Raw genomic sequence first — 112,619 nt, forward strand, 5'->3', positions numbered from 1 at the left:
TGTCACCACCCAGCTCCCGTCCATCCTCAGGTGGGTGTGCACGGTCAGGTCGCCCTCCACGCGGGTGAGCAGGTGCTTGCCCCGCGACACCGTGGTGACGACGGCGCGCCCGGTCAGGTCGGCGGTGGCGTGCCTGGGCACGCGGAAGTCCGACCTGGTGAGCACGTGCCCGTCCAGGGCGCCTCGCAGGCGGCCGGCCGTACGATGGACGGCATCTCCTTCAGGCATCCTTCCAGTCTAGGAAGCGTTCGTTCCGCGCCCTCGGCGACCATAATGAAGATCGGGGGAGCGGACGTGTCAGGAGGCTGACTGCGGCATGCCAGATATCTCGGGTTTACGCGACGGCGACCCCACCGAGGTGGCCGGTCACCGGGTGACCGGACGGCTGGGCTCCGGCGTCTACGCCGGGCGCGCGCCCACCGGCGAGGCCGTGCTCATCCGGCTGCTGCCGGCGGAGCTGGATCCCACCCCCTTCCTCCACGCGATGGAGCCCCTGCGCGGGGTCGCCGCGGTCAGCACCGCGCAGGTCTTGTCGACGGGAGTGCTCGATGACCGGGCGTACGTCGTCAGCGAGTTCGTCGACGGCCCGACGCTGCAGGAGGCCGGCGGCGGGCTCGACGGCGTGGCGCTGCACCGGCTGGCGGCCGGCACGATCACCGCGCTGGTCGCGATCCACCAGGAGGGGTTCGTCCACGGGGACATCAGCCCGGCCAACGTGCGGCTCGGCCCCGATGGGCCACGGGTGATCAATCTGGGCCTCGAGCGCGCCCTGGCGGAGGCGGCGACCGCCACCCGCGAAGTCGGGGTTCCCGCCTACACCGCTCCCGAGCGGCTGCGCGGCGCCGAGGGCGGTCCGCCCGCCGACGTGTTCTCCTGGGCGGCGACCATGGTGTTCGCCGTCACGGGGGCGTCGCCGTTCGAGGGCGGTTCGATGGCGGCGACCGTCGACCGCATCACCGGCGGCGAGCCTGATCTGCCCGACCTCGGCGAGTTGCACGGGCTGATCGTCGCGTGTCTGGCCAAGGACCCGGCGGCCAGGCCCGCGGCGAGTGAGGTGCTGCTGCGCCTGGTCGGACAGACGTCGTTCCTCACGGGCCCGTTGCGAGCCGGCCCTTCCCTTCCCGGCGAGCAACCCGCACCACCGCCCATCGGGGCGCGGCCGCGCGTGCGCGTGCTCGCGCTGGTGGCCGCGTTCGCCGCCGGGGCGCTGGTCTCGGGGATCGGCGTCTACGCCCTGGTGGACACCGGCACGCCCGTGCGGGGCGTGGCCGCCACCAGCTCACCCGGCGGGCCCGCCGCGCAGCCCACGGTCAGCGCGTCGGCCACGGTCGCCCCGCTGGAGAAGGTCGAGAAGAAGGCGGCGACCGACACCGAGCTGCCGACCATCGGAGCCACCCTGCACGAGCATCCCAGCGATCCGGTGCGCGCCGCGTCCTACCTGGAGGCCAAGGGGAAGTTCACGGCCTACGTCAGGGAGCGCGGGGGCGCCTTCAAGGCGGTGGGGACGGCCGAGGAGCCAGCCCTAGCGCCCGGCGGCGACTGGGTGGCGCTCAACCCCTTCCTGAAGTTCCAGAACTCCGAGATGGACCACGTCAAGCTGACCAGGTTGTCCACAGGTGAGTCGTTCGTCGTCACCACAGTCAAGAAACCGCTGCAGACCATGACTCCCGTGTGGTCCAGAGACGGCGCCCGGCTGCTCATGTCGGTCATCGACGCCGGCGAGCCGCGCAGGGTCGTGGGTTTCGTGGTCGTCGACCTGGCCACGAGGAAGGCGGTGCACGTCGAGACCGAGTACTTCGACGACGCGGCGTTCAGCTTCACCTTCACGCCGGACGGCTCGATCGCCAGGGGATACGGCGACGGCAAGCGTCACGGCATCGAATACTTTGACATGTCAGGCCAGGTCACCAAGACGTTGCACTGGGTGGGCGCGCCCCGCGACCGCGACTGGTTCTCCCCGTCCGGCAAGAGCTTCGTCACCTTCTGCCCCAGCGAGAAGGAGATCTGCGTGTGGAACTCCGCGACGGGCGCGCGCCAGGCGACGGTGCCCGTCAAGGCCGAGGAATCGAGCCTGCTCGGCTGGTTCACCGACAAGCACCTCCTGATCCAGGAGCCGGGCAAGAAGGGGGCCGCCACCGTCAAGGTCGTGGACCTCCTCGGCACGACCCAGCGCGTGCTGGCCGACGTCGAGCCCGGGCGCGGCCTCCTCCGGTTCGCCCGCTTCCCCGGTCGATGAAGGCGCTGGTCGCGGGCGACCCCCGCGAAGTAGGCGGTCACCGCATCGTGGGCCGGCTGGGGGAGGGCGGCCAGGGCGTGGTCTACCTCGGCGAGTCGCCCGAGGGAAGGCGGGTCGCGGTCAAGCTGCTCGGGTCGGGGCTCGACGATCCCGGCGCGCTCGATCGCTTTCGGCAGGAGGCGGGGTACGCGCGCCGGGTCAAGGCGTTCTGCACGGCTCAGGTGCTGGCCGGCGGCGAGAGCGGTGGCCTGCCGTACGTGGTCAGCGAGTTCGTCGACGGGCCCTCGCTGGCCCAGGTGATCCAGGAACGCGGCCCGTTGCGCGGGGCGGAGCTGCGCAGGCTGGCCATCGGGACACTGACCGCGCTGGCCGCCATCCACCAGGCCGGCGTCGTGCACCGCGACTTCAAGCCCGGCAACGTGCTGCTCAGCAGGGACGGCCCTCGGGTGATCGACTTCGGCATCTCCCGCGCCGTGGAGGAGCTGGAGCACGACGGCGACGTCATCGAGGGCACGCCTCCGTACATGGCTCCGGAGCAGTTCGGCGGGGGTGCCGCGGGAGCGCCGGCCGACATGTTCGCCTGGGCCTCGACCATGGTGGCCACCGCGACGGGACGCCCGCCCTTCGGCACGGGCCCGCTGCCGGCGCTCATCCACCGCATCACACGGGCCGAGCCCGCTCTGGGAGAGCTTGAGGGCGCGCTGCGCGAGCTGGCGGTGCGATGCCTGGCCAAGGACCCCGGCGAGCGGCCGACGGCCACGCAGGCGCTGCTCACGCTGCTCGGGCACCGCGTGCCTGAGCGGCGGCTGCTGGCGGAAGGGCGGCAGTCGGCGGCGCCGCCCTCCCGCCGTCTGGGACGGCCGCCCGTCACAGCGGTGGTCACGGTGGCGGTCGCAGTTGCGGTCGCGGTCGCTGTCACGGCCGCGGTGCTGCTCACCCGGCCGTCACCCCCTCCCGTCACGTCCGCCGGGCTCCCGCCGGCGCCGAGGTCCGGGCCGATGCCGCTCACCTCGGTGTCGGAGCTCGAGCTCCCGGACACCGGCATCACCGTTCACGAGAACCCCGCCGATCCCGTGTGGGTCTCCTCCTACCACGACCATCGCAAGGGGCGGACGGGGTCGTACGTGCGCGATCCGGCCACGCGGCGCTTCGCCTTCTTCGGCAGCCTGGAGGAGCCGATCGTCTCGCCGGGCGGCGGCTACGTGGCCTCCCTGTCCTCGATACGGCTCCAGCGGACGGACTTCGAGACCATCCGGCTGCGCGAGGTGGCCACCGGCCGCGACCGTGACCTGCGCACCGTCGACAAGCCCGCCACGCTGTTCTGGCCGGCCTGGTCCCCTGACGGGCGGCGGTTGCTCGCGACCGTCGTCGAGCCGGGCGAGCCGGCCAGGGCCGTGGGGTTCGCGGTCGTGGACCCGGTGGCCGGCACGGTCAGGGTCACGCGGGTGGCGGTCGCGGATCAGCCGAGGTACGCGTGGGGCGCGGACGCCAGGAGCGTGGTGTACGGGGCGCCGGGCGGGGTCGTGAAGGTGCTGGCCCTGGACGGCAAGGAGCTGCGGGCCTTTCCCGACGTGGGCGAGGTGGCGGCGGGCGGAGTGGCGCGTACGAGCCTCGGGGCGGTGTTTGCCACGAAGTGCCCGGACAATACGCGAAATATTTGCTTCTGGGATGAAGCGAGCGGCGACAGGAAGGGCGTCGCCCGGCTGCCGGAGGGCGGGAGCTTCAACGGCTGGATGGACGGGCGGCACTTCCTGGCGACCGTGCCCGGCGGCGGCGGGAACACCGACGTCGTCCTGATGGACGCCACGGGCCGGCCCGTCCGCACGCTGGCCGACGGCCCGGCCGCCGAGCTGGACGACGTCGCGCTCTGGTTCACCCGTAAATCCCCGTGACGAATGACCCCGTTGCCGATCTTTCATAGGGGGTGGGCCTGGAGAAGCCGACATAGGTGAGTAACGCGGGTCGGCTCGGGTCGGCGGTCCTGTCGCCAGGCGTCGAGACGGATGAGGTTGATCGCCGGTGGCGGCCAGGCAGTGACCTATGTGGGTGGCGCGGATGCTCTTGTGGCTGCTGCGGCGGATGCCCGTGCGGATGATCTGGCCGCGATTCGATGCCCGCCCGAGGGCGGTCGCGGGCCCGCCTGGCCAGCTCGGGCACCTCTCGGGCAGACTGCGGATCCAGCCACACAAGACCCACCACGTCGGTCGATCCCGGGAATCACCTCTGCTCTCATCGATTCGCCCTGATCGCGTACGGTGATTTCGGAGAGCGGCAACGGGGTCACGAATCCCGGAGATTCCGTTCCGGCCCGGACAAGGTCGCGTGGCGCCTCGTCGGCCTGCGCCGCTCCGGAGAGTGGGCTTGCCGGACCTCCGCCAGAGGGCACTCATCCGTGTCGCCTTCACCTCCGGTGTGTGGCGACCCACTCGTCCACCAGGGCGCAGAGCTGGTCGAGTGCCTCCTCGACGCGCCCCCTGTCGCCGGTGGTGAGCAGGTCGATCTGCAGCCCGGTGTAGGCCGAGTTGGCCAGCGTGGAGATGCGCAGCGCGTCGGCCTCGGGCACGCCCCGCTCGCGCAGCAGCCCCGCCACGAACTCCGACCGGTCCGCCAGCAGCCGCGGGACGTGGCCGCGCAGACGCCCGCCCGCGGCCAGCCCCTCGATCTCGTGGACGAGCCGCGCGATGGGCAGGTTGTCCTCCGAGGACTGCCAGTCCCAGGTGCGGCGGATGATCGTGCCCACGCTGTCGGAGCCCGCCCAGCCGGGCAACGAGCGCAACCAGGCGCGGTGCCGTTCGTCGAGGCGCTCCATGGTGGCCGAGAGAAGCTCGTCCTTGTCGGCGAAGTGGTGCGTCAGCACGCGCGTGGACTTGCCCAGATGCTCGGCCAGCGGCCGCATCGAGAGCGTCGAGAGGCCGTGTCCCGCCAGATAGTCGACGATCCGGTCGAGCAGCTCGGCGCGGCGGTTGGGGTCGGCGGTCCTGGCCATGGGCTGATTATTCCTTTGACGTCATTGAGGTGACGACTGTTACCCTATCCGGGAAACGACTGTTACCTTAATCAAGGGGATCCCCATGTCCGTTGACGTGCGGCAGCGTGCCCGCGTGCCCGCATGGTTGCTCGCGCTGGCCTTCACCACGTTCGCCTTCGCCACCGACGACTACGTGGTCGCGGGCGTGCTGCCGGCCATCTCCGCCGATCTCGGCGTCAGCGAGGCGGCCGGCGGGCAGCTGGTCACCGTGTTCTCCCTGGCCTTCGCGCTGGGGGCGCCCGTGGCGTCCGTGGTGACCGCCACCTGGCCGAGGCGCGGGCTGATCACCGGCGCCCTGGCGCTCTTCGTGGCCGCCAACTGGGCGGCCGCGTTCGCCGGCTCGTACGCCGTGCTCATGGGCCTGCGGGTGCTGGCGGCGCTCGCGGCGGCGGCCGTCGTGCCGGCCGCGTACGCCATCGCGACCTCCATGGCCCCGGAAGGGCGCCAGGGACGCTACCTGGCTCTCGTGATGGGCGGGCTGACCGGCTCCCTGATGCTGGGCGTGCCCATCGGAACCTGGGTGGGAGGAGCGTTCGGCTGGCCGGCCACGTTCGTGGCCGGCGGGCTGCTGGGGCTCGCCGCGCTCGTGGCGACCAGGCTCACGCTGCCCGAGCCGCCGCCGGGGGAGGCCATGCCCATGGGGCGCCGGCTGGCCCCGCTGGCCCGGCCCCGGGTGCTGGTCGGCCTGCTCGGGATCGTGGCCATCGTCCTGGGCAGCATGATGCTGATGACGTACCTCGCGCCGTTCCTGCGGGATCTGGCCGGGGCCGGGCCCGCCGAGCTGGGCTGGGTCTTCGCCATGGCCGGGCTGGCCGGGCTGGTGGGCGGGCAGTTCGGGGGGCGCGCCGCCGACCGGTGGGGTGCGGACCGGGCGCTGATGGCCGGGATCGCCGGGTTCACGGCGGTGATGGCGGCCTTCACCGCCTGCTGGCTCCTGCGGCCGATGACGCTGCTCGCGCTCCTGCCCTTGCTGGCGCTGTGGGCGGCCGTGTCGTGGTGGATCCCGCCGCCCGCGCAGACCCGGCTGCTCGCGATGGCGGGCCCCGCCGCGCCGCAGGCGCTCGCGCTCAACAGCAGCGCCGTCTATGTCGGGGTGTCGGGTGGCGGGGCGCTCGGCGGGCTCGTGCTCGACGCCCACGGCAGCGGCTGGCTGCCCGCCGCCGCGGCCGTGGCCGAACTGGCCGCGCTCGCGCTGTTCTGGACGGCGAGCCGGCTGCGCGCCTGACGCGGGCGGTCAGGTCGAGGCGGCGGGTCGGGGGGTGGGCGGGCGCTCAGTCCCAGGCCGCGGGGTCGGAGGCGAGCAGCCGGATGCGCTCGGGCAGCGTGCCGGAGGCGACCTGCTCCAGCGTGACCTCCTCCAGGATGGAGCGTTCGGTGGCCCGCAATGCGATCCACACCTGCTGCAGCGACTCAGCGGGCCCTCGGTAGCCGACATGCTCGGGCCGCTCGCCACGCACGTTGGCGAGCGGGCCGTCCACCGCCCTGATCACGTCGGCCAGGGAGATCTCGGCGGCGGCGCGGGCCAGCACGTAACCGCCCTCCGGCCCCCGCTGCCCGCGCACCAACCCGGCGCGGCGCATCTGCAGCAGGATGTTCTCCAGATATTTGGGGGGCATGTCCTGCTCTTTGGCGAGCTCGCCCACAGTAGTCGGGCCGGCACCGGCTGCGGCGAGTTCGGCGGCGGCGCGGAGGGCGTAGTCGACACGAGCGGAAAGGCGCATGTTCTTGATTATCCCTCCTGGTCAAGACTGGTAGGTCGCAAGGCCGTCAGAACGGGCGCCCGGCGCTAAACTTCTAACAACCTTTTCGATTGACGGGTGGGGAATTCCGCGTGGAGCGACGCCCTGGTGTGCCCAGGCTGCTGAGGGAGATCAACGACCGGGCCGCGCTGGAGCTGTTGCTGGCCACCGGCCCCATGACGCGCGGGCAGATCGGCGACCTGACCGGCCTGTCCAAGGTCACGGCCTCGCAGACGCTGGCCAGGCTGGAGGAGCGCGGCCTGGTCGAGGTGGTCGGCACCCAGGCCGGCGGGCGCGGCCCCAACGCCGCCCTCTACTCCGTGATCCCCTCCAGCGCGTACGTCGCCGGCCTGGAGGTCGGGCCCGAACTGATCTCCGCCGCGGTCGCCGACATCCACGGCCGCACCATCGCCGAGGTCACCGTCGATCCCCAGGGCGACGACGACCCGGTCTCCGTGGTGCACGACGCGATCGCCAAGGCCTGCCGCAGCGCCAAGGTCAGCCTGGCCAGGCTGCGCGGCGTCGTGATCGGCACCCCCGGCGTGGTCGACCCGCGCAGCGGCGACGTGCGCTTCTCGTTCGACCTGCCCGGCTGGCACGAGGGCATCCACGAAGCCCTCGCCGATGACCTGCGGCGGGAGGTGACCATCGAGAACGACGTCAACCTCGCCGCCATCGCCGAGCGCGTCGACGGCGCGGCGCAGGGGATCGACGACTTCGTGCTGCTGTGGGCGAGCCGCGGGCTCGGTCTCGCGGTCATGCTCGGCGGCAAGCTGCACAGAGGGCGGGCCGGCAGCGCCGGCGAGATCGGCTACCTGCCGGTGCCCGGCGTCCCGCTGCCCGAGGACATCCGCACCATGCCGGGGCGCCTGCCGTCGCTGGCGGGCGGCCTGCAGTCGCTGGTCAGCGCCGAGGCGGTGACCGAGCTGGCTCGTGGCCACGGTTTCGCGGCCGGCAGCGCGGGCGAGTGCGTCCAGGTCGCGGTGGCGGCGGGCGCCGAGGGCGAGCCGCTGCTCTCCGAGATCGCCGACCGGCTCGCCCTGGGCGTGGCCGCGGTGTGCGTGATCCTCGACCCCGGCCTGGTGGTGCTGGGCGGCGTGGTCGGCCACGCGGGCGGCGCCGCCCTCACGTCCCGGGTGGAGGAGGCGGTGGCCCGCATCTGCCCGGTGCGCCCCCAGGTCGTCACCACCCTGGTGACCGGCCAGAACCCGGTGCTGCGCGGCGCCGTGCTGGCCGCGCTCGACCAGGCCCGCGAGGCCCTGCTCGCCTCCTAGGCCCGACCCGCCCGAAGCCGGATGGGGCCGGCCGCGGCCGTCTAGCGTCCGCCGAGCAGTTCGACGGCGGCCTGGGCGTTGGGCCTGGCGGCCCCGTACGTCGCGATGTAGGCGGCGCCGCCAGGCTGCCACACGGGCAGCCCCATCTCGATGACCGTGGTGTCGCGGCGGGCCGCCAGCAGCGCGGAGACCAGGTCCTGGCTGGCTTGGTGGCGGTGCGCGTCCTTGACCACGACGACCAGCGACCGGTTCGCGGCCTTGGCCAGCAGCACGGGGACGTCCGCGGCCGCGGGCCCGACCCTGACGACCTCCGCTTCGGGCAGCCACGGGCCCACGCCCCAGGGCACGTCGCCCACGGCGATCGTCGGCGGCGTGTCCACCTCGATCACCAGGGGCTCGACCAGAGGTTCCGGGGCGCCGGTCAGCCGTACGGCGCGGCGGGCGGCGTGCAGGCCGACGCCGTTCTGCTCCGCCGCCGCCTCGTGGGGCCCGCCGAACCAGGCGCGCAGCGCCGCCACCCGCTCCGCGGCCTGTTCCAGCCGCTCCAGCGGCAGCCGGCCCTCGCGCACGGCGGTGACGATCGCCGCGATGATCGCCTGGATGTCGTCGTAGGTGGGCAGCGGGCCGAGGCAGAGCAGGTCGGCGCCGGAGGCGAGCGTCAGCACCGCGCCCCCGGCCAGGCCCACGCTCTTGGTGATGGCGTGCATGTCGAGCGCGTCGGTGACGACCACGCCGTCGTAGCCGAGCTCGCCCCTCAAGAGCCCGGTCAGCGCGGGTCCGGACAGCGTGGCGGGGGCGTCGCCCGTCACCGCCGGCACCGCCACGTGCGCGGTCATCACCGACTTGGCCCCGGCGCCGATCGCCGCGCGGAACGGGGCCAGCTCGCGCTCCCGCAGCACGTTCAGGCCGACGTCCACGACCGGTACCGCGAGGTGGGAGTCCACCCGGGTGGCGCCGTGGCCGGGGAAGTGCTTGACGCAGGCGGCCACGCCGCCCGCCTGCAGACCCCGTACGGCCGCCACCGTGTGCCTGGCGACCAGCTCCGCGTCCGTGCCGAACGACCTGGTGCCGATCACCGGGTTGTCCGCCTCGGTGTTGACGTCCGCGCTCGGCGCCATGTTCAGGTTCACGCCGCAGGCGGCCAGCTCGGCGGCGATCGCCTGGTGCACGCGGTGGGTCAGCTCGACGTCGTCCACCGCGCCGAGCGCCGCGTTCCCCGGGTACGGGCTGCCGACGTGGTACGCCAGCCGCGTCACGTCCCCGCCCTCCTCGTCGAGCGAGATGACGGGCTCACCGGCGGCGCGCAGCGTGGTGGTCAGGTCGCGCACCTGGCCGGGCTCGGCCACGTTGAAGCCGAAGAGTGTGACACCGCCGAGACCGTGCTCGAGCTCGCGCAGCACCCATTCGGGCGCCGTGGTGCCCTGGAAAGCGGCGAGCAGCGTGCCAGCCGCGAGGCGGCGCAGCCCCCGATCACTCTGGCTCATCGGACCTTCCTTTCGTTGGAGACCCCGGGCACGTGCCTCGGGGCGGAAGCGAACCGCCGTGCAGCGGTGCGTGGATCGACGGGTGCGGTCCGGGCGAAACGTCCCGCGAAGCGGAAGGGTCCAGGCCGGGATCTCCCGGATCGTCCGCGGGGTGCGGGCCGGCCGTTTTCCGGCAGGGCGGAGTACGGCACGGCGTGCCGTACGGATGCGGACGTCAGCCCTTCACGGCCCCGGCGACCAGGCCGGAGACCATGCGGCGCTGGACGACGAGGAAGAAGATGACGACGGGGATGGTCATCATCGTGGAGGTGGCCATGATGGCGCCCCAGTCAGTGCCCTTCTGGCCGAAGAAGTACTGCAGGGCGACGGGCATGGTGTACTTGGTCGGGTCGCTGATCAGGTACAGCGACATGATGAGCTCGTTCCACGCGGTGATGAACGAGAAGATGCTGGTCGCGACGAGCCCGGGGGCCACCAGCGGGAAGAGCACCTTCCAGAAGGTGGTGAACCGGCCTGCCCCGTCGATCCAGGCCGCCTCCTCCAGCGACTTGGGCACCGCGGCGACGAACGTGCGGAGCATCCAGATCCCGAACGGCAGGGTCAGCGCCACCTGCGTGACGATCAGGCCGAGCAGCTGGTCGTAGAGGCCCAGCCGCTTGACGCTCAGGAACAGCGGGATGACCAGCGCCTCGGCCGGGATCATCTGCACGACGAGCAGCAGCGCGAGGAACGGCGTGCGGCCCTTGAACCTGAAGCGGGCCACCGCCGTGGCCGACAGCAGCGCGAAGACGGCTCCGATCAGGATCGTGCCGAGCGCGACGATGGCGCTGTTGCGCATGTAGAGCCAGATGGAGTGCCCGGCCACGCCCTCGGAGAGCACGCGCTGCACGTGCTCGAAGGTGAAGTGCGTCGGGAACGGGATGAAGTCGGTGGTGAAGATCTGGTCGTTGGCCTTGAAGGCGGTGGAGACCATCCAGTAGACGGGGAAGGTGGCCACCACGAAGACCAGCACGCCCAGCGTGTTGAGCGTGACCTTGCCCAGGCGTCTGCGGGCCAGCGGGGTCATCACGTGTCCTCCTGCTTGAACATCTGCCGGATGTAGGCCGCCGTGACGATCAACAGGATCACGGTCAGCACGAGGGCGATGGCCGCGCCCGAGCCCATCTTCGGCGGGGCCTTGAACGCCTCGGTCACCGCGTACATCGACAGGTTGTAGGCCTCCCGGTTGCTCGTGCCGGCCAGCACGTAGAGCTGGGAGAAGACCTTGAAGTCCCAGATGATCGAGAGCACGGTCAGCACCGCGAACACCGGCTTCAGCAGCGGGAACGTGATCTTCCAGAACGTCCGCCACGGGGCGGCGCCGTCGACCCTGGCGGCCTCGTAGAGCTCGGCGGGGACCCCCTTGAGCCCGGCCAGCACCGAGACGGCGACGAACGGGAAGCCTGCCCAGACCACGCAGATGACCAGCACCATGTAGATGGACCAGGCGTCGTTGAGCCAGGGCTCGCCGGTCCAGTCGGCCCGGCCGAACAGGGCGGTGGAGAGCCAGTCGGGCAGCAGGTTGAGCGCCCAGTTGACGATGCCGGCCTCGGCGTCGAACAACCAGCGCCAGATCACGCCCTGCGCCACCGGCGGCACCGCCCAGGCGAACATGATGCCGATGATGACGAACAGCGACATCTTCTTGCCGAGCCGGTGCAGCAGCACGCCGACGGCGGTGCCGAGCACGAGGGTGAGCGGCACCGCGATCACGGCGAACACCACCGTGTTGCGGAGCGAGGACCAGAAGATGTCGTTGTCGACGAAGGCGGTGAAGTTGTCCAGCCCGACCCAGGTGGCCGGCTTCTTGCCGGAGATCTGGACCAGGCCCACCTTCTGGAAGGCGATGATCGCCATCTGGATCAGCGGGTAGAGCAGCAGCGCGCCGATGACCAGCAGGCCGGGGACGAGCAGGACGTAGGGGATGGACCACGCGGGCAGCCCGCTGGCCTTGCGCGGCGGGCTCGGGCGGCGCGGCCCCGGGCCGGAGGAGCGGCCTCCGCCCCGGGAAAGCGTTGACGTGTTCGTCATAGGCTCAGGAGGCGTTGAGGATGTCTTCGAGTTCCTTGTTGGCCGCGGCCAGCGCCTCGTCGGCGGACGCCTTGCCCTCGATGACCTTGCGGGCGGCGTTCTGCAGCACCGCCTTGGTCTCGTTGGCCTCGGTCCACTGCGGGTCGGCGGGGAAGGCCTTGGCCTTGGCGAAGGCGGCGGCGAACGGCGCCTGCACCGGGTCTTCGGCCAGCTTGGCGAGGGCCTCGGGATAGACGGGGAGCAGGCCGCCGTCGGTGGCGTACTTGACGCCCCATTCCTTGCCGGATGCCAGCTTCACGAACTCCTTGGCCGCGTCCTTCTCCTCCGAGGTGCCCCAGACGGCGATGTCGTTGCCGCCGAGGAAGGCCTGCGCCTCGCCGCCCGACTGGGACGGGAGGGGGAAGAAGGCGAGCTTGTCGCCCGCGAGCTTGCCCTTGCTGTCCTCCTCGATTCCGGCGAGGTCCCACGCGGCGGTGAGGTACATGCCGACCTTGTGGTTGGAGAAGCGGGTGCGGATCTCGCTGGTGTTCTGGTTGAGGCGCGACTTGCTGGACAGGCCGTCGGTGACCAGGCCGGTGTACTGCGCGAAGCCGGTCTTGAAGCCCGGCTCGGTCAGCTTGCCGGCCCACTTGTCGCCCTCCTTGACGGCGTACTCGCCGCCGGCGGTCCAGGCGAGGGCGCCGAGCAGGTGGTTGGCGTCGGAGCCGCCGTTGAAGGCGAAGCCGTCGACGTCGGAGCCCTTCTCGGCCTGGATCTTCTTGGCGGCGGCGACGAGCTCGTCCCAGGTCTTGGGCACCTCGATCTTGAGCTCCTTGAACCAGTCGGCGCGGTAGAGCACCGCCCGGGTGCCGCCGCCCCACGGCACGGCGTACGTCTCGCCGTCGATGGTCTCCAGGCCCATCAGGTTCTTCGGGATCTGGGCCTGGTCGCCCGAGGCCACGATGTCGGTGACCGGCTCCAGCGCCTCCTGGCTCTGCCAGAGCGGGACCTGGTCGTTGCCGATCTCGGTGACGTCAGGGCCGGCGCCGCCCGCCGCCGCGGCCGTGAACTTGTCGTTGACCTGGGCCCATGGAATCCACTCGACCTTCACCTTGGCGCCGGTCTGCTTCTCGAACTCGGCGACCAGCTCGTCGGTGTACTTCTGGGCGTCGGGGTTGGTGTCGCCCAGGCGCCAGAAGGTCAGGGTCTTGCCGGCGTACTTGGGCCCGCTCGCGGCGGCCGCGCTCGGTGAGGACTCAGGCGTCTCGCCGGACCCGCAGGCTGCCAGGCCCAGGGCCAGGGCGGCCGTGGTGACCGTAGTGGCTGTGATCTTCGCGATCCTCACAGGGTTCTCCCTTCCCGGGTGCCGGCCTACGGTCCGCACCAGGCTGATCGTCAATGCCGAACGATGCTGATAAACTAACAAGAAACTTTCCTTAATAAAACGCCCGTTAGCCGATCGTGACGAGAGGGGCCACGTCGATGAGCCGAGACCCGGGAACCCCTCGGTTGTTGCGCCGGCTGAACGACCGGGCGGCGCTCGAACTGCTCATCGGAGACGGCCCCCTCACCCGCGCCCAGCTCGGGGAGCGCACCGGCCTGTCCAAGGTCACCGCAGGTCAGCTCCTCGTCAGGCTCGAAGAGCGAGGGCTCGTCGAGGTCACGGGGGAGCGGGCAGGCGGCAGGGGGCCACACGCCGCCCTTTACGCCGTGGTGCCCTCCTGCGCCTACGTCGCCGGGCTCGAGGTCCTGCCCGACAGCCTCCGCGTCGGTGTGGCGGACATCACAGGCAGGACCGTGGTCGAGATCACACTCAACCCCTCGGACGGCCGGGATCCGGTCGAGGCGGTGCACGCGGCCGTGCGGCGGGCCTGCGACGCGGCGAACATCGACCTGTCACGGTTGCGCTCCTTCGTCATCGGCACCCGAGGCGTGGTCGACCCGGTCAGCGGGGACGTGCGCTGGTCGTACGACCTGCCGGCCTGGCACGTCGGCGTGCTGGCCAGCCTGCGCGAGACGCTCGGCGCCTCGGTGACGATCGAGAACGACGTCAACCTGGTCGCCCTCGCCGAGCACAAGCACGGAGCGGCCGCCGGGCACGACGACTTCGTGGTGATCTGGGCGGGCGTCGGCCAAGGGCTCGGCGTCATGCTGGGCGGCAGGCTGCACCGCGGCATCACCGGGGGAGCGGGCGAGATCGGCTGGCTCCCGGTGCCGGGCGAGCCGCTGCCCGCCGACGTCTCCCAGCCGCAGTCGGGCTCGTTCCAGCGCCTGGTGGGACACGACGCCCTGCGCGGCCTGGCCGAGCGGCGCGGGCTGACCGGCAACACGGTGCCCGACCTCGTGCGCAGCGGCGACGAGGGCTATCTGGACGAGGTGGCGCGGCGGCTGGCCGTGGGCGCGGCGGCCGTGACGGTCGTGCTCGACCCCGGGCTGATCGTGCTGAGCGGCGACGTCGGCAGGGCGGGCGGCGCGCGGCTGGCCGCCAAGGTGCAGGAGGCGGTGGCGCGCGTGTGCCCTAGCCGGCCCACCGTGGTCACGACCGGGGTCGCCGGCAACCCGGTGTTGCGCGGCGCCCTGGTGGCGGCGCTGGAACAGGCCCGGGAAGAGGTTTTCTCCGACACTGTGTGAGAATTTCTGCCCATGTGGCAGTCCCCGAACGATGTCGTGCTCATCTCGGACCCCCGTGTCGCCTCCGTCCCGGTGCAGGAGTGCGGCGAACCGCTGACCGACGTACGCGGGCGGCTGCGCGTGGACACGCGCATGGCCGACGCCGACGGCGCGTACGCCCACCTGCGATCCGGCCTGCTCGACCGCCTGGAGAAGGCGGAAGCCCTGCTGCCCGACGGCTATCACCTGCTGATCGTCGAGGGCTACCGCCCCATCGCGACGCAGCGGCGGATCTTCGACGAATACCGGGCGGAGCTGGAGGCGGCGTTCCCCGACATGTCGCCCGACGAGTCTTATGTCGCGGCGAGCCGTTACGTGTCTCCCGTCGAGGTCGCCCCCCACACCGCAGGCGCCGCCGTCGACCTGACCCTGTGCGCCCCCAACGGCACCGAATATGACATGGGCACCCAGGTCAACGACAACCCCGAGCAGAGCGACGGCGCCTGCTACACCGCCGCCCCCACCATCTCCGACGACGCCCGCGCCCACCGCAAGCTCCTCGCCGCCGCGCTGGAGCCCGTCGGGCTGGTCAACTACCCCACGGAGTGGTGGCACTGGTCCTACGGCGACCGCTACTGGGCCATGGCCACACGCGCCTCTTACGCCCTCTACGGACCCATCTGACAAGCACCTGTCGGACGGGTTTCCCCCAGGGCACGGTACGGGCACAACTTCGTACGGAGGCTTTTGGACTCCCCAACGAGGTGTGGGCATGGTTCCGTTGATCGGGATCGAAGAGGAATACCTCGTCGTCGATCCCCGCACCCGCCACGTGGCTCCCCGAGCGGCCGAAGTCCTGGCCGCGGCCACGGACGTGCTGGACGTGGTGCAAGAAATCACCCGATTCCAGGTGGAGGCACGCACGCCGCCGTCCGCCGACCTGAGCGAGCTGGGCTCGCAGCTGCGCACCGTGCGCAAGGAAGTGGCGGACGCGGCCCGCAGGTGCGGGCTGGCCGTCGTCGCGAGCGGCATCCCCGTCCTGGGGAACGTCATGCAGCCGCCGCTCACCGACGACGACCGTTACCACCAGGGCAGGGTGCTCTACCGCGCGCTGCAGGACGAGATCAGCATCTGCGCCCTGCACGTGCACGTGGACGTCCCCGACGAGGAGCACGCCGTCTATGTCGGCAACCACCTGCGGCCGTGGTTGCCCACGCTGATCGCGCTGGCCGCCAACTCGCCGTTCTTCGTGGGGCGCGACACCGGGTACGCGTCCTGGCGGGTGATCAGCTGGGGCCGCTGGCCGGTCTCCGGCGCGCCCCCCTACTTCCCGTCGTACCGCGACTACGAGCTCGCGCTGCGCTCGCTGGCGGAGTCGGGCGTGCTGCTCGACTCCAGGACCGTCTTCTGGGACTCCCGACCGTCGCCGCGGTTGCCGACCGTGGAGATCAGGGTGGCCGACGTGCCCCTCGACGTGGCCGACAGCCTCACCCTGATCGGCCTCATCCGCGCCCTGGTCGTGACCTCCCTGGAGGCCGTCGGGCGCGGCGACCGAGGGCTGCCGGTCCCCGCCGAGGTGCTGCGCGCCGCCTACTGGCGGGCCGCCCGCGACGGGCTGCTGGGCGACAGCATGGACGTGCGGCACGGCACGCTCGTGCCCGCCCCGGTGATGGCCGGGCGCCTCCTCGAGCACGTACGCCCCGCGCTGTCGGAGGCGGGCGACCTGACGTTCGTCCAGGAGGGTCTGGACCGGCTGCTGCGCCAGGGCTCGGGAGCCATGCGCCAGCGCCGGGTGCACTCCAGGGGCAACGACCTGGCCGAGGTGGTGGACGACCTGATCGAGGCGACGGTCGCCTAGACCAGGACCGTGGTCACCGGGGTGCTAACCCTTCGCCGGGTCGACCTCGGCGAAGGACCTGGTCACGGCGATGTTGTCGTGGAAGACCGTGCGGCTGGTGACGTCGGTCGGCCCGCTGTTCCAGGCCGGCTTGTAGATGCCCCACTTCAGGTAGCCCTGGGTCGTGGCGTCGTCGTTGAAGGTGTTGGGCCCGGTGGCGGTCACGACCTTGCGCCAGCCGGGGCTCTTGTGAGTCTGGTACCAGCCGTCGACGGCGCCCTGACTGCCGTGGCTCCACGCGAACCTGAAGACGAAGTCGTGCCACTGCCCCGGCCGCACCTCCGCGAGGTCGAAGCTCACCTTCTTCACGGAGTCCGGGGTCGAGCAGGCGTTGCCGTCGGAGTTGACCCTGAGCCGCCATTTCCCCGAGGGCTGCACGGTGAGGAAGGCGCTGGGGGCTTTGTCGGCCTCGCACTTGTCACGCCAGGGCTTCCACTGGAAGAGGATGCCCTCCCTGGAGTCGCTCTGCCAGCTGCTCGCCAGGTAGATGCTGAACCCGTAGTAGACGGTCCTGCCGGACCTGAAGTGGCTGTCCTTGACCTTCATCGAATGGCTCTCGGCCCGGCTGCCCCGAGGTGCTCGCGCCGTTCTCGTAATCGAGCCGGAGGACAGCGGCCGACGCGTGAGCGTTCACGGGCCAGAGGCCGACGGCGGCGAACACCGACATGGCCGCGGACACCGGCTTGGCGAAAGCGCACACCTGGGTTGGTCACTCTTTGGGTCGGGAGCACGGCGGCGGCCTCGCGTCCCGCGCGCCACCGTGCTGGGCGAAGGCCGCCACTCTACGGGGGCGCGCACCGTGCCGGTGTCAGGTGATCACCCGGCAACCGGCCCTCGGCGCGGCTTCCCCGCGCGACGGTCACGCCGCTCGGCTCATCGACCGGCGTCACCGGCCGACGGCGTAGCCCTGCGCGCCCCGCGGGTTGGCGGCGGCCTTGAGGAAGGCGCCGTCACGGGCGACCGCGCTGAGCCGGCCCAGCGCCCACGGACCCTGCGCCTCCACCTCGTGCCCGCGCCGCCGCAGCTCCGCGACGACGCCCGGGTCGAGGCGGTCCTCGACGTGCAGGACGCCGGGGCGCGAGCCGCGCGGGAAGAACGAGCTGGGGAAGTGCTCGGAGTGGAACATGGGGGCGTCGATGGCCTCCTGCAGGTTCAGCCCGCCGTGCACGACGGAGAGGAAGAAGTTCAGGCTCCACTGGTCCTGCTGGTCGCCGCCCGGGGTGCCGAACGCCAGCCACGGCCGGCCGTCCCTGAGCGCGAACGAGGGCGACAGCGTGGTGCGCGGCCGCGCACCGGGCCGCAACGACGCCGGCAGGCCCTCCTGCAGCCAGAACATCTGCGCCCGCGTCCCCAGGCAGAAGCCCAGCGCGGGAATGGTGGGCGAGCTCTGCAGCCAGCCGCCGCTGGGCGTGGCCGAGACCATGTTGCCGTGCCGGTCGACCACGTCGACATGGCAGGTGTCGCCCCTGACCGTGCCGTCGGGGGCGGTCACCTCCACGCCGTCCGCGCTCTTGGCGACCGTGGGCTCGCCGACACCCTGCGGGGCGCGCGCGCCGGAGACGCCGGGGGCGCTGCTGGAGGTGCCGGGCGCGGGGAGGACGGGCAGCCTGGGCGTCCGGCCGCCGGGCGCTCCCGGCCGCAGCTCCATGCTGGCCTCGGGGCCGACGAGGGCGCGCCGCCCCGCGTTGTACGCCTCGCCCAGCAGGTCGGACATGGGCACGTCGGCGTCGCCGTACCAGGCCTCGCGGTCGGCGAAGGCGAGCTTGGCGACCTCCGTCACCGTGTGCACGTAGTCGGCGCTGAGATATCCCATCGCGTCCAGGTCGAACCCGGACAGCAGCGCGAGCTGCTGCAGGAACACCGGGCCCTGCCCCCACGGCCCCGTCTTGCACACGGTGTGCCCGCGGTAGTCGAAGGTCACGGGATCCTCGACGGAGGCCGCCCAGCCGGCCAGGTCGTCGCCGGTCAGCAGTCCGCCGTGCACCTCGCCGGAGCTGTCGCGCCAGGCCGTCTTAGCGCTGAACTCGGCGATCGCCTCCGCGACGAAGCCTTCGTACCAGGCCTTCCTGGCGGCGGCGAGCTGACCCTCGCGGGTGCTCGACGCCGACTCGGCCTCCGCCACCAGCCGCCGGTAGGTGGCGGCCAGCACCGGGTTGGCCAGCTTCGACCCCGGCGCGGGCGCGGCGCCGCCGGGCAGCCACGTCGCCGCCGACGTCGGCCAGTCGTCGGTGAACAGCCTCGCGACCGACTCGATCGTGGCGGAGATCCGCTCCAGCACCGGCACGCCGTGCTCGGCGTAGTGGATCGCGGGGGCCAGCACGTCGGCCAGCGACCAGGTGCCCCAGCGCTCCAGCATGAGCATCCAGCCGCCGAACGCCCCCGGCACGGTCGCCGCCAGCAGCCCCGTGCCGGGCACCACGTCCAGGCCGAGCCCCGTGTAGTGCTCGATCGTGGCCGCGGCGGGCGCCACGCCCTGGCCGCACACCACCGACACCTTCTGGTCGGCCTCGCTCCACAGCAGGATCGGCACCTCACCGCCAGGGCCGTTCAGATGGGGCTCGGCGACCTGCAGCACGAACCCGGCGGCAACGGCCGCGTCGAAGGCATTGCCGCCGCGTTCCAGCACGCCCATGCCGGCGGCTGACGCCAGCCAGTGCGTGCTGGCGACCATGCCGAAGTCGCCTGAGAGCTCGGGCCTGGTGGTGAACAAACCATTCTCCTTCTAGCGATGAGCGGCCGCGTCGGGGATGCGGTCCGCCGTGACGAGGTGACACGCGGCCGGATGCCCGTTGCCCCGCGCGTCGGTCAAGGGGGGCTCGTCGGTGCGGCAGGCGTCGTACGCCAGCGGGCACCGCGTGTGGAACCGGCACCCGGAGGGCGGATCGACCGGGCTCGGCACGTCGCCGCCGAGCACGATCCTGCGCCGCTCGCGCTGCCGCACCGGATCGGCCACCGGGGCCGCCGACAGCAGCGCCTGCGTGTACGGGTGCCGCGGCGCGGCGAAGATCTCGGCCTTCGGGCCCGACTCCACGATCTTGCCCAGGTACATGACGGCGATCCGGTCGGCCAGGAACTCCACGACCGACAGGTCATGCGTGATGAACAGGCAGGAGAAGCCCATGTCCCGCTGCAGATCCGTGATCAGGTTGAGCACGGACGCCTGCACGGACACGTCGAGCGCCGACACCGGCTCGTCCGCCACGACCAGCTTCGGCTCCAGGATCAGCGCCCTGGCCAGCCCCACCCGCTGACGCTGCCCGCCGGACAGCTCGTGCGGGAACCGCGAGCGCATCTCCTGCCGCAGCCCGACCTTCTCCAGCATGGCCGACACCCGCTCGGAGGCGCCCCGGCGGTCGGCCACCTTGTGCCGCAGCAGCGGCTCGCCGACGATCTGCTCGATCGTGAAGCGCGGGTTGAGCGAGGAGAAGGGGTCCTGGAAGACCATGTGCACGTCCCGGCGCAGCGGGCGCATGGCCCGGCGCGACAGGCGGGTGATGTCGCGGCCGGCCAGCTCGATCGTGCCCGCGGTCGGGTCGGTCAGGCGCAGCACGCACTTGCCCACCGTGGACTTGCCGCTGCCGGACTCGCCGACCAGGCCGAGCACCTCGCCCTGGCCGATCTCCAGCGACAGGCCGTCCACGGCGCGCACCTGGCCGTAGTGCTTGACCAGGTCGTCGATGCGCAGGATCACTCCGTGCCTCCCGGGTGAAAGCAGGCCGCCAGATGGCCTTCCGCCTGGCGTACGAGCGAGGGCCGCGAGAGGCGGCAGTCGGCCTGGACGCGCGGGCAGCGGTCGTGGAAGGCGCACTCGTCGGGGTCGGACAGCGGCGAGGGCACCATGCCGGGGATCTCGGCCAGCCGCCCGCCGACCGCGGCGGTGGGCAGGGCCTTCATCAACCCCAGCGTGTACGGGTGGCGCGGGTTCGCGAACAGCTCGGTCACCGTGGCCTGCTCCACGGCGCGGCCCGCGTACATGACCACGGCCCGGTCGGCGATGTCGGCCACCACGCCGAGGTCGTGCGTGATCAGGATGATCGCGGTGCCGAGCCGGTCGCGCAGGTCGCGGAAGACGTCCAGCACGCCCGCCTGGATCGTCACGTCGAGCGCCGTGGTGGGCTCGTCGGCGATCAGGACCCGGGGAGAGCAGGCCACCGCGATCGCGATCATCACGCGTTGCCGCATGCCTCCGGACAGCTGGTGCGGATACTCCTTCATCCTGCGCGCCGCCGCCGGGATGCCGACCAGCTCCAGCAGCTCGACCGCGCGGTCGCCGGCCGCCCGCCGAGACAGGCCCTCGTGCCTGCGCAGCACCTCGGTGATCTGGTAGCCGACGCTGAACGACGGGTTGAGCGAGGTCATCGGCTCCTGGAAGACGACCGAGACGTCCTTGCCGCGTACGTGCCGCAGGTCCGGCTCGGGCAGCGTGGTGAGCTCGCGGCCGTCCAGCCGCACCGAGCCGGACAGCCGGGTCGTGTCGGGCGGCAGCAGCCGGGGCACCGACATCGCGGTGACCGACTTGCCGCAGCCGGACTCGCCGCACAACGCCAGGATCTCGCCCTCGTCCAGGGTGAGCGAGATGTCCCTGACCGCCTGCACCAGGCCGTCCTCGGTGTCGAACCCGACGGTCAGGTCGGTGATCTCCAGCAGGCTCATCGGCCGCTCCTCGGGTCCAGTACGTCGCGCAGCCCGTCACCGAGCAGGTTGAAGCCGAGCGTGGCCAGCGCGATCATCAGGCCGGGCCAGATGGCCAGCCACGGCGCGTCGCTCAGGTACTGCTGCGCGGTGGTCAGCATCACTCCCCACGAGGCCGTCGGCGGTTGCACGCCGAGCCCGAGGAACGACAGCGTGGACTCGCCGATGATGGCCGCCGGGATCGCCACCGTGGCCTGCACGATGAGCGGGCTGGCGCAGTTGGGCAGCACGTACCTGAAGATGATGTGCCCGTCGCCGGCGCCGTCGGCGACGGCCGCCGCCACGTAGTCCATTTCCCTGACCGCCAGCACCTCGCCCCGGGTGATGCGGATGACGGCGGGCAGCTGGGAGAAGCCCAGCGCCAGCACCACGCCCTTCAGCGACGGCCCGATGATCGCCGCCAGGCCCACCGCGAACACCAGGAAGGGGAAGGCCAGCGTCACGTCCACCAGCCGCATCACGACCGGGTCGAGCCAGCGCCGGTAGAACCCGGCGACCAGCCCGATCGGGATGCCCACCGCCATCGCGAGCAGGGTCGACAGCACCCCGGCCTGGAGCGACACCTGCGCGCCGTGCGCGATCCTGGCGAACGCGTCCCTGCCCAGGTCGTCGGTGCCCATCAGGTGCGCGGGCGACGGCGGTGCCAGCGTGGCCAGGTAGTCCTGCGCGGCCGGGTCGCCGGTCACCAGCGGCCCCGCCAGGGCCAGCAGGACGAAACCCGCGACCAGCACCAGCCCGGCCATCGGCATCGGCCGCCGCCGGAAGCGCCGCCACAACCTGCGCCTGCGGGCGGCCCGGCCCGCCGCGACGGCCTGTTCAGTCATGGGAGCCCCCTGACAGCCTGATCCGCGGGTTGAGGAAGGCGTAGGCGATGTCGACCAGGAGGTTGACGACGACGTAGCCGATCACGGTGATCAGCACCACGGCCTGGATGACGGGGTAGTTCCTGGTCAGCACCGCGTCCACGGTCAGCTTGCCGAACCCGGGGATCACGAAGATCTGCTCCGTCACCACGGCGCCGCTGATCAGGGCGCCGAGCTGGAGGCCGAGCACGGTGACGACGGTCGTCAGGCTGTTGCGCAGCGCGTGCGCGCCCACGACCTTGGCCTCCGACAGGCCCTTGGACCGCGCGGTCCTGACGTAGTCGGCCGACAGCGCGCCCAGCATGGCCGAGCGGGTCTGCCGCATCAGGATGGCCGCGAAGCCGGTCCCGAGCACGAGGGCGGGCAGGATCATGCGCTGCAGGTTCTCGGCCGGGTCCTGGGTGAACGGCACGTATCCGGAGGCGGGCAGCACCCGCCAGGTGACCGCGAACAGCAGGATGGCGAGCAGACCCAGCCAGAAGTGCGGCACCGACAACCCGGCCAGGCCGAACCCGGTGGCGACGTAGTCGGCGACCTTGCCGCGGCGCACCGCCGCCACGATGCCCGCGCCCACGCCGATGACGATCGCGACCAGCATGGCGAGGGCGGACAGTTCCAGCGTCACCGGCAGCCGCTCGGCGATGATGTCGATCACCGGGAGCTGGTCCTGCGTGGAACGGCCGAGGTTGCCGGTCAGGGTCTGGCCGATGTAGTCGACGTACTGTGCGGGCAGTGGTTTGTCCAGGCCGAACTCCTGCCGGATGGCCTCGACCACCTCGGGCGAGGCCTCCTGCCCCGCCATGACGGTGGCCGGGTCGCCGGGCAGCGCCCTGATCCCCAGGAAGATCAGGACACTGCCCAGGAACATGACGATCACCGCGGATCCGCAGCGCCGGAGGATGAACCAGAGCATCAGGAGGTGAACCCGGCGGTGACGAAGCGCGGCAGGCCGTCCTTGAAGTACTGGACTCCGGCGACGTTCTTGTTCATGCCCAGGTAGTACTTGTTGTGGTAGAGGTACACGATCCCGCGCAGCTCGGCGATCTTCTTCGTCGCGCTGCTGTAGAGCTCCGCCCGCTTGGCGGTGTCCGACTCTGCGGCCGCCTCCTTGACCGGGTCGTCGATGCCCGGGTCGGACATGCCGCTGTAGTTGTTGGCGCCGCGGCTGGTGACCATGCCGGTGAGGTTGCCGTCCGGGTCCACCCGGCCCGACCAGCCGACCAGCATGGCGTCGAAGTCGCCGGCCTTGCCCTGCTCCAGGTTGCTGACGAACTCGCCCGTCTTCACGCTCACGTTGAAGCCCGCCTCCTTGGCCATCTGCTGGATGACCTGCGCCAGGCGGATGTTGGTGGCGTCGTTGGGCGTGTTGAGGCTGACGGGGATCGGCGTCGGCACGCCGGAGGCCTGGACGAGCTGCTTGGCCTTGGCGACGTCGCGCTTCGAGCACTGCAGGTCCTGCGCCCGGTAGGGGCTGTCCAGCGGCAGGGGCGAGCAGTCGGCCTCGTACAGGCCGTTGTAGACGGTCTTGTTGATCAGCTCGCGGTCGAGGGACAGCTCGAACGCCTCGCGCAGCTGCGGGTTCTTGCCCAGCGCCGTGTCCACCGCGCCGGCCTTCTCCGTGGCCCCGTCGGCGTTGCCGACGTTGATCGTGACGCCGTAGTAGCCGAGGCCGCCGCCCGCCACGACCTTCAGGTTGGGGTCGGCCTGCACGCCCTTGACCGTGGTGGTGGCGAGCTGGTCGGCCACCTGAACGTCGCCGGACTTCAGGTTGGCGGCCCGTACGTTGGGGTCGATAATGATCTTGTAGACGAGCTTGTCGAGCTTGACCTTGGCCGCGTCGTAGTAGTCGGGCGCCTTCTCCAGCACGATCTGGCTGCCGGAGGTGCGGCCGGCGAACGCGAACGGTCCCACGCACACGGGGCTCGCGCCGAAGTTGTCGCCCGCCTCGTCCAGCGCCTTGGGCGACATGATCATGCCGGCGCGGTCGGCGAGCTGCGCGGTCAGCGGGGTGAACGCCTGCGAGAGCGTGAGCCTGACCGTGGCGGGGTCGACCACGGTGACCTTGTCGACCGGGGCGAGGTCGGCCTGGCGCGCCGACTTCTTCCAGGTGCGGTGCCGGTCGAGCGACTTCTTGACGGCCTCGGCGTCGAGCGGTGTCCCGTCGTTGAACTTCACGCCCTCGCGCAGCTTGATCGTCACCTCCTTGCCGTCGTCGGAGACCTCCGGCAGCGCGGCGGCCAGTTGCGGCACCAGAGCCGACGCCGCGTCGATGTCGTAGAGCTTCTCGCACATGTTCGCGAAGACCTCGCGACCCACCAGCGTGGTCGCGGAGCTCGGGTCGAGTGCGTCGGGGTCGGCGTTGAGCGCGATGTTGAGCGTGCCGCCCGCTTTGACCGGCCGGTTGTCGGTGGTGGCGTCGGCGATGGATGGAGGTGCGGCGGGCGTGCCGGTGGATCCGCCTCCGCCGCATGCCGCCAGGGCCACGGGGAGAACGGCGAGCGCCGCGACGAGCCTGGGGGACGGTCTCATGGGGCCTCCGTAGAACCTTTTAGGAGACTGTATACAAGACCTGACATTTCATAAGTGTTTCATAACGCTGTGTTGTTATCTGACCGTTTTCTAATCGTTCGGGTGTTTTGTTGTACGGCCCACGGCCACCAGGAACGATCTCCTGGCCGCGGCCACGTGCGCGACCGCCCTGGCCTGCGCCTCGTCCTCGTCGCCCGCGGCGATGGCCTCGTACAGGCTCACGTGTTCTGACCAGGAGTGCGGGCCGCGTGCGGCGGCGGTCTGGCTGAAGACCCACTGCGCCCGCTGGAGCATCGGCTTCATCATCAGGCTCAGGTAGGAGTTGCCCGCAGCCTCGCCCACGGCCAGGTGGAAGGTGGTGTTGAGGTCGGCCACCCGCTCCAGGCGCCCGGCTTCCACCGCCTGCCTGGCCTGCTCGAGCACCTGCCGGAGCCGCTCGGCGGCGGCCGGATCACGCTTGCGCGCCGCCAGCCGGGCCGCGAGCCCTTCGATCGCCATGCGCACGTCGAAGAGCTCCTCGCCCTCTTCGGCGGACAGGCGGGCGACCGTGGCGCCGAGCCGGGGGACGACCTCGATGAAGCCCTCGGCGGCCAGCACCCGGATGGACTCGCGTACCGGATTGCGCGAGACGCCGAGCGCGGCGGCCAGCCGGTCCTCGACCAGCCGTTCGCCCTGGGCGAGCTCGCCGGAGAGTATGCGGCGCCGGAGCTCCTCGGTGACCTCGTCGCGTAATGTCTGATGGGCCGCGCCCAGCGTCATGCCACTCATTTGACGACTTATCGTATACAGCTCCTTTGCGGGTCAGGCTTCCCCGCGTGGACTCCGGTCCGCCTCCTCCGCCACCTGGCTGACCTCCCACATGCGCCCGAACTCTCCCGTCGTCATCGCCTCCTCCGGCACCGCGCCCTGCGGGTCGATCAGCAGGACCTTGACCGCCCCGCCACGGGCCAGGCACTTCTGCAGGCTCCTCGACCAGGCCGGTTGTGCCGTCAGGTAGATCACCTTCGCGGTCCGCACGAGCCGGACGGAAGCCGCTTCACCCGGTGACCGCGCCCGCGCGGCGCTTGGCGCGATAGGTGAGCCACAGGCCCGTGCCGTACATGGCCACGCCGAGGACGATCATGACCGCGACGGTCGGCGCGCGCAGCCCCGGCTCCATGTACGTGGCCAGGAACCACGAGTGCTCCAGCATGCCGTTGTTCACGAAGATGACGGCCACGATCCCCTGCGGGAACAGCGGGATGGCGCCGAGCGACCAGCAGGTCATGACGATCACCCGCTGGACCTTGGGCATGTCCGGCATCTTGAACGCCGTGCCGGCTCCTCCGTCGGGGCGGCGGCCCGTACGCATCATATGCAGCAGCTCGGGGCCCCGGGCGGCCAGCCGCCGCTCGGCCAGCAGCCCCAGCCCCCAGTAGCACAGGACGCCGGTGCCCACCCCGGCCGCCACGCCCCACCAGCCGTACAGCACCGCCACCACGATGGCGGGCGCGCCCGTCAGCGCGACGAGGACCAGCACCAGGTACGCCAGGCCGGTCAGCGAGCCGTCGTCCTCACTCGTCCGCAGGGGGTTGCCGCCGCGCTTCTGGGGGTCGGTGCCGGGCACCAGCGCGAACACCGAGATGAGCGGCACCAGCCCGGCCGCGCCGCCGAGCAGCGCGGCCGTGGCCGCCAGGATCAGCGGCATCGTGCCCTCCACGACCAGGGCGAGCGCCACCCCGAGCACGACCGCCACCGGGCCCACGATCACCAGCCAGGCCCGCTGCCGGCCGCGCACGTCGGACGCGCCCGGCGTCATCAGCGACAACCAGAGCGCGGTGCCGTCGGTGCCGTAGAGGTTGGACGTCATGGCGGCCGCCATGACGATGAACATCGGCCCCGCCCACGGCAGCAGCCCCGCCCAGCCGAGCACGAGCGGCGCCCCCGCGAAGAACAGCCCGTACGCCAGCGCGAACGTCAGCTGGTGGTTGCGCACGAGGTTGCGCGACCACGTACGCAGTTCCTTGGCGACCACGGCCGTGCCCGCCGTGCCCGCCCGCATCGGCCGGCGGCCACGCGCCGACGGCCGGGACGCGCCCGCCCGCCGGGTCAGCAGCGCCGCCCACGCGCCGAGCAGCAGCACGATCAGCACCGCCATCGCGGCCAGGGCCCAATAGCCGCCCCGCACCGCCAGCAACCCCCACCCCGACGGCAGGTACCGCACGAACTCGGGAATCCGCCCGCCCTGCCCGAACGCCACCGCGAAAACCCACGCCTGCCCCAGGAACGCCAGCACCACACCGTTGATCACCCCTGCGCCGATCGCCCCCACGCGCGAGCGCAGCGCGATGCCCAGCAGTCCCACTGCCACCTTCGACAGCAGCACGAACACCGCCAGCTGCAACACCATCGCGGGTACCGCGACCAGCGCCGCCACGGCGCTCTCCCGCGCGCCCGCCACCACGAGCCCCGACAGGGCGATCAGGCTGACCGCCGGCGCGACGCCCACGAACGCCGAGACCAGCAGCCCGCCCGCCAGCCGCGCCGGCGGCAACCCCACCAGCGCGAAGAACTCGGGCCGCAACGTCTCGTCGCCGCCGCCGGAGAAGACGGGGCCGATGATCCAGCCGAGCATCCACACGGCGTAGGCGGCGGCCGCCCAGTCGCCGTCAAGGAGGGCCAGGTAGATCGTGCCCGCCGCGAGCACCAGCCCGAGCACGCCGCCCGTGGCCATCGTGCCGCCGCGCTGTCCCGTGACCGAATGGCGGAGGATGGCGACCTTCATCCGGACCAGAGTGACGGCTACAGCCATGACAATCCCCTGGTGCCGGTGGAGCCCGCGCCGACCAGCTCCACGAACCGGTCCTCCAGCGTCGCCGCGCCGCGCACCTCCTGCAGCGGGCCCGCCGCCGCCACCCGGCCCTTGTCGATCACGCCCACGTGGTCGCAGAGCTGCTCGACCAGCGCCATCACATGGCTCGACAACACGATCGAACCGCCGCCCGCCACGAACCCGCGCAGAATCATCTTGATCGTGGCAGCCGACACCGGGTCCACCGCCTCGAACGGCTCATCCAGCACCAGCAGCTTGGGCGCGTGCAACAAAGCCGTGGCCAGGCCGATCTTCTTACGCATGCCGGTCGAGTATTCGATCACCAGAGTCTTCTCGGCCCCGTCCAGCTCCAGCACCGACAGCAACTCCTCGGCCCGCTCGGCCACCACCTCCTTGCCCAGCCCGCGCAGCAGCCCGAGGTAGGTGAGAACCTCGCGGCCGGTGAGCCGCTCCGGCATGGCCATTCCGTCGGGCAGCACGCCCACCAGCTGCTTGGCCCGGCCGGGATCGGACCACACGTCGGCGCCGAAGATCAGCGCCGTTCCCGCGTCCGGCCTGAGCAGGCCGACCGCCATGGACAACGTGGTGGTCTTGCCCGCGCCGTTCTGCCCGACGAGGCCGTAGAACGACCCCTGGGGAACGGTCATGTCGATGTGGTCGACGGCGACGTTCTCGCCGAACGTCTTGGCCAACCCCTTGATCTCTAATGCGGCTGTCATGGGTCTCTCCTGGTGGCGATGGTGAACGAGGTGACGAGTTCGCGGGTGTGCAGGTCGAGGTCGAAGTCCGGATCACGCAGGAGGTGGCCGGGCACCGCGTCGATCGCGCCGCGAATGCTGATGGCCATGCTGCGCTGGTCGAAGTCGCGGAACTCGCCCGTCCGTTTGCCCCAGCCGAGCAGCTTCTCCAGGTCGGCGATCGCCACCTCGGCCTGCACCGCGTACGGCCCGGGACCGCCCTCCTCGCCCGGAGTGTGCGTGATCACCTCCATCAGCGCCAGCAGGGGCTTGCGGCGCAGCCGCATGAACTCCATGTTGCTCTCGATGTAGGCGCGCAGGCCGTCGCTCGCCGTGGACTGGCCGAGGATGCGGTGGACCATCAGGTCGGTCGCCATCCTGGCGACCTCCGCGACGACCGCATCGATGAGCTGCTTCTTGCCGCCGAAGTGGTACGAGATCACGCCGGTGCTGATCTTTGCCTGCTCGGCGATCCTGGCCAGGGTCGTGTGGGCGTACCCCTGGTCGGCGAGCACCTCGATGGCGCACGCGATGATCTGGGCCCGGCGCGCCTGCTCAATGAACGTGCGACTTTCTGACGGCATGATCAGAATTCTAAACGGTCATTCAACTCGAGTGTCGCCTGGAGCCTGCCCGGGGCGTCGTGCCCGAAGGGTGCCGGAGCTCGGTCAGGCGCGCAGGCGCAGGCCGCGGGGCGTCGGGTGGAACCCCGCCGCCTCAAGAGCGGCCGCCAGCGGTGAGTCGACGATGGAGGCCCCGTCGGCCCGCTCCACGGTCAGCTTGCCCAGCGCGCCGTCGCGTACGGCCAGGGCGAGGGCGTCGACGGCCGGCTGCAGGCGCGTGTCGTCGGTGAACGACAGCAGGGTCTTGCCACCCCGCTCGACGTAGAGCACCAGGTGGCCGTCGACCAGGACCACCAGGGACCCGGCCTTCCTGCCCGGCTTGTGCCCGACGTCGCCGGGATGCTGCGGCCAGGGGAGCGCGGCGCCGTACGGGCTGGCCGGGTCGGCGGCGGCGAGCACCACCGCCCGCCTTGAGCCGCCCGACCGCCCGGAGCTCGCGGAAACGCCCCCGAATCCGGTTGCCGGCGAGCCCCCGGTCCCCGGCGCGAGCCCGGCGCCCGGCCCGAATCCGGCCCCCGGCCCCGGTTCGGTACCCGGTCCGAGCCCGGTTTCCGGCGCGAAGCCGGACGCGCCCGGGGCGATGCCCGGTGCCATGGCGCGCATCCGGTCGACCGCCCCGGGCAGCGCGAACTGGGCACCGCCGAGCCCTTCGACGAAGTAGCCCCGCCGGCAGCGCCCGCTCTCTTCGTACGCCCGCAACACCTGATAGACCGGCGTGAACCCACCGGGCAGGCGCTCCGAGGTCACCGCCCCGCGCGTCACCACCCCGTGCCGTTCGAGCAGCGTTTCGGCCTGGGCGTTGGCCCGCTGCGTCGCGTCAGGCGCGGGGCCGGGCAGCAACCACCACCGCCCGGCCACCGTGGGCGGCCCGCTCCTGCTCGGCAGCACCGCCCGGCGCCGCCGCGTGGTGGCGGGCCGGTGCGCGGGCCGTCCGGTGCCGAGGGTGGCCCGCAGCGGCGCGAGCGTGTCACCTGACACCCGCCCCGCCCACGCCAGGTCCCACAGCGCGGCGACGAGCGTCGTGTCGTCGAGCGAGCCGAGCTGGTCGGAGATCCCGCGGAAGAACAGCGCGCCACCCCCGCTCAGCAGCTCCAGCACGCTGTCGTGCACCGGCGTCATGGTGATCTCGGCGGGCTCGGGCAGCAGCAGCGGCGCGGTGTCGGTGAAGTAGAGGGACACCCAGCCGTCACCGCCGGGCAGCGAGCCCTGCCCCGCCCACATCACCTCGCCGGACGACGTCAGCTCGTCGAGCAGCGCCGGATGGTAGCCGGGCACCCGCGCGGGCAGCACCAGCGTCTCCAGCGCGGACGCGGGCACGGCCGCCCCCTGGAGCTGCTCGATGGAGCGGACCAGGGAGTCCATCGCCCTGGCCGCCCCGGCCCGCCCCGCCGAGGCCGGCCCCGAGCCGGTGATGCCGTGCCAGGCCGGGAGAAACAGGGCCAGCGTCTCCGGCGCGACCGGCTCGACCTCCTTACGGAGCCTTGCCAGCGACCGGCGGCGCAACATCCGCAGCACCCCGGCGTCGCACCACTCCTCGCCCCGCCCGCCGGGCCGGAACTCGCCGCTGACGACCCGCCCGGTCACCGCCAGCCGCCGCAGCGCGTCCGTCACCACGGCGACGCCCAGCCCGAACCTCGCCGCGGCCGTGCCGGCGTGGAAGGGCCCGCGCGTGCGGGCGTGCCGCGCCACCAGGTCGGCCAGCGGGTCGGCGACCGGCTCCAGGAACACGTGCGGCACCCCCACCGGCAGGGGCACGCCGAGCGCGTCACGCAACCGCGCCGCGTCCTCGATGGCGGCCCACTGCTCCTCGCCCGCGACGCGTACTTTGATCGCCCGCCGCGCGCGCTCCAGCTCCTGCAGCCAGGCCGGGTCACCGCCGCGCACGCTCACGTCGGGCACCAGCAGCGGGCCGTGCGAGCGCAGCAGGTCGGCGAGGTCTTCCGCGTCGCGCAGCGGCCGGTCGAGCCGGGCCAGCTCGCGCTCGCTGTCGGAGATCACGTCGGGTTCGAGAAGCTCGCGCAGGTCGGCCTGCCCGAGCAGCTCGGACAGCAGCGTGGTGTCGAGGGCCAGGGCCTGCGCCCGCCGCTCGGCCAGCGGCGCGTCGCCTTCGTACATGAACGCGCCCACGTAGTGGAACAACAACGACGCCGCGAACGGGGAGGCCTGCGAGGTCTCCACCTCCACCAGCCGCACCCTGCGCGCCGCGATGTCGCGCATGAGCCGGACGAGGCCGGGCACGTCGAAGACGTCCTGCAGGCACTCGCGCATCGTCTCCAGCACGATCGGGAACGAGGCGTATCGGGAGGCCACGCCCAGCAGGTGGGCGGCTCGCTGGCGCTGCTGCCACAGCGGGCTGCGCCTGCCCGGCGTGCGGCGCGGCAGCAGCAGCGCCCGCCCCGCGCACTCCCTGAACCGGGAGGCGAACATGGCCGACCCGCCCAGCTCCTCGGTGACGATCTGCTCGACCTCCTCGGCGTCGAACGCCGCCACGTCGGTGGGAGGCTCGGCCAGCGTGTCGGGGATGCGCAGCACGATGCCGTCGTCGGAGTGCACGGCCTGCACGTCGACGCCGTAACGCTCGCGCAGCCGCCGGTTGATGGCCAGCGCCCATGGCGCGTGCACCCGCGCGCCGTAGGGGGAGTGGATCACCACCCGCCAGTCGCCCAGCTCGTCGTGGAAACGCTCCACCAGCAACGTGCGGTCGTCGGGCACGTAGCCGGTGGCCTCGCGCTGCTCGTTGAGGTAGGCCAGCAGGTTGCCCGAGGCGTAGGCGTCGAGGCCCGCCGCCCGCATCCGGTCGGTCGAGCCCTGCTGGGCCTGCTCGCGCAGGAACCGCCCGATCGCCCGGCCCAGCTCGGCCGGACGGCCGGGCGCGTCGCCGTGCCAGAACGGCAGCTTGCCCGGCTGCCCCGGCGCCGGTGAGACGAGCACCCGGTCGGCCGTGATGTCCTCGATCCGCCAGGACGTCGCGCCCAGCACGAACACGTCGCCCACCCGCGACTCGTAGACCATCTCCTCGTCGAGCTCGCCCACCCTGGAGGAGCGCTCGCCCACCAGGAACACCCCGAACAGGCCGCGGTCGGGGATGGTGCCGCCGTTGGTGACCGCGAGCCGCTGCGCCCCTGGACGCCCCTGCAGGGTGCCGGTCACGCGATCCCACACGATGCGGGGGCGCAGCTCGGCGAACTCCTCGCTCGGATAGCGGCCGGCCAGCATGTCGAGCGTGGCCTCCAGCGCGCCGCGCGGCAGCGTGGCGTAGGGGGCGGACCGCTTGACCACGGACTCCAGCTCGTCGACCGTCCACTCGTCGAGCGCCGTCATGGCGACGATCTGCTGGGCCAGCACGTCGAGCGGATTGCGCGGATAGCGCAGCTCCTCGATCTCGCCGCTCTTCATGCGCTCGGCCACCACGGCCGTCTGCACCAGATCGCCGCGGTATTTCGGGAAGATCACCCCTTTGGACACCGCCCCCACCTGGTGGCCCGCCCGGCCGATGCGCTGCAGCCCGCTGGCCACGCTCGGCGGCGCCTCCACGCACGCGACCAGGTCGACCGCGCCCATGTCGATGCCCAGCTCCAGGCTGGAGGTGGCGACCACGGCGGGCAGCCTGCCCGACTTGAGCGCCTCCTCGATCTGCGCCCGCTCCTCCTTGGAGACCGAGCCGTGGTGAGCGCGTACGATCTCCGTCACGACCCCCTTGGCGGATCCCGCCTGCGCCATCATCTCGGCGGGCGTGCGCCGGGGAGGCTCGGCGGCGGGGCCCTGATCGGGCGGACCCGTCTCCCAGATCGACGGATCGACGGCCTCCGTGCCGTGCTCGCGCTCATATGCCAGCTCGTTGAGCCGGGTGCACAGCCGCTCGGCCAGCCGCCGCGAGTTGGCGAAGACGATCGTCGAGCTGTGCGCCCCGATCAGGTCGAAGAGCCGGTCTTCGACATGCGGCCAGATCGACCTGCCGCTCGGCTCGGGCGCGACCTCCTCGCCCTCCTGCGGCTTGCCGCCCTCCATCTCCGTCATGTCCTCGACCGGGACGACGACCTCGATCTCGATCTGCTTCTCCGACGGCGGCTGCACCACGGTGGCCGGGCGAACCCCGCCCAGGAACGTCGCCACCTCGCTCACCGGGCGCACGGTCGCCGACAACCCGATGCGCTGCGCCGGCCGTTCGAGCAGGGCGTCGAGCCGCTCCAGGGTGAGAGCCAGATGCGCGCCCCGCTTGGTGGCCGCGACCGCGTGCACCTCGTCGACGATCACTGTCTCGACCTCGCGCAACGCCTCGCGAGCCTGGCTGGTGAGCAGCAGGAACAGCGACTCGGGCGTCGTGATCAGAATGTCGGACGGCCTGGCGGCGAACCGCCTGCGGTCTTCCGCCGGGGTGTCGCCCGAGCGGATCGCGACCGAGATCTCCGGCACCGGCAGCCCCAGCCGCCGCGCCGTCTGCTTGATGCCCGCCAGCGGCGCGCGCAGGTTGCGCTCGACGTCGACGGCGAGCGCCTTGAGCGGCGACACGTAGAGCACGCGCGTGCCCCTGCGCCCGGCCTGCCCCTGGGCCTGCTCCTGGGCCCGGCCCCTGGCCCGTCTCGGGGGCCGCTCCTGGACCCGCTCATCGACCGGCGTCGCGGCGAGCCGGTCGAGCGACCACAGGAACGCCGCCAGCGTCTTGCCCGACCCGGTGGGCGCGACGACCAGGGTGTTGTCGCCGCGCGCGATCGACTCCCACGCCCCCTCCTGGGCGGCGGTGGGCTCCTGGAATGCTCCGGTGAACCATTGCCTGGTCATCTGGCTGAAGTGGTCTAGCGAGCTCACCAGCACATACTGCCTCGCGTCACCGACAGAAACCGCATTCGCACGACGGCGCGTGATTGAGCGGGCGCCATGGCGGACATACAGCGACCGTGACCATTGACTACGCGTCCATCGAAGCCCGCCGTGCGGAGCTCAGGCGGCGTCACGTCTTACCGCACCGGCCGTCCAGCAGCGCGCGGGGCCTGCACCACGTGGCCCTGCTGTCGTCCGACGTGGAACGGACCATAACGTTCTACCAGGAACTCCTGGAGTTCCCGCTCACCGAGATCATCGAAAACCGCGACTACAAGGGCTCCAGCCACTTCTTCTTCGACATCGGCAACGGCAACCTGCTCGCCTTCTTCGACTTCCCCGGCCTCGACCTTGGGCCGTACCAGGAAGTGCTCGGTGGGCTGCACCACATCGCGATCTCCGTCGACCCCGCCACGTGGGAACGACTGCGCGGGAAGCTGGAGATGGCCGGCGTGCCGCACCAGATCGAGAGCGGCGCCTCCATCTACTTCAAGGACCCCGACGGCGCCCGCCTGGAACTGCTCGCCGACCATCTCGGTGAGATGTACGGCGCGCGGGTGATGTGACCTAGCGGCGCGACGCCCTGCGCGTTCGCGGCCTGCCCGCACGCGGTAACCGCCTGATGCCCGCGTGCCGCTCGGCACGCTCCTCCTTCTCCTTCTGCACGGCGAGGCGCAGCGCGAGCTGCAACCGGCGGCGCCTGGCCCTGTTGGCCCTGGCGATGGCTGACTTCGGGGGTGAAGACTTGGGGGTCTTTGGCATGGGGATGTCCTACCCACTCGCGGCGGGCTTCCATACTTGAGTGCATGCGCCTGACCGAGTTCTGGAGACGGATGAACGCTCACTTCGGTGAGACCTACGCCGAGTCATGGGCGCGCGACTACGTGCTCGCCCCGCTCGGCGGGCGGACGGTGACGCAGGCGCTGGCCGACGGTGAGAGCGCCAAGACCGTCTGGCGCGCCGTGTGCCAGGTGGAGGACGTCTCGCCCAAGCTGCGCTGAAGCGGCTAGGGCTGGGCCGCGTCCAGCGCCCGGCGCAGCGCCGCGGCCGTGCTCTCCAGATCGTCGGCGCTGCCCTGCCCGCCCGGGGACCACAGGAAGAGCCAGCCTTGGCCGGACGGCGTCGCGAAGATGATCGTCTGGCGGCCGGTGCGCGGATGCCACGCCCACAACACCGGATCGTCCTCGCCGACCAACCGGCTGACCAGTCCCACATCGGGCAGCAGTTCGGCGAGCGACTCCAGATGGACGCGCCGTTCCCCGGTGAAGCCGCTCGCCACGTCGCCGCCTCCAAGCTTTCGCCCTGCAGTGAGTCTCCCCAGTTCACCGCGCATCACAACACGCCGGGGCCGACCCTCGTGAACATCACGTGGCGAGATCGAGGAATTACGCGGAGCGCGGGCTTCCAGTGCTCCGGATCCATGAGGATCCGGGTGGGCAGAGCCGAGGGGCCTCTTCGACGATCCGGTCCTGGTGGACTCCCGGCGGCGATGCCGGAAACCCTGCCACCGCCGGGACGTCCTGGCCTACCTTAAGTCACCTGCGCTGATCGGCTTCAGGGCGGGGCGCGGCTCGTGGCGTGTTCCCGCTGTGCTCGAACAGCCGTTCGGCTACGATGGAAGCGCGCCGAGCCACGTCTTCCCCGGCAGTCCCAGAAAATGTCGGTGGCAGGCCGTAGCTTTCACTCGACTGACCGGACCACGATCCTCCAGGGGGAGTTCCATGGCTATCAACGACCGCGAGAAGGCCCTCGAGACCGCGCTCGCCCAGATCGAGCGGCAGTTCGGCAAGGGCTCAGTGATGCGCCTGGGCGACGACGCCCGAGCTCCCATCGAGGTGGTCCCCACCGGGTCGATCTCCCTCGACGTGGCCCTCGGCATCGGCGGCCTGCCGCGTGGCCGCATCGTCGAGGTCTACGGCCCTGAGTCCTCGGGCAAGACGACCATCGCCCTGCACGCGGTGGCCAACGCCCAGCGGGCCGGCGGCATCGCGGCGTTCGTCGACGCCGAGCACGCCCTCGACCCCGAATACGCCAAGAAGCTCGGCGTCGACACCGACGCCCTGCTGGTCTCCCAGCCCGACACCGGTGAGCAGGCGCTCGAGATCGCCGACATGCTCATCAGGTCCGGCGCCGTCGACATCATCGTCATCGACTCGGTGGCCGCGCTCGTGCCCAAGGCCGAGATCGAGGGTGAGATGGGCGACAGCCACGTCGGCCTCCAGGCCCGCCTCATGTCCCAGGCGCTGCGCAAGATCGCCGGTGCCCTGAGCAGCACCGGCACCACCGCCATCTTCATCAACCAGCTCCGCGAGAAGATCGGTGTGATGTTCGGCTGCATGTCGTACGGCACGCGCGTCACGCTCGCCGACGGCACACAGGAGAAAATCGGCAAGATCGTCAATCAGAAGATGGACGTCGAGGTTCTCTCCTACGACCCGGAGACCGACAAGCTCGTTCCCCGCCGCATTGTCAACTGGTTCGACAACGGCAACGCCGAGCGGTTCCTGCAGTTCACTGTGGCCAAGTCGGGCGGAAACGGAAAGGCCCAGTTCGCTGCGACGGAGAACCACCAGATCCGCACCCCGGGCGGCTGGCGTGACGCCGGTGAGCTGATCGCGGGAGATCGCGTCATGCTCACGGAGACCCACCGCCTGAGCGACAAGCAGTGGCAGGTCATCCTGGGGTCGCTGATGGGAGATGGAAACCTGTCGCCCAATCGCCGTGGCCGCACCGGCGTTCGCTTCCGCATGGGGCATGGCGCCAAGCAGGAGGACTACCTGTCCTGGAAGTGCTCGATGCTCGGCAACATCACCCACAGCCGCAGCACCAACTCCAAGGGCGCGGTCTTCGCCGACTTCACTCCTCTTCCCGAGCTCGAAGAGCTGCGCCAGGTGGTCTACCTCGGTGGCGGCAAGAAGCACATCACCTCGGAATACCTCAAGGCGCTGACACCTCTGGCTCTGGCGGTGTGGTACATGGACGATGGCTCGTTCACGCTCCGTTCGAAAGGGTTGCAGCAGCGCACCGAAGGCGGTTCCGGTCGCATCGAGATCTGCGTCGAGGCGATGAGCCAGGGCTCCCAGGAGCGTCTTCGCGACTACCTGTGTGACACCTATGGCCTCAACGTGCAGGTTCAGCATCGCGGGGCCCGGGGCGTGGCCGTCCTGCAGTTCGAAACGGCATCGTCGGCCACGTTCCAGAAGCTGGTGGCGCCCTACGTCCACCCCTCTATGGCCTACAAGCTCCTGCCTCGCTATCGCGGCCAGTTCGCGGTCGAGCCGGAGTTCGCCGACCCCGAGCCGCGGCTCGTGCCCTCACGGATCCTTGACATTCGCATCAAGCCGAAGGCCCGCTCCATGAGGAAGTTCGACCTCGAGATCGAGGGGACGCACAACTACTTCGTCGACGGTGTCATGGTCCACAACAGCCCCGAGACGACGACGGGTGGCAAGGCGCTCAAGTTCTACGCCTCGGTCCGGATGGACATCCGCCGCATCGAGACGCTCAAGGACGGCACGGAGGCGGTCGGCAACCGCACCAGGGTCAAGGTCGTCAAGAACAAGATGGCGCCGCCCTTCCGCGTCGCCGACTTCGACATCCTCTACGGAGTGGGCATCTCCCGCGAGGGCGGCCTCATCGACATGGGTGTGGAGCACGGCTTCGTGCGCAAGTCCGGCGCCTGGTACACCTACGAGGGCGACCAGCTCGGCCAGGGCAAGGAGAACGCGCGCAACTTCCTGCGCAACCACCCCGACATGGCCAACGAGATCGAGAAGAAGATCAAGGACAAGCTGGGTGTCGGCCCACGCCTCGACACTCCGGCCGAGCCCGCCGCTCCGGCCCCGGCGGCCGCTCCTTCCGGCCGGGGTTCCAAATCCACCCCCAAGCCGGGTGACGTCTGATCGCTGACCCTATGAGCAACCCCGAGCGGCCACAGGCGCCCCAGCCACACAATCGGGGCGCCTGGCCGAAGTCCACCTCGCCGCGGGGCCGTGACCTCGCTCTCTCGGCGGCGGACGGCTGGCCATCACTCGACGAGTGGCGCAACCGTCCACGCACCCCTGATCCCGAGCCCGGCGGCGCCACGGATTCCGGCAGCCCGGTAGAAGGTCCCGGCGTGCCCGGTTGCCCGCCTCCGACGCCGGGCCGCTCCCGTCTGGACGGCGATGGTTCGGGGCGTGATGGACAGCGTGCCTCCGATGTCCCGGCAGAGCTGGAGCAAGGAGCCACCGGCTCCCCGCCTCCGGAGGCCGACGGCTCCCGCGTGCGCGATGGCGGGTCGGCTGACAGGTCTTCCGGCGACGGAGACGGCGGATGGCATTCCGAGGTGCTGGCCGGGGACAGTTGGTTCGGCAAAGACCATGCCAGGGGCCGCGGGAAGGGCACTGAAGGCAGGAGCCGAGCTGACAAGTGGGCCGGAGGCGGCGAGAACGCCTCAGGCGGGCAGGACGAAGGCAGTGGGAGCCCGGCGGGCGAGTGGGGTGAGGACGGTGCGAGGCGATCGGGCAGAGGGCGCCGGTCCGGTCGGTCCAGCAGGCGCGCAGGAAAGGGCCCGCGGGGATGGTTGCCGGAAGGGCCTGACGCCGACAGCCCGGCCGGGGCCGCTCCGGCCGCCGACCCGGAGTCGGTGGCCCGGGCCATCTGCCTGCGCCTTCTCACCATGGCTCCCAAGACGCGAGCCCAGCTCGCCGAAGCTCTGCGCAAGCGGGAGGTGCCGGACGACGCCGCGGAGGCGGTGCTCAGCCGGTTCTCTGAGCTGGGGCTGATCGACGACGAGGCCTTCGCCGCGGCCTGGGTCGACTCCAGGCACCACGGTCGCGGCCTGGCCAAGCGCGCCCTGGCCGCCGAGCTGCGCCATCGGGGCGTCGACCCCGACACGGTCAAGGAAGCGGTCGACCGCCTCGATCCCGACCAGGAGGCGGAGACCGCTCGCCGGCTGGTGGAGCGCAAGCTGGCCGCGACCCGCTCTCTCGACCCGCGCGCCCGCACCCGCCGCCTCGCCGGCATGCTCGCCCGCAAGGGCTACCCGTCGGGCCTGGCCTTCCGCGTCATCCGCGAGGCCCTGGAACAGGAGGGCATCGACATGGAAGAAGACTTCCCCTGACGGGACGTCTGCCCTTGGGGGGACGTCCGCCCCTGGCTTCAAAGGGGATGGTCGCTCTCCTTCGACGAGCACTCCGCCCGGAACTCAACCCCTCGGGGGGCCGACGTCCGGCCCGGCGAGCTCGCCTCGCTGGGAGCGGACGTTCCTCCGGAGAGTCTGACTCGCTGGGAGCGGACGTTTCGCTGGAGGGCTTGACCCGCCGGGAGCGGACGTTTCGCCGGAGAGTCTGACCCGCCGTCAGCCTGGTGGATGCCTGGCGCATTCAACGCGGCCGCCTGAAGGATGTCCGCTTCCGGCACGGGGAGCGTGCCGGATCCCGACGGTTTCCAGGGGCATTGGCGGATCTTGTGGTGGATGTGGCGATGCGGGTCCGTAAGACACGCTTGGAGACGCGTTTGCTTGCTCGTGACCTGTTCGACGCATAACCTCGACGGCAGTGAGGGAGTTACTCCGCGCAGTGCGGATTGCCATACCGGTGAACGACGGACGAGCGAGCTTGGGCGATCGAGGCAGGCGAGGTGTCGGCTTTCCGAGCCGACGCCCGGTCAGCCTTGGCTGGGCATCGACCCAGGTGATGACCGGGCTGTCCGTGGCGTGCTTGTGACCCCTCCCGTTTTGTGGCCGCGTTATGAGGTGTTGACGACGCGAGGAGGGCGGGGCGCACATGGGGCCGCTGGTCGTGGTGCTGATGGTGGCGGTGCTCGTGCTCGCGTTCGGGATGATCGTCGCGCTCCTCGTTGTCATACGCCGCACCTCCGGCCCTCTGCCACGTTCCGGCAAGCCGAGCTCCGAGCAGATGCAGGCCGTTCACGAGGAGCTTGAGCAGGCGCGTGAGGAGGCGCAGGAGATCCGCCACAAGGCGGAGACCGACGCCGAGGAGATCCTGCGCAGGTCGGAGAGCGCTGCCGAGAGCGCGGCGCAGATGCGGCGGGAGGTCGAGGAGGAGGCCCGGATCCTCAAGTCCGAGCTCAAAGAGCTACGGACCGACCTGGAGCGCAGGGAGGCCAGGCTGGCCGAGCGCGAGCAGCGGCTGGACGAGGAGGCCAGACGGCAGTCCGAGCGTGACAGGAAGCTCGCCGAGACGGAAGTCGAGCTGGCCGACCGGCGCGAGGAGCTGCTCCAGGTCGAGCAGGAGCGGCAGGTCATCCTGGAGCGGGTCGCCGGGCTGACCGGCGCGCAGGCCAAGGCGGAGCTGGTCAGGGAGATCGAGAACCAAGCCAAGCGCGAGGCCGCCCTGATCGTCAGGGAGATCGAGGGGGCCGCTCGCAAGGAGGGCGAGAAGCGGGCCACCAAGATCGTGACGCTGGCCGTGCAGCGGGTGGCGGCGGAGCAGACGGCGGAGTCGGTCGTCAGCGTGTTGCACCTGCCGGGCGACGAGATGAAGGGCCGGATCATCGGGCGCGAGGGGCGTAACATCCGCGCCTTCGAGTCCACCACCGGGGTCAACCTGATCATCGACGACACGCCTGAGGCGGTGTTGCTGTCGTGCTTCGACCCGGTGCGGAGGGAGACCGCCAGGCTGACGCTGGAGAAGCTGGTGCTGGACGGCCGCATCCATCCGCAGCGCATCGAGGAGGCCCATGACCGCAGCCGCCAGGAGGTCCAGGACCTGTGCGCCCGGGCCGGCGAGGACGCCCTGGTCGAGCTGGGCATCACCGACATGCATCCTGAGCTGACGCTGCTGCTCGGGCAGTTGCGCTACCGCACCTCTTATGGACAGAACGTCCTCAAGCACCTGATCGAGTCCGCGCACATCGCGGGCATCATGGCCGCCGAGCTGAAGCTGAACCAGCGGCTGATGAAGCGTTGCGCCCTGCTCCACGACATCGGCAAGGCTCTCACGCACGAGGTCGAGGGCAGTCACGCGCTGATCGGCGCGGAGATCGCCCGACGTTACGGCGAGGAGGAGGACGTGGTGCACGCCATCGAGGCGCACCACAACGAGGTCGAGGTCCGCACCGTCGAGGCGGTGCTCACGCAGGCCGCCGACGCGATCAGCGGCAGCCGTCCAGGGGCCCGCCGTGAGTCCCTGGAGGCCTACGTCAAGCGGTTGGAGCGGCTGGAGGAGATCGCGCAGTCGTACGACGGGGTGGAGAAGGTCTTCGCCATGCAGGCCGGCCGGGAGATCCGCGTCATGGTCAAGCCCGACGCGGTCGACGACATCCAGGCGCAGGTGATCGCCCGCGACGTGGCCAAGCAGGTGGAGGAGGAGCTGACCTACCCGGGGCAGATCCGCATCAGCGTGGTCAGGGAGTCGAGGGCCACCGAGTTCGCCCGTTAGGCGAAGATCTGCTGGTAGAAGGCGAGCTCTGCGGCGAGCGCCGCGGCCCGCGTCTCGGCGCGGCGGAAGCCGTGTGACTCCCCGTCGAAGGAGAGATAGGTGCACGGGATGCCGCGTTCGGAGAGCGCGTCGGCGAAGGCCACCGACTGCTGGGGCGGCACCACGGGGTCGTCGAGCCCTTGCAGGAGCAGCATGGGGCAGGTCACGTCGTCGACGAGGCCCAGCGGCTCGCGGGCGGCGTAGACCTGCGGGTCTTCCGGCCCCACCAGCCACTCCACGTAGCGTGACTCGAAGTCGTGGGTGTGCTCGGAGAGGGGCGCGAGCGCGCTGATGCCGTAGTAGGAGACGCCGCCCGCGAACACGTCGGACCGGCAGCACGCGGCCAGCACGGTCCAGCCGCCCGCGCTGCTGCCGCGTACCGCGATCTTGGCGGGGTCGGCCAGGCCTTCGGCGGCCAGCCATCGTGCGGCGGCGATCGTGTCGGCGACGTCAACCAGGCCCCACTGCCCTTTCAGCCGGTCGCGGTAGGGCCTGCCGTAGCCGGTGGAGCCGCCGTAGTTGACGTCGAGCACGCCGATGCCGCGCGAGGTCAGGAACGCCTTCTCCAGGTCGAGCGCGCTGTCGGCGCAGGCCGTCGGCCCGCCGTGCACGAAGATCACGTATGGGGGGACGCCGGTGGTCGCCGGTCCGTTCGGCGGATAGAGGAACGCGGGGGCCGGCGTCTCCACCGCCCGGGGAAGCGGCAGGCAGGCGGGGTCGGGCAGGCGCGCGACGTCCTGGCCGAGCGCGACGTGCGTGCCGGCCGCCGTGTCCACCTGGACGACCGACCGGGGGAGCGTGGCGGAGTAGCCGACCCCGACCACGGACGTGCCCTCGGCCGCCAGCGCCGCGTCCCACCCCGAACGGGGCACGTCGAGGTCGGTCAGGGTGCCCGACTCGGGGTCGAGCACGCCCATCCGCAGGTCGCCGCGCCCGTGCAGGACCGCGATGCGCCCGTCGCCGAGCACGGTGTACGGCCATCCGCCCAGCTGCCACGGCGGCGCCGCGAACTCCTCCTCGGCGGGATGGACCGCCCGCGTATCCGCGCCCCGCAGACCGGTCTCGTAGAGGTTCCACCATCCTGAGGAGTCGGAGATCAGGTAGAGGTGGGCGTCGTCCTTCCAGGCGGGGGCGAGCACGGATTCGGCGGGCCCGCCGCGCACGGTCCACTCCTCGCCGCTGGAGAGGCGGACGACCCGCAGCTCGGTGCCGTCCCAGGGCATGAGCGGGTGGTTCCAGCAGAGGTAAGCCAGGTGCCGCCCGTCAGGGGAGATGGCGGGGGAGGCGTAGAAATCGCAGCCCGTGACCCAGGTGCGAGGGTCGCCGCCGTCCAGCGGGACGGACACGATGGCCCGGGTCACCTTGCCGTCGTCGCCGTGCCGCTCGCGCACGGCCCACACCTGGCCGTCGTGCACGACCAGGTCGGCGTAGCGGCAGCCGTCGCCGGTGAGCGGCTCGGGCTCACCGCCGTCCGCCAGAATGTACAGGCGCTGGTCGTCGAGGTTGGCGAAGACCACCTCGCCGCCGGGGGTCACGGTGTAGGGCCTGCCGCCGTACTCGTGCACCCGGGTGCGCGCGCACCACGGGGCCCGCAGCAGCTCGCGGTGGGTGCCGTCGGCGGTGCGGCACACGATCGTGGTGCGTCCGCCCTCTTCAGGGCGGTCCTCGGTCCACCACACCTGGCCGCCCCGAATCGTGGGCCAGCTCGGACGCACGCCTGCGCTCGCCACGTCTCTGGTCGTGATGGGGGAGGGCCAGAAAGGCATACCCGCATCCTGCCGGAAGATCGGCGAGCGTGCTGGCCGGATCTTGGATCAGGGGCAGCCCGCGGGCGGCGGTGGCGCCGTGGGCAGGTCGAGCCCCGTCCTGCCGAACCACTTCTGCAGCAGCCGGGCGGCCGTGCCGTCCGCCCACATCATGGTGATCGCCTCGTCGATGGCCTCGCACGTGGCGATCTCGCCCTCCTTGAGGCCGACGGCCCACTGCTCCTCGCTGATCGGGTCGTTGAGCAGCCGGAGCTTCTCGGGGTCCTGCTCGACGTACCCGGCCAGGGACAGGTTCTCGGTGCTCACCGCGTCGAGCTGGCGGTCGAGGAGCTTGCGTACGCACTCGGAGTAGTTGGCCGCGGGCACGAGGATGGCCGGCAGGTCCAGCTTGCCGTCCGGCGGCGGGTCGACGATGCGCCGGTAGGAGTTGGACCCCTTGGCCAGGCAGATGCGCTGGCCTGCCAGGTCGCTGGTCTTCTGGATGGAGGTGTCGTCGCGGCGGACCATCGTGTCCTGGTAGGCCGTCACGTACGGGCCCGCGAACGTCACCCTGGGCTTGCGCGACATGGTGATGGAGTAGGAGGCGACGACCATGTCGACGGTGCCGTTCTGGAGCAGCGCCTCGCGGGCTGAGGAGGGGGCCTCGCGCCACGTGATGTGCACGTTCTCGCCGCCCGCGAGGTGGCGGACGATGTAGCGGGCGACGTCGATGTCGAAACCCTCGGGGGCGCCGGGCCCGGTCTTGAGGCCCACGCCCGGCTGGTCCCACTTGGTGCCGACCGTGACCGTGCCGCCTTCTCTGATCTTCTCCGCGACGGTGGAGAATGAGCCGTTTCCGCCGCACGCCGCCAGGCACACGGCCATGGCCGCCCCTGCGAGCGCCGCCCCACGCATGGTCACCCCGATCATCTCCTGTAAGAGGAGCTTGTCGGCTGAATAACGCGCGCAGGCCGGTGTTTCAACGCCTCCAACGGAGAAGTGGGACTTTCTTGGGGATTTATCGGTGTACGGGCGGCGCGTTCACCGCCCGTACACCGTCAGGCGGCGCCTTCGCCCATGCCCACGGCCGGCGTGACCGGCTTGGCGGCCGTCTTGCGGCTGCGCCTGCTCCGCCTCTCCAGCCAGGTGGCCAGGTAGCTCAGGGCCATGTTGAGCGCGACGTAGATGATGCCGATGACGATCGCCGCCGGGATCAACGAGCCGAAGAACCGGGCAGGAAGGATCTTGAAGCCGGTGTTGAGCAGGTCGACGTAGGCGATGATGTAGCCGAGCGCGGTGTCCTTCAGCAGCACCACGAGCTGGCTGACGATCGCCGGCATCATCGCCGTGACGGCCTGCGGCAACAACACCAGCCGCATGACCTGGTTCTTCCGCATGCCCACCGCGTAGGCGGCCTCCGACTGCCCCTTGGGGACGGCCTGCACGCCGGCCCTGACGACTTCGGCGAGCACCGAGCCGTTGTAGAGCATCAGGCCGACGACCACCGCCATGAACGCGTAGTCGCCGCCGCCCATCAGCAACGGGGCCAGGTAGAAGATGAAGAAGATCAGCAGCAGCAGGGGGATGGCCCTGAAGACCTCCACCACCACGCCGGCCGGGACCCTGATCCAGGCATGGTCCGAGAGCCGGGCCAGGCCGAAGATCGCGCCGAAGGCGAGCGCGAGCACCGCGGCCACGGCCGCCGCCTTCAGGGTGCCGATGAGACCCGGGATGATGTAGAACTCCCACGTCTCCCACTGCAGGAACGGCTGCCAGATCTTGCCTTCCCACTGGCCCTTGGCGTCGAAGCCCTTGTAGACGCCGTAGACGACCGCCCCGACGGCGATGACGCTGACGACGGTGAGGGCGTGGTTGCGCACCCGCCCGCGCGGCCCGGGGGCGTCGAACAGGACAGAAGTGCTCATCGGACCACCGCCAGGCGCCGCGACAACCAACCGGTGAAGAACCCGATCGGCATGGTCAGCACCATGAAGGCGACGACGATGCCGAGAAAGATGGGGATCGACGCGCCGGTCTGGTCGAACGTCTCCTTCATCACGGCCGCCGCATCGGCGAGGAACCCGCCGGCGGTGGCGACCGTGGTGTTCTTGATCATGGCGATGATCACGCTGCCCAGCGGGGCGACCACGGCGCGGAACGCCTGCGGCAGGATGATCATCGTGAGTGACTGGCTGAACGTCAGGCCGATCGCCCTGGCGGCCTCGGCCTGCCCCATCGGCACCGTGTTGACACCCGAGCGCAGCGCCTCGCACACGAAGGCCGCCGTGTAGAGCGACAGGCCCATCGCGACGAGCCAGAACGAGTTGGACCGCGGCTCGTCGGAGAAGATCAGGCCCAGCTGGTCGCTCAGGCCCAGCGCCGAGAACGCCAGCACCAGTGTCAGGGGGGTGTTACGGACAACGTTGACGTAGATCGTGCCCGCCGCGCGCAACACCGGCGTGGGGGAGACCCGCATCGCGACCAGGATCGTGCCGAGGATCAGCGATGCGACCAGGGCCACGAGCGCGAGCTTGACGTTCTCCAGGAATCCCAACGCGAGGTCGGGGGCGTACGTGATTAGTTCGTCCATCGTGCTCCACCGCAGGGGCGAAAGGCGGCCGGAGGGCCGGCCGCCGTCGCCGACGTGATCAGCTGCAGCCCTCGGCCGGCGGCGCGGCCTCCGACAGCTTCAGGCCCTGGATGCCGCCGAACCACTTGTCCAGCAGCTGCTTCATGGTGCCGTTGTCCCACAGCTTCTTCACCGCGGTGTTGACGGCCTCGCACGTCTTCGTGTCGCCCTTCTTCAGGCCGACGCCGTACTTCTCGTCGGTGAAGCCCTGGCCCAGCACCTTGAAGTTGCCGCCCGCCTGCTTGGCGAAGCCCGCCAGGATCAGGTCGTCGGTGGTGACGGCGTCGAGGTTGCTGCCGGTCAGCTTCTGCACGCACTCGGAGTAGTTGGCCGCGTCGACGGTCGTGGCGTCGATGTCGAGCTCGCCGTCCGGCGGCCCTTCGGTGATGCGCTTGTAGGAGTTGGAGCCGGCTGCCTTGCAGATCTTCTTGCCCTTGAGCTCCTGCGGGCTGTTGATCGACGTGTCGTCCTTGCGGACCATGACGTCCTGGTGGGCGATCACGTAAGGGCCGCCGAAGGTGACCTTGCCCTTGCGCTCCTCGGTGATGGAGTAGGTGGCGACGACCATGTCGACCGTGCCGTTCTGGAGGAACGGCTCACGGTTGGACGAGGCCGACTCCTTCCACTCGATCTCGACCTCCTTGCCGCCGGCCAGCTCCTTCACCAGGGCCTTGGCCACGTCAACGTCGAATCCCTCGGGCTCGGCGCCCATCTTCAGGCCCAGGCTCGGCTGGTCCCACTTGGTGCCGACCACGATCGTGTTGGCGCCCTGGACCTTCTCCAGCACGGTGGCGTACGTCTGCTCGCCGCCACCACAAGCCGTCAGGCCGGCGGCCAGAGCCGCTACCGAGAGCACCGCTCCCGTTCGACGCATGTGCATGTGTACCTGCCTCAATCTCAATGCGTGAGGATCTTCGAAAGGAAGTCGCGCGCCCGGTCGGTCTGCGCGTTGGTGAAGAACTCGTCGGGGGTGTTCTCCTCGACGATCTGCCCGTCTGCCATGAACACGACGCGGTTGGCGGCGCGGCGGGCGAAACCCATCTCGTGCGTGACGACCACCATGGTCATCCCGTCACGGGCCAGCCCGACCATGACATCGAGCACCTCCTGCACCATCTCGGGGTCCAGTGCCGAGGTCGGCTCGTCGAACAGGATCATCTTCGGGTCCATCGCCAGTGCCCTGGCGATGGCGACCCGCTGCTGCTGGCCACCCGACAGCTGGGCCGGATACTTGTCCGCCTGTGCTGCGATACCTACCCGTTCGAGAAGCTCCATCGCACGCTTGTTGGCCGCATCGCGCGCGATCCCGCGCACCTTGATCGGGCCGAGCGTGACGTTCTCCCGGATGGTCTTGTGAGCGAACAGATTGAACGACTGGAAGACCATGCCGACGTCGGAACGGAGCCTCGCCAGGGCCTTGCCCTCCTCGGGCAGCACCTGGCCGTCAAATATGATCTGCCCGTCACTGATCGTCTCCAGCCGGTTGATCGCGCGGCAGAGCGTGGACTTCCCGCCGCCCGACGGGCCGATGACGACCAGAACCTCGCCACGAGAGACGGTCAAGTTGATGTTCTTCAGGACATGCAGCGCCCCGAAGTGCTTGTTGACGTTCTCCAACCGAACCAGTGGAGCGCCGTCGCCGTTCTCCGTCATGCACCCAAACGGTAGAGGGCATTAAGACGCTGGTCACTAACCGGGTGGTACCGATCCGATCACATCGTGCCGTCAAGCTGGTCTTTTAGATCGGTACGGGCCGTCTCAAGCCTGACAACGACTACCCTGGAAAGCGCCATGACTGTGACCCAGGAGAGCGCCCGCACCTATGAAGTGCGCACATATGGGTGCCAGATGAACGTCCACGACTCCGAACGCCTCTCCGGCCTGCTGGAGGATGCCGGCTACGTGCCCGCCCCCGACGGCGAGACCGCCGACGTGGTCGTGTTCAACACGTGTGCCGTGCGGGAGAACGCCGACAACCGCCTCTACGGCAACCTCGGCCACCTGCGGCCCGCCAAGGTGAGCAACCCGCGCATGCAGATCGCCGTGGGCGGCTGCCTCGCCCAGAAGGACCAGGGCGAGATCGTCCGCAAGGCGCCATGGGTCGACGTGGTCTTCGGCACCCACAACATCGGCTCGCTGCCGGTGCTGCTGGAGCGCGCCCGCATCGAGGGCGAGGCGCAGGTCGAGCTGAAGGAGTCGCTCGAGGTCTTCCCCTCGACGCTGCCCACCAGGCGCGAGTCCGCCTACGCCGCCTGGGTGGCCGTCTCGGTCGGCTGCAACAACACCTGCACGTTCTGCATCGTCCCCTCCCTGCGCGGCAAGGAGAAGGACCGCCGGCCCGGCGAGATCCTGGCCGAGGTCGAGACCCTCGTCGGCCAGGGCGTCCTCGAGGTCACGCTGCTGGGCCAGAACGTCAACACCTACGGCGTGGAGTTCGGCGACCGGCTGGCCTTCGGCAAGCTGCTGCGCTCGTGCGGCTCCATCGAGGGCCTGGAGCGGGTCCGCTTCACCTCGCCCCACCCCGCCGCGTTCACCGACGACGTGATCGCCGCCATGGCCGAGACGCCCAACGTCATGCACCAGTTGCACATGCCGCTGCAGTCGGGCTCCGACCGGGTGCTGCGCGCGATGCGCCGCTCCTACCGCGCCGAGCGCTACCTCGGCATCATCGAACGCGTGCGCGCCGCCATGCCGGACGCTGCCATCTCGACCGACATCATCGTCGGCTTCCCCGGCGAGACCGAGGAGGACTTCCAGGCCACGCTCGACGTCGTCAGGCAGAGCCGCTTCGCCAACGCCTTCACCTTCCAGTACTCCATCCGTCCCGGCACGCCGGCGGCCACCATGGACGACCAGATCCCCAAGGAGGTCGTCCAGAAACGCTACGAGCGGCTGGTGGCCCTCCAGGAGGAGATCTCGTGGGAGGAGAACAAGAAGCAGGTGGGCCGGACGCTCGAGGTGCTGGTCGCCGAGGGCGAGGGGCGCAAGGACGACGCCACCCGCCGGCTGTCCGGCCGCGCGCCCGACAACCGGCTCGTGCACTTCGCCGTGGGCTCGGAGGCTCCCCGGCCGGGTGACATGGTGACGGTCGAGGTGACGTACGCGGCCCCGCACCACCTGGTGGCGGACGGACCGGCGTACGCGGTCAGGCGGACGCGGGCGGGCGACGCCTGGGAGTCCCGCCAGGCCGGTCCTTCCACGGGGCCGGGGGTGCTGCTCGGCATGCCCACCGTCGGCCGCCCCGCTCCCACCACCGCCCCGTCGGGCGCCTGCTCGGCCCACTGACCCAGGCGCAGCCCTCCGCCCGAGGGCTGACGCCTCCCTTCGCCGCGCTCGCCGAGGCCGCCAGGCAGACGCTCCCCGGCAGGGAAGCCCGCTTCGTTCCCGGATCGGGGCTCGGCCGGATCGGTGGCGCGACGTCTCCAGATACCCGGCACACCACCTGTCTTCCCTGCTCTCTGGCCCGCCTGTCCGGTGCCCGGGCGCCGGACAGGCGCTCTCACGGCCGCATCCCGATGGCCAAGCGTCAGCGAGTGAGGCGGTCGAGGAAGCTGTAGCAGGGCTCCCGGCGGAAGTCGTCGAACGTGGCGCAGGGGTCGATGCCGCGTGCCGGAGGCGCGGGGACGGCCGGGCGCCTGGTCGGCGCTGGGTCGCGGGGAGGCGGCTGAGGGGGCGACTGCGGAGAGGGCGAGCCCGCCGGGCCGGGCGCCGCGGACCGTACCTGCACCGAGGGCCCGGGAGCCGCCGACCGGTCGCGGAAGGGCGGTGGAGGCGCGGCCGTGCGTCCGGGAAAGGGCGCCGGTGACCCCGGGGGCGCGGTCGCGGCCGGCGGGCCCGTGGCAGGTGACGGGCGGACGGGTTCGTGCGTGCCCCAGGGCGGTGCCGGGACGCCCCGGGGAGGCGTTCGGGTGCCCCAGGGCGGCGTTCCCGTGATGTCCCAGGGTGGCGGGACGGGCTGGATCCACGGCGGCGCCAACGGCCCCATCACGGCGTCCACGGTCTGTGCGGACGGTTGAGGGAACGTTCCAGGAAATGGCCCGGAAGTTCGGGAGGCGGTCGCCCTTTGTGTCATGTTCGACGCCCAGAGTGGCGGCGAAGGCGTTATCGATCTTGAGGAATGCGGAGATTCCTGATCGAATTCGGCGGAGCTTTGCGGAGACGGTTCTGAGGAGTCGGTGAATGCCAGGAAAATTCCCAGGGTCGCGGTGACGAGTACCCCGGCTGTTCCGGCCAGCGGTGCCAGGTTGGCGCGGCTACCTGGTCTTATGGATCTAAGGGGGGACAAGTCGTGATTCCTTCGTGATTGTTCTGCGAGCATTCCGGTGTTGCGGCTAGTGTGGTCCATCACCCGCGGAAGCCGGTGAGCTTTCCCGATACGACCGCAGGGAGCTGCAACACCATGCAAGGTTCGCGTGAGCCGGATCATCAGGAGATCCTGGGGGGGCCTGGGGACACCCGCTTGGCTTCGAGGAATGCGCCGCCAGGGCACAAGTCCTCGAAGAGCAACAAGAAGATCGCCATGATCGTCGCCTCGGTGGCGGTCGCACTGGTGGCGGCGGCCGGCGGCGGCTACTTCCTGGCGGGAAACCCCGCCGATCCCGCACGGCCCGGAGGCGCCTCACAGCCGGCGCCCTCGCAGAGCGCGGGCGGCGACGAAGAACTCCAGGGTGACGACGACGCGACCATGGGTGACGCCAGGACCGACGCCCCTGACGACAACCTGCCGACCGGCGAGGACGACGGCAGCATGGGCGACGCCAGGACGGACAACGACGGCGAGGGCGGCCCGGGCAACCACGACACGGGCTCGACGGGCTCCAACCCGTCCGATGGCACCAAGCAGACCAACACCGGCAAGAAGCCCGCGACGACGTCCCCGAGCAAGCCCGCGCAGGACGAGGCCGACACCCCGGCCGACGGCCCGGGGGGCCTGGTCAACGGCCAGTGCGCCAAGGCCGGCTGCTGAAGGTGGTCACGAAGGGCCACTCGCCCATCGAAGGCGTCAGGGAGGCCGGGGGCCGCTCGCCATTGAGCGCCCGGGTGCTCGCGTCCCCCTCGCGCTCGTGCGGCGCCGGTGAAGTGGCTTGCCGTAATTCGCCGGTATTGGACCTTCGGCGGCACCGGGGTGCTCCGTAAGGTCGCCGCATGACTGCTGACAAGGCGGACGCGCTCCGAGCCCTTCACGTGCCGGGCACTCCGCTGGTCCTGCCCAACGTCTGGGACGCCGCGTCGGCGCGGGCCGTACAGGATGCCGGTTTCCCCGCGGTCGCCACCGGCAGCGCCGCCGTCGCGCGCGTGCTGGGCTACGAGGACGGTGAGGGCACCCCTGCCGACGAGATGATGGCGGCCGTGGCGCGCGTGGCCAGAGCGGTCGACGTGCCCGTCACCGCCGACGTCGAGCGCGGGTACGCGCTCGAACCGGCCGCCCTCGCCGAGGCGCTGGCGGGCGCCGGAGCCGTCGGGTGCAATCTGGAGGACTCGCTCCCCGGCACCGGCGAGATGGTGGAGACAGGCGTCCAGGCGGACTTCCTCGCCGAGGTGCGCGCCGCCGCGGGCCCGGGCCTGGTGATCAACGCCAGGATCGACCTGTACCTGTACGGAAGCGGCGACCGTGCCGCGGCCGTCGAGCGCGCACGGCGCTATCTGGAGGCGGGAGCCGACTGCGTCTACCCGATCGGCCTGGCGGACGAGGAGGAGATCCGGGCGCTGGCCGGCGAGCTGGGCGGGATGGTCAACATCCTGTTCCGGCCGGGAGGCCCCTCGCCGGCGCGGCTGGCCGAACTCGGGGTGGCCAGGATCAGCTTCGGCAGCGGGCTGCACCGCGCGTCCGCCGACTACACGCGCGGGCTGCTGGCGAAGGTCAAGGAGGGCCTGAGCCCCTACTGACGGCGGCGCGGCACGGGGATCCTCATCAGGTCGCGGGCGAGCACCACCTCGCCGTCGAAGCTGCGCCGCGCCTCGGCGGCGAAGGCCGGCTCCTCGGCGAAGCCGTACCGCTCGGAGAAGTGCGTGAGCACCAGCCTGCGCACCCCCGCGTCCGCCGCCACCATCCCCGCCTCGAACGCCGTCAGGTGCCCGTACTCCTTGGCCAGCGCGCTCTCCGACGACAGGAACGTCGACTCGATCACCAGCAGGTCGGCCCCCGACGCCAGCTCGAAGACGGCGTCGCAGAGCCGGGTGTCCATCACGAAGGCCGCGCTCTGCCCCGGCCTGGGCTCGCTGCACCGGTCGAGCGTGACGCCGCGTACTGAGCCGGTGCGCTGCAGCTCGCCGACCTCGGGGCCGCGGATGCCGTGGGCGGCCAGCCGCTCAGGCAGCATGCGGCGGCCGTCCGGCTCCTGGAGGCGGTAGCCGTAGGACTCGACCGGATGGGAGAGGCGGCGCGCGGTCAGCGGGCCGACGGCGGTGAGGTCGCCGTCGAGGGGATGTTCGGAGATGACGGACGTGTCGGCGAAGACGGCGGCGTGGCGGAGCCTGCGCCAGTAGGGTTCGCCGGAACCGGGGAAGAGCGCCCGCACCGGGTGCCTGACCTTGTCGCGGGCGATGCGCTGCACCACGCCCGGCACGCCCAGGCAGTGGTCGCCGTGGAAGTGCGTGACGCAGAGCCAGTGCACGTCGTGCGCGCTGACTCCGGCGTGCAGCATCTGCCGCTGCGTGCCCTCGCCCGGGTCGAGCAGGAAGCCCTGACCGTCCCAGCGCAGGAGGTAGCCATTGTGGTTACGGTGTCGGGTAGGAACCGCGCTGGAGGTGCCCAGCACCACGAGCTCACGTGAGGACATGATGCCCGCCGCCGCAGAGACCGCCGCCTTCGCCGAGGTGCCGACGCCGGTCGGCCTGTTCGTGCTGGCCGTCACCGAGACCGGCCTCGTGGCGTCGGGCTGGGCGTCGGCGCACGGGTCGCGTGCGCGCCTTTCCGACCGGCTCGGCCTGCCTGAGGTTCATGATGCGGATCGTACGGCCTTCGCGGTCGCGGAGCTGAACGCCTACTTCGCCGGCGACCTGAAGGTCTTCGAGACGCCGATCGACTGGCGCCTGATGTCCGGCTCGCGGCTGCGGGTGCTCCAGGCACTCCACCAGGTCCCGTACGGCTCCGCCGTCACCTACGGCGAGCTGGCCCGCCGCAGCGGCTCCAGCGTGCCGGCCCGCGGCATCGGCTCGATCATGGGCTCCAACCCGATCCCGATCTTCGTGCCCTGTCACCGGGTGATCGCGGGCACCGGCCTGGGCGGCTTCAGCGGCGGCGAGGGCGTGGAGACCAAGCGCCGGCTGCTGACCCATGAGGGCTATCTGCAACCGACGCTGCTCGACCTCTAGCAGACTGGTCAGCGTGAGCCAGCAGCCCGTCATCGCCGTCGTCGGCCCCACCGCGGCGGGAAAGTCCGATCTCGCCGTCGACCTCGCGCTCCGGTTGGGGGGCGAGTGCGTCAACGCCGACTCCATGCAGCTCTACCGGGGGATGGACATCGGCACGGCCAAGCTGACCCCGGCCGAGCAGCGCGGGGTTCCCCATCACCTGCTGGACGTCTGGGACGTCACGGTCACGGCCAGCGTGGCCGAATACCAGAAGCTGGCCAGGGCCGTCTTCGACCGCGTCGACGTGCCGGTCCTGGTCGGCGGCAGCGGGCTCTACGTGCGGGCGGCCGTCGACGAGCTGGAGTTCCCCGGCACCGACCCGGAGATCAGGGCGAGGCTGGAGGCGGAGCTGGCCGAGTTCGGCACCGCCCGGCTGTACGAACGGCTGCGGGGCCTGGACCCGGCCGCCGCGGCGGCGATCCTGCCCAGCAACGGCCGCCGCATTGTCCGCGCCCTTGAGGTGATCGAGCATTCGGGGCGCCCGTTCTCGGCCACGATGCCCGCCTACGAAGCGGTCTACCCGAGCGTGCAGCTCGGTCTCGAGGTGCCGAGAGCGGAGCTGGACGAGCGGATCGCGGTCAGGGTCGAGCGCATGTGGCGGGCGGGGCTGGTCGACGAGGTGCGGGGGCTGCTCGGCGAAGGGCTGGCCGAGGGCCGCACGGCGAGCCGCGCCCTCGGGTACGCCCAGGTCATCCGCTTCCTGGAGGGCGAGTGGAGCGAGGAGCGGGCGATCGCGGAGACCGTCCGGCTGACCAGGCGCTTCGCGCGCCGCCAGGAGTCGTGGTTCCGCCGTGATCCGCGGGTGTGCTGGTTGCCCTACGACGCACCGGATCTGCTTGAGCGATCCCTCGATCGGATCGCGGCGAGCCGGTGCGCATAAACTTTCAGCATGCGCTTTCTCAAGGGGCACGGCACCGAGAACGACTTCGTCATCCTGCCTGATCCCGACGGCGAGCTGGACGTCTCAGCCTCGCTCGTCGCGAAGATCTGCGACAGGAGGACAGGCATCGGGGCCGACGGTGTGCTCAGGGTCGCGCGCACCAAGCAGAGCCACGAGGTGGCCGAGCAGGCGTCGGCGGCCGAATGGTTCATGGACTACCGCAACGCCGACGGCAGCGTGGTGGAGATGTGCGGCAACGGCGTGCGCGTGTTCGCCCGCTACCTGATCGACGCCGGGCTGGCGGAGCACGCGGAGTTCGCGGTGGCCACCCGTGGCGGCCTGCGCAAGGTCCGCGTCGAGCCGAACGGCGACGTCACGGTCGACATGGGCCGGCCCGTCGTCCACGGCGAGAGCGTGGCCACCGTCGGCTCACACGAGTACACCGGCCTGTGCATCGACATGGGCAACCCGCATCTGGCCTGCGCCATCGGCGATCCCGTCGCGCAGCTCGACCTCGCCCACCAGCCGGGCTTCGACACGGGGGTCTTCCCCGGCGGCGTCAACATCGAGCTGTTCAACCCGGTGGGCACCAGCCGCGCGGTGATGCGCGTCTTCGAGCGCGGCTCCGGCGAGACCCGGTCGTGCGGCACCGGAGCGGTGGCCACGGCCGTCGCCGCCGCGAGCCTGTCGGGCGACAGCACGGGCACCTGGACGGTCGAGGTGGTCGGCGGCACGCTGACCGTCATCCTCGACGAGGACACCAGCTACCTTTCCGGTCCCGCGGTCATCGTGGCGAGTGGCGAACTGATGCTTGCAGTATGATGTTCTTCTGAGGAATGCTGGGTTCACTTCGCGAACTGAGAGGTGGACATGGCGGACCCACGCACCACCGCGACACAGGTCAGGGCCCCGATCGGCCAGTTCGGCGGCGGCTTCACGATCTCCAGAGAGGCCAAGGCCGTCTGCGACGAGTACGCCCTCGGCCCTCGTGAGCTGTACTTCCGCGGCCGCTGCGGCGTGCTCGGGGAGTGCGACGCCGACGTGGTCAGCGCGGTCGTCGTCTTCTTCCCGCCCGAGCACGTCGAAGAGAGCTGGAACGGCGGCCGCAAGGTGGCCGCCGAGCAGGCCGTCGAGCTCTACGCCGAGGTGTGCAGGGCATGGGGGCGGCGCAAGCTGGGCGGCCACGACGGCTGCGCCAGGATCGCCGAGCTGCTCCAGCGGGTCGTCGAGGAGGCCTCGCCCGTCGGTGCGCCGCTGTTCGCGGGCTGGCGGGCGGTGCCGCTGCCCGACGACCCACCGGCGCGTGCCGTGCAGCTCATGCACGTCGTACGCGAGCTGCGCGGCGGACTGCACGCCAACGCCGTGATCGCGGCGGGCCTCGACCCTCTGGAGGCGACGCTCGCTGCCAGCCACGACTCGACCCCGCTCGGGCGCACGACGGGGGAGCAGATCGCCCGGTTCTTCACCTGGCCGGAGCCCTACCCGCAGCCCGGCCCCGACGTGGTCGAGCGGCGCGCCGCCGTGGAGGAGACGACCGACGATCTCATGGCACGCGCCTTTTCGGTCCTGAGCGACAGTGAATCGGACGAGCTGATCGGGCTTCTGCGTTTTGGGGACGCTCGTTGACCTGGCAGACTGGCTGCCCATGGACGTGGACATCTGGGCCTGGGTCGGCGAAACCCAGCAGCAGCTTTCTGAGGCGGGCAACGTTGGCCTCGCCATGGCGCTGGGAGACCTTCCCGCACAGGCCTATGAGGGCCGTAACCCGCAGCTCGACGTCATGGCTCCGGCCATCGCGCAGCAGGCAGAGGCCCTGGAGCTGCCCTGGCTCGAGTTCTACGCCCGCTACTGGCACCTGATCGGCCGCATCGGCGACCGGGCGCAGGGCGCGGTCGCCATCGACGACGCCCAGCAGCTGCTCGAGTTCGCTCAGCGCGAAGACGTACGCGAGTGCCCGGCCGTTCCGGCGGCGGTCGAGGCGATGGCCATCGCATTGGCCAACGCCGACGGCCCCGGCCACGCCGCCGAGCGGCTCGAGGTGCTGGGCGCGCAGATCGAGGCGCTGACCCCGGAGAAGCCCGCCTTCACCGGGCTCGTCACGCAACATGTCGCCGCGCTCACCGACGCGGGCCGGCCGGGCGAGGCCGTGACCTATGCCGAGTCGGCCGTCGAGCGGCTGACGGTCGCCGGTCGCGAGGCGAGCTGGGAGCTCGGCGCCGAGAGCGCCCGCGCGCTGCTCGCCGCCGGCCGCGCCGAGGACGCGCTGCAGGCGTTGCAGGCCGCATCGGAGTTCCAGCCGGACGACCCGGTGGCCAAGGAGCACCGCGACGGCGTGCGCAGGGCGCTCATCCTGGCCACGCTCGGTCGCATCGCCGAGGCCGTCGACGCGCTGCCCGACCTCGACGTGGTCGGCGAGCACCCGCGGGTGTTCGTCGAGTGGTCGCAGGCCGTCAGCAAGCTGGCGGGTTCCGCCCAGATCACCAACACCTGGCAGCTGGGCCGCGTGCTGCGCCAGTGGATCGACTACTTCAGCATGATGGGCGGCTATCGCGCCCGCGTCGAGCTCGCGCTGGTCGCGGGCGAGCTGGCCATCGCCAGGCAGGGTGTCTGGCAGGCCAGGCTGCTGGCCGACCTCGCCGAGTCCGGAGTCGCCGAGTTGCGCGAGAGCGAAGGGCTCGCCGAGCGCATCGCCGCCCTGCGGGCCACCGCCGACGCCACGGGCGAGCCCGAGCCGCCCGGCCCGCTGGAGGAGCGGGTCGGCCTCTTCGACGCCGCCGACGGCTTCAACGCCGACCCGGAGAAGTGGGTGGGCTGGCTGGCCCCGCTGTCCGGGCAGGACCTCGAGGCCACCCGCCGCCACACGACCACGGCCGGCTTCCTGGGCTACCCCGCCACCGGCGCCGACATCTACTGGACGATGCTGGTCGACTCCGGCGACATCGCCACGGCCGACTCCGACGACGTGGCCTACCTCACCACGCTGCTCATCGAGGCCCGCCAGGACGAGCGGCTGGAGCAGATGGCCGCGATGTTGCCGCACGACGCCCAATACCTCGCGCTCGCCAGGCTGCACAGCGCCCGCGAGCGCTGGCCGGAGACGCTCGAAGCGGCCGAGCACGCCGTCGCGGCCGGCGCCGGGCTCGAGGCCCGCCGCCTGCTGTCGGGCGCTGCCCAGCAGCTCGACCAGAACGACCGGGCGGCCGGGGTGCTGCACGAAGTGCTCGACGAGCTCGTCGACGAAGACGTCTGGCGCATGATCGTCATGGCCACCGCCGCCGAGAACTGGGAGATCGTGCACCAGGGCGCGGCCAAGATCGGCATGCCGATCAAGTCCAAGGAAGGCCCGATCGAGGAGGAGATGGGCCTCATCAGGGTCATCCTGCCCGCACCCGACGGTGGCCAGCGCCAGGTCCTGTCGATCCGCACCGGCCCGGCCACCGCCAGGCTGGCGCTGCCCCAGCCGCGCGGCATGGACTACAACGCCGGCGACCTGGTCGTCTTCGACCCGCAGCTGCTGGAGCCGGTGCCCGAGGACCCCGAGGAGCAGCAGAACTTCGTGCCGCCCTTCGCCGCGGTGAGCATCCTGCGGCCCGGCGGCTACACCAGCTACTTCTTCGACGGCGCCGCGCCGAGCGAGGAGGACTGGGCGGAGTTCACCGAGGTCATGGCCGAGCGCGGCTGGCCGATGTGGGTCTACAGCGACGAAAACTACACCGTCTCCCACCCGTCCTCGGGCGAGCGGCTGCCCGGCGTGTTCGGCTGGGTCGCGGTGCCGCCCGACGTGTCGCCCAACGAGGTCGACGCCCTGCTCGACGACGCCACCGAGCGGTGGGTGCACCCGCTGGCCTGGCTAGACCTGGCCCGCGAGATCGACGTCGAGGTCGAGCGGCACGAGCGCATCGTCAAGGAATACGGCCTGTAAGGCTCTCGGGCCGACCGGAAGGGCGAGACTGACGTGCTGGATCGGTTCCGGCTCGACGGCAGGGTGGCCATCGTCACCGGCGCCTCCGCCGGGCTGGGCGTCGCCTTCGCCCAGGGCCTGGCCGAGGCGGGCGCGGACGTCGTGATCGCCGCCCGGCGCGCCGAGCGGCTGGAGCAGACGCGGCGGCTGGTCGAGGAGACCGGCCGCCGGTGCCTGGCCGTGCCGGCCGACGTGTCGCGGCCGGAAGACTGCGACGCCCTCGTGGCCGCCGCCGTCGAGGCCATGGGCGGCGTCGACGTGCTGATCAACAACGCCGGCGTCGGCACGGCCGTGCCCGCGCTGCGCGAGACCCCGCAGGAGTTCCGCCGGGTTATCGACATCAACCTGCACGGCACCTACTGGATGGCGCAGGCGTGCGCGCGGGTGATGCGGCCAGGCTCGTCGATCGTCAACATCGGCAGCGTGCTCGGCGAGACCACGGCAGGGCTGCCGCAGGCCGCCTACAGCGCGTCCAAGGCGGCGGTGACCGGGCTGACGCGCGACCTCGCGCAGCAGTGGACCGGTCGCCGCGGCATCAGGGTCAACTGCCTGGAGCCGGGGTTCTTCGCCTCCGAGATGACCGAGCAGTACAAACCCGGTTATCTGGAGCGGATGGTGGAGTCGCGGGTGATCATGGACCGCACCGGCGACCCGGCCGAGCTGGTGGCCGCCGCGGTCTTCCTGGCGAGCGACGCGGCCTCGTACATCACCGGGGTGACGCTGCCGGTGGACGGCGGGATCCTGCTCACCTAGGCCCCCGCCACGAGCGGCGGGCGGCGGGCTCGTTCACTTGGGGCCGGCGACGAGCAGGTCGTGGCGGGCGGCGAGGAAGCCCGCGTGGAAGCGGGTCCTGGCGCCCAGCCGCTCGCACAACACCTGCACGCGCCGCTGCACCGTGCGCGGGCTCAACCCCAGTTGCCTGGCGATGGCGTCGTCCTTCATCCCGGCCGCGAGCAGGGCCAGCACTTCGGCGTCGGGGGCCTGCGGCCACATCTCGGGCTCCAGGGCCTCGGTGGAGGTCAGGCGGAGCGGCACGGCGGCCCGCCACAACGTCTCGAACAGCCCCACCAGAGCGTCGAGCAGCGCGGACGGGTGCACCACGAGGGCGCTCTCGACGGCCCGGTCGTCGTCGGAGACCAGGGGCAGGATGGCGGTGCGGGCGTCGGCTACGGCCAGCTTGACCGGCACCTGGCCGAGCCTGGCCTGCTCGCCGTCGGAGATGGCGCGGCGCGTGTGGGCGAGCATGCCGGGGTGCTCGAAGGCCAGCGGGCTGTAGATGCCGCGGGTGGGTGCTCCCTGGCGGGCCGCCCGCTGCCGGTTCTCCTGGTCGTCGCTGATGTCGACCGCGTACGGGGGATGCACGAGCACGAGCATCTCCCGGGTGGCGTTGCGTTCGAGCTGCAGATAGCGGCGGGCCACGGCGTCGCGCCCGGTCACCACCTCCAGCACCTCCTCGGGCTGCGGCCCGCTGCGCTCGGCGACCTCGGTGGCCAGCAGCGCGGCGGCGGCCCTGCTGTGGGCGATCTCCTCCTGGCGGCGGGCGACGAGGATGTCGATGGCGACGTTCGGGGGAGTGGCGACGAGTCTCAGCGGGCGGCCCGCGACGCGGGAGATCAGCCCGAGGTCCTCCAGCCTGGGCAGCATGCGGCGGATGGCGGCGGGGGACGACCCTGTTTCCGCGGCGAGTCGGCTCAACGTGGCGGGGCCGTGCCGGAGCAGGGCGCGGTAGGCCGTCTCCTCGGCGACGGTGACGCCGAGCCCCTCCAGCAAGCGCCGCTGCGCCATGTCGCCCTCACCCCCAAGATCCCACAAGCGTAAGGCGGGCCGCGTCCAGCGGTCCACCTCAGGCGGCGATGTGTGCGCCTGTGGTGGGCCGCGTCCAGTGCGGCGGTGTCGGGTTCTCGGGGGCGGGTTCAGAGTGTTCCGGAAAGCCGCTCTTGTTCCAGAGGTACGCATGGGCCTATGTTCGGTTGCGTAGTGCGGTGCGTGTTGCGTATTAAGAAACAACCGGAGGCGCCATGAGTGGACCCCGTTTGGTGATCGTCGGGGCGGGAATCGTGGGGTGCGCTCTCGCCGACGAGCTCACCGAGCGGGGGTGGACCGACGTCACCGTGCTCGACCAGGGTCCGCTCTTCGCCGCCGGCGGCTCCAGCTCGCACGCACCCGGCCTGGTCTTCCAGACCAACCCGTCCAAGACGATGACCGAGTTCGCCTCCTACACCGTGCGCAAGTACACCGCACTGGGGGAGAGCTGTTTCCGCCAGGTCGGCGGCCTGGAGGTGGCCACCACCCCGGAACGCTGGGCCGACCTGCACCGCAAGCACGGCTGGGCCGAGTCGTGGGGCGTCGAGGGAGAGCTGGTCGACGCCGGGCGGTGCGCGGAGCTGTGGCCGCTGCTCGACAAGGACAGGGTGTTCGGCGGTTTCCACGTGCCGAGCGACGGCCTGGCGGGGGCGGTCGCCTGCGGGCAGGCGCAGGCGGAGCGGGCCATGGAGCGCGGGGCCACGTTCCTGCCCGGCCACACGGTGGTGGGCGTCGAGCAGCGGGGCGGCCGGGTGAGCGGAGTCTCGGTCGTGACCTCGGACGGGCACCGGACGGTCCCCGCCGACGTGGTGGTGTGCGCGGCCGGCTTCTGGGGCCCCTCGATTGGCGCGATGGCGGGGCTGACCGTGCCGCTGCTGCCGCTGGCCCACCAGTACGCCAAGTCGGGCCCCCTCGCCCTCCAGCCGGAGGGCCCCATCCTCCGCCACCAGGACCGCGACCTCTACTTCCGGCAGCACGGTGACCGCATCGGCATCGGCTCCTACGCCCACAGGCCCATGCCGGTCACCCAGGAGGAGATCGGCCCCCGGTCGACCACGATGCCGTCGGTGCAGGCGTTCACCGAGGAGGACTTCGACCCCGCCTGGCGCGACGCGGTCGAGCTGCTGCCCGCGCTCGCCGAGACGAAGTACGAGGAGGGCATCAACGGCGTCTTCTCCTTCACGCCGGACGGGTTCCCGCTGATCGGCGAGGCGCCTCACCTCGAAGGTTTCTGGCTGGCCGAGGCGGTCTGGGTGACCCACTCGGCGGGGGTGGCGCGGGCGGTGGCCGAGGTGCTCGTGGACGAACGCTCGTCTGTCGACCTGCACGAGTGCGAGCTGGGCAGATTCGAGCAGGCGCAGCTGTCGCCGGCGTTCGTCGAGGAGCGTGGCAAGCAGAACTTCGTCGAGGTCTACGACGTCATCCACCCGCTGCAGCCGATGGAGTCGCCGCGGCCCCTGCGCACCAGCCCGTTCTACCCGCGGCAGCGGGAACTGGGCGGGTTCTTCCTTGAGGCGGCGGGGTGGGAGCGGCCGCACTGGTTCGAGGCCAACGTGCCGCTGCTGGAGGACCTCGTACGCCGCCGCAGGGACGGGCGGCACGCCGGCGAGGCGCCGGTCGAGACGTTCCTGGGCGCGGAGCAGCGGGACGAGTGGGCGAGCCGCTACTGGTCGCCGATCGCCGCCGCGGAGTCGTACGCGACGAGGGAGCGGGTCGCGCTCTTCGACATGACGCCGCTCAAGCGTGTCGAGGTCAGCGGGCCGGGGACGGCGGCGTTCCTGCAGCGCATGACGACGAACAACGTGGACAAGAAGCCCGGCTCGGTCACCTACACCCTGCTGCTGGACGTCGAGGGCGGCATCAGGTCCGATCTCACGGTGGCGCGGCTGGACGAGGAGACCTTCCAGGTCGGCGCGAACGGCAACCTCGACCTCGAATGGCTGACCAGGCACGCGCCCGGAGGGGTGCGGGTGCGCGACCTGACGCCCGGCACGTGCTGCGTGGGCGTGTGGGGCCCGCAGGCCAGGGAGCTCGTGCAGGGGCTCACCGACATGGATCTGTCGCACGAGAACTTCCGCTACTTCAGCTGCAAGTCCGGATATGTCGGTCAGGTGCCGGTGCTCGCGATGCGCGTCTCCTACGTGGGCGAGCTGGGCTGGGAGCTCTACACCACCGCCGACATGGGGCTCAAGTTGTGGGACACGCTCTGGTCGCCCGGGGTGACGACCGCCGGCGGGCGGGCCGCGTTCAACAGCCTGCGGCTGGAGAAGGGCTACCGGCTCTGGGGCGTCGACATGACCACCGAGCACAACCCGTACGAGGCGGGGCTGGCCTTCGCCGTCAGGACGGACAAGGACTTCGTCGGCCGGGACGCGCTGACGGCCGACGTCACGCGCAGGCTGGTGCCGCTGCTCAGCACCGAGGTGGTGATGGGCAAGGAGCCCGTACGGCATGAGGGCCGCACGGTCGGGTACGTCACGAGCGCGGCGTACGGGCACACCATCCAGCGGCCCATCGCGTACGCCTGGCTGCCCGCCGAGCTCGCCGAACCAGGGACACACGTGGATATTTCCTATTTTGGCCGCCGCGTCCCCGCGGAGGTCGCGAAGGAGCCCCTGTTCGACCCCGGGATGGAGAAGATCAGACGTTGACCCACCCCGACTTCCTCTGGCGCAACCCGGAGCCCAAGCCGGCCTACGACGTCGTCATCGTGGGAGGCGGCGGTCACGGCCTGGCCACCGCCTACTACCTGGCGAAGAACCACGGCCTGACCAACGTCGCCGTCCTGGAGCGCGGCTGGCTGGCCGGCGGCAACATGGCCCGCAACACCACGATCATCCGCTCCAACTACCTGTGGGACGAGAGCGCCGCCATCTACGAGCACTCGCTCAAGCTGTGGGAGGGGCTGAGCGACGAGCTGGACTACGACCTGCAGTTCAACCAGCGCGGCGTGCTCAACCTGGCGCACAACCTGGGCGACGTGCGCGAGGGCCGGCGCCGGGTGAACGCCAACCGGCTCAACGGCGTGGACGCCGAGTGGCTCGACCCGGACGAGGTCAAGAAGTTCTGCCCGGTCATCAACGTCAGCGACCGGGCCCGCCATCCCGTCATGGGCGCCACCCTGCAGCGGCGCGGCGGCATCGCCAAGCACGACCACGTGGCCTGGGCCCTGGCCCGCCGGGCCGACGCGTACGGCGTCGACCTCGTCCAGGGGTGCGAGGTCACCGGTTTCGAGATCACCGGCGGCCGGGTCACGGCCGTCGAGACCTCGCGCGGGCGCATAGCGGCGGGGAAGGTCGCGCTGGCGGCGGCGGGGCACACCTCCGTACTCGCCGAACGGGCCGGGATCCGCCTGCCGCTGCAGTCGCACCCGCTCCAGGCGCTGGTGTCGGAGCTGCTGGAGCCGGTGCTCGACTGCGTCGTCATGTCGAACGCCGTCCACGTGTACGTCAGCCAGGCGCACAAGGGCGAGCTGGTCATGGGGGCGGGCATCGACGCGTACAACTCCTACGGGCAGCGCGGCGGCGTGCACGTCATCGAGGCGCAGATGGCGGCGGCTCTGGAGCTGTTCCCGATCTTCAGCAGGGTGCGCGTGCTGCGCACCTGGGCCGGGATCGTCGACGTCTCCCCTGATGCCTCGCCCATCATCGGGCCGACCCCTGTCGACGGCCTCTACATCAACGCGGGCTGGGGCACCGGCGGCTTCAAGGCGACCCCCGGCTCCGGCTGGGTCTACGCCCACACCCTGGCTCACGACCGGCCGCATCCGCTGGCGGAGCCGTTCGCCCTCGACAGGTTCACCACGGGGGCGCTCATCGACGAGCACGGCGCGGCGGCGGTGGCGCACTGATGTTGCTGATCGACTGCCCCAGCTGCGGGCCCCGCGACGAGAACGAGTTCCACTACGGCGGCCAGGCCGGCATCGCCTGCCCCACCGGCGACATGACGGACGAACGGTGGGCCGCGTACGTGTTCATGCGCGACAACCCCAAGGGCTGGTTCCACGAGCGCTGGTTCCACGTGCACGGCTGCCGGACCTGGTTCACGGTCGAGCGCCACACGGTCACCCACGAGATCAGGAAGCCACGATGAGGTTCACGTTCGACGGCCGCCCGATGACGGGCGAGCCGGGTGACACGCTGGCCGCGGCGCTGCTGCGCAACGGGGTGCGGGTGGTCGGCCGCAGCGTCGGTCTGGGCCGTCCGCGCGGGATCTTCACCGCGGGACCCGAGGAGCCGAACGCGCTGGTCCGCGTCGGCGCCGACCCGATGCTGGCGGCCACCACCGTGGAGCTCCACGACGGGCTGGAGGCGCAGAGCCTGCGTGGCAAGGGCCGGGTCGATCTCGACGCGGTGGACGAGCGCCGCTGCGACAAGGGCTACCTGCACTGTGACGTGCTGGTGGTCGGTGGCGGGCCGGCCGGGCTGGCCGCGACCGCCGCGGCGGGACGGTCGGGGGCGCGGGTGATCCTCGTGGACGACCAGCCCCGGCTCGGCGGCGACCTGCTGAACAGCCGCCTGCTCCTGGACGGCGCTCCCGCGCTCGACTGGGTGGCCGGCCTCGACCTACCCGCCAGGGTGCTCACGAGGACGACGGCCGTCGGCTACTACGACCACAACTACGTGCTCGCCGTGGAGCGGCGGGCTCGGGGCGAGCGGCTGTGGCACATCAGGGCGCGCCGCGTGGTGCTGGCCACGGGCGCGCACGAGCGTTCGCTCGCCTTCCCGGGCAATGACCGGCCCGGTGTGATGCTGGCCGCCTCCGCCCGCGCCTACGCCAACCGTTACGGCGTGCGCGCCGGACGGCGGGCGGTGGTGTTCGCCTGCGCCGACTCCGGTTACGAGGCTGCCGAGGACCTCATGGCGGCCGGGGTGGACGTGCTCGCCGTCGTGGACCCGCGACCTTCCGGGGTGCCCGCGGACGTGGAGGTGCTCGCCGGCCAGGTGGTGACGGGCACGACCGCGGACGCCGAGGGGGTGCTCACGGGCGTCCAGGCCGGCGCCCGGCACTTCGACGCCGACCTGCTGGCCGTCGCCGGCGGCTGGAACCCCGCCGTGCACCTGTTCAGCCAGTCGGGCGGCCGGACCAGGTTCGACGAGGAGCTCGCGGCCTTCGTGCCCGGCACGTCGGCGCAGGCCGAACGGTCGGCGGGAGCCTGCGCGGGCCTGTACGGCACCCGCGAGGCCATCGCCGACGGCTACGCCGCGGGAGCGGAGGCCGCCGGGCACGGCGAACCCGGGCTGAGGGTGCCGGAGTGCGACGAACGGCCCCTGCGGCGGCCGGCGGCCCTCTGGCTCGTCGAAAGAGCCCCGGGCAGTGACCCCGCCTTCGCGGACCTGCACCGGGACGTGACCGTGGCCGACCTGGCCATGGCCACGGGCACCGGGATGCGCTCGGTGGAGCACGTCAAGCGCTACACCACCGCGGGCACCGGCGCCGACCAGGGCAAGACGTCGGGCGCGGTCGTCGTGGGCGTCATGTCCGCGCTGCTCGGCGCCGCCCCCGGCCAGGTCGGTACGACCACGTTCCGGCCGCCGTACACGCCCGTGTCCTTCGCCACCCTCGCGGGACGCGCCCGCGGCCCGCTGTCCGACCCCGTCAGGACCACCGCACCGCACGACGCGCACGTCGCGCGCGGGGCCGTGTTCGAGGACGTCGGCCAGTGGAAACGGCCGCGATACTTCCCCCGGGACGGCGAGGACATGGAGGCCGCCGTGCGGCGCGAGTGCCACGCGGCCCGCAGCGCCGTCGCCGCCATGGACGCCTCCACCCTGGGCAAGATCGACATCAGGGGCGCGGATGCCGGCGAGTTCCTCGACCGCGTCTACACGAACATGTACTCCACGCTCGCCGTCGGAGCCTGCCGCTACGGGGTGATGTGCGGGGCCGACGGGATGGTGTTCGACGACGGCACCACGACCAGGCTCGCCGACGACCACTACCTGACGACCACGACCACGGGCAACGCCGCCGCGGTGCTCGACTGGCTGGAGGAATGGCGGCAGACGGAGTGGCCGGACCTGGACGTGTCGTTCACCTCGGTCACCGACCACTGGGCGACGGTCGCCGTCGTCGGCCCGCACGCTCGCCGGGTCATCGCGGCGGTCGCGCCGGAAGCGGTCGAGCTGGCCTTCATGCGGTACGCGAGCGTGCCCGTGCTGGGCGTGCCGGGCCGGGTCTTCAGGATCAGCTTCTCCGGCGAGCTGGCCTACGAGGTCAACGTGCCGTGGCGGTACGGCAGGGCGCTGTGGGAGGCGGTGCTGGAGCTCGGCGCGGTGCCGTACGGGACCGAGACCATGCACGTGCTGCGGGCGGAGAAGGGGTTCGCGATCGTCGGCCAGGAGACCGACGGGACCGTCACGCCCCAGGACCTCGGCATGGGATGGATCGTCTCCAAGCGCAAGCCGGACTTCGTCGGCAAACGCTCCCACGCCCGGCCGGACACCGCGCGCCAGGACCGCAAGCGCCTGGTCGGCCTGCTCGCCGACGATCCGGCGGCGCTCGTGGAGGAGGGCGCCCAGCTGACCGCCGCGGGAGTGGCGCCGATGCTCGGCCACGTCACCTCCAGCTACCGCAGCGCCGCGCTCGGCCGCACGTTCAGCCTGGCCATGGCGAGGAGCGTCGTGCCGGGCGACCGGCTGACGGCGGTGTCGGGGGACGTTGCGCACCCGGTGACCGTCGTGGAGCCCGTCTTCTACGACCCGGACAACGCCCGCCGCGACGGCGACCCTCTCGTGGACGCGCCGGCCCCGTACGCGGGGGAGTGTCGGTCGGAGAGCCCCGCCGCCGCCTTCGCCGCCCGCTTCGAGGCCGCGAGCACCCCGCGGGTTCGCCTGCGCGAGGTGCCGTACGAGCCCATGTGGGAGGTGCGCGGCGCGGATCCGGGCACGGGCCTGCGGCTCGGCCCTGACTGGTGGCTGGTGACCGGGGACGTCCCGCCACGCTCGGGCTGGGTGGACGTGTCGGGCCAGCGTACGGTCCTGGAGCTCGCCGGTCCCGCCGCCCACGACGTGCTCGTCACCGGCTGCCCGATCGATCTTGACCCGTCGGTCTTTCCCGGGCATGCCCAGACCCTGCTGGCCGGAACGTCGGTGATTTTGGAACGGCTTTCGCCTGAAACGTACCGGATCTACGTAAGATCATCTTTTGCAAAATACCTGGCAGAGTGGCTGATCGATGCCCTTGAGGCATCCTAAGACCCGTTGATGGGCATTTCTATCCCTAGACTTTACGCAAACAAGGTCCGGGGGTGTGCGGTGCGGGTTCGGGGATTCGTGGCCGGTGTGGCCATGTCGGGAATGCTGGCCGGCTGTGGCGGGCTGGCCGTGCAGTCGGCGGGCGGGGACGTCGAGAAGCCGGACTCCGCCTCGGTGTCCGAGACCCGCGACAAGCTGGCGGAGCTCGACGTCAAGGGCCGCGCCCCGAAGACCGGTTTCGACCGCGACGAGTTCGGTCCCGCCTGGTCCGACGTCGACCACAACGGCTGCGACACCCGTAACGACATTCTCAAGCGCGACCTGGAGGGCGAGACCTTCAAGCCCGGCACCCACGACTGCGTCGTCCTGACGGGCACGCTCAACGACCCGTTCAGCGGCAAGACCATCGAGTTCGAGCGCGGCCAGGACACCAGCTCGAAGGTCCAGATCGACCACCTGGTGCCGCTGTCGGACGCCTGGCAGAAGGGCGCGCAGCAGTGGTCGAAGGACAAGCGCAAGGAGTTCGCCAACGACCCGCTCAACCTGCTGGCCGTCGACGGTCCGTTGAACGGGCAGAAGAGCGACTCCGACGCCGCCACCTGGTTGCCGCCGCGCAAGGCGTACCGGTGCGCCTACGTCAGCCGGCAGATCGACGTGAAGGCCAAGTACGACGTCTGGGTGACCAAGGCGGAGAAGCAGGCCATGGAGACCATCCTCGACGGCTGCTGACCCTGTACGCACAGTCATGGTGTGCGTAGCCTCCGACCACCGGCCGATCGTGATGAAGATGACCCGGTGAACCACGGGTGACCGGCGTCAGACGTCCAGGGGGCGCCAGGCGGGGCCGGCGCCGTCCCGGCGGACCTGCCCGAAGACCGCATCGGCGAAGTGGATGCCGAAGCCGATCGTGTCAGGCTCTTCCAGCTCGGCAACGAGACGATGACGATGTTCGGCGGACTGGGCACGGTCATGGTCGTAGAGGCAGGACCATTCGGGGCGGTCCACCTGGATCGGTGAATGCAGGGCATCGCCGAAGGCGACCAGCCGGGTTCCGCCCCCGGTGATGACGTACTGCGTGTGCCCGGCCGTGTGACCGCCGGTGATCTGGACCCGCACGCCGGGGAAGACCTCCTGCCCGTCCGTCACCGTACGCACGCGCGGTGCCAGTGCGGTGGCCTCCTCCTCGGTGATGCCCTGCGCAGACAGGTCGCGTCGGGCCCATTCCGGTTCGGCCACCACATACGTGGCCTGGGTGAACACGGGCTGGTCACCACCCGGGGCGGGATGCCAGGCCCAGCCGAGGTGATCGATGTGCAGGTGGGTGAAGGCCACCGCCTCGATCTCTTCCGGCCTGCGGCCGAGCTCGGCCAGGCTGTCCAGCAGCGCGCCACCGTGAACGGCGCCGTTCGGACCTCCCGGCTCGGCCGGCAGCGACACCGGACCCCACCCCGCATCGATCAGCAGCGCGCGGTCGCCGTTCTCCACCAGGAGACCACCGATACTCGCCACAAGATGGCCGGAGGCGTCCAGGTACTGCGGGTGCGCGGCCCAGGTCTCATCCGTGGTGTCCGGCAGCCATCTGCGCGGCCTCCCCTGGATGGCTCCGTCCGGCACGAAGGACACCCTCGTGTCGCCCAGCCATACCGAGTGGATCCCCGCTGGCCGCCGCAGCCGATCGTCCTGGTCAACCGCAGAGTTCGCCATGGTCACGGTCCCTTCTTCTGGGTCATGTCCGTCGCCGCGTCGTCGGCGACCAGGTCACCATAAGCATCAAGCTTGAAACGGTCAAGGTTTAACTATCCTGGCTTGAAACGGTCAAGCTTAAAATATGCTGGCTTGATGGACTTGCTAGGATGGGGTGCATGACCACGTCTCCAGAACCGCAGGCCGTCGCCGAGCGGGAGCTGTGCGGCCTGGTGAACGGACTGGCCCAGCAGATCGCCGCTCACGTGCGCGAACGCGCGGTCACCCTGGGCCTCACCTCGGCCCAGGCGACCGCGCTGCGGGAGATGACCGGACCGATGACCATGCGAGAGCTTGCCGGACGCATGAGCTGCGAGCCCTCCAACGCCACCTTCATCGTCGACAAGCTCGAGCAGCAGGGCTTGATCGAGCGCCGCGCGCACTCCACCGACCGTCGCGCCAAGCAACTCGTCCTCACCCCGGAGGGCAACGCCCTCCGTGAACGGCTCCTCGAACTCCTCGTCCAGGACTCACCACTGGCCGGCCTCACCACGCAGCAGCAGCGCGCTCTTCAGGACCTGCTCGAACAAGCCCTCAGTCGCGCTATCCCCGGAGAACGGTGACGTGGCGGCCGGACGGTGTGGTCGCCTGTTCGAAGGAGCCGCGATCCTTCCACGGCGGGGCCTCAGGGCGCCGGTCGAAGATCACGAGTACGCCGGTGGTGAGGCTGAGCCGGTCGAGATACCCGTCGAGTTGGGCGAGGCCGTCGGGCAGCGGGTCGTCCTTGCCTGCGCGCCACACCTTCAGCTCCATGGCCTCCCGTTGCATCCGTCGTTCGCCGTCCGGACCCGGGTAGGGCCAGCGGATCAGCACGTCGAGGCGTTTGGTGCCGGCGGCGTATTCGCGGTCGAGGTGGCCGCCGCCGTTGACCAGGCGATGCAGGAAGGCCATGAGGATGATCTGGCAGGCGGCCTCGTGGTAGCCCTCCTGCCGGATGAGGACTTCGCCGTGCTCGCGCCAGAACACGACGAACTCCCGCAGTAGGCGCACCAGATCGAACCTGCCGTCCGGCAGGACGAAGCTGCGCGGGTCGGCCTTGACGAACCGCTCCGTACGATCACCCAGGACCCGCAGCAGGACCTCCCGGTAGATCGGGTTGGCGATTTCCAAATCCCTGGTCCCCCGGATGAGGCCCAGATCGTGAACGTAGGAGACGTCATCGTCGAAAGACGTGTCCGTGCCCGGCCACGTGCCCGCCACGATGGGTTCGATCACCCGTTCCACCCGTGGTTCGTACAGGCGCGCCACGAGGGCGTCCAGGTGGGTGGCGCGCGCCCGGATCAGCCGCTCCTTGGCCTCGTCCACCCGTCCGGCGGTGATGGCGCCGGTCACCTTCATTTTGAAGATGACCTCGTGGGCGAGGGCGTTGACCAGCCACGGCTGGCCCTGCGTCAGCTCGAACACCCGGTCCACCGCGTCCTTGGTGAACTCCTGGCCGGTGGCCCGCGTGTGCTGGCCGTACAGCTCGGCGATCTGGCCGGCGGTGAAGTCGCCCAGACGCAGCGAATCGGTGACGATGTTGAACGGGCTGGTGGGATTGCACCGGCCAGGGTCGGCACCCACAGCGGTCTTGTAGTCACGGACGTCGCGTAGTCCGCACAGGATCACGGACGTGGGGAACGGGTGCCCGTCGGGCCGGGCGTTGTGACCGTCACGGAGCTGGCAGAGGAAGCTGACCAGGCTGTCGCCCTGCAGGGCGTCGATCTCGTCGAAGAACAGCACCACCCGGCGAGGGCTGCGACGGCACCACTCGCTCAGCGCGACATCGATGCGGCTGCCCGGCGTGGCCCGCGGCCAGGGGTCCGGCGGGAGCAGTTCGTCCGGCCAGCGCGACCGCTCGGCGGCAGCACGGATCGAATCCAGCAGCATCGACTCTCCCCAGCCCACGTCGTCGCGGGCCACCTTGGCGCGCTCGCAGGAGAACACCAGAGCCGCGACATCGCCTTCGGCCGTCAACTCGGACGCCAGAGTGCGCAGCGCGGTGGTCTTGCCGGTCTGCCGGGGTGCGTGGACCACGAAGTAGCGGTCCATGTCGATCAGCGCTCGCGCCTCGGGAAGCCGAGGTGTGGGCGGCAGCATGTAGTGCCGCCGGGGGTCGCACGGGCCCGCGGTGTTGAAAGATCTCGCTCGGTGTGGACGCATGGTCACATACTGTCATCACTCCTGTCCTGAGCGGCGAGATCCCGGATGGCAGAGCCGCGTTCACCGATGAGCGGCCAGCACCGCCGCGAGGCCTTCCCGCAGGTCCTTGACGAAATACTCGGGAACCTCCAGCGACGGGAAATGTCCCCCGGTCTCGGGCGACCTCCATCGGACGATCTGCCGGTACCGCTCCTGTGCCCAGGGGCGCGGATACTTCTCGATGTCGCTGGGATACACGCTGATCGCTGACGGGACGTCGACCCGAAGTTCGGGATCGAGCGAGTTGTGGCTCTCGTAGTAGATGCGGGCCGACGACGCGCCGGTCCGCGTCAGCCAGTACAGGGTGACGTTGTCAAGGACGCTGTCTCTGGAGATCGTCTCGAACGGGCTGTCTTCGGTATCTGACCACTCGGCGAACTTGTCAAGGATCCAGGCAAGGAGCCCGACCGGTGAGTCGACGAGCGAGTAGCCGATGGTCTGCGGTCGGGTCGCCTGCTGCTTCGCGTACGCCGCGTGGTTGCGCCAGAAATCGCGGGTTTCCTCGGTCCACCTGCGCTCGACCGCCGTCAGCCCGTCCGTCGTCAACCCGGGCGGCGCCTCCGCGAACGTCGTGTGGATGCCGAGAACGTGCGCAGGGAACCTGCCGCCGAGAACCGTGGTGATATTGCCTCCCCAGTCGCCGCCGTGGGCCAGGAACTCGGTGTAACCGAGCCTTCCCATCAGCTCCACCCATGCGGCCGCGATCTTCTCGGTTCCCCATCCGGTGGTGGCCGGCCTGTCGCTGTAACCGAAGCCCGGTAGCGACGGGACAACGACGTGGAACGCCGGCGCGGCTGCGTCTTCCGGATCTGCCAGCTCGTCCACCACATTGACGAACTCGGCAATGCTGCCGGGCCAGCCGTGCGTCAAGATCAGCGCGGTGGCGTCCGGGCGCGCGGATCGGCGGTGCAGGAAGTGGATGCCGAGATCGTCAATGGTGGTGCGGAACTGGCCGATCCGGTTGAGGCGCTCTTCGAACGGCCGCCAGTCGTACCCGGTGCGCCAGTAGTTCACGACATCGACGAGGTCGGAGAGAGGAACGCCCTGTTCCCATCGGCGAGGGCCGGGTGCGGCGCGACAGACCGTCTCGGCTTCCGGTAGCCGCGCCGCGGCCAGTCGCGCGCGCAGATCGTCGAGGTCGGCGTCAGTCGCGTGGGCTTCGAATGCTTGCACGTCGGTGGTTGGACGGGGCATGAGACCTCCTGGCCGTCGCGGAGCCGGCTGCGAACTGCTGCGAACCGGCTAAGACGGTTCTAACATGCCCTCGCGCCGGCGTGCAACCTGCTAAGGTGGTTCCATGCGTGCTGGGTTCCCTGCCTTCCGCCTCGGCAGCGTGCTGGCCACCAGCTTCACGGGGACCCTGTCGGAGCGTCATGGCAAGGCTGTGGAGCGCATTCCCACGCCCCAACGACTCGTCGACTGGCTGGCGGTGTACGACCTCGCCGTGGACTCCTGCACCACTGCCCAGCTCGACCTCGCCAGGGAGCTGAGGGAGTCGATCCACGCCGCCGCGACAGCGGCCGCGATCGGGGACGCTCTCCCCGCGCCCGCTGTCCACGTCATCAATGACCGCAGCGTTCAAGGCCGGGCGGCGGCCATCCTGACGCCCGAGGGCAAGCGGCGATGGCGGCTCAGCTCGGCTTCCTGCGTGGAAGACGCCCTCAGCGTGATCGCCGCCGACGCGATCAGCATCATCGCAGGTGAACGCGACGGCAAATTGGCCTTGTGCGCATCACCGACCTGCCGGGCCGCCTTCTTCGACACCAGCCAGAGCCGCACTCGCAAATGGTGCGACATGAACACCTGTGGTAATCGTCAGAAGAAGGCGCGCTTCACTGCCAACCAGCGAAAAGGCCTCAGCTCAACGGAGTGATCGTCACCTCGTCATCGAGACGTCCTTGCTCCGCAGGCTCCCCAGCGGGCCGAGGTCCTCGTCCAGCGCCGTCTTCCAGCCGGTGTCATCGGAGCAGAGCACGCTGCGCAGATAGGCGGTGGTGAGCCGCTGGATCAGGGCGACGCGGGCGGGATGCTCGTCGGTCGTCTCGGCGGCCTCGTACCCTGAGATGCCCCCGAGCGAGTGCTCGGCCCCGGACAGCGTGAGCAGGCTCTTGCTCCCGGGACCGTGCACGTAGGGGTCGGTGAACCAGTCGGGGCCGCGGGTGGACAGCGCGGACTGGTCCTCGTCCCCCGCGACGATGAGCGAGGGGGTGGTCATGTCGCCGAAGTACGGCCTCATGAAGGGGAAGTGCTCGGCCGCGAAAGGGGTCAGGTCGTCGCCGAGGCCCGTGAGGGCGAGCAGCACGCCCGCCTTGACCCGGGGATCGGACATGTCCTCCCCGGGCATGCCGTCGGAGCCGAGGACGCGCGCGCCCAGCAGCGTGCTCGCGCTCTGGGCTCCCCAGGAGTGGCCCGACACGGCGACGCGGCTGCGGTCGAGGCGTCCGCCGAGGCCCGGTACGGCGCCTTCGACGAGGTCGAGCCCGTCGAGGGCGCGCCTGAGGTCCTCGATGCGCAAACGCCAGATCTCCGGCGTACGGGGGTCCTCGGGCGGGAGGCCGAGCGTCCGGGAGTCGAGGTGGGTCGGCCGCAGGACCACGAACCCGTGTGCGGCCCAGTGGTCCGCCAGCGGGGCGTAGCTGTTCATCGACTGGCCGAAGCCGTGCGAGAACACGATGACAGGCAGGCCGGTGCCGGTCACGGGAGCGGACACGTGAATCTGGAGGTCCTCGCCGCGGCCAGGCGCGGGCAGGGTGACCGGCTTGACCGAGACGACCGGAGCGGGGGAGCCGGCCGCGAGGCCTGTTTCCGTCATGAGACTGATCTCTCCTTCTTGCGGTTCTTGGTGATGAGCTCGTCGGTGACCCACCGCGCGACGTTGCCGGGGTAGGGCGCCGACAGCCCGAGGACGATGTGCGTGAAGCCGGCGTCGAGCGCTTCGCCGATCGCGTCGCGGGTGACGCCGGGCTGGTCGTAGGAGACGGGCAGGTGGATGGAGCGGACGATGGAGGCGGGGTCGCGGCCGATCTCCGTGCAGTAGCGGTCGAGCAGCGCGCTGCGGCTGACGACGTCGGCGATGTCGCCGCCGGGGATGTTCCACAGGTCGGCGTGCTGGGCGACCACCCGCAGCGTCGCGGAGGAGCGCCCGCCGATGAGGATCGGCGGATGGGGGCGCTGGACGGGCTTGGGGTTGCCGTACGCTCCGGTGACCTGCACGTACGTGCCGTGGAAGTCGAACGGCTCCGTCTTGGTCCACACCCGCCGGATCACCGTGCACGCTTCCGCGAGGCTGCCCAGGGCGTGGGCGGTGTCGTGGAAGGGCAGGCCGTGGGCTTCGTACTCGCGCCGGGCCAGGGGCCAGTCGGGCCGAGAGCCGACGCCGATGCCGAAGTCGAGCCGTCCGCCGGAGACGACGTCGACGGTTGCGGCGATCTTGGCCAGGTGTGCGGGCGGCCGGATGCGGTTGCTGGTCACCATCACGCCGAGCCGCAGGCGCCGGGTCTGCGCGGCGAGGGCGCACAGCAGGGTCCAGCCTTCGTAGACCGGCCCGCGGGGGTCACCGAAGATGGGCAGGAGGTGGTCGAACAACCACGCGTGTTCGATCTCCGGGATCATGTCCGCCTCCTGCCAGACCTGCAGGACGTCGCGGTAGTCGACCTGCGAGGGGGCGGTCATGATCCCGAAGCGGGGCCGGGTGGTGTGCGGCATCGGGGCACTGCTCCCTTCGTGCGCGCCGCGCTGACGGGCACGCCGCTGAGGGTGAACGGAACATGTTTTCGGTGCATGCTGGAGCCGTTCGTCGCGGTCGGCCCTGGGCGCATGTCCGGTCGGCCTCTCACCTGAGGCTCTGCGGCAGATGCGGGGCTTGGCCGTCCGCGCGGCGCTCTGGCATCATGGGATAAACGGAATCTGGTTCCAGCTACGATACGGATCGTCGTTCCGTTTTGCAAGTCGGTATGGAGGGAAACAGCGCGGTGAACGACGGAGGCGCGGGGCGTGCGGCGCCCCGGAAGCGGGCCGATGCCCGGCGCAACGAGAGGACGCTGCTCGACGCCGCCGCGGCCGTCTTCGTGACCTCGGGCGTCGAGGCGCCGGTGCGCGACATCGCGGCCAGGGCGGGAGTCGGGGTGGCCACGATCTACCGGCACTTCCCGACCAGGGCCGATCTCATCATCGCCGTCTACCGGCACCAGGTCGAGGCCTGCGCCGAGGCCGGCCCCGCCCTGCTGGAGAGTGCGGCCAGCCCCTACGACGCGTTGCGACGATGGATCGACCAGTTCGTCGACTTCCTGGTCACCAAGCACGGGCTCGCCGCCGTGCTGCAGTCGGACAACGCCGGCTTCGACACGCTGCACGCGTACTTTCTGGACCGTCTCGTGCCCGTCTGCACCCAGCTGCTCGACGCGGCGGCTACCGCCGGTGAGATCCGGACGGACGTCAACGCCCTCGAGCTCATGCGCGGCGTCGGCAACCTCTGCATCGGCGCGGACAACGATCCCCGCTACGACGCGCGGCGAATGGTCGCCCTCCTCATCGGAGGACTCCGCCCAGAAAAATAGGAAAACGCCGGGCCACGTGGCCCGGCGTTCCTCACGAGATCCGGATCAGTCGTCGTCGTTGTCGTCGTCGTCCTTGTCCGCCCGTTCCGTCTCGTTCTTGGTGACCTTGCCCGTGGCGGCGTCGATCTTCAGCTCGTGCCGCTGCGACCCCTTGGTCAGCTCGATCTCCCACACGTCCGCCCGCGTGCCCTGGGAGTCGAAGTCGAGCTCGCTCACCCAGGCGCCCGCCACCCGCTTGTGCGCGATCTCGATGGCCTGCTCCGCCGTGACCTTCGGGGCCGGCGCGGCGGCGGTGGTGGCGGCGACGGCCGCGCCTCCGCTCGCGACGAGCGCGACGACCCCGGCACCGGCAACGATGAACTTCTTCGTGATTCGCATGACTCCACGGAACCGCGATTGCCGCTAATCGCGCGCTAAGCCGCAGTTAAGACCGGGCTGAGCTCTGCGGACCCATCAGGACGACCTCCACGCGCGCGCCGCCCCCCGCGGACGTGGAGACGGTCAGGCCGCCGCCCGACGACTCGGCGGTGTGGCGGGCGATGTCGAGGCCGAGCCCGGTCGAGCCGCCCCCGCTGGTGCCGCGCTCCAGCAGCGCCGGGTCGAGGCCGGTGCCGGAGTCCTCGACCACGAGCAGGGCCCCGGCGCCGTGCGGCCCGAGGCGCACCGCCATGGGAACCCCTTCGGGGGTGTGCGCGAAGACGTTGCCGAGCAGCGCGTCCACGCAGGCGGCGAGCTCCTCGGCGCCCACCGCCACCGGCAGCGGGGCGTCGGGCAGCGCGAGCGACACGTCCCGCCCCTGGTCCTCGGCCAGCACCGACCAGAACCGCACCCGCTCGCTCACCACCGCCGCCGCGTCGCAGGCGTCGCGCCCGGCCGAGCGCCGCCGCGCGTCCGTGATGACCGCGCTCACCGCGCGCTGGAGCGCGTCGACCCGGCTCTGCACACGCGCCCTCTCCTCCGGGTCGCGCAGCGACTCCGCGTCCAGCCGCAGGCCTGTCAGAGGGGTACGCAGCCGGTGCGAGAGGTCCGCCACCGACTCCCGCTCCGCCGCGAGCAGGTCGTCGATCCGTCCCGCGAGATGGTTGAGCGCCAGGGCCACGGAGCGCACCTCGGGGGGACCGCCGAGCTCCGCCCTGGCGGACAGGTCGCCGCCGGCCAGCCGGTGCGAGACCCGGGCAAGCCCGTCCACGGGCCGCGTCACGGCCAGCGCCAGCCGGTCGGCCAGCACGATGCCCAGCACGACCAGGGCGAGCCCGAGCACGAACAGCGCCAGCCACGCCTCCCGCACCCCCTTGGTCAGCTCGGCGTCCGGCACGAACACCCTGATCACGGCGTTGCCCTCAGGCGTCTGCGCCGAGACCAGCACCTCCCTGCCCCCGCGGGCCGCGGCGGTGACGCTGCGTCCCGTCGAGGCCAGGCGTACGGCGTCGGAGCGGGGCGCGGGCCCGCCCACCGTGCCGCCGCCGGGCAGGAACACGGTCACGGGCCGCCCCGCCTGCTGCACGGCCAGCGTCAGGTCGGGCGTGCCCACGTTCACCGCCACGTACTCGGCCGCGGCGGTGGCCCTGCTCATGGCGCCGTTCTCGGCCACGGCGCGGATCAGCAGCGCCATCGGCACCAGCAGCGCGATCAGCACGAGAGACGTGGTCGCGGCGACCAGCAGCGCGAGCCACCGCCTCATGACGGCCCGACCAGCTTGACGCCGACGCCGCGCACCGTGTGCAGGTAGCGGGGCTCGGACGCGGTCTCGCCGAGCTTCCTGCGCAGCCACGACAGGTGCACGTCCACGGTCTTGTCGGCCCCGCCGTAGGGGAGTTGCCACACCTCCGTCAGCAGCTCCCGCTTGGTGACCACCTCGCCCGGCCGCGCGGCGAGATAGTGCAGGACGTCGAACTCGCGCGGCGTCAGGTCGAGCGCGGCACCGTCCAGCGTGGCCGTCCGCGCCCGCGGATCCACCCGCAGGGCTCCCACCGCCAGCGGCTCCGGCGCGGAGTCGCTGCCCGAGCGCCGCAGCACGGCCCTGACCCGGGCGTCCAGCTGCGCCGCGCTGTACGGCTTGACCACGTAGTCGTCGGCGCCCGCGTCCAGCACCGGCACCATCTCCGCGTCGCCGTCGCGGGCCGTCGCCACGATGACCGGCACCCGGCTGACCGCCCGCAGCATGCGCAGCAGCTCCACCCCGTCGAGGTCGGGCAGCCCGAGGTCGAGGACGATCAGGTCGGGACGGTCCTGGACGGCCAGCCGCAGCCCGTCCAGCGCCGTCGGCGAGGAGGAGACGGCGTGGCCGAGCTCGCGCAGCCCGCGGCTGAGCGCCGTGCGGATCGCCACGTCGTCCTCGATGAGCAGGATGTCAGCCATGTACATGAACGTAGACCCTCGATGGCGATGGCTCGGGCCGCGTTAAGGTCGCCTTAACCCGGTCTTAGCCGTAGAGGGGGGAGGCTGGGAGCCGATGAAGAGACTCGTCCTGGCCTGGGCCGCCACCGCCGTCGCCGCCACCGGCGCGGGCGTGGCGGGGCTCGGCCTGCTCGGCAACGGCCTCACCGGCGCCTCCAGCCACGTGCTCAGCGAGCCGGAGGTGCGTGCGGCCCTGGCCACCGCGACCTCGCGCGCGATCGCGACGCCGACGGGCTCGCCCGCGAGGCCCCGGCAGGAGAAGCTGATCCGCAGCGCCGGCGGGACCGTGGTCGCCTCCTGCGACGGCGACCGGGTGACGCTGCGCTCGTGGAGCCCCGCCCAGGGTTACGCGGTGGACGGCGTCGAGCCGGGGCCCGCCCGCGAGACGAAGGTGGAGTTCGAGCCGGAGGAGGGCGACGAGATCGAGCTCACGATCGCCTGCTCGGGCGGCCGGCCCGCCGCCCGCCCCACGTCGTAGCCAGGCCGGTCAGCGGCTCCCGCGAACCTGCAACGCCCCCAGCAGTTCCTCTGAGGCCCTGGTGATGGTCTCGACGGCCCGGTCGAACGCCTCCGCGTTGTGCGCGGCGGGTGCTCGGAAGCCGGAGATCTTCCTGACGTACTGCAGCGCCGCCGCGCGTACGTCCTCCTCGGTCACGCTCTCGGTGTAAGGGGGACGGAGGGTCTTGATGCTTCTGCACATGCCTCAACGGTAATAGCCCATGCGCTGGCTTATCTCCCGCGCGCCCTCCACCAGCAGCTCGCCCACCTCGGGCAGCCGGTCAGGCGTCAGCCGGTAGGAGGGGGCGGAGACGCTGACGGCGGCCACGACGGAGCCGTCGTTGCCCCTGATCGGCGCGGCGACGGCGTTGAGCCCGACCTCGAGCTCCTCCACGGCCGCGGCCCAGCCGCGCTCCCTGATGGCGGCGAGCTCCAGGTCGTCCTCGGAGGTGATCGTCCTGGGGGTGTAGTGGTCGAGCTCGTCGGGCATGCGCAGGGCGCCGAAGGCCAGCAGCACCTTGCCGCTGGAACTGGCGTGAGCGGGGGTGCTCTGCCCGACCCAGTTGTGCCCGCTGATGGCGGCGGGGCCGCGGATCTGGGTGAGGTTGACCGCGTCGCCGTCCTGCGGGACCGCGATGTTGACGGTCTCGCCGATCTCCTCGGCCAGGCGCAGGCACACGTCTCTGCCCTCGCGCGACAGGTCGAGCTGGGCCGTGGCCGCGCCGGCCAGGCGCACCACCCCGAATCCGAGCTGGTAGCGGCCGCGGTCGCTGCTCTGCTCCACCAGACCGCCCTGCTCGAGAGCGGCGAGTAACCGGAACGCCGTGGACTTGTGCACGTCGAGCTCCGTCGCGAGGTCCGTCACTCGGGTCGAACCCTCACGAGCGAGGATTTCCAGGATGGCGATGGCCCGATCTACTGATTGTACGGTCGCGGTGTTGCTCATACCGCAACAGCATACTTCGCCGCACGGAGCTTCTCACGGGGATCTTCGTGGCCGGTGAGGGGGAATCGCCGCGTTGTCGCACGTCAGGAGGGCCGGAAAAGGTAATTGACTACTCAACTTCCGCCGGCCACCGGGCTGAGCTCGTTCCCGAAGTCGAGCGCGATCTTACGCATGCCCTCCGCCAGCTCGTCGCGGTCGAGCCCGTCGATGCGTTCCGCGGGGCCCGACACCGACATCGCGGCCACCACCCGGTCGCCGTCCCAGACGGGCACGGCCAGGCAGTGCACGCCCAGCTCCTCCTCGCCCAGATCCATGGCGTAGCCGCACGACCTGACCCGTTCGAGCTCGACGAGCATGGCGGTCAGCTCGGTGATCGTGTTGGGGGTGCGCCGCGGCATGCCGGTGCGCTCGAACACGGCGACCGCCTCGGAGGCCGGCCGCCCGGCCAGCAGCACCTTGCCCACCGCCGTGCTGTGCGGCAGCACCCGCCTGCCGACCTCGGCGAACATCCGCAGCCTGCGCGGCGAGGGCGCCTGGGCGACGTAGACGATGAAGTCGCCTTCGAGCACGGCCAGGTTGGCGGTCTCGCCGGACAGCTCGACCATCTTGCCGAGGTACGGCTGCGCCCACACCCCGACCATGCTCTCCGCGATGCCGCCCAGGCGCACGAGCCCGCCGCCGAGGGCGTACCGGCGGTCCGATTCCTGACGCACGTAGCCGCGCGCGAGCAGCGTCTGCAGCAGCCGGTGGATGGTCCCGTACGGCAGGCCCGTCCTGGCGGCGATCTCCGACAGGCCCGCCTCGCCCCCATGCTCGGCCAGCGCCTCCAGCACGTCGAGCGCGCGCTCGACCGACTGGACGCTCATAGGCGCACACCGCGGAGCGAGGCGTCGAGCACCTCGGCCGTGTGCGCCACCCTGATCTCCTCGCCGGCCCGCCGCATGGCGGCCGCGATCTGCATGGTGCAGCCGGGGTTGGCGGAGACCAGCAGGCCGGCGCCCGTCGTGCCGACCGCACGGGCCTTCCTGTCGCCGAGGTCGCGGGCGGCCTGCGGCTGCAGGATGTTGTACGTGCCCGCGGAGCCGCAGCAGATGGCCGACTCGGGGATCTCGCGCAGCTCCAGGTCGGGAATGCCGCGCAGCAGCTCGCGCGGCTGGTCGCGGATGCCCTGGGCGTGGGCCAGGTGGCAGGCGTCGTGGTAGGCGACGGTGAGCGGCAGCGGGTGCCGCTTGGCCACGGGGCCCAGCTCGGCGAGATATTCGGACAGGTCGGCGACCTTGAACCGGGGCTCGCGGCCGAGCAGCTCGGCATATTCCTTCATGGAGGAGCCGCATCCGGCCGCGTTGACCACGACGGTGTCGACGCCCGCCTTCTCGAACGTCCTGACCGTGCGGCGGGCGAGCCTCCTGGCCTGCTCGGCGCGCCCGGAGTGCACGCTGAGCGCGCCGCAGCAGCCCTGGCCCCGCGGGATGACCACGTCGCAGCCCTCCAGCGCGAGCACGCGCGCGGTCGCCGCGTTGACCTGGGGGAAGAACTCTCCCTGCACGCACCCGGTGAGCATGCCGACCACGGCCCTGCGCTCTCCTCTGGCCCTCACGACGCGCGGCATGCGCTGGCGGTGCTCGACCCGCGGCGCCAGCCCGGCCATGGAGCCGAGGCCGGGGTGCACCCGGGCCAGGAACGGCGCCATCCGCCCGGCCAGCCACATCGTGGGGCGCAGCAGCCGCAGCCTGCGCGGGTAGGGGAAGAGGCTGAACACGATCTCCCGCACGGCCCGGTCCTCCGGCTCGCGCACGTGCTCCCGCTCGACCACGGCCCTGGTCTGCTCGATCAGCCGGTCGTACCGGACTCCGGACGGGCACGCCGTGACGCACGCCATGCATCCCAGGCAGGCGTCGAAGTGCCCGGCCATCTCCGGGGTGATGGGCGTGCCCTCGACGTGCTGCTGCATCAGGTGGATCCGCCCGCGCGGCGAGTCCATCTCCTCGCCCCACAACGCGTACGTCGGGCACGTCGGCAGGCAGAACCCGCAGTGCACGCAGTCGTTGATCAGCTCAGGATCCACGCTAGATCCCTCCCACGAACCGGCCGGGGGACATCCTGCGCCCGGGATCGAACCGTTCCTTCACCCGCCGCATCAGCGGCAACGTGCTCACCTGCCCCCACCTGTCGACCCCTTCGTACGGCGAGGCGGGAACGGTCAGCCGCCCGCCCAGCGCCTCGATCCGCGCCCTGAGCCGGTCGACGGCGGCCGTCAGCTCCTCCTCGGAGACGTCGCCCCAGAGCTCCAGATAGGCCTGTCCCGTGACCGGCGAGCCGCGGAAGGAGAACCCGCTCTCGCCTGCCGCGGCCAGCGTCTCGACCGTGCGCGCGGGCGGGAAGCGCACCTCCAGCAGCACGTCGTCCGTGAGGATCAGCCCCCACCAGTCCGGTGGCCCGGCCGTGATCGTGCCGTCGCCGAGCACGTCGCGCAGGGCCTCCGCCCGCTGCCCGGCGGCCGACCCCTCCACCAGCACCGCGATCGTCGCGTACCGGCCGTCAAGGCAGTCGATGTCCACGGCGGAGGGCTCGGCCTGGGAGACGGCCAGGCGCCGCAGCGTCTCGCCGGTGAGGTCGGCGACCTTCGTGCCGGTCACGATCCAGAGCCGCTGAGCGGGCAGCGGGTGCAGGCGGAAGGTCGCCTCGGCGATCACGCCGAGCGTGCCGCGGGAACCGGTGAAGAGCTTGCCGAGGTCGTAGCCGGCGACGTTCTTGACCACCTTGCCGCCTGACTTCGCGACGGTGCCGTCGGGCAGCACGACGGTGATGCCGATGAGCAGGTCGCGGGCGGTGCCGTAGCGGAAGGCGCGCGGGCCCGCGGTCGCGGTGGCGAGCGTGCCGCCGACCGTCGTGTGCTCCGCGAACGGCGGGTCGAGCGCCAGTTCCTGCCCCTTGTCCGCGAGCGCGGCGGCCAGGGCGTCCATGGTGACGCCCGCCTGCGCGCGCACCACGAGGTCGCCCGCCGCGTGCTCGATGATCTCGTTCATGCAGCACATGTCGAGCAGCACGTCGCACCGCTCGGGCGGGTGTCCCCAGTGCAGCTTGGTGCCGCCGCCCGCGGGCACCACCGCGAGGTCCTGCTCCGCGCAGGCCCGCAGCACCGCCGAGATCTCCTCCACCGTCTCGGGCAGGGCCACCCAGCGCGGGACCACGCCGCTCACGGCGTCCTTCTCGCCGGCCCGCCTGACCGTCACGCCCGTCGCCGCCAGGGTCATCAGAACTGCTCCGCCTTCCCCGACTCGACCAGCGGGTGCACGCCCTTGCGCACGCCCGGCACCTCGCCGCACAGCCGCGGCGTGGGGAACACCTTGCCCGGGTTGGCCAGGCCCCGCGGGTCGAACGCGCACCGGACGAGCTGCATGGTGTCCAGGTCGTCCTCGCTGAACATCCTCGGCATATAGCGTGATTTGTCGACCCCGACCCCGTGCTCGCCCGTGATCGAGCCGCCATGCTCGATGCACAGGTCGAGGATCGCGCCGGAGACCACCTCGGCCCGCTCGCCCGCGCCAGGCTCCGCGTCGTCGAACAACACCAGCGGGTGCAGGTTGCCGTCGCCCGCGTGGAAGACGTTGGCCACCTTGATCCGGTGCTCGGCCGAGAGCCGGTCGATGGCGGCCAGCACGCCGGGCAGCGACGTGCGCGGGACCACGCCGTCCTGGACGATGTAGGCCGGGCTGATGCGCCCCACGGCCGCGAACGCCGACTTGCGGCCCTTCCAGATCGCCGCCCGCTCGGCGGGATCGGCCGCCACGCGCAGCTCGAACGCGCCCGAGCAGATCTCCCTGAGCTGGGCGAACTGCCGCTCCACCTCCGCGGCGGGCCCGTCGAGCTCCACGATGAGCACGGCGCCCGCGCCCTCGGGATAGGCGCAGGCCACCGCCGCCTCGGCCGCCTCGATGGCCAGCGCGTCCATCATCTCGATCGCGGCCGGCACGATCCCCGCCCCGATGATCGCCGAGACGGCCTCGCCGCCCTGCTCGATGCTCTCGAACGCGGCCAGCACCGTGGTCACCGACTCGGGCGCGCGGCAGAGGCGTACCGTGATCTTGGTGGCGATGCCGAGCGTGCCCTCCGAGCCGACGAACGCCCCCAGCAGGTCATAGCCGGGGTCCATGCGGTCGAGCGTCACCAGGTCGCCGTCGGGGGTGACGATCTCGCAGGCCTCGACGTGGTTGACGGTGAAGCCGTACTTCAGGCAGTGGGCGCCGCCGGAGTTCTCCGCGACGTTGCCGCCGATCGAGCAGATCTGCTGGCTGGAGGGGTCGGGGGCGTAATAGTAGCCCTGGTCGCGCACGGCCTCGGTGATCGCCAGGTTGGTGACGCCCGGCTCGACCACCGCCCTGCGGTTGGCGAGGTCGACCTCCAGGATCGCGCGCATCTTCGAGGTGACGATGAGCACGCCGTCCTCGCGGGGGAGCGCGCCCCCCGACAGGCCGGTGCCCGAGCCCCTGGCCACGAAGGGCACGCCGAAGTCGTTGCACAGGCGCACCACGCGGGCGACCTGCTGGGCCGTGCCGGGCAGCACGACGACGCCGGGGGTCGCCCGGTGGTAGGTCAGGCCGTCGCACTCGTACGTGCGCAGACGTACGGGATCGGTGATCACCGAGTCGTGGGGCAGCAGCGACCGCAGCGCCGCTATCAGCGTTTCCATCACCGATCCCCCTTTTCCTGTTGATATCTGCCTTTTCTATGGCATTTGAGCATAAGCCGGAAGAGTCAGGAACTCCGCGAAGTCGTCATCCAGCGCGACCTCCTTGAACAGCGCGGTGGCCTGGGCGTACAGCCCTTCGTCGTGGCCCGGCTCCTGCGCGATCTCGGCCAGCTCCTCCGCGATGATCCGCTCGACCAGATCCTTCGTCACCCGCGCGCCCGTGTCCGCGAGCTCGATGTCGTTGTGGATCCACTGCCAGATCTGCGAGCGTGAGATCTCGGCCGTCGCGGCGTCCTCCATGAGGTTGTGGATCGCCGCCGCGCCCTGCCCGCCCATCCAGGCGGCGAGGTAGCGCAGCCCCACGTCCACGTTGTTGCGCAACCCCGCCTCCGTGATCTCGCCGGGCGTCTCCGAGACCGCCAGCAGGTCGGCGGCGGACACGCTGACGTCCTCGCGCAGCCGGTCGAGCTGGTTGGGCCGCGACCCCAGCACGCCGTCGAACACCTCCCGGCAGACCGGCACCAGGTCGGGGTGCGCCACCCACGACCCGTCGAACCCGTCGCCGGACTCGCGCGTCTTGTCCGCCCGCACCTTCTCCAGCGCCACCGCGTTCACCTCGGGGTCACGCCGCGAGGGGATGAACGCCGCCATCCCGCCGATCGCGTGCGCACCCCGCTTGTGACACGTCCGCACCAGCAACTCGGTGTACGCGCGCATGAACGGCGCGGTCATCGTCACCGCGTTCCGCTCGGGCAGCAGGAACTCCCTGCCCCTGGTGCGGAACTTCTTGATCACGCTGAACAGGTAGTCCCAGCGGCCGGCGTTGAGCCCCGCGGAGTGGTCGCGCAGCTCGTACAGGATCTCCTCCATCTCGAACGCCGCCGGATAGGTCTCGATGAGCACGGTCGCCCTGATCGTGCCGTGCGGGATGCCGAGCAGCTCCTGCGCCCGCGTGAACACGTCGTTCCAGAGCCGCGCCTCCAGATGCGACTCGATCTTGGGCAGGTAGAAGTAAGGGCCCTTGCCCTTGTCGAGCTGCCGCTGGGCGCAGTGGAAGAAGTAGAGGCCGAAGTCGAACAGCGCCGCCGCGACCGGGCGCCCGTCGACCTGGGCGTGCTTCTCGTCCAGGTGCCATCCGCGCGGCCGCACCACGATCGTGGCCAACTCGTCGTCGGGGCGCAGCGCGTACGTCTTGCCGCCGGACTCGAAGTCGATCGCACGGTCGAGCGCGTCGCGCAGGTTGATGTGGCCGCTCACGCAGTTTTCCCAGAGCGGCGAGTTGGCGTCCTCGAAGTCGGCCAGCCAGACCTTCGCGCCGGAGTTGAGCGCGTTGATGGTCATCTTCTTGTCGACGGGTCCGGTGATCTCGACGCGGCGGTCCTCGAGGCCGGGCGCCGGGGCGGCGACCTGCCATTCGCCCTCCCTGATCTCCTTCGTCTCCGGCAGGAAGTCGAGCATGGCGCCGGCCGACAACTCCGCCTGCCGCGTCTGGCGGGCCTCCAGCAGCTCCAGCCGCCTGGCGTCGAACTCGCGCTGGAGAGCCGCCACGAACGCCTGCGCCTCCGGCGTGAGGATCTCGTCGAACCGGTCGAGCATCGGGCCGGTGATCTCCATGGGACCTCTTTCCGCATTTTTCGCGATGTGGAAAACGACTTCTGGATTATGGAATCGACGCTACCCTTATGGTCCTTTCCCGGTCAAAGACGGGGTTCCCCTGGGGGATCGTCCGGGGCATCCCCGATGTGGGCGGGCGCCGCGCCGCGAAAGGATGCGAGGCATGAGAACGATGGCGATCGCGGGCGGGCTGCTGGCCTCCGCATTGGCGCTGACCGGGTGCGGGCTCGCGAAGATCGGAGGCCCGACCGAGCAGGACACGGCGTCGTACCAGGTGACGGAGAAGGTCACGAAGCTGCGGCTCGAGAGCGGCGCGGGCGACACCGTGATCACGGAGACCGGCGGCACCGCCGTCCGGGTCACCGAGACGCTCCGCTGGAGCGGCGACGACAAGCCCACCACCGAGCACAAGGTCGAGGGGGAGGGGCTGTTCGTCACCTACGACTGCCCGTCCGCCTTCGGCAACTGCAGCGTCGACTACAAGATCGAGGTCCCCAAGGGGCTGGCCGTCGATCTCGAGGCAGGCTCGGGCAACATCACGCTCAGGGACCTGACCGGGATGATCGACGTGAAGGTCGGCTCCGGCGACGTCGACGCCGCCGGGCTCGGCGGCAAGAAGGTGTACGCCGAGGCGGGGTCGGGGAACATCGAGCTCAAATACCGCAGCGCCCCGGATGACGCGCGGCTCAAAACCGGCTCGGGCGACACGAGGCTCATCGTGCCCGCGGGCAAGTACGCCGTGACGACCGACGTGGGATCCGGCGACGAGAACGTCAAGGTCGACAACGACGGCTCCTCGCCGCACAAGATCTCGGTGTCGGCGGGTTCGGGCAACGTCGATGTGGAACCGGGATAACCAGGTGATTGCGCCAGGGATGTCATGCCACCATCGTGGGAAGACACCGTGGTGTCCAGACGTTTCCTCATAGAGATGACACGAATGCACGAATACTCCACGCTCGACGCGTACGAAACCGGCGACATGGACCTCGAGGAGCGCCAGGCACTGCGCCGCGTGGCGGGCCTGTCCACCGAGTTGCAGGACGTCTCCGAGGTCGAATACCGGAAGTTGCGGCTCGAGCGGGTCGTCCTGGTCGGCGTCTGGACCTCCGGCACCGTCGAGGACGCGGAAAACTCGCTCCTGGAGCTCAAGCTGCTGGCCGAGACGGCCGGGTCCGAGGTGCTCGACGGCCTGATCCAGCGCCGCCAGAAGCCCGACCCGGCGACCTACATCGGCTCGGGCAAGGCTCTCGAACTGCGCGACGTGGTCGAGTCGACAGCCGCCGACACCGTGATCTGCGACGGCGAGCTGACCCCTGGCCAGCTCCGCCAGCTCGAGGAGACGGTCAAGGTCAAGGTGATCGACCGCACCGCGCTGATCCTCGACATCTTCGCCCAGCACGCCAAGAGCCGCGAGGGCAAGGCCCAGGTCGAGCTGGCGCAGCTCCAGTACCTGCTGCCCCGTCTGCGCGGCTGGGGTGGCAACCTGTCCCGCCAGGTCGGCGGTCGCGCCGCGGGCGGCGTCGGCATCGGCGGCCGCGGCCCGGGCGAGACCAAGATCGAGCTCGACCGCAGGCGCATCCGCGAGCGGATGGCCAAGCTGCGGCGCCAGATCGGGAGCATGTCCACCTCGCGTGACACCATGCGCTACCAGCGCCAGCGGCGCGAGGTCCCGGCCGTGGCGATCGCCGGCTACACCAACGCCGGCAAGTCCTCGCTGCTCAACCGCGTCACCGGCGCGGGCGTGCTGGTGGAGGACGCGTTGTTCGCGACCCTCGACCCGACCGTGCGCAGGGCGCGCACGCCCGAGGGCCGGCTGTTCACGATCGCCGACACCGTCGGCTTCGTCCGGCACCTTCCGCACCAGCTCGTCGAGGCGTTCCGTTCCACGCTGGAAGAGGTGGCCGACGCCGACCTGATCCTGCACGTCGTCGACGGCTCCCACCCCGACCCCGAGGGTCAGCTGGCGGCCGTGCGCGAGGTGCTCGCCGACATCGAGGGCGCCTCCGGCATCCGCGAGATCGTCGTGATCAACAAGGCCGACCTGGCCGACCGGGAAGTGGTCGACCGGATCCTGCGGCGCGAGCGCGACAGCATCGTGGTGTCGGCCCGCACGGGCAAGGGCATCCCCGAGCTCATGGCGCTCATCGACCAGGAGCTGCCGCGGCTCGACCACGAGGTCAACCTCCTGGTGCCGTACGACAGGGGCGACCTGATCTCGCGCGCTCACAAGGAGGGCGAGGTGCTCTCCGTCGAGCACGTCGAGGACGGCACGATCCTCCACGCCCGCGTGTTGCCGAGCCTGTCGCAGGAGCTCGAGCGGGTGGGCAAGCCGGTCGAGCGCGTCTCCTAGAGCCCTGGGCGGCCGGCGTGCGCCGGTATATCGCGGAGCGGTTGGGCAGCTCTCGCCATAAAGCGTGCAGAGCTGCCCAAAAGCGGCAGTGGTCCCCGCACCCTGGGGTTGCTACCATTGGCCAGACCTAACGTTGGTCTGCATTTTGGGTTCGGGTTCTGGGTTGCTGATGATGACCAGTGGTGTGGATGTCGTCAACGGGGGCCATGGGGGCGAGGCAGGGCTGGGTGACGGATGGGATCAGTGGTCTTTCTTCCGAATAAGCCTGTACACCGGCCCAGCCTGTGAAATAACGTAACTGAACTGAAATCGCCGGATCATGTCTCCGGCGATACGGTCACCGCACAGCATGACGCGGACTAGAGCAGGAGACCCCCCATGTCGTCCGGACCCGGAGCGGACTCAGTGGGCGCGGCGCAGGCCGTGCGCTGGGCGCTGGGGCCATGCCGGGAAACGGGCAGAAGCTCTCCCGGGGCGGTGATGCGGTGACCGTTCGGCTGCTGACCAACATCGGCCGTCTCTGGACCGGCAACGAAGTCCTGAGCAACGCCGCCATCCTCGTGCACAACGACCGCATCGCGTGGGTCGGGCGAGCGCCCGACCTGCCGCAGACGGTGCCCGGAGTCGTCGACGACATCGTCGACGTCGACCACGTCGAAAACCTGGGTGGCGCGCTCGTCACGCCCGGGCTCATCGACGCCCACACCCACCCGGTCTACGCCGGCAACCGCTACGCCGAGCTGGCCATCCGCACCGGCGGCTCCACGTCCGCGTCGATCACCGCGGCGGGCGGCGGCGTGGGCTCCACCGTCACCGTGACCCGCGGCACCGACCCATGGACGCTCTGCAACGGCGTGCGCGAGCGGCTGCGCGACTGGCTGCTCGGCGGCACCACCACCGTCGAGGCCAAGACCGGCTACCACCTCACCCGCGACGGCGAGCTGGCCGACGTGCGGCTCCTGCGCGAGCTGGAGAAGGAGCCGATGATGCCGCGGGTGCACGTCACCTTCCTCGCGGCGCACGTGGTCCCGCCTGAATACTTCGGCCGGCAGCGCGAATACGTCGAGGCCGTCGGCTCCTGGTGCGCGGACGCCGCCGCCGCGGGCGCCGACAGCGTCGACGTCTACTGCGACGAGGGCCACTTCACCACCGAGGAGTCCCGCTGGGTCCTCGCCTCCGGCCGCAACGTCGGCCTGCTGCCGCGCATCCACGCCGGCCAGTACAGCCGCCGCGGCGCCGTCCAGCTGGCCGCCGAGCTCGGCTGCGCCTCCGCCGACGGGCTGCACCACATGTCCGACGAGGACATCGCCATCATGTCCCGCTACGGCGTGCCCGCCGTCGTCTGCCCCGCCACCGCCCTGCAGCGCGGCCACCTCCCGCCGGTCCGCCAGATGATCAAGCACGGCGTGCAGATCGCGCTCGGCAGCGACCACAACCCCGGCTACTGCGGCATCACCTCGATGGCCCTGGTCATCGCCATGGCGGTGTCGGCGTTCGGCATGAGCGTCAACGACGCGCTCCGCGCGGCCACCCTCGGCGGCGCCACCGTCCTGGGCGCCCCCGACCGCGGCGTGCTCGCCCCGGGCCGGCTGGCCGACATCGTGCAGTGGGACGCCGACCACGAGGGCGCCTTCGCCTGGTCCTTCGGCCTCCAGCCGCGCCGGGTGTGGCGGGGTGGCACCCCTGTCCAGTAACTGACCCCGGCACATGCCGCCCACGGTCGCCGTCGTCACCGACTCCACCGCCTACCTGCCGCCTGTGCCGCTGGTCACGGTCGTACCCGTGCAGGTGATCGCCAAGGGAGTGGCTCATGACGAGGGCTCCTTCACGGGCGACCTCGCCTCCGCCACCACCTCCCGGCCCGCGCCCGCCACGTTCGCCTCCTGCTACGCCTCCCTGGCCGCCGCGGGCGCCACGGGCATCGTGTCGGTCCACCTCTCGGCCGCGATGTCCGGCACCGCCGATTCCGCCCTGGCGGCCGCCTCCGACGCCCCCGTACCGGTGGAGGTGGTCGACAGCCGCTCGATCGCGATGGGCCTCGGCTACCCGCTCCTCTCGGCGGCCCGCGCCGCCGCCGGCGGAGCCTCCCTGGCGGAAGTGGCCTCGGCCGCCCGCAGCCGCGTGGCGGTCACCCGCACGTTCTTCTACGTCGACACCCTCGACTACCTGCGCCGCAGCGGCCGCATCGGCGCAGCGGCCTCCCTCTTCGGCTCGGCCCTGATGATCAAGCCGCTGCTCCACATCGTGGACGGCCGGATCTCCCTCCTCGAGAAGGTCCGCACCTCGTCGCGCGCCATCGCCCGGCTCGAAGACCTGGCCGTGGAGGCGGCGGGTGAAGGGCCGGTGGAGGTGGCGGTGCAACATCTGCAGGCCCCGGAACGCGCCCGGGCGCTGGCCGAGCGGCTGTCCAAGCGGATGCCGTCACCGGCGGAGTCCCGGGTGATCGAGGTGGGAGCGGTGATCGGCGCCCACGTGGGGCCCGGCATGCTCGGCCTGACCGTCGCCGCTCTCCGGCACGCTGACCACTGACGTCGGCGGGACGGCGCACCGGTAGTGGTCCGTGCGGCTCACATCCGATGGTGAGGGAGGTCGTCGGCCACACTGAGTCCATCAGAGCCTCCTGAGGGGACCGTCGCCTTCAGGCGATGGGGGAATCGGGAGCGGGAGGGCCGCCAAGGCCCGGGCGTTCAGTGGCAGAACCTCGGACACCGTCGCCTCCTGCGGATAGGATGGTGCTTGTGCTTTCGGGCATCGGTCAGGGCTTGGCCGTCGTCTCCCGCGTAAGCGGGGCGAGAAGCCGCTTCCTTCAGGGAGCGGAGGAGTCACGACTGGTACTTCAGCGGGGACACCCTGATCACCGAGGGTGCGGACCAGCAGTACGACCATTCAGGAACGGGAAGCGCCTTCAAGGTCTCACAAGCATCGGCGGGATACGTCCGGGCGATGTGGGAGGCGATCGGCACGAGCCCGATGGGCCGCAACCTGTTCGACCTGACGAACGGATGGGAAGGTCATCCGCCCGCGGGCGACCACGTGGTCGTGGTGTCCCACCGGCCCAAACCCGAGGGCTGGCATCCCGAGGCGCCGTACCACTTCGTCGACGGCTGGAATCCCGATCCTACAGGGCCGGGAGGATGTCATCTGAGGTTCCGAGTACGCCGCTAGCGCGGTGGCCGTCTGATGACGCGCGCGGCGGACCCGGATGGAGCGGTTCCGCCCAGCCGCCGCGAGGTCGGGCCCTCCGGGTTCGCTCGTACAGGCTCGGCCGCGCACCCTCCGTCACCGGCGCCGAGCTCGCGACCCCAGCGTTGTCCACAACCCATTCCCGGCCGCCGACGTCGTCCACAGAACGCGGCTCGGTCCCCTGGCACGGCCGCCCGCACCTCTACTTTCACCTGCGTGCGAACCCCCGATCCGACGGCCGAACGAGTCATCGCCGAGTCCCGGCTGCGCTCGATCGCCACCCCACCCCGCCGCCCCCGCCGCCGGCCCGCGAGGGTGGCACGCAACCCCGCCGAGGGTCGCAGGATGCCTTACGCCACCGGCTCCCACGGCTTCTCCCCTCAGGCACCGTGGTCCGTCGATGGAGACCGTTCTCCTGGGAAGCCGCGTGACGATGTCCGTGAGCCCGTTGAGAGGCTCCTTGACGAGCCACGGAACGACGACAGATTCCCCGAACCTCACGAGGCCGCCGGCGGATTCCTCAGGGCGTCCGGCGAGCCGCGGATCGTGGAGAGCGCCAGTGAGGCCCGTGAGGCGTCTGGAGCCTTCGACCTGGCTCCTGAGCCACCGTGGTCCTTCGCCGCTGCCTACGGCCCTCCACAGCCTCAGCTGTCACCCCGCTCACAAGCCGCCCGCCCCGCAGGGCCCGTACGATCCGGACAGCCCGCCAAGTCTGGACAGCCCACACAGACCGAGCAGACCGCACGGCAGCGCGGGCCCGCCCCGGTTCCGCCGACATTCCAGGCGTTCCGGGCGGCCCTTGCGTCCCAGAGCCCTGCCCTCGATCCCGGCAGGCCCGGTCTGCGTGTCCTCGTGGCCGTGGGCGCCCTGGCCGTAGCCGTCGCGGCGTTCTTCGTCTGGCGATCCCAGCCCTCGCCGGCGCCGCTCCCACCACCCACCCCCGTGTCGTCGCCGACCCCGTCCACGACCCCCACCGCGCCCAAGGTGACGGTCCACGTGGCAGGCAAGATCCGTAAGCCTGGCGTCTACCTGCTCCCCTCGGGTGCCAGAGTCACGGACGCGGTGACCGCGGCCGGGGGAGTGTCACGAGGAGCGTCCCTCGACTCTCTCAACCTCGCCAGACGCCTGATCGACGGAGAGCAGATCGTCGTGGGCGCACCTCCCGGCACGATGGCCCAGGGCTCGCCGATCACGGGCCCTGCCGGGGGCGTCATCGACCTCAACACCGCCACACCGGACCAGCTCGAAGAGCTGCCGGGCGTGGGCGAGGTGCTGGCGGCACGCATCGCCGACTTCCGTACCACCCACGGCGGTTTCACCTCCATCGACCAGCTCCGCGAGGTCAGCGGCATAGGGCCGCGCAAGTTCGACGAGATCAAGCCGAAGGTGCGCGTCTGACATGACCGACCACCCGCTGCCGCCCGTCACGGGCAAGAGCCACGCCTGGCCCCTGCTGCTCCCCGCGATCGCCGCCTGGGCGAGCGCGCTGATCCTGCTCGGCTGCTCCGCGCGCATCGGCACGGCCGTCGCCCTGGTCGCGGCCCTCGGCGCCGCCGCCGTGGCCTGGCACACCCGCTCACTCCCCGGACGACGGGACGGACGCTCCGCCGGCGGGCCGGCCGCGTGGCGCGGTGTCATCCTGGCCACCCTCGCCTGCGCGGCCGCGTCATCCGGCTCGGTCGCCTTCAGGGTTCACGCCGTGACCAGCGGTCCGGTGGCCGAACTCGCGGCCGCGAACGCCTTCGTCACCGCCCGGATCGCGCTGACGGACGACCCGAGACGCAGAACCAGCCAGAGCATCCCGTTCGGCCCGGACAGCTATGTGACCCCGGCAACCCTGACGATCATCCGCACGGCCGAGGGCCGGCAGGCCGTCAACGTCCCCGTCACCGTCTTCTCCAGCGGGGCAGCCTGGGCCCCTCTCCTCCCCAGCCAGCATCTCGAGGTCACCGGCCGGCTCGCCATGCCGACCGCGGGCAACCTGGTGGCGGCCGTCCTCCTGGTACGCGGCCCGCCGCGGGTCCTGACGCCACCGTCGGAGCTCCAGACAGCGGCGGGCGCCCTCAGGTCGGGCCTGCGGTCCGCCGCCGACGTGCTCCCTCCCGACCAGCGCGGCCTCCTCCCCGGCCTGGTCGTCGGCGACGTCTCGCGGATGGACCCGCAGGTGACGGCCGACTTCAAAGAAGCGGGCCTGAGCCACCTCAACGCGGTGAGCGGGGCCAACCTGGCCATCGTCGCGGGTGCGATGCTGGCTCTCTCCCGTCTGTTCGGCTTCCCGCTGCCCGTACGCGCCGTCCTGGCCGCGCTCTCCATGCTCGCGTTCGCCGTGGTGGCCCGCCCGTCCCCGAGCGTCCTGCGTGCTCTCCTCATGGGCCTGGCCGCCGCGGTCGCGCTGGGCACCGGCAGGGCACGAGACGGTTTCGCGGCCCTGTCGGCAACGGTCCTCCTGCTGGTGCTCTTCGTCCCCGAACTCGCCAGGTCTTACGGCTTCGCCCTCTCGGTGGCCGCCACCGCCGGAATCCTCCTCCTCGCCCCTCGCTGGCGCGACAGACTGTCGGCGGCCCAGCAGGACGAGGGCGACGCACCGCCGCAGGGCCCGGGCGCGGAGCCGCGACCGCACAGCGCGGCCGCGCCGAGCGGTGGCCCGGGGAGCGATCGCCGCGACCCGGCGGGGCGGGACCGGGGTGGCGGGCCGGTTCCCGACGCGGGCAACGGCTCAGGAACATCTGGCGGGCGGAGGGCTGAGCCCCGCTCACGGGTGCGGTTGCCGCGCTGGCTCGCCGAGGCCATCGCCGTGCCGGCGGCGGCGCAGGTGGCGGTGACACCGGTTCTGGTGTTGATGTCAGGACAGCTCACTCCCGTCGCTCTCGTCGCCAACCTCCTCGTGGCTCCGGCGGTGGCTCCCGCGACCCTGCTGGGTTTCGGGGCTGCCCTGGTGGCCCCCGTATGGCTTGACGGGGCACGGTTCCTGGTGGTCCCGGCCGGTTACGCGGTCGGCTGGATCATCACGGTCGCCCGATGGTCGGTGGGCCTGCCGTACGCCACCGTGCCGTGGCCGGGCGGCCTTCCCGGGCTGGCGTTGCTCGCGCTCGCGGCGGCGGCCGGGACACTGATCCTGCGGCGTCGCGCCTGGCGGGCGATCGTGCTGACGGCGGCCGGTGCCGCTCTGGTGGCGGTGCTGGTGATCCGGCCGATCGCGACGCCCTGGCCGCCGAAGGGCTGGCTCATGGTGATGTGCGACGTGGGCCAGGGCGACGGGATCGTCGTCGCGGCAGGGCCGGGACGAGGGGTCGTGGTGGACACCGGGCCCGACCCGGTCGGGATGGACCGGTGCCTGCGCGGCCTCGGCGTCGACGACGTTCCGCTGCTCGTCCTCACCCATCCGCATGCCGACCACGTGGGCGGCCTGCCCGGAGTGCTCCGTGACCGGCGTGTCGGCGCGGTGGTCGTCAGCCCGCAGCGGGCCATGGCGCGTGCCTCCGCACGCGTCTCGGGCACGCTGGAGAGGCGCCGGATACCGGAATGGACGGTTGCGCCGGGGACTCGCTGGACGTTCGGCCCCTCAGAGGTGACCGTGCTCGCTCCCGAGCCGGCCTCCGGAGAGGTGGCCGGCCAGGGCGAGGGCAGCGCGATCAACAACTCCAGCGTGGTGCTCCACGTACGCTGGCGATCGGGCTCCGTGCTGCTCGGCGGCGACCTGGAGACCGAGGCCCAGGAAGAGGTCTTACGCCGCTCCGCGGTCCGGGCCGACATCCTGAAGATCCCGCACCACGGATCCAACAGGCAGTCACCCGCCTTCCTGGAGGCCGTGGGCGCTCGAGCGGCGCTGATCAGCGTCGGGAAGGACAACGACTACGGCCATCCGGCGCCTTCCACGCTCGCCCTGCTGCGCACGCTCGGCGCGGCCGTCTACCGGACCGACCACTCAGGGGATCTCGCCGTGGTGGAGAGGGAAGGTGGCCTGGCCGTGCTCTCGCGCGGCCAGGCACCCTGAACCCGCACGCAGCCGGGCCGGGAGCGCCCCGTTTCTGGTTCGGACACGCCTTCGGTAAGTGGGCGGTGTCATGCGCTGCTTCGGGTCGGGCTTCCTGCGGGTGGCGCGTGGTCTCTCCCGGCGAGAGCGAGCCCCGGCAGAGGCGCCCGGCGTCATGTGCCGCACGGGTCGAGCTTGTGCGGATGGTGCTTCGTTCTGCCGGGTGAGGCCGCCCTTCCGCAGGCCGAGCACGACGTTGGACCGTGGCCTCCCCGGCGTCGCTGCGGCGAATACCTGGTTGTCCCTGGCGTCTGGCATGCTTCCCCCATGGCGGGAACCGATCCAGCGCTTGTGACCCTGGTTGTCGGAGATGAGGAGTTGCTGGCCGAGAGGGCGGTGACCGGGCTCGTCGCGGCGGCACGGGCCGCCGATCCCGAGTCCGAGGTGCATGACCTCCTGGGCGGCAAGGTGTCGGTCGGCGAGCTCACGCAGTTGACCTCCCCGTCGTTGTTCGGCGGCCGGTCTGTCATCGTGATCCGGTCGGCGCAGGATCTGCCGAAAGACGTCATCGCCGAGGTCGTGGCCTATGCCAAGCAGCCCTCCGACGACACCGTGATGGTGCTGGCGCATCCGGGAGGGGTCAAAGGCAAGGCGTTGGTCGACGGGGTGAAGAAGGCCAAGGCCCAAGTGATCACCGTCAACAAGGTGACCAAGACGGGGGAGCGGCTGGAGTTCATCAAGGGGGAGTTCAAGCGTGCGGGGCGGAGCATCTCCGGCGACGCCGCCACCGCGCTGCTCGACGCCGTGGGAAATGATCTGCGGGAGCTGGCAGCCGCCTGCAGCCAGCTGGTGTTCGACACCGAGGGCAAGACGATCAACGCGTCCGCCGTGGCGCGCTACCACAAGGGCCGGGCCGAGGTCACCGGCTTCAACGTGGCCGACTCCGCGATCGAAGGGCGGCTGGCCGAGGCGCTGGAACAACTGCGGTGGGCGCTCGGCACCGGCGTCGCCCCCGTGCTGCTGGTCAGCGCGTTGGCGGGTGGGCTGCGGTCGCTGGCCAAGGTCGCCGGCGCGCCGCGTAGCCTGCGGGGTGGTCAGCTGGCGAGCCATGTCGGCATGCCCCCGTGGAAGGCCGACCGGGTGAAGCGGCAGCTGAACGGGTGGGGGCCCGACGGATTGTCGAAGGCCATCCAGGCGGTGGCCGAGGCGGACGAACAGGTCAAGGGCGGCGGCGCCGACCCGGCCTACGCGCTCGAACACACGGTGCAGGTGATCGTGGCCAGCCGCACGGGCCGGTGATCGTCACCGGCGTCGCCGGTATGTGGCCGGGCGGCGGCGCCGGCGGGACGGTGATCGTGGCCAGCCGCACGCCGGTGATCGTCACCGGCGTTCAGGTGAGGGCCTCCTCGCGGACCACGCCGTCGCTGATCTCCAGCACCCGGTCCGCCAGCGTCATGAGGCTCGGGTCGTGGGTGGCGACCAGGGCGGTGACCCCTTCGCTCCGTACGAGTGCCCGCAGCAGCTCCATGATCTGCCGTCCCGTCTGCGAGTCGAGCTGCCCGGTCGGCTCGTCGGCCACCAGCAGGCGCGGCCGGTTGGCCAGCGAGCGGGCGATCGCCACCCGCTGCCGCTGCCCTCCGGACAGTTCGTACGGCCGCTGGTTGACGTGCTGTTCCAGCCCGACGAGCGCCAGCAACATCCGGATCCGCTCCTCGCGTTCCTTCACCGGCATGCGCACCAGCCGCATCGGCACCCCGACGTTCTCGGCCGCCGACAGCACGGGGATCAGTCCGAACGACTGGAAGACGAATCCCACCACGTCCCTGCGCAGGGCGAGCAGTTCGTCGTCGGACATGGCGGTGACCTCGTGCCCGTCCACGACCACCCGTCCGGCGTCCGGTTTGTCCAGGCCGCCGATCTGGTTGAGCAGCGTCGTCTTGCCCGACCCCGACCGCCCGCGGATCGCGACGAGCTCTCCGGGGAACACCGAGAACGACACGTCCCGCAGCGCCTCGACCTCCTTGGGCCCGCTCCGGTAGACCTTGCGCACCCCTTCCACCACGACCAAGGGCGACTCACTCACCTGACGGCTCCTCTCGCGCGGGCCACACGCCGATGTGGTCGGATTCGAGCTCGAGACGTACGCGGCGTTCCATCTCGAGGGCGTTCATGAAGTCGCGCGGGAGTTGCAGGCGCCCCACCCGGTCGAGTACGGCGTATTCCTCGGCGATGATCTGCCCTTCGGCGTCCTCGCGCCGCAGCGTCTCGCTGCTGGTGCGGCCGTCGCGGATGCCCACCGTCCGGTCGACCTGCTCGGACACGAGCGGGTCGTGGGTGACGACCACGACGGTCACGCCCAGCTCCCTGTTGGCCTTGCGCAGCGCGTCGAACACCAGCTCCGACGTCTCGCTGTCCAGCTCGCCCGTCGGTTCGTCGGCGAGGATGAGCTGGGGGGAGTTGGCGAGGGCGACGGCGATGGCCACCCGCTGCTGCTCGCCGCCCGACATTTCGGGAGTTTTGCGGTTGGCGCAGTAGCCGACACCGAGCAGTTCCAGAAGCTCGCCCGCCCGCTCCCGCCGCTGCCCGCTGCCGCCGGCCAGCTTCATCGGCAGCTCGACGTTCTCCTTGGCGGTGAGGTACGGGAGCAGGTTGCGGGCCGTCTGCTGCCAGATGAAGCCGACCACGGAACGCCGGTAGCGCAGCCGGGCGCGGGCGTTCATCGACAGCAGATCCATGCCCGCCACCCTGGCCACCCCGGCCGTCGGGACGTCGAGCCCGGACAGCACGTTGAGCAGCGTCGACTTGCCCGAGCCCGACGCGCCCACGATGGCCACCAGCTCGCCCTTGTCGATCACCAGGTCCAAGCCCTGCAGCGCGACGACCTCGACGCCTTCGGTCTTGTAGATGCGCACGAGGTTGTCGCACACGATGTGCGCGTCGCCGCCGAACGCGGCCTTCTGCCGCGTGGCCTTCGCTTCCAGCTCGGACAGGGTCGGGTTCACGTGAGGTCTCCCACTCGAAGGACGGCGCCGAGTCTGCGGCGGCGGCTGACGGCGGTGTGGGCGTAGGCTCCGAGCACGGCGACGGCGGCCAGCCCGGCCGCCAGCGCGCTCGGCAGGAACGGGTCGAGAGAGTAGTCGCCGACGGGCAGGTCGCCGGCGTAGGAGGACAGGTCGACGCCGGGCCCGAGCGCGGCGGGCAGGCCGAGGCCCAGGCCGAGCCCGACCAGCGCGGTGACGATGATCATGGGCAGGATCTCCAGCACGGTCAGCCGCTGCGCCTGACGCTCCGACAGGCCGAGGGTGCGCAGGAACGACACCGCCCTGGCCCGGTCGGCCGCCCCGACCACCAGCGCCAGCACGACGGCGACCAGCGCGTACGCGGCCAGCGCGACCGTCACGACGACCATGGTCCAGCGTACGGTGCTCGTCAGCGGGTCGTCCTGGATGGCCCGCAGCGTGCCCTTCTGGGACACCACGGTGGCCGACGGGACCAGCTGTTCCAGCTCGTCGACGGAGGCGTCCCCCTTGATCAGCAGGGTGTTCACCGCCGGCCGGGTCAGCACGTCGATGGGCACGACGAGGAACTTGCCCTTGGTGAAGAAGCCGGGCACCGACTCGATCACGCCGCGCGTGGCGAGCTTCACCCGCGACTGCCAGCCGATCTCGAACGTGCCCCGCCCCTGCAACTCGGGGGAGACGAGCGCGCCGCTGGGCAGGGCGGGCAGGTCGAACGGGGCCTCGCCCATGAGCCGCCGCCACTGCGCCACGTCCACGGCGATGGCCTCGGCCCGCTCCGCGCCGTAGCCGACCTGCACGCGGGCGGTCTGCGCGGGCACCACCTGTTCCACGCCTGCCGCGCCGCGTACCCGCTCGATGGCCTCGGCCGGGATCTCGATGTTCGACGTCATCTTGATCGGCGCGCCTGCCTGCTGCCATGACGCCCGGGTCTGCGTGCCGGCGATCCCGTCGGAAACTACCGCGGCGAACACCGACACGCCCAGCGCGGGCAGCATGATCAGCACGGGCAGCACGCTGGCGGAGCGCGCCCTGGCCGCCCGGGTCAGCCCGAGGAACGGCACGGCCGCCCGGCCGCGCGCGGTCAGCCGTACGAGCAGGCGCAGCGGGTACGGGTAGCAGCGCAGGGTGATCAGCGCGGCCGCCAGCGTCAGCGCGATCGGCACCAGCAGCAGGAACGGGTCCTGCCCCGCGGAGTCGTCCAGCCCGCGCGCCCGCAGCAGGTAGGCCCCGGCCAGCGCCAGCACGACGACCAGCACCTCCAGCGTGATCCGCCTGGCCGAGGGCCGGGCGGTGGCGACGTCGTCGCGGCGTTCGTGGAGCGGCGTGCGGTAGGTCAAGGCGAGCCGCGTGGCGGCGTAGCCGACGGTCACGACGATGACGACGACCGGCCCGGCGTGCACGATCGGCAGCACGGGGCCGGGTACGAGGTACGACAGCGCGTACCCGGCCAGGGCCGCGGGCGCCACGGCCAGCCCGGTCAGTGCCGCGCCCGTGCCCGCGACCTGGCGCAGCGACCCGCCGCGGGCGCGGGCCAGCGTGAGCGTGGGCTCCATCCGGTCGGCCAGCAGTTGCGCGCCCAGCACGAGGACGCCGAGCGCGACGGCGAGGAGGCCGCCGAGCACGAGGTACATCACGGTCTCGGCGGTGGCCAGCCCGGCGCGGAAGTCACCGAGCAGCTTGGGCAGCCCGGTGATCAGGCGGTAGGGGCTGACGGTGCCGGTCGCCTGGATGCCGATCAGGCGGTCGAAGTCGGAGATCGCGGTGGTGAGAGCGGGGACGTCCAGCGCGTTCGCCGTCGTGGCGGCGATGGGCAGGACCCAGTGGTAGGCCAGGTGGCGTCCTTCGCCGCTGAGCGCGGTCAGCCCGTCGTCGGACATCAGCGAGGTGATGTGCTTCTCGAAGTCGAGGGAGCCCGGCGGCTGGATCTTCGTGACGCGCAGGATGTCGAGGTTGTGGTCCCAGTAGCGGTCACCGGGGTTCCTGGCCTCGAAGGCGCCGACGATCTTCACGGCGACGTAGTCGTTCTCGCCGAGCGTTCTCGTGTCGCCCACCCGCAGGTCCATCTCCCGCAGGGCCTCCGTCACGACCCCGACCTCGAACACCGGGATCGTCTCGCCGTCGTACCGCGTGGTGCCGGGTTTGCCGGGGGGCCGTCCCTGGACCCAGGTCACGCGCTGACCGGCGTCGGACAGCCAGCCGAGGTTGATGTATTTGGTGCCGCTGGTCCCGGTGATCGGTGTGAGGGTGGTCTTGGCGCTCATGTGGCTGGAGCCGGTGCCCTCGGGCGTGATCAGCGGGCGCAGCCCTGGAGGCAGGAGGTCGCGCCATTCGCGGTCGCGCGCGGTGAACTGGTCGCGGTGGTGGAGATCGTCCTCATTCGAGTCCGACGTCACGGCCACGGTGAGGTCGGCCTGCTGGGCGGCGGCGGTGCTCAGCGAGCGCCGCAGCGCCTGGTCGAAGGAGGCCTGCATCCCCCTGGGCAGGCCCGCGATCAGCAGGCAGGCGCTGATCGTCAGCACGGAGAGCACGGCGACCGTGCCCAGGTGCACCCGCGCGAGCAGCGGGATCCTCACTGTTCCTCCCGGAGGACGAGCCCTTGCCTGCGCAGATTGCGTGCCAGGCCGGCCACGATGGCGAGCAGCACCGCCGCTACCAGCAGCAACATCGCGAGGGTGGCGGCCCATGGGATGTCGAGCAGCACTCCGGGCGTGACGGCCGAGGCCTGCCCGGTCAGCACGATGTGCGGCACGACCAGCGTGCCGACGACCACGGCCAGCCCGGTGCCCGCCGCCAGGGACAGGCCGATGACGAACGCCTGCTCGACCGCCAGCATCCCGAACACCTGCCGGGAGCTCACCCCGAGCGCCCGCAGGATCCCGAACTCGGCCATCCGCTCGCGCGCCGCGACCGCCGCGTTCACGAGGAAGCCGAGCGCCGCGAACACCAGCGCCGCGAGGAACCCGAGCATCAGTGCCCCCTGCAGGCCGCTGGCCAGCGGGTCGTCCTGGAGCTGGGCGGTCAGCGCGCGCTGGTCGAGCGGGGTGACGTCCCACTCCGGCCGGCTCTTGAGCACCCCCACCGCGGCCGAGGTGTCGTCGGCCGCGAGCCACCACTCGGTCGCGGGCCTGGGCAGCTGCGCCGCGGCCAGGCCACTCGTCTGCAGCGTCTCCCAGTCGGCGAGCACCGCGGGCTGGCCGGCGGTGGTCGCTGGCATCGTCTGTACGACGGCCACCACCTTGATCTCCAGGACCCTGCGGTCGATGCTGGCCCGCCCGACCTGACCCACGGCCATCTTGAGCGAGGCGGCCAGGTCGGACGTGAGCACGACGGGCAGCGGCGCCTCCCGGCGGGTCCCGAAGGTGGCCACGGCCGGACGGGCGTCGTCCTCCTCCATCGAGATCTGGGGCGTCGCGAGCTCGCGGCCGTCGACGCTCAGGCCGGTCAGCGTCAGGTTCGCGGTGCTCTCGTGCGCGCCGGCGACGAGACCGCGCAGAGCGACCGGGTACGTGATCTTCCCGCTCTGCCCCGCCAGGGCCTTGAGGCTCACCTCCACGCGGTTGTCCCCGGGCTTCAGCACGCCGAGCGGCACGTCGCGCCAGACGCCGAGCCCGTCGGACAGCACCAGCCGCAGCGGCAGGTCGGCTTCCACCTTCGCGCGGAGGGTGAGCGTCGTCGGCCGCCCGGGAAGCTCCAGCCGGTCGGCGTGCGTCCCCTCCAGCTCGCGTGACATGTCGGTGACCGGCTTCGCGGACAGGTCGGGCCGCAGCTGGAACACCTCGCCGAGCTTGCTCGCCTCGAGTCCGATCAGCACCGCGCTCTCGCCGCCCACCTCGGTCTGCCCGCGGAAGCCGGGGGAGGCCGCCGTCACGCCCGGCAGCGCGGTGAACGCCGTCCCGCGCCCCAGCGACCCCAGTTCCGGCCCGTCGGCGGGACCCGACAGGCGCAGGTCGGCCCCCGCCTGGTGGCGTGCCTGGTCGAGCTGTGAGGTGCGCCAGGTGGACGCGGTGGCCAGGGAGACGATGCCGATCGCGATCGCCATCGTCAGCAGCAGCGCCGGGCCCGCGTACCTGAGCGGCCGCCTGGCCACCTGCCAGGCGCCGAGCGCGGGGGCGAGTGTGGGCCGCCGGGAGGTCAGCCGCTCGGCCAGCTTCGAGATGCGCGGCACCAGCCGCAACCCCAGCATGCCGCCCGTGAGCAGGGCCAGCGCGGGCCCTGAGATGATCAGCGGGTCGATGCCGAGCCCGCCGCCCGCCGTCGCGGTCACGGGCGCGCCGTAGTGCTGGAGCTGCCAGATCGCCAGCCCGGCCACGACCAGCAGCGCCACGTCGGCGCCCGCACGTTCGATCAGGCCGCGCCCGCCGCTGCGGCCGCGCGCCGACTGCTCCTCCACGTACGTGCGCCGCGCGCCCGCCAGCGCCGGCAACAGGAGCAGCACCGCCGAGGCCAGGGCCACGCCGAACGACACGAGGAACGTGCCCAGATCGGCCGTGGGAGACAGCCGCACGCCCGAGGACCTGATCCACGGCAGCGTGTTGACCAGGGCGAGCAGCGGCGGGCCGAGGAACGGCGCGGCGATCGCGCACGGCACCGCCACCAGCAGCGCCTCGCCCCCGGCCAGGCTCGCCAGCCGCGTCGTGCCCGCGCCGCGCGAGCGCAGCAGCGCCACCTCCATGCGCCGGTGGTCGGCGAGCAGCCGCGCGGTGAGCATCAGCGCGTACGCGGCCAGCAACAGCAGCTGCAGCACCGGGATCAGCATGGTGGAGCGGGCCACCAGGGACGCGGTGTCGAGCTGGGTGAGCATCTCGGGCAGGTGCCCGGTGACCGTGCAGCGGTCGCAGCCGTCCGCCTTCAGCCGCTCGCCCACCTGGCCGAGCGCGGCGGCCATCGGGCGCAGTTGCTCGGGCGTCAGCGCGCTCAGGTCGGGGACGGCGGTCCAGGTGGCGTTGACGTTGCTGGCGAAGCGGGCGATGAACGTCTCGCGCGCCACCATCATCGGCCCGTACGTGGTGAAGTCGCCGCGGTCCACGCCCCTGGCCAGCAACTGCTCTCCGGCCCAGCGCGCGCCGGAGGGGTCGTTGAGCTGGAAGACGCCGACGACGCGGACCTCGACCGGGCGCGGGTCGAGGCGGCCTCGCGTGGTGAACTCGTCGCCCGTCTCGAAGCCGGTGGCCGAGGAGGCCGACAACGAGATCGCGGCCTGCACGTGGTCGCCGCCGTCGCGCGGCCAGGCGCCGGAGATGAGCCTGGCGTGCCGGTCGATCGCGTCGTGGCTGCCGAACCTGAGCAGCTCGGGCCGCTCCTCGCCCTCCTGGCCGGGCATCACGTAGGAGTCGGAGCGGAAGCTGGTGGTGATGGCCGGGGGCCTGGTGTAGGCCCGGTCGAGCTGGGCGCGTACGGACCGGTCGAAGGCGGGGAACGTTTCCGCGGTCACGGGCGCGCTGATGGTGGCGGCCGTCTGCTCGAACGACGCCGTCTCCATCGTCCTGCGGACGCCTGCCTCGGCGATGGAGGAGGCGTACATGGTCAGCGCGACCAGCGTGGTGGTGGCCAGCAGTATAGACCCGAACGCGGCCAGAAGGAGCAGCGGCTCGCTGAACGCCCGTTTGACGACCAACGGCCCCCGCATGTGCCCCCCTTTGCCTGTTTAGCTGCACTGTCGGGCACCCGCGGGAGGGAGAGCAAGGTGATCTTCGCAACGGTGACGGAGCCGATACGAGGCGGCGACGCCCGTGTGATATCGAAACTGTGACAAAAGTCTGCCGAAACGGCAAACGCCGCATCCCTCAGGGGATGCGGCGTTTCTGGTGCTGCGTCAGCTGGCGGACAGTGCCGCGGCCTGCCTGGCGATCGCGGACTTGCGGTTGGCGGCCTGGTTTTTGTGGATGACGCCCTTGCTGACGGCCTTGTCGAGCTGGCGGGCGGCGGCCCGCTGCAGCGCGACGGCCTGCTGGACGTCGCCCTGCTCGGCGGCCTCGCGGAACCTGCGGACGGCCGTCTTCAGCGACGACTTGACCGCCTTGTTGCGCAGGCGAGCCTTCTCGTTCTGCTTGTTGCGCTTGATCTGGGACTTGATGTTCGCCACGAAGAAGCCTCGGTGAAAGTCAGTGATGGATGGGGCGCGCGGGCTCGATGAGAGGGCGCGCCACACGCAGTTGAACAGATTACCAATAACCCAGGCGGCTGCTCAAATCAACGGCCTGGGAAAATGGGTCCGTCCATCAGTGTACGGGAGCTAGGCCATCCAGCGCGTCATGTACTCACGCCAGTCGTCCTCCGTGGCGGCGAAGTCGACGTAGAGTGCCAGCCCGAAGCGCTCGCGGCGGCCGTGCTCCGACAGGGCCAGCTTGGCGCCCTCGGCGGCCATCTCGACGCTCTCGGCGTTGTCGGCCCAGGCCAGGCCGTGGTCATGGTAGGCGGGCGCGCCGATGAACAGCGACTTGTCGCCGGGCACCAGGTCGAGGGCCAGCTCCGACTGCCTGACGACGTGGCCGCCGTAGAGCGCCTGCAGTGGGGTGCCCGAGTCGTACGTCATGATCGCGACCTGGTCGACCCGGTTCACGACCTGGGTGAAGTAGCCCGACGACCAGTATTTGTCGTGGCCCAGGACGGCCCTCGCCGTCAGGCGCATGCCGGGGTAGGGCTCGATCTGCGGGCTGGCGGTGGACAGCAGTCGTGTGTGCCGCCTGGTCTCGTCGAGGAGCCGCAGGAATTCGGTGTCGCCGTCGCCGATGGGTTCGAAGTTGTAGTGGATGCCGTCGTAACCCTCCTTCATGATGGCGGCGACGCCGGCCAGCACGTTCTGGCGGGCCCTGGGGTCGTCGAGGTCGAGGGCGTCGTTGACGGACTGGCCGAGCCAGGCGGAGATGCGGACGGTCGGGAGATGCTCGCGCATCCACGTCAGGAAATTTCGAGCGTTGGGGTATTTGGCTGGATCTAATCGGCCATCCATCTCGAAAGGTCCCGAGTGGACGTACACGTCCTTGATCCCCGTGGCGCGCAGCCGTACGGCCAGCCGCTCGACGTCGCGCTCGGTGCGGCGCCCGTCGACCCACGCATGGCCCAGCCACAGGGCGTCATGGCCCGTGCTCTTCGCCCATGCGGCCGGGTCACCGGTAAACTGGATGCGGAGCGTGGCGGCGATCAGGCCGACCAGCGCCAGCACGATGGCCGCGGCAAGCGCGAGCAGGCGCAGGCCGCGGCGGATGACGGTCCGGGCATTCATCCGGGCATGTCACCATGAAAGACTGCTTGACTCAACCCTGTCGAAACGGACTTCGGTGCGCACTCAGCCTGGCCAGACCGACCCCGCGTTGATCCGCAACTTCTGCATCATCGCGCATATCGACCACGGCAAGTCGACCCTTGCCGACCGGATGCTGCAGATCACCGGGGTGGTCGACGAACGCTCCATGCGCGCTCAATATCTCGACAGGATGGACATCGAGCGCGAGCGCGGCATCACGATCAAGTCGCAGGCCGTGCGGCTCCCGTGGGACGGCCACGTGCTCAACATGATCGACACGCCGGGGCACGTCGACTTCACCTACGAGGTGTCGCGGTCGCTGCAGGCGTGCGAGGGCGCGATCCTGCTGGTCGACGCGGCCCAGGGGATCGAGGCGCAGACGCTGGCCAACCTCTATCTGGCCATGAACGCCGACCTGCACATCATCCCGGTCCTCAACAAGATCGACCTGCCCGCGGCCCAGCCGGAGAAGTTCGCCGAGGAGCTGGCGGGGCTGATCGGCTGCGACCCCTCCGACGTCCTCAAGGTGTCGGGCAAGACGGGCGAGGGCGTGCGCGAGCTGCTCGACCACGTGGTCGCGACCGTGCCGGCGCCGGTCGGCGACGCCGACGCGGCCGCCCGCGCGCTGATCTTCGACTCGGTCTACGACACCTACCGCGGCGTCGTCACCTACGTCCGGGTCGTGGACGGCCACCTGGGCAAGCGCGAGCGCATCCTCATGATGTCCACCATGGCCACCCACGAGACGCTGGAGATCGGCGTCATCTCGCCCGAGCCCAAGGTGGCCGAGCTCGGGCTGGGCGTCGGCGAGGTGGGCTATCTGATCACGGGCGTGAAGGACGTGCGCCAGTCACGGGTCGGCGACACGGTGACGGCCGCGGCCAAGCCCGCTCCCGAGATGCTGGCCGGCTACGAGCACCCCAAGCCGATGGTGTTCTCCGGGCTCTATCCGATCGACGGCGACCAGTATCCCGAGCTGCGCGAGGCGCTCGACAAGCTGCAGCTCAACGACGCCGCGCTGGTCTACGAGCCGGAGACGTCGGCCGCGCTCGGCTTCGGCTTCCGCGTCGGGTTCCTCGGGCTGCTGCACATGGAGATCGTCCGCGAGCGCCTGGAGCGCGAGTTCGGGCTGTCGCTGATCTCCACGGCGCCCAACGTCGTCTACCGCGTGATCATGGAGGATGGCAAGGAGCTCACCGTCACCAACCCGTCGGAGTTCCCCACCGGAGGCAAGATCGCGCAGGTCTTCGAGCCGGTCACCAAGTCCACGCTCCTGGCGCCGGCTGAGTTCATCGGCGCCATCATGGAGATCTGCCAGGGGCGGCGCGGCCAGCTGCTCGGCATGGACTACCTGTCGGAAGACCGGGTCGAGATCCGCTACACGCTCCCGCTGGGCGAGATCATCTTCGACTTCTTCGACCAGCTGAAGTCGCGCACCCGCGGCTACGCCTCGCTCGACTACGAGCCCGCAGGCGAGCAGGAGTCCGAGCTGGTCAAGGTCGACATCCTGCTGCAGGGCGAGCCGGTCGACGCCTTCAGCGCGATCGTTCACAAGGAGAAGGCCTACGCCTACGGCGTCGACATGGCGAAGAAGCTGCGCGAGCTGATCCCGAGGCAGCAGTTCGAGGTGCCGATCCAGGCGGCCATCGGAGCCAGGGTCATCGCCCGCGAGAACATCCGCGCCATCCGCAAGGACGTCCTGGCCAAGTGCTACGGCGGCGACATCTCCCGTAAGCGCAAGCTGCTTGAGAAGCAGAAGGAAGGCAAGAAGCGGATGAAGATGGTCGGCCGCGTCGAGGTGCCGCAGGAGGCCTTCGTCGCCGCGCTGTCCACCGACTCCTCCAGCGCCGACAAGGCCAAGAAGTAGGCCTCCGCGGCCCTACAACCCGAGCACGGCCGGCGTCCGCGCCAGCGCGCGCCAGCGGGCCTTCGGGTCGTCGAGCAGGCGGCGGGCCCGGAGATCCATGAGCCCGCCGACGCCGGTCATCTCCGCCGCCAGCTCACCGTCGGGCTTCCTGAACTCCTGCCTGACCCGGAACGTCTTCCCCTCGCCCCACTCGAACGCGCACGTCACCTCGACCTCGTCGCCGGCGCGCAGCTCGCGGTGGTAGCGGATGGTGTTCTCCAGGGTCACGGGGCCGATGCCGTCGTCCCACAGGTCGTCGACCGAGATGCCGGCCTCGCGCAGGCACTCCCAGCGGGCGTGGTCACCGTACTGGAAATAGACCGCGTTGTTGACGTGGCCCTGCCCGTCGAGCTCGTAGCCGCGCACGGCGATGCGCACCGAGAAGGTCATGATCGTTCCTCCAGCCAGGCGTGTGATCGGGCGGTGAGATAGCGCAGGCCGTCGTCGCCGATCTCCACCCAGTCGCCGCGCGCCCATCCGCCCGTCGTCTGCGGGGCGAATCCGTGCCGCTGGAACAGTGCCGACGCCTCCTTCTGGGTGAGCCCGCGCCGCCCCCACTCCCCGATGACCCGCGCCGTGCGCTCGTCCTCGCTCGACTCGGGCTCGCCCAGTGCGGCGGCCAGCTCTTCCAGCCCGCGGGCGATGAGCCGCAACGAGGATTGGAGCTTCGGTACGTCCATCACATCGCCCATCGATCGGTATCAAACGCTATGCGATTCTACATACTACCCTGTAAGGGTGGAAGTGGTACGGACGGCACGCTTGGTCCTCTCCCGTGTCACAGCCGACGATCTCGACGCCGTCCATGAGATCCACTCGGATCCGCGGACGAGCGTCTACCACCCCGACGGTCCCGTTACCGATGTGGAGTCCAGCCGGGCCATGCTGGACCTGTGGCTGGCCGACTGGGAGGAGCGAGGGCTCGGCTACTGGGCGGTGCGCCGCGCGGGCGAGTCGCATGTGCTCGGCTTCGGCGGCCTGCGTCGCGCGGTCGTGGACCGGGAAGAGGTGCTCAACCTGTACTACCGCTTCCGGCCGTCGGCATGGGGACAGGGATACGCGCTGGAACTGGCCAAGGCGGCGCTGCGGGTGGGGGAGGGCTTGGGCGGCCCCGTCGTGGCGGTGATCCGCGAGGTCAACGAGCCGTCGCGGAAGGTGGCCGAGAAGGCGGGCATGCGCAAGGACCGTACGATCCCGTACGGGGGCGTGCCGAGCGACGTGTACGTCGCCTGAGCAGCGAAGGGGTCACCCTGCCCTGCGCGTGCCGGCGCGCAGCACGTAGCCCGCCAGGACCAGCACGCTCACCACGCCCTGGGCCGCGAGGAGAGCGCCCCGGCCGTGCGCCGGAACCAGCGGCGCCGACAGGGCGGGCAGGCATCCCAGCACGGCCAGGTCCGCACCCGTGACCGCCCAGATCAGCGGCCCGGTCGGGATCGAGCCGGCCGGTGTGTCGATCACCGGCATGGAATGATCGACAGGGCTGCGCCTGGCCATCCGCAGCGCCCCTGCCGCAAGGGCGGGAGCCATCAGCGGCCCGAGCAGCCACCATGCCCCAGACCACGCCCCGCCGGCCCCGGTCTCCGCCCCGGGGAAGCCGCCGGCGATCAGAGCCGGCCCGGCCAGGGCCAGGGTCGTCCAGGCGGCGCTCAGCAGCGTGGGAAGCACGGCGCGGGCCGCCAGTGCCGGGCGCCGGCCCACGCCGATCAGCCGGGCCATGACCGGGTTGTCGCTGTCTCTGCGCGCCCCGGTCACGCCGGTGCAGGCCACGGCCAGCGCCCCCGCCGGCACGGCAGCCCAGAGCGCCACGCTCGTGACGCCCGCCTGGGCCAGCACGGCGGGCAGCGCGGCCGCCGCCGTCATGGTCGCCAGCCGCCGGGGCCTGCGGGCCAGGCGGAGCCAGTCCTGCCAGGCCAGAGCGAGCGGCGCGGGCCACGACGGCCAGCGGCGCGAGCCGAGCTTTCTGGCCCGCCAGTGGTTGTCCTCGGCGATCCAGGTCAGCGCGCCGGGGTCGAGGGTCACGGTCGCGTTGGCCACATGGCCCGCGCGGGTGGAGGCGCTGACCAGGGTGCGGGCAGGGATCCGGCCGAGCGCCGCCCATGCCCGCCCTGCCAGCAGCCCGGAGAGCACGGCGCCGCCCGCGACGGCGGCCGCGACCGCCGTCAGCGGCGCGCCCGCGGCGATCGCCAGCGCCGAACGCAGCTGGCCGCTCATGGCCACCACGGCCAGCACGACCAGCGCGGCGATCGCGGCGGTCAGCCAGACCTGCCACGAGAGGGAGGCCTGACCCAGCACCGCCAGCGCCGTCCCGCCCACGGCCGCCGAGACGCCGAGCGCCAGCGCGGCGAGCAGCCGCCACACGAGCTGGTCGGGCGCGCCCAGCACGGCCAGCGCGCAGAGACCCAGCAGGAGACCGGCCACGACCGCCACCGCGGTGAGCGCCCGCGCCGTGCGGCCGAGCAGATGCCGCCGGTCCAGCGGGGAGAGCAGCAGCCAGTTCGCGTCGGGGGCGGGCAGCAGCACCGGCCCCACCGCCATCGCGGCGGTCAGGAAACCGGCCATGGCCAGCGCCACCAGGGCCACGCCCGCCCCCATGCGACCGGGCTCGGCGGATCCGGCCAGACCGCCGACCATGGTGGAGATGGGCTGACCGGCCACGGCGACCAGCATCGCCAGCCCGAACACGGTGACATAGCGATCGGCCAGGCTCGCGGGGGCGCGGCCGCGCGAGCGCAGGTAGGCGCGTACCGACCGCACGCCGGTCTCGGATCCGGACGTCCGGGGCGAGTGCGGGCCCGTCATGCGGTGACTCCCGAGGGGGAGACCTGGCGGGCGTGCGAGGCCAGGCCTTCGTCATGCGTGGCCATGACGACGGTGCCGCCCTCGGACGCGTAGTCGTCGAGCAGCCCGGCCAGTCGCAAGCGGAAGGCGGAGTCGAGCCCGCGTTCCGGCTCGTCGAGCAGGAGCAGCGTGCTCGGCCTGAGTAGAGCGGCGGCCAGGCAGAGGCGCTGGCGCTGGCCGGTGGACAGGTTGAGTGGAACCGCGTCGGCCCGCTCCGCCAGGGCGAACACGTCGAGCGCCGCGTCCACGGCCATGCGGGGCGTGGCGTGCACCGCGCCCATCAGCTCCAGATGCTCGCGAGCGGTGAGCCCGGGATACCAGGCCGGCTCGTCGGCCAGCAGCGCGACCCGGGCCCAGAAACGGGCGTCGTCGGCCGGCGGCTCCCCGAACACCCGGACCTCGCCGGACGTGGCGGGCTGGAGGCCGGCCAGGCAGCGGAGCAGCGTCGACTTGCCGCACCCGTTGGGGCCGACCACCGCCACGATCTCGCCCGGCGCCACGGTCAGCCGCATGTCCTGCAGCACGGGATTGGCGCCCAGCTCCACCGCGAGGCCAGCCACTTCGATGATCGGCTCGTACACCGTTCGAGCGTACCCACTCGTGCGGGCCGCGCGGCGCGCGGACCGCCGCCGTGTGGAGATCGTCATCCCGTACGGCGCCGTCCCGCAAACGGCGTCCCGGACGCGCGATGCCGTGCGGGCGCGGAGAGTCGAGCACCGTCCTGGAGGGCGGCGATCGCCGTGTGCGTAAGGGATTCTGTCGGTGCCGCCCTCTACCTTTCACTACCGAACACCTGTGCGATAGGAGGGTGACGTGATCGCTTCTGAGCGGTTCGAGCGTGCTGCGGTGCTGGGGGTCGCTGTGGCTGAGGAGACCCGGAGGTTGCTGCGGCACCATCTGGGCTCGCCAGGGGAGGCGGGTGATGACGGCACGGTGCTCGTCGATGTGCCCTATCCCGACGCGGCCGTGCTGACGGCTGTGCTCGACGTGGCGGCCGAGTGCTTCGGTGAGCGGGGCGACTCGGTCGAGGAGTCCAGGCAGGCGGCGCTGGAGACGTTGTTACAGCTGGCGGGGTTCGACGCGGAGTCGCAGCTCGATCCGGGAGCGCCGGAAGGTGGCCGCTAGCCGGGTCTGCGCCCGCCCCTCATCCGTCCCGCTGCCGGCGGGGTGGCCGGCGATCTCGCCGGGCCGGCGCGGGCCCCCGGATGCGGCGGAGACGTCTCACTCGGCTTCATCGGGCCGAGGGGGCGTCGCCACCGTTGCGGAGAGTGGCCTCGATGCCGTCGAGAAGCAGGGCCAGCCCGTCCTCGAACGCGGCAGGTCCATCCGGCGAGCCTCCGTCGCGGATGGCGGCCAGCAGCGTGGGGGTCGCCTGAGCTTGGTCGAGGTCGCTCGGTGAGGGCTTCTCCCGTTGGCGGCGTGCCTGCTCCTCCAGGACGAAGCCGGTTATGTAGGAGCCGAGCGTGGTGATGGCGCGCATGGCCCGCACGGGCGGAACACGTCCTTATCGTTGCTAAGGAGAGCATGTGTCGTACACGCGTTCCACCAGGCTGCTGTTGTGCTGCGGCCTGATCGTCTCGGTGCTGTTCCCGGGGGTGATCCTCGTTGAGGGCGCGCTCCGTCCTGGATATGAGCCATTGCACCGCTTCGGCAGCGAGCTCTCCCTGGGTGAGCGGGGATGGGTGCAGATCGCCAACTTCATCGTCGGCGGGCTGCTCGTCCTCGGGTTCGCCTTCGGCCTGCGGCGCGTGATGCGTCACGGCAGCGGATCGGTGGCTGCCTCCCTGCTGGCGGCCGTCTTCGGCGCGTGCCTGATCGTGGGCGGCGTCTTCGTCACCGACCCCAAGCCCGGATATCCCGTAGGCAGCACGGGAACGGCCGAGCCGACGGTGCACGGCTTGATCCACGACGGCAATCCCGTTCCGTTCTACCTGTCGCTGATCGCGCTCATGGGTGTGATGGCAAGGTACTTCGCCGCCGAGCCAGGAGGGCGGCCCTGGATGTGGTTCTGCGTCGCCACGGTGCTCGCGGTGCCGGTGACCTTCGCGATTGCCGCCGGATCGTACGACGCGGAGAGCCAGACGGGGATGTACCACGGGCTCTGGCAGCGCATCAATCTGGCCGTCAGCCTGGGCTGGTTCGGTGTGGTCGCGACGTGGTTCCTGCGCAGGCGTCCGAGGGACGTCCAGGACGCCTGAGTCCTGGTACGCGGCGATCCCATTAGGATGTTCATGGCATCGGAATGTTCCTAACATTTGAAGGGATCGTGATGGCGACTCGGCATCTGTACGCGGTGCGGCACGGCGCAGCCGACGCGTTCGGCAAGTTGACCGACGTGGGGGAGCGGCAGTCGCACCTGGTGGCGGATCGGCTCGCCAGCCTGCCCATCGATGCGGTGTGGCATTCGCCCCTGCCCCGGGCGGTGCGCTCGGCGCAGATCATCGGCGAGCACCTGGCGGCTCCCGTGCGCGAAGCGGCCGAGCTGGTCGACCACGTGCCACACGTGCCGGATGACATACCGCCGGCGTGGGCGGGCTTCTTCGACGGCTACGACGCCGCGGAGGCGGCCGCGGGCGCGAGGCTCGCGGATGCCCTGATCGACCGGTTCGCGCGCCCCGCCGAGACGGAGACCCACGAGGTCCTGGTCACGCATGCCTACCAGGTCGCCTGGCTGGTGCGGCAGGCCCTCGACGCACCGCCGGCCCGGTGGCTGGGATTGGGCTGCGGCAACACGGCGCTGACCGCGATCGACTATTACGACGGTGCCGCGCCGGCCGTGCTGTTCTACAACGACATGGGTCACCTTCCGGCCGACCTGCGCTGGACCGGATTCGGGCCGAGCGTCCGGCCGTGACAGGCGCAGCGCCGGAAGTCGCACGACAGCGGCTCCCGGCGGTCCCGGCGGTGTTCAGCCTCGGGGGACGCGGTGTGCTGGTGCCAGGCCGAGCCATTCAGGGTGCGGCGGCGTCCTGGGGCTGGGAGCGCAACCGGAACACGATGAGCACCACGCCCAGTGCGGGCCCGAGGCCCCAAGCCAGCGGGGCGACGGCGCCCATGAGCGCGGTGGAGCCGGTGAGCAGGCCGACCGCGCCGCCC

100 protein-coding genes (2 of these 100 only partly in view) are annotated in these 112,619 nt (G+C 71.2%); 43 read left to right on the forward strand and 57 right to left on the reverse strand.

Features of this window, described 5'->3' with window-relative positions:
• On the reverse strand, positions 1-228 hold the 5' portion of the coding sequence (locus tag ACTWPV_RS01085) for a DNA-formamidopyrimidine glycosylase family protein (protein ID WP_443150216.1). Its footprint begins 561 nt before the window's first position; 228 of the gene's 789 nt are visible here — the first part of the coding sequence; the start codon lies at positions 226-228; its stop codon lies beyond the left edge, outside the window.
• 88 nt (positions 229-316) lie between these two features.
• Here ACTWPV_RS01085 and ACTWPV_RS01090 point away from each other — a divergent pair, with 88 nt between their 5' ends.
• Together ACTWPV_RS01090 and ACTWPV_RS01095 are read left to right on the forward strand one after the other, a co-directional pair.
• Positions 317-2,236, forward strand: coding sequence for a protein kinase domain-containing protein (locus tag ACTWPV_RS01090; protein WP_443150217.1), 1,920 nt, complete (start codon positions 317-319; stop codon positions 2,234-2,236).
• Positions 2,233-4,128 carry a protein kinase domain-containing protein gene (locus ACTWPV_RS01095; RefSeq protein ID WP_443150218.1) on the forward strand — a complete coding sequence of 632 codons (1,896 nt, stop codon included), beginning with the start codon at positions 2,233-2,235 and terminating at the stop codon, positions 4,126-4,128. The genes ACTWPV_RS01090 and ACTWPV_RS01095 overlap by 4 nt, the downstream gene beginning before the upstream one ends.
• A gap of 509 nt (positions 4,129-4,637) precedes the next feature.
• On the opposite strand, the gene ACTWPV_RS01100 is transcribed toward ACTWPV_RS01095, so the two are convergent.
• Positions 4,638-5,222, reverse strand: coding sequence for a TetR/AcrR family transcriptional regulator (locus ACTWPV_RS01100; protein WP_347641599.1), 585 nt, complete (start codon positions 5,220-5,222; stop codon positions 4,638-4,640).
• 85 nt (positions 5,223-5,307) lie between these two features.
• On the opposite strand from ACTWPV_RS01100, the gene ACTWPV_RS01105 reads away from it, so the two are divergent.
• Positions 5,308-6,489: an MFS transporter gene (locus ACTWPV_RS01105; RefSeq protein ID WP_347641600.1), complete on the forward strand. Its 1,182-nt coding sequence runs from the start codon at positions 5,308-5,310 to the stop codon at positions 6,487-6,489.
• A 46-nt stretch (positions 6,490-6,535) separates the two neighbouring features.
• Here ACTWPV_RS01105 and ACTWPV_RS01110 read toward each other — a convergent pair whose 3' ends face one another.
• On the reverse strand, positions 6,536-6,985 hold the full coding sequence (locus ACTWPV_RS01110) for an RrF2 family transcriptional regulator (RefSeq protein ID WP_347620262.1): 450 nt from the start codon (positions 6,983-6,985) through the stop codon (positions 6,536-6,538).
• 110 nt (positions 6,986-7,095) lie between these two features.
• Here ACTWPV_RS01110 and ACTWPV_RS01115 point away from each other — a divergent pair, with 110 nt between their 5' ends.
• The gene (locus ACTWPV_RS01115; protein ID WP_443150219.1) at positions 7,096-8,277 is read left to right on the forward strand and encodes an ROK family transcriptional regulator; all 1,182 of its coding nucleotides are present in this window, start codon (positions 7,096-7,098) and stop codon (positions 8,275-8,277) included.
• 41 nt (positions 8,278-8,318) lie between these two features.
• Here ACTWPV_RS01115 and ACTWPV_RS01120 read toward each other — a convergent pair whose 3' ends face one another.
• From ACTWPV_RS01120 to ACTWPV_RS01135, 4 genes are all read right to left on the reverse strand, one after another.
• Positions 8,319-9,761, reverse strand: a complete 1,443-nt coding sequence (locus tag ACTWPV_RS01120) for a glycoside hydrolase family 3 protein (RefSeq protein ID WP_443150220.1) — start codon at positions 9,759-9,761, stop codon at positions 8,319-8,321.
• A gap of 214 nt (positions 9,762-9,975) precedes the next feature.
• The gene (locus ACTWPV_RS01125; RefSeq protein WP_347643104.1) at positions 9,976-10,827 is read right to left on the reverse strand and encodes a carbohydrate ABC transporter permease; all 852 of its coding nucleotides are present in this window, start codon (positions 10,825-10,827) and stop codon (positions 9,976-9,978) included.
• A complete protein-coding gene (locus tag ACTWPV_RS01130; RefSeq protein WP_443150221.1) occupies positions 10,827-11,831 on the reverse strand; it encodes a carbohydrate ABC transporter permease in 1,005 nt (334 codons plus the stop codon). Before ACTWPV_RS01130 ends, ACTWPV_RS01125 begins: the two co-directional genes overlap by 1 nt.
• Positions 11,832-11,835: 4 nt before the next feature.
• On the reverse strand, positions 11,836-13,155 hold the full coding sequence (locus ACTWPV_RS01135) for an extracellular solute-binding protein (RefSeq protein WP_443150222.1): 1,320 nt from the start codon (positions 13,153-13,155) through the stop codon (positions 11,836-11,838).
• Positions 13,156-13,292: 137 nt separating this feature from the next.
• Between ACTWPV_RS01135 and ACTWPV_RS01140 the strand changes: the two genes are divergently transcribed.
• From ACTWPV_RS01140 to ACTWPV_RS01150, 3 genes are all read left to right on the forward strand, one after another.
• Complete coding sequence (locus ACTWPV_RS01140; protein ID WP_443150223.1) at positions 13,293-14,441, forward strand: ROK family protein; 1,149 nt, start codon at positions 13,293-13,295, stop codon at positions 14,439-14,441.
• Between the two features lie 12 nt (positions 14,442-14,453).
• The gene (locus ACTWPV_RS01145; RefSeq protein WP_347641606.1) at positions 14,454-15,104 is read left to right on the forward strand and encodes a M15 family metallopeptidase; all 651 of its coding nucleotides are present in this window, start codon (positions 14,454-14,456) and stop codon (positions 15,102-15,104) included.
• A gap of 88 nt (positions 15,105-15,192) precedes the next feature.
• Positions 15,193-16,278, forward strand: a complete 1,086-nt coding sequence (locus ACTWPV_RS01150) for a carboxylate-amine ligase (RefSeq protein WP_347641607.1) — start codon at positions 15,193-15,195, stop codon at positions 16,276-16,278.
• Positions 16,279-16,302: 24 nt separating this feature from the next.
• On the opposite strand, the gene ACTWPV_RS01155 is transcribed toward ACTWPV_RS01150, so the two are convergent.
• From ACTWPV_RS01155 to ACTWPV_RS01215, 13 genes are all read right to left on the reverse strand, one after another.
• Positions 16,303-16,929 (reverse strand): polysaccharide lyase, encoded by a 627-nt coding sequence (locus ACTWPV_RS01155; protein WP_443150878.1) that lies wholly within the window; start codon positions 16,927-16,929, stop codon positions 16,303-16,305.
• Positions 16,930-17,203: 274 nt separating this feature from the next.
• A complete protein-coding gene (locus ACTWPV_RS01160; RefSeq protein WP_443150879.1) occupies positions 17,204-18,988 on the reverse strand; it encodes a gamma-glutamyltransferase family protein in 1,785 nt (594 codons plus the stop codon).
• Between the two features lie 51 nt (positions 18,989-19,039).
• Complete coding sequence (locus ACTWPV_RS01165; protein WP_443150224.1) at positions 19,040-20,008, reverse strand: ABC transporter ATP-binding protein; 969 nt, start codon at positions 20,006-20,008, stop codon at positions 19,040-19,042.
• A complete protein-coding gene (locus ACTWPV_RS01170; protein WP_443150225.1) occupies positions 20,005-20,970 on the reverse strand; it encodes an ABC transporter ATP-binding protein in 966 nt (321 codons plus the stop codon). The genes ACTWPV_RS01165 and ACTWPV_RS01170 overlap by 4 nt, the downstream gene beginning before the upstream one ends.
• Positions 20,967-21,833 (reverse strand): ABC transporter permease, encoded by an 867-nt coding sequence (locus ACTWPV_RS01175; RefSeq protein ID WP_443150226.1) that lies wholly within the window; start codon positions 21,831-21,833, stop codon positions 20,967-20,969. Before ACTWPV_RS01175 ends, ACTWPV_RS01170 begins: the two co-directional genes overlap by 4 nt.
• On the reverse strand, positions 21,826-22,785 hold the full coding sequence (locus tag ACTWPV_RS01180; protein WP_347641612.1) for an ABC transporter permease: 960 nt from the start codon (positions 22,783-22,785) through the stop codon (positions 21,826-21,828). The genes ACTWPV_RS01175 and ACTWPV_RS01180 overlap by 8 nt, the downstream gene beginning before the upstream one ends.
• Positions 22,785-24,401 (reverse strand): ABC transporter substrate-binding protein, encoded by a 1,617-nt coding sequence (locus ACTWPV_RS01185; RefSeq protein ID WP_443150227.1) that lies wholly within the window; start codon positions 24,399-24,401, stop codon positions 22,785-22,787. The genes ACTWPV_RS01180 and ACTWPV_RS01185 overlap by 1 nt, the downstream gene beginning before the upstream one ends.
• A gap of 90 nt (positions 24,402-24,491) precedes the next feature.
• Positions 24,492-25,169 carry a GntR family transcriptional regulator gene (locus tag ACTWPV_RS01190; protein ID WP_443150228.1) on the reverse strand — a complete coding sequence of 226 codons (678 nt, stop codon included), beginning with the start codon at positions 25,167-25,169 and terminating at the stop codon, positions 24,492-24,494.
• 33 nt (positions 25,170-25,202) lie between these two features.
• Positions 25,203-25,418 (reverse strand): hypothetical protein, encoded by a 216-nt coding sequence (locus ACTWPV_RS01195; RefSeq protein ID WP_443150229.1) that lies wholly within the window; start codon positions 25,416-25,418, stop codon positions 25,203-25,205.
• Positions 25,419-25,437: 19 nt separating this feature from the next.
• Positions 25,438-27,165: a hypothetical protein gene (locus ACTWPV_RS01200; RefSeq protein WP_443150230.1), complete on the reverse strand. Its 1,728-nt coding sequence runs from the start codon at positions 27,163-27,165 to the stop codon at positions 25,438-25,440.
• A 17-nt stretch (positions 27,166-27,182) separates the two neighbouring features.
• Positions 27,183-27,932: an ABC transporter ATP-binding protein gene (locus ACTWPV_RS01205; RefSeq protein ID WP_443150231.1), complete on the reverse strand. Its 750-nt coding sequence runs from the start codon at positions 27,930-27,932 to the stop codon at positions 27,183-27,185.
• A complete protein-coding gene (locus ACTWPV_RS01210) occupies positions 27,929-28,534 on the reverse strand; it encodes a TetR/AcrR family transcriptional regulator (RefSeq protein WP_443150232.1) in 606 nt (201 codons plus the stop codon). The genes ACTWPV_RS01205 and ACTWPV_RS01210 overlap by 4 nt, the downstream gene beginning before the upstream one ends.
• Positions 28,535-28,618: 84 nt before the next feature.
• The gene (locus tag ACTWPV_RS01215; RefSeq protein WP_443150880.1) at positions 28,619-33,352 is read right to left on the reverse strand and encodes an ATP-dependent helicase; all 4,734 of its coding nucleotides are present in this window, start codon (positions 33,350-33,352) and stop codon (positions 28,619-28,621) included.
• 116 nt (positions 33,353-33,468) lie between these two features.
• On the opposite strand from ACTWPV_RS01215, the gene ACTWPV_RS01220 reads away from it, so the two are divergent.
• Positions 33,469-33,957 carry a VOC family protein gene (locus ACTWPV_RS01220; RefSeq protein WP_347620246.1) on the forward strand — a complete coding sequence of 163 codons (489 nt, stop codon included), beginning with the start codon at positions 33,469-33,471 and terminating at the stop codon, positions 33,955-33,957.
• A 1-nt stretch (position 33,958) separates the two neighbouring features.
• Here ACTWPV_RS01220 and ACTWPV_RS01225 read toward each other — a convergent pair whose 3' ends face one another.
• A complete protein-coding gene (locus ACTWPV_RS01225; protein WP_443150233.1) occupies positions 33,959-34,153 on the reverse strand; it encodes a hypothetical protein in 195 nt (64 codons plus the stop codon).
• A gap of 44 nt (positions 34,154-34,197) precedes the next feature.
• Between ACTWPV_RS01225 and ACTWPV_RS01230 the strand changes: the two genes are divergently transcribed.
• Positions 34,198-34,392 carry a DUF3046 domain-containing protein gene (locus ACTWPV_RS01230; protein WP_132596118.1) on the forward strand — a complete coding sequence of 65 codons (195 nt, stop codon included), beginning with the start codon at positions 34,198-34,200 and terminating at the stop codon, positions 34,390-34,392.
• Between the two features lie 5 nt (positions 34,393-34,397).
• Here ACTWPV_RS01230 and ACTWPV_RS01235 read toward each other — a convergent pair whose 3' ends face one another.
• Complete coding sequence (locus tag ACTWPV_RS01235; RefSeq protein WP_443150234.1) at positions 34,398-34,670, reverse strand: hypothetical protein; 273 nt, start codon at positions 34,668-34,670, stop codon at positions 34,398-34,400.
• A 442-nt stretch (positions 34,671-35,112) separates the two neighbouring features.
• Between ACTWPV_RS01235 and recA the strand changes: the two genes are divergently transcribed.
• The 3 genes from recA (at position 35,113) to rny (ending at position 40,776) form a co-directional block, all read left to right on the forward strand.
• A complete protein-coding gene (gene recA, locus ACTWPV_RS01240) occupies positions 35,113-37,293 on the forward strand; it encodes an intein-containing recombinase RecA (protein WP_443150235.1) in 2,181 nt (726 codons plus the stop codon).
• Between the two features lie 662 nt (positions 37,294-37,955).
• Positions 37,956-38,495: a recombination regulator RecX gene (gene recX / locus ACTWPV_RS01245; protein WP_443150236.1), complete on the forward strand. Its 540-nt coding sequence runs from the start codon at positions 37,956-37,958 to the stop codon at positions 38,493-38,495.
• 664 nt (positions 38,496-39,159) lie between these two features.
• Positions 39,160-40,776, forward strand: a complete 1,617-nt coding sequence (gene rny, locus ACTWPV_RS01250) for a ribonuclease Y (protein WP_347641623.1) — start codon at positions 39,160-39,162, stop codon at positions 40,774-40,776.
• Here rny and ACTWPV_RS01255 read toward each other — a convergent pair.
• From ACTWPV_RS01255 to ACTWPV_RS01280, 6 genes are all read right to left on the reverse strand, one after another.
• The gene (locus tag ACTWPV_RS01255) at positions 40,773-42,581 is read right to left on the reverse strand and encodes a prolyl oligopeptidase family serine peptidase (RefSeq protein ID WP_443150237.1); all 1,809 of its coding nucleotides are present in this window, start codon (positions 42,579-42,581) and stop codon (positions 40,773-40,775) included. The two genes, rny and ACTWPV_RS01255, sit on opposite strands and share 4 nt — an antisense overlap.
• Positions 42,582-42,629: 48 nt before the next feature.
• Positions 42,630-43,475 carry a glutamate ABC transporter substrate-binding protein gene (locus tag ACTWPV_RS01260; RefSeq protein WP_443150881.1) on the reverse strand — a complete coding sequence of 282 codons (846 nt, stop codon included), beginning with the start codon at positions 43,473-43,475 and terminating at the stop codon, positions 42,630-42,632.
• A gap of 143 nt (positions 43,476-43,618) precedes the next feature.
• On the reverse strand, positions 43,619-44,485 hold the full coding sequence (locus tag ACTWPV_RS01265; protein WP_443150238.1) for an amino acid ABC transporter permease: 867 nt from the start codon (positions 44,483-44,485) through the stop codon (positions 43,619-43,621).
• On the reverse strand, positions 44,482-45,150 hold the full coding sequence (locus ACTWPV_RS01270) for an amino acid ABC transporter permease (RefSeq protein ID WP_443150239.1): 669 nt from the start codon (positions 45,148-45,150) through the stop codon (positions 44,482-44,484). The genes ACTWPV_RS01265 and ACTWPV_RS01270 overlap by 4 nt, the downstream gene beginning before the upstream one ends.
• A 58-nt stretch (positions 45,151-45,208) precedes the next feature.
• Positions 45,209-46,069: a glutamate ABC transporter substrate-binding protein gene (locus ACTWPV_RS01275; RefSeq protein WP_347641627.1), complete on the reverse strand. Its 861-nt coding sequence runs from the start codon at positions 46,067-46,069 to the stop codon at positions 45,209-45,211.
• Between the two features lie 17 nt (positions 46,070-46,086).
• Positions 46,087-46,842: an amino acid ABC transporter ATP-binding protein gene (locus tag ACTWPV_RS01280; protein WP_347620236.1), complete on the reverse strand. Its 756-nt coding sequence runs from the start codon at positions 46,840-46,842 to the stop codon at positions 46,087-46,089.
• A gap of 138 nt (positions 46,843-46,980) precedes the next feature.
• Here ACTWPV_RS01280 and miaB point away from each other — a divergent pair, with 138 nt between their 5' ends.
• The 3 genes from miaB (at position 46,981) to ACTWPV_RS01295 (ending at position 51,075) form a co-directional block, all read left to right on the forward strand.
• The gene (miaB, locus tag ACTWPV_RS01285) at positions 46,981-48,474 is read left to right on the forward strand and encodes a tRNA (N6-isopentenyl adenosine(37)-C2)-methylthiotransferase MiaB (protein WP_443150240.1); all 1,494 of its coding nucleotides are present in this window, start codon (positions 46,981-46,983) and stop codon (positions 48,472-48,474) included.
• 1,174 nt (positions 48,475-49,648) lie between these two features.
• Positions 49,649-50,155 (forward strand): hypothetical protein, encoded by a 507-nt coding sequence (locus tag ACTWPV_RS01290; RefSeq protein ID WP_443150241.1) that lies wholly within the window; start codon positions 49,649-49,651, stop codon positions 50,153-50,155.
• Positions 50,156-50,334: 179 nt separating this feature from the next.
• Positions 50,335-51,075 (forward strand): isocitrate lyase/PEP mutase family protein, encoded by a 741-nt coding sequence (locus tag ACTWPV_RS01295; RefSeq protein WP_443150242.1) that lies wholly within the window; start codon positions 50,335-50,337, stop codon positions 51,073-51,075.
• Here the strand turns inward: ACTWPV_RS01295 and ACTWPV_RS01300 are convergent.
• Positions 51,069-51,968: a ribonuclease Z gene (locus ACTWPV_RS01300; protein WP_443150243.1), complete on the reverse strand. Its 900-nt coding sequence runs from the start codon at positions 51,966-51,968 to the stop codon at positions 51,069-51,071. The genes ACTWPV_RS01295 and ACTWPV_RS01300 overlap by 7 nt on opposite strands.
• On the opposite strand from ACTWPV_RS01300, the gene ACTWPV_RS01305 reads away from it, so the two are divergent.
• Genes ACTWPV_RS01305 through ACTWPV_RS01330 form a run of 6 tightly spaced genes read left to right on the forward strand, consistent with a single transcriptional unit; the run spans position 51,967 to position 58,136 of the window.
• Positions 51,967-52,503 carry a methylated-DNA--[protein]-cysteine S-methyltransferase gene (locus tag ACTWPV_RS01305; protein ID WP_443150244.1) on the forward strand — a complete coding sequence of 179 codons (537 nt, stop codon included), beginning with the start codon at positions 51,967-51,969 and terminating at the stop codon, positions 52,501-52,503. The two genes, ACTWPV_RS01300 and ACTWPV_RS01305, sit on opposite strands and share 2 nt — an antisense overlap.
• Before the next feature lie 13 nt (positions 52,504-52,516).
• Positions 52,517-53,422, forward strand: coding sequence for a tRNA (adenosine(37)-N6)-dimethylallyltransferase MiaA (gene miaA / locus ACTWPV_RS01310; RefSeq protein ID WP_443150245.1), 906 nt, complete (start codon positions 52,517-52,519; stop codon positions 53,420-53,422).
• A gap of 9 nt (positions 53,423-53,431) precedes the next feature.
• Positions 53,432-54,244 carry a diaminopimelate epimerase gene (gene dapF / locus ACTWPV_RS01315; RefSeq protein WP_443150246.1) on the forward strand — a complete coding sequence of 271 codons (813 nt, stop codon included), beginning with the start codon at positions 53,432-53,434 and terminating at the stop codon, positions 54,242-54,244.
• Positions 54,245-54,292: 48 nt separating this feature from the next.
• Entirely contained in the window at positions 54,293-55,048 is a 756-nt protein-coding gene (locus ACTWPV_RS01320) for an SCO6745 family protein (protein ID WP_443150247.1), read from the forward strand.
• 19 nt (positions 55,049-55,067) lie between these two features.
• Positions 55,068-57,344: a tetratricopeptide repeat protein gene (locus tag ACTWPV_RS01325; protein ID WP_443150248.1), complete on the forward strand. Its 2,277-nt coding sequence runs from the start codon at positions 55,068-55,070 to the stop codon at positions 57,342-57,344.
• Positions 57,345-57,377: 33 nt separating this feature from the next.
• Entirely contained in the window at positions 57,378-58,136 is a 759-nt protein-coding gene (locus tag ACTWPV_RS01330; RefSeq protein WP_443150249.1) for an SDR family NAD(P)-dependent oxidoreductase, read from the forward strand.
• A 33-nt stretch (positions 58,137-58,169) separates the two neighbouring features.
• On the opposite strand, the gene ACTWPV_RS01335 is transcribed toward ACTWPV_RS01330, so the two are convergent.
• Positions 58,170-59,168 (reverse strand): helix-turn-helix domain-containing protein, encoded by a 999-nt coding sequence (locus tag ACTWPV_RS01335; RefSeq protein ID WP_347641638.1) that lies wholly within the window; start codon positions 59,166-59,168, stop codon positions 58,170-58,172.
• Positions 59,169-59,401: 233 nt separating this feature from the next.
• On the opposite strand from ACTWPV_RS01335, the gene ACTWPV_RS01340 reads away from it, so the two are divergent.
• The 5 genes from ACTWPV_RS01340 to ACTWPV_RS01360 are packed head-to-tail and all read left to right on the forward strand — an operon-like array spanning position 59,402 to position 67,111.
• Positions 59,402-61,837, forward strand: a complete 2,436-nt coding sequence (locus ACTWPV_RS01340) for a GcvT family protein (protein ID WP_443150250.1) — start codon at positions 59,402-59,404, stop codon at positions 61,835-61,837.
• Entirely contained in the window at positions 61,834-63,036 is a 1,203-nt protein-coding gene (locus ACTWPV_RS01345; protein WP_443150251.1) for a sarcosine oxidase subunit beta family protein, read from the forward strand. Before ACTWPV_RS01340 ends, ACTWPV_RS01345 begins: the two co-directional genes overlap by 4 nt.
• Positions 63,036-63,278, forward strand: a complete 243-nt coding sequence (locus ACTWPV_RS01350; protein WP_347641641.1) for a sarcosine oxidase subunit delta — start codon at positions 63,036-63,038, stop codon at positions 63,276-63,278. The genes ACTWPV_RS01345 and ACTWPV_RS01350 overlap by 1 nt, the downstream gene beginning before the upstream one ends.
• Positions 63,275-66,382, forward strand: a complete 3,108-nt coding sequence (locus ACTWPV_RS01355; protein WP_443150252.1) for a 2Fe-2S iron-sulfur cluster-binding protein — start codon at positions 63,275-63,277, stop codon at positions 66,380-66,382. Before ACTWPV_RS01350 ends, ACTWPV_RS01355 begins: the two co-directional genes overlap by 4 nt.
• Before the next feature lie 60 nt (positions 66,383-66,442).
• Complete coding sequence (locus tag ACTWPV_RS01360) at positions 66,443-67,111, forward strand: HNH endonuclease family protein (RefSeq protein WP_443150253.1); 669 nt, start codon at positions 66,443-66,445, stop codon at positions 67,109-67,111.
• Positions 67,112-67,198: 87 nt separating this feature from the next.
• Here ACTWPV_RS01360 and ACTWPV_RS01365 read toward each other — a convergent pair whose 3' ends face one another.
• Positions 67,199-68,086, reverse strand: a complete 888-nt coding sequence (locus ACTWPV_RS01365) for an MBL fold metallo-hydrolase (protein WP_443150254.1) — start codon at positions 68,084-68,086, stop codon at positions 67,199-67,201.
• Between the two features lie 158 nt (positions 68,087-68,244).
• Here ACTWPV_RS01365 and ACTWPV_RS01370 point away from each other — a divergent pair, with 158 nt between their 5' ends.
• A complete protein-coding gene (locus ACTWPV_RS01370; protein ID WP_443150255.1) occupies positions 68,245-68,688 on the forward strand; it encodes a MarR family winged helix-turn-helix transcriptional regulator in 444 nt (147 codons plus the stop codon).
• On the opposite strand, the gene ACTWPV_RS01375 is transcribed toward ACTWPV_RS01370, so the two are convergent.
• Together ACTWPV_RS01375 and ACTWPV_RS01380 are read right to left on the reverse strand one after the other, a co-directional pair.
• Entirely contained in the window at positions 68,669-70,267 is a 1,599-nt protein-coding gene (locus tag ACTWPV_RS01375) for an AAA family ATPase (RefSeq protein WP_443150256.1), read from the reverse strand. The genes ACTWPV_RS01370 and ACTWPV_RS01375 overlap by 20 nt on opposite strands.
• Positions 70,268-70,327: 60 nt before the next feature.
• Positions 70,328-71,500, reverse strand: coding sequence for an epoxide hydrolase (locus ACTWPV_RS01380; RefSeq protein ID WP_443150257.1), 1,173 nt, complete (start codon positions 71,498-71,500; stop codon positions 70,328-70,330).
• A gap of 103 nt (positions 71,501-71,603) precedes the next feature.
• Here ACTWPV_RS01380 and ACTWPV_RS01385 point away from each other — a divergent pair, with 103 nt between their 5' ends.
• Positions 71,604-72,179: a CGNR zinc finger domain-containing protein gene (locus tag ACTWPV_RS01385; protein WP_443150258.1), complete on the forward strand. Its 576-nt coding sequence runs from the start codon at positions 71,604-71,606 to the stop codon at positions 72,177-72,179.
• 3 nt (positions 72,180-72,182) lie between these two features.
• Here the strand turns inward: ACTWPV_RS01385 and ACTWPV_RS01390 are convergent, their stop codons facing one another.
• Positions 72,183-73,118, reverse strand: coding sequence for an alpha/beta hydrolase family protein (locus tag ACTWPV_RS01390; RefSeq protein WP_443150259.1), 936 nt, complete (start codon positions 73,116-73,118; stop codon positions 72,183-72,185).
• Positions 73,115-74,011 (reverse strand): LLM class flavin-dependent oxidoreductase, encoded by an 897-nt coding sequence (locus ACTWPV_RS01395; RefSeq protein WP_443150260.1) that lies wholly within the window; start codon positions 74,009-74,011, stop codon positions 73,115-73,117. Before ACTWPV_RS01395 ends, ACTWPV_RS01390 begins: the two co-directional genes overlap by 4 nt.
• Before the next feature lie 266 nt (positions 74,012-74,277).
• Here ACTWPV_RS01395 and ACTWPV_RS01400 point away from each other — a divergent pair, with 266 nt between their 5' ends.
• Positions 74,278-74,862: a TetR/AcrR family transcriptional regulator gene (locus ACTWPV_RS01400; RefSeq protein ID WP_443150261.1), complete on the forward strand. Its 585-nt coding sequence runs from the start codon at positions 74,278-74,280 to the stop codon at positions 74,860-74,862.
• Between the two features lie 45 nt (positions 74,863-74,907).
• Here ACTWPV_RS01400 and ACTWPV_RS01405 read toward each other — a convergent pair whose 3' ends face one another.
• Genes ACTWPV_RS01405 through ACTWPV_RS01415 form a run of 3 tightly spaced genes read right to left on the reverse strand, consistent with a single transcriptional unit; the run spans position 74,908 to position 77,220 of the window.
• Positions 74,908-75,240 carry a PepSY domain-containing protein gene (locus ACTWPV_RS01405; RefSeq protein WP_443150262.1) on the reverse strand — a complete coding sequence of 111 codons (333 nt, stop codon included), beginning with the start codon at positions 75,238-75,240 and terminating at the stop codon, positions 74,908-74,910.
• Between the two features lie 46 nt (positions 75,241-75,286).
• A complete protein-coding gene (locus ACTWPV_RS01410) occupies positions 75,287-76,543 on the reverse strand; it encodes an ATP-binding protein (RefSeq protein ID WP_443150263.1) in 1,257 nt (418 codons plus the stop codon).
• Positions 76,540-77,220 (reverse strand): response regulator transcription factor, encoded by a 681-nt coding sequence (locus ACTWPV_RS01415; RefSeq protein WP_443150264.1) that lies wholly within the window; start codon positions 77,218-77,220, stop codon positions 76,540-76,542. The genes ACTWPV_RS01410 and ACTWPV_RS01415 overlap by 4 nt, the downstream gene beginning before the upstream one ends.
• 94 nt (positions 77,221-77,314) lie before the next feature.
• On the opposite strand from ACTWPV_RS01415, the gene ACTWPV_RS01420 reads away from it, so the two are divergent.
• Positions 77,315-77,737: a hypothetical protein gene (locus ACTWPV_RS01420; RefSeq protein ID WP_443150265.1), complete on the forward strand. Its 423-nt coding sequence runs from the start codon at positions 77,315-77,317 to the stop codon at positions 77,735-77,737.
• A gap of 9 nt (positions 77,738-77,746) precedes the next feature.
• Here ACTWPV_RS01420 and ACTWPV_RS01425 read toward each other — a convergent pair whose 3' ends face one another.
• The 7 genes from ACTWPV_RS01425 to aceB form a co-directional block, all read right to left on the reverse strand.
• Positions 77,747-77,959 carry a DUF2277 domain-containing protein gene (locus ACTWPV_RS01425; protein ID WP_132596886.1) on the reverse strand — a complete coding sequence of 71 codons (213 nt, stop codon included), beginning with the start codon at positions 77,957-77,959 and terminating at the stop codon, positions 77,747-77,749.
• 3 nt (positions 77,960-77,962) lie between these two features.
• Positions 77,963-78,703 carry an IclR family transcriptional regulator gene (locus ACTWPV_RS01430; RefSeq protein ID WP_443150266.1) on the reverse strand — a complete coding sequence of 247 codons (741 nt, stop codon included), beginning with the start codon at positions 78,701-78,703 and terminating at the stop codon, positions 77,963-77,965.
• A 113-nt stretch (positions 78,704-78,816) separates the two neighbouring features.
• Positions 78,817-79,569: an IclR family transcriptional regulator gene (locus ACTWPV_RS01435; protein WP_443150267.1), complete on the reverse strand. Its 753-nt coding sequence runs from the start codon at positions 79,567-79,569 to the stop codon at positions 78,817-78,819.
• Entirely contained in the window at positions 79,566-80,768 is a 1,203-nt protein-coding gene (locus ACTWPV_RS01440; protein WP_443150268.1) for a (Fe-S)-binding protein, read from the reverse strand. Before ACTWPV_RS01440 ends, ACTWPV_RS01435 begins: the two co-directional genes overlap by 4 nt.
• Position 80,769: 1 nt before the next feature.
• Positions 80,770-81,957 (reverse strand): FAD-binding oxidoreductase, encoded by a 1,188-nt coding sequence (locus tag ACTWPV_RS01445; protein WP_443150269.1) that lies wholly within the window; start codon positions 81,955-81,957, stop codon positions 80,770-80,772.
• Positions 81,957-83,393 carry an FAD-linked oxidase C-terminal domain-containing protein gene (locus ACTWPV_RS01450; RefSeq protein ID WP_347641660.1) on the reverse strand — a complete coding sequence of 479 codons (1,437 nt, stop codon included), beginning with the start codon at positions 83,391-83,393 and terminating at the stop codon, positions 81,957-81,959. Before ACTWPV_RS01450 ends, ACTWPV_RS01445 begins: the two co-directional genes overlap by 1 nt.
• A gap of 36 nt (positions 83,394-83,429) precedes the next feature.
• Positions 83,430-85,007, reverse strand: a complete 1,578-nt coding sequence (gene aceB, locus ACTWPV_RS01455) for a malate synthase A (protein WP_443150270.1) — start codon at positions 85,005-85,007, stop codon at positions 83,430-83,432.
• Positions 85,008-85,170: 163 nt separating this feature from the next.
• Between aceB and ACTWPV_RS01460 the strand changes: the two genes are divergently transcribed.
• The 8 genes from ACTWPV_RS01460 to holA all read left to right on the forward strand — a co-directional run bounded on the left by ACTWPV_RS01460 (position 85,171) and on the right by holA (position 95,815).
• Positions 85,171-85,863, forward strand: coding sequence for a DUF4097 family beta strand repeat-containing protein (locus tag ACTWPV_RS01460; RefSeq protein ID WP_347641662.1), 693 nt, complete (start codon positions 85,171-85,173; stop codon positions 85,861-85,863).
• Between the two features lie 75 nt (positions 85,864-85,938).
• Positions 85,939-87,360, forward strand: a complete 1,422-nt coding sequence (hflX, locus tag ACTWPV_RS01465; protein WP_443150271.1) for a GTPase HflX — start codon at positions 85,939-85,941, stop codon at positions 87,358-87,360.
• Between the two features lie 485 nt (positions 87,361-87,845).
• Positions 87,846-89,054 carry an imidazolonepropionase gene (gene hutI / locus ACTWPV_RS01470; RefSeq protein ID WP_347641663.1) on the forward strand — a complete coding sequence of 403 codons (1,209 nt, stop codon included), beginning with the start codon at positions 87,846-87,848 and terminating at the stop codon, positions 89,052-89,054.
• Between the two features lie 13 nt (positions 89,055-89,067).
• Positions 89,068-89,889: a DegV family protein gene (locus ACTWPV_RS01475; RefSeq protein ID WP_347641664.1), complete on the forward strand. Its 822-nt coding sequence runs from the start codon at positions 89,068-89,070 to the stop codon at positions 89,887-89,889.
• Between the two features lie 414 nt (positions 89,890-90,303).
• Positions 90,304-90,525: a hypothetical protein gene (locus ACTWPV_RS01480; protein WP_443150272.1), complete on the forward strand. Its 222-nt coding sequence runs from the start codon at positions 90,304-90,306 to the stop codon at positions 90,523-90,525.
• A gap of 876 nt (positions 90,526-91,401) precedes the next feature.
• Positions 91,402-91,941, forward strand: a complete 540-nt coding sequence (locus ACTWPV_RS01485; RefSeq protein WP_443150273.1) for a helix-hairpin-helix domain-containing protein — start codon at positions 91,402-91,404, stop codon at positions 91,939-91,941.
• A gap of 1 nt (position 91,942) precedes the next feature.
• Complete coding sequence (locus ACTWPV_RS01490; RefSeq protein WP_443150274.1) at positions 91,943-94,537, forward strand: ComEC/Rec2 family competence protein; 2,595 nt, start codon at positions 91,943-91,945, stop codon at positions 94,535-94,537.
• A 306-nt stretch (positions 94,538-94,843) separates the two neighbouring features.
• Complete coding sequence (gene holA / locus ACTWPV_RS01495; protein ID WP_443150275.1) at positions 94,844-95,815, forward strand: DNA polymerase III subunit delta; 972 nt, start codon at positions 94,844-94,846, stop codon at positions 95,813-95,815.
• A gap of 91 nt (positions 95,816-95,906) precedes the next feature.
• Here the strand turns inward: holA and ACTWPV_RS01500 are convergent, their stop codons facing one another.
• From ACTWPV_RS01500 to ACTWPV_RS01525, 6 genes are all read right to left on the reverse strand, one after another.
• Positions 95,907-96,599: an ABC transporter ATP-binding protein gene (locus ACTWPV_RS01500; protein ID WP_165974647.1), complete on the reverse strand. Its 693-nt coding sequence runs from the start codon at positions 96,597-96,599 to the stop codon at positions 95,907-95,909.
• The gene (locus ACTWPV_RS01505; protein WP_347641671.1) at positions 96,592-97,518 is read right to left on the reverse strand and encodes an ABC transporter ATP-binding protein; all 927 of its coding nucleotides are present in this window, start codon (positions 97,516-97,518) and stop codon (positions 96,592-96,594) included. Before ACTWPV_RS01505 ends, ACTWPV_RS01500 begins: the two co-directional genes overlap by 8 nt.
• Positions 97,515-100,109, reverse strand: a complete 2,595-nt coding sequence (locus ACTWPV_RS01510) for an FtsX-like permease family protein (RefSeq protein ID WP_443150276.1) — start codon at positions 100,107-100,109, stop codon at positions 97,515-97,517. The genes ACTWPV_RS01505 and ACTWPV_RS01510 overlap by 4 nt, the downstream gene beginning before the upstream one ends.
• A complete protein-coding gene (locus tag ACTWPV_RS01515) occupies positions 100,106-103,162 on the reverse strand; it encodes an ABC transporter permease (protein ID WP_443150277.1) in 3,057 nt (1,018 codons plus the stop codon). The genes ACTWPV_RS01510 and ACTWPV_RS01515 overlap by 4 nt, the downstream gene beginning before the upstream one ends.
• A gap of 186 nt (positions 103,163-103,348) precedes the next feature.
• Complete coding sequence (rpsT, locus tag ACTWPV_RS01520) at positions 103,349-103,618, reverse strand: 30S ribosomal protein S20 (RefSeq protein WP_347641674.1); 270 nt, start codon at positions 103,616-103,618, stop codon at positions 103,349-103,351.
• Between the two features lie 150 nt (positions 103,619-103,768).
• The gene (locus tag ACTWPV_RS01525) at positions 103,769-104,758 is read right to left on the reverse strand and encodes a hypothetical protein (protein WP_443150278.1); all 990 of its coding nucleotides are present in this window, start codon (positions 104,756-104,758) and stop codon (positions 103,769-103,771) included.
• Positions 104,759-104,813: 55 nt separating this feature from the next.
• On the opposite strand from ACTWPV_RS01525, the gene lepA reads away from it, so the two are divergent.
• Complete coding sequence (gene lepA / locus ACTWPV_RS01530) at positions 104,814-106,646, forward strand: translation elongation factor 4 (RefSeq protein WP_347641676.1); 1,833 nt, start codon at positions 104,814-104,816, stop codon at positions 106,644-106,646.
• A gap of 12 nt (positions 106,647-106,658) precedes the next feature.
• Here the strand turns inward: lepA and ACTWPV_RS01535 are convergent, their stop codons facing one another.
• Complete coding sequence (locus ACTWPV_RS01535; RefSeq protein WP_347641677.1) at positions 106,659-107,075, reverse strand: acyl-CoA thioesterase; 417 nt, start codon at positions 107,073-107,075, stop codon at positions 106,659-106,661.
• On the reverse strand, positions 107,072-107,377 hold the full coding sequence (locus ACTWPV_RS01540) for a hypothetical protein (protein WP_347641678.1): 306 nt from the start codon (positions 107,375-107,377) through the stop codon (positions 107,072-107,074). The genes ACTWPV_RS01535 and ACTWPV_RS01540 overlap by 4 nt, the downstream gene beginning before the upstream one ends.
• Before the next feature lie 46 nt (positions 107,378-107,423).
• On the opposite strand from ACTWPV_RS01540, the gene ACTWPV_RS01545 reads away from it, so the two are divergent.
• Complete coding sequence (locus tag ACTWPV_RS01545; RefSeq protein ID WP_347641679.1) at positions 107,424-107,918, forward strand: GNAT family N-acetyltransferase; 495 nt, start codon at positions 107,424-107,426, stop codon at positions 107,916-107,918.
• A 12-nt stretch (positions 107,919-107,930) separates the two neighbouring features.
• Here ACTWPV_RS01545 and ACTWPV_RS01550 read toward each other — a convergent pair whose 3' ends face one another.
• Positions 107,931-109,484 carry a DUF6297 family protein gene (locus tag ACTWPV_RS01550; protein ID WP_443150279.1) on the reverse strand — a complete coding sequence of 518 codons (1,554 nt, stop codon included), beginning with the start codon at positions 109,482-109,484 and terminating at the stop codon, positions 107,931-107,933.
• The gene (gene ccmA / locus ACTWPV_RS01555; RefSeq protein ID WP_443150280.1) at positions 109,481-110,104 is read right to left on the reverse strand and encodes a heme ABC exporter ATP-binding protein CcmA; all 624 of its coding nucleotides are present in this window, start codon (positions 110,102-110,104) and stop codon (positions 109,481-109,483) included. The genes ACTWPV_RS01550 and ccmA overlap by 4 nt, the downstream gene beginning before the upstream one ends.
• A gap of 232 nt (positions 110,105-110,336) precedes the next feature.
• Here ccmA and ACTWPV_RS01560 point away from each other — a divergent pair, with 232 nt between their 5' ends.
• A complete protein-coding gene (locus ACTWPV_RS01560) occupies positions 110,337-110,648 on the forward strand; it encodes a hypothetical protein (protein ID WP_347641682.1) in 312 nt (103 codons plus the stop codon).
• A gap of 106 nt (positions 110,649-110,754) precedes the next feature.
• Here the strand turns inward: ACTWPV_RS01560 and ACTWPV_RS01565 are convergent, their stop codons facing one another.
• Positions 110,755-111,003 (reverse strand): TetR/AcrR family transcriptional regulator C-terminal domain-containing protein, encoded by a 249-nt coding sequence (locus ACTWPV_RS01565; RefSeq protein ID WP_443150882.1) that lies wholly within the window; start codon positions 111,001-111,003, stop codon positions 110,755-110,757.
• Between the two features lie 46 nt (positions 111,004-111,049).
• On the opposite strand from ACTWPV_RS01565, the gene ACTWPV_RS01570 reads away from it, so the two are divergent.
• Both ACTWPV_RS01570 and ACTWPV_RS01575 read left to right on the forward strand, forming a co-directional pair.
• The gene (locus ACTWPV_RS01570) at positions 111,050-111,721 is read left to right on the forward strand and encodes a DUF998 domain-containing protein (protein WP_443150281.1); all 672 of its coding nucleotides are present in this window, start codon (positions 111,050-111,052) and stop codon (positions 111,719-111,721) included.
• Between the two features lie 71 nt (positions 111,722-111,792).
• A complete protein-coding gene (locus tag ACTWPV_RS01575) occupies positions 111,793-112,377 on the forward strand; it encodes a histidine phosphatase family protein (protein ID WP_347641685.1) in 585 nt (194 codons plus the stop codon).
• Positions 112,378-112,474: 97 nt separating this feature from the next.
• Here the strand turns inward: ACTWPV_RS01575 and ACTWPV_RS01580 are convergent, their stop codons facing one another.
• Positions 112,475-112,619, reverse strand: the final stretch of a protein-coding gene (locus ACTWPV_RS01580; RefSeq protein WP_347641686.1) for a hypothetical protein. The gene runs 476 nt beyond the window's last position; the window shows 145 of its 621 coding nt (coding positions 477-621); its start codon lies beyond the right edge, outside the window — the gene reads right to left on this strand; the stop codon is at positions 112,475-112,477.

Origin of the sequence: Nonomuraea sp. KM88 (genome assembly GCF_052245635.1) — a bacterium.
Lineage (GTDB): Bacteria > Actinomycetota > Actinomycetes > Streptosporangiales > Streptosporangiaceae > Nonomuraea.

Excerpts from the sequence above, each read along its gene's own strand:
- ACTWPV_RS01090 (WP_443150217.1), top strand. The coding sequence starts at position 317 with ATGCCAGATATCTCGGGTTTACGCGACGGCGACCCCACCGAGGTGGCC.
- ACTWPV_RS01095 (WP_443150218.1), top strand. The coding sequence starts at position 2,233 with ATGAAGGCGCTGGTCGCGGGCGACCCCCGCGAAGTAGGCGGTCACCGC.
- ACTWPV_RS01100 (WP_347641599.1), bottom strand. The coding sequence starts at position 5,222 with ATGGCCAGGACCGCCGACCCCAACCGCCGCGCCGAGCTGCTCGACCGG.
- ACTWPV_RS01105 (WP_347641600.1), top strand. The coding sequence starts at position 5,308 with ATGTCCGTTGACGTGCGGCAGCGTGCCCGCGTGCCCGCATGGTTGCTC.
- ACTWPV_RS01110 (WP_347620262.1), bottom strand. The coding sequence starts at position 6,985 with ATGCGCCTTTCCGCTCGTGTCGACTACGCCCTCCGCGCCGCCGCCGAA.
- ACTWPV_RS01120 (WP_443150220.1), bottom strand. The coding sequence starts at position 9,761 with ATGAGCCAGAGTGATCGGGGGCTGCGCCGCCTCGCGGCTGGCACGCTG.
- ACTWPV_RS01125 (WP_347643104.1), bottom strand. The coding sequence starts at position 10,827 with ATGACCCCGCTGGCCCGCAGACGCCTGGGCAAGGTCACGCTCAACACG.
- ACTWPV_RS01130 (WP_443150221.1), bottom strand. The coding sequence starts at position 11,831 with ATGACGAACACGTCAACGCTTTCCCGGGGCGGAGGCCGCTCCTCCGGC.
- ACTWPV_RS01140 (WP_443150223.1), top strand. The coding sequence starts at position 13,293 with ATGAGCCGAGACCCGGGAACCCCTCGGTTGTTGCGCCGGCTGAACGAC.
- ACTWPV_RS01145 (WP_347641606.1), top strand. The coding sequence starts at position 14,454 with ATGTGGCAGTCCCCGAACGATGTCGTGCTCATCTCGGACCCCCGTGTC.
- ACTWPV_RS01150 (WP_347641607.1), top strand. The coding sequence starts at position 15,193 with ATGGTTCCGTTGATCGGGATCGAAGAGGAATACCTCGTCGTCGATCCC.
- ACTWPV_RS01160 (WP_443150879.1), bottom strand. The coding sequence starts at position 18,988 with ATGGTCGCCAGCACGCACTGGCTGGCGTCAGCCGCCGGCATGGGCGTG.
- ACTWPV_RS01170 (WP_443150225.1), bottom strand. The coding sequence starts at position 20,970 with ATGAGCCTGCTGGAGATCACCGACCTGACCGTCGGGTTCGACACCGAG.
- ACTWPV_RS01175 (WP_443150226.1), bottom strand. The coding sequence starts at position 21,833 with ATGACTGAACAGGCCGTCGCGGCGGGCCGGGCCGCCCGCAGGCGCAGG.
- ACTWPV_RS01180 (WP_347641612.1), bottom strand. The coding sequence starts at position 22,785 with ATGCTCTGGTTCATCCTCCGGCGCTGCGGATCCGCGGTGATCGTCATG.
- ACTWPV_RS01185 (WP_443150227.1), bottom strand. The coding sequence starts at position 24,401 with ATGAGACCGTCCCCCAGGCTCGTCGCGGCGCTCGCCGTTCTCCCCGTG.
- ACTWPV_RS01190 (WP_443150228.1), bottom strand. The coding sequence starts at position 25,169 with ATGAGTGGCATGACGCTGGGCGCGGCCCATCAGACATTACGCGACGAG.
- ACTWPV_RS01200 (WP_443150230.1), bottom strand. The coding sequence starts at position 27,165 with ATGAAGGTCGCCATCCTCCGCCATTCGGTCACGGGACAGCGCGGCGGC.
- ACTWPV_RS01205 (WP_443150231.1), bottom strand. The coding sequence starts at position 27,932 with ATGACAGCCGCATTAGAGATCAAGGGGTTGGCCAAGACGTTCGGCGAG.
- ACTWPV_RS01210 (WP_443150232.1), bottom strand. The coding sequence starts at position 28,534 with ATGCCGTCAGAAAGTCGCACGTTCATTGAGCAGGCGCGCCGGGCCCAG.
- ACTWPV_RS01215 (WP_443150880.1), bottom strand. The coding sequence starts at position 33,352 with ATGACCAGGCAATGGTTCACCGGAGCATTCCAGGAGCCCACCGCCGCC.
- ACTWPV_RS01225 (WP_443150233.1), bottom strand. The coding sequence starts at position 34,153 with ATGCCAAAGACCCCCAAGTCTTCACCCCCGAAGTCAGCCATCGCCAGG.
- ACTWPV_RS01230 (WP_132596118.1), top strand. The coding sequence starts at position 34,198 with ATGCGCCTGACCGAGTTCTGGAGACGGATGAACGCTCACTTCGGTGAG.
- recA (WP_443150235.1), top strand. The coding sequence starts at position 35,113 with ATGGCTATCAACGACCGCGAGAAGGCCCTCGAGACCGCGCTCGCCCAG.
- rny (WP_347641623.1), top strand. The coding sequence starts at position 39,160 with ATGGGGCCGCTGGTCGTGGTGCTGATGGTGGCGGTGCTCGTGCTCGCG.
- ACTWPV_RS01255 (WP_443150237.1), bottom strand. The coding sequence starts at position 42,581 with ATGCCTTTCTGGCCCTCCCCCATCACGACCAGAGACGTGGCGAGCGCA.
- ACTWPV_RS01260 (WP_443150881.1), bottom strand. The coding sequence starts at position 43,475 with ATGCGTGGGGCGGCGCTCGCAGGGGCGGCCATGGCCGTGTGCCTGGCG.
- ACTWPV_RS01265 (WP_443150238.1), bottom strand. The coding sequence starts at position 44,485 with ATGAGCACTTCTGTCCTGTTCGACGCCCCCGGGCCGCGCGGGCGGGTG.
- ACTWPV_RS01270 (WP_443150239.1), bottom strand. The coding sequence starts at position 45,150 with ATGGACGAACTAATCACGTACGCCCCCGACCTCGCGTTGGGATTCCTG.
- ACTWPV_RS01275 (WP_347641627.1), bottom strand. The coding sequence starts at position 46,069 with ATGCACATGCGTCGAACGGGAGCGGTGCTCTCGGTAGCGGCTCTGGCC.
- ACTWPV_RS01280 (WP_347620236.1), bottom strand. The coding sequence starts at position 46,842 with ATGACGGAGAACGGCGACGGCGCTCCACTGGTTCGGTTGGAGAACGTC.
- miaB (WP_443150240.1), top strand. The coding sequence starts at position 46,981 with ATGACTGTGACCCAGGAGAGCGCCCGCACCTATGAAGTGCGCACATAT.
- ACTWPV_RS01295 (WP_443150242.1), top strand. The coding sequence starts at position 50,335 with ATGACTGCTGACAAGGCGGACGCGCTCCGAGCCCTTCACGTGCCGGGC.
- ACTWPV_RS01305 (WP_443150244.1), top strand. The coding sequence starts at position 51,967 with ATGATGCCCGCCGCCGCAGAGACCGCCGCCTTCGCCGAGGTGCCGACG.
- ACTWPV_RS01300 (WP_443150243.1), bottom strand. The coding sequence starts at position 51,968 with ATGTCCTCACGTGAGCTCGTGGTGCTGGGCACCTCCAGCGCGGTTCCT.
- dapF (WP_443150246.1), top strand. The coding sequence starts at position 53,432 with ATGCGCTTTCTCAAGGGGCACGGCACCGAGAACGACTTCGTCATCCTG.
- ACTWPV_RS01320 (WP_443150247.1), top strand. The coding sequence starts at position 54,293 with ATGGCGGACCCACGCACCACCGCGACACAGGTCAGGGCCCCGATCGGC.
- ACTWPV_RS01325 (WP_443150248.1), top strand. The coding sequence starts at position 55,068 with ATGGACGTGGACATCTGGGCCTGGGTCGGCGAAACCCAGCAGCAGCTT.
- ACTWPV_RS01335 (WP_347641638.1), bottom strand. The coding sequence starts at position 59,168 with ATGGCGCAGCGGCGCTTGCTGGAGGGGCTCGGCGTCACCGTCGCCGAG.
- ACTWPV_RS01340 (WP_443150250.1), top strand. The coding sequence starts at position 59,402 with ATGAGTGGACCCCGTTTGGTGATCGTCGGGGCGGGAATCGTGGGGTGC.
- ACTWPV_RS01350 (WP_347641641.1), top strand. The coding sequence starts at position 63,036 with ATGTTGCTGATCGACTGCCCCAGCTGCGGGCCCCGCGACGAGAACGAG.
- ACTWPV_RS01355 (WP_443150252.1), top strand. The coding sequence starts at position 63,275 with ATGAGGTTCACGTTCGACGGCCGCCCGATGACGGGCGAGCCGGGTGAC.
- ACTWPV_RS01365 (WP_443150254.1), bottom strand. The coding sequence starts at position 68,086 with ATGGCGAACTCTGCGGTTGACCAGGACGATCGGCTGCGGCGGCCAGCG.
- ACTWPV_RS01370 (WP_443150255.1), top strand. The coding sequence starts at position 68,245 with ATGACCACGTCTCCAGAACCGCAGGCCGTCGCCGAGCGGGAGCTGTGC.
- ACTWPV_RS01375 (WP_443150256.1), bottom strand. The coding sequence starts at position 70,267 with ATGCGTCCACACCGAGCGAGATCTTTCAACACCGCGGGCCCGTGCGAC.
- ACTWPV_RS01380 (WP_443150257.1), bottom strand. The coding sequence starts at position 71,500 with ATGCCCCGTCCAACCACCGACGTGCAAGCATTCGAAGCCCACGCGACT.
- ACTWPV_RS01385 (WP_443150258.1), top strand. The coding sequence starts at position 71,604 with ATGCGTGCTGGGTTCCCTGCCTTCCGCCTCGGCAGCGTGCTGGCCACC.
- ACTWPV_RS01390 (WP_443150259.1), bottom strand. The coding sequence starts at position 73,118 with ATGACGGAAACAGGCCTCGCGGCCGGCTCCCCCGCTCCGGTCGTCTCG.
- ACTWPV_RS01395 (WP_443150260.1), bottom strand. The coding sequence starts at position 74,011 with ATGCCGCACACCACCCGGCCCCGCTTCGGGATCATGACCGCCCCCTCG.
- ACTWPV_RS01405 (WP_443150262.1), bottom strand. The coding sequence starts at position 75,240 with ATGCGAATCACGAAGAAGTTCATCGTTGCCGGTGCCGGGGTCGTCGCG.
- ACTWPV_RS01410 (WP_443150263.1), bottom strand. The coding sequence starts at position 76,543 with ATGAGGCGGTGGCTCGCGCTGCTGGTCGCCGCGACCACGTCTCTCGTG.
- ACTWPV_RS01415 (WP_443150264.1), bottom strand. The coding sequence starts at position 77,220 with ATGGCTGACATCCTGCTCATCGAGGACGACGTGGCGATCCGCACGGCG.
- ACTWPV_RS01420 (WP_443150265.1), top strand. The coding sequence starts at position 77,315 with ATGAAGAGACTCGTCCTGGCCTGGGCCGCCACCGCCGTCGCCGCCACC.
- ACTWPV_RS01425 (WP_132596886.1), bottom strand. The coding sequence starts at position 77,959 with ATGTGCAGAAGCATCAAGACCCTCCGTCCCCCTTACACCGAGAGCGTG.
- ACTWPV_RS01430 (WP_443150266.1), bottom strand. The coding sequence starts at position 78,703 with ATGAGCAACACCGCGACCGTACAATCAGTAGATCGGGCCATCGCCATC.
- ACTWPV_RS01435 (WP_443150267.1), bottom strand. The coding sequence starts at position 79,569 with ATGAGCGTCCAGTCGGTCGAGCGCGCGCTCGACGTGCTGGAGGCGCTG.
- ACTWPV_RS01445 (WP_443150269.1), bottom strand. The coding sequence starts at position 81,957 with ATGACCCTGGCGGCGACGGGCGTGACGGTCAGGCGGGCCGGCGAGAAG.
- ACTWPV_RS01450 (WP_347641660.1), bottom strand. The coding sequence starts at position 83,393 with ATGGAAACGCTGATAGCGGCGCTGCGGTCGCTGCTGCCCCACGACTCG.
- aceB (WP_443150270.1), bottom strand. The coding sequence starts at position 85,007 with ATGGAGATCACCGGCCCGATGCTCGACCGGTTCGACGAGATCCTCACG.
- ACTWPV_RS01460 (WP_347641662.1), top strand. The coding sequence starts at position 85,171 with ATGAGAACGATGGCGATCGCGGGCGGGCTGCTGGCCTCCGCATTGGCG.
- hflX (WP_443150271.1), top strand. The coding sequence starts at position 85,939 with ATGACACGAATGCACGAATACTCCACGCTCGACGCGTACGAAACCGGC.
- ACTWPV_RS01475 (WP_347641664.1), top strand. The coding sequence starts at position 89,068 with ATGCCGCCCACGGTCGCCGTCGTCACCGACTCCACCGCCTACCTGCCG.
- ACTWPV_RS01480 (WP_443150272.1), top strand. The coding sequence starts at position 90,304 with ATGTGGGAGGCGATCGGCACGAGCCCGATGGGCCGCAACCTGTTCGAC.
- ACTWPV_RS01490 (WP_443150274.1), top strand. The coding sequence starts at position 91,943 with ATGACCGACCACCCGCTGCCGCCCGTCACGGGCAAGAGCCACGCCTGG.
- holA (WP_443150275.1), top strand. The coding sequence starts at position 94,844 with ATGGCGGGAACCGATCCAGCGCTTGTGACCCTGGTTGTCGGAGATGAG.
- ACTWPV_RS01515 (WP_443150277.1), bottom strand. The coding sequence starts at position 103,162 with ATGCGGGGGCCGTTGGTCGTCAAACGGGCGTTCAGCGAGCCGCTGCTC.
- ACTWPV_RS01525 (WP_443150278.1), bottom strand. The coding sequence starts at position 104,758 with ATGAATGCCCGGACCGTCATCCGCCGCGGCCTGCGCCTGCTCGCGCTT.
- ACTWPV_RS01535 (WP_347641677.1), bottom strand. The coding sequence starts at position 107,075 with ATGACCTTCTCGGTGCGCATCGCCGTGCGCGGCTACGAGCTCGACGGG.
- ACTWPV_RS01540 (WP_347641678.1), bottom strand. The coding sequence starts at position 107,377 with ATGGGCGATGTGATGGACGTACCGAAGCTCCAATCCTCGTTGCGGCTC.
- ACTWPV_RS01550 (WP_443150279.1), bottom strand. The coding sequence starts at position 109,484 with ATGACGGGCCCGCACTCGCCCCGGACGTCCGGATCCGAGACCGGCGTG.
- ACTWPV_RS01565 (WP_443150882.1), bottom strand. The coding sequence starts at position 111,003 with ATGCGCGCCATCACCACGCTCGGCTCCTACATAACCGGCTTCGTCCTG.
- ACTWPV_RS01575 (WP_347641685.1), top strand. The coding sequence starts at position 111,793 with ATGGCGACTCGGCATCTGTACGCGGTGCGGCACGGCGCAGCCGACGCG.